Annotated in this window: 97 protein-coding genes (2 of these 97 cut by a window edge); 62 read left to right on the top strand and 35 right to left on the bottom strand. The window is 39.9% G+C overall.

Annotated elements, in window-relative coordinates; all coding sequences use genetic code 11:
- The 3 genes in view from G3567_RS07005 to G3567_RS06995 are tightly spaced (at most 3 nt apart) and all read left to right on the top strand, a layout consistent with a single transcriptional unit that may run on beyond the window.
- Positions 1 to 1,296: the 3' portion of an MATE family efflux transporter gene (locus G3567_RS07005; protein ID WP_164004614.1), read on the top strand. The gene continues 72 nt to the left of window position 1, outside the view; only the last 1,296 of its 1,368 coding nucleotides appear in the window; its start codon lies beyond the left edge, outside the window; it ends in the stop codon at positions 1,294 to 1,296.
- Positions 1,293 to 1,520, top strand: a complete 228-nt coding sequence (locus G3567_RS07000; protein ID WP_164004613.1) for a hypothetical protein — start codon at positions 1,293 to 1,295, stop codon at positions 1,518 to 1,520. Before G3567_RS07005 ends, G3567_RS07000 begins: the two co-directional genes overlap by 4 nt.
- Positions 1,521 to 1,523: 3 nt before the next feature.
- Positions 1,524 to 2,105: a phosphatase PAP2 family protein gene (locus G3567_RS06995; RefSeq protein WP_164004612.1), complete on the top strand. Its 582-nt coding sequence runs from the start codon at positions 1,524 to 1,526 to the stop codon at positions 2,103 to 2,105.
- On the opposite strand, the gene meaB is transcribed toward G3567_RS06995, so the two are convergent.
- Positions 2,102 to 3,184, bottom strand: a complete 1,083-nt coding sequence (meaB, locus tag G3567_RS06990) for a methylmalonyl Co-A mutase-associated GTPase MeaB (protein ID WP_164004611.1) — start codon at positions 3,182 to 3,184, stop codon at positions 2,102 to 2,104. The two genes, G3567_RS06995 and meaB, sit on opposite strands and share 4 nt — an antisense overlap.
- An 88-nt stretch (positions 3,185 to 3,272) precedes the next feature.
- Here meaB and G3567_RS06985 point away from each other — a divergent pair, with 88 nt between their 5' ends.
- The 4 genes from G3567_RS06985 (at position 3,273) to ctlX (ending at position 6,489) form a co-directional block, all read left to right on the top strand.
- Positions 3,273 to 3,701 (top strand): organic hydroperoxide resistance protein, encoded by a 429-nt coding sequence (locus G3567_RS06985; RefSeq protein ID WP_164004610.1) that lies wholly within the window; start codon positions 3,273 to 3,275, stop codon positions 3,699 to 3,701.
- Between the two features lie 79 nt (positions 3,702 to 3,780).
- On the top strand, positions 3,781 to 4,464 hold the full coding sequence (locus G3567_RS06980) for a peptidoglycan DD-metalloendopeptidase family protein (RefSeq protein WP_164004609.1): 684 nt from the start codon (positions 3,781 to 3,783) through the stop codon (positions 4,462 to 4,464).
- Positions 4,465 to 4,519: 55 nt separating this feature from the next.
- Positions 4,520 to 5,431: a dimethylarginine dimethylaminohydrolase family protein gene (locus G3567_RS06975; protein WP_164004608.1), complete on the top strand. Its 912-nt coding sequence runs from the start codon at positions 4,520 to 4,522 to the stop codon at positions 5,429 to 5,431.
- A gap of 122 nt (positions 5,432 to 5,553) precedes the next feature.
- The gene (gene ctlX / locus G3567_RS06970) at positions 5,554 to 6,489 is read left to right on the top strand and encodes a citrulline utilization hydrolase CtlX (protein ID WP_164004607.1); all 936 of its coding nucleotides are present in this window, start codon (positions 5,554 to 5,556) and stop codon (positions 6,487 to 6,489) included.
- Between the two features lie 50 nt (positions 6,490 to 6,539).
- Here the strand turns inward: ctlX and recQ are convergent, their stop codons facing one another.
- Positions 6,540 to 8,723: a DNA helicase RecQ gene (gene recQ / locus G3567_RS06965; protein WP_164004606.1), complete on the bottom strand. Its 2,184-nt coding sequence runs from the start codon at positions 8,721 to 8,723 to the stop codon at positions 6,540 to 6,542.
- Between the two features lie 89 nt (positions 8,724 to 8,812).
- Here recQ and G3567_RS06960 point away from each other — a divergent pair, with 89 nt between their 5' ends.
- From G3567_RS06960 to lptB, 5 genes are read left to right on the top strand one after another with little or no spacing between them, the layout of a single operon-like run.
- Complete coding sequence (locus G3567_RS06960) at positions 8,813 to 9,775, top strand: KpsF/GutQ family sugar-phosphate isomerase (protein WP_164004605.1); 963 nt, start codon at positions 8,813 to 8,815, stop codon at positions 9,773 to 9,775.
- A 1-nt stretch (position 9,776) separates the two neighbouring features.
- Entirely contained in the window at positions 9,777 to 10,619 is an 843-nt protein-coding gene (tatC, locus tag G3567_RS06955; protein WP_164004604.1) for a twin-arginine translocase subunit TatC, read from the top strand.
- Between the two features lie 2 nt (positions 10,620 to 10,621).
- The gene (locus G3567_RS06950; protein ID WP_164004603.1) at positions 10,622 to 10,981 is read left to right on the top strand and encodes a carboxymuconolactone decarboxylase family protein; all 360 of its coding nucleotides are present in this window, start codon (positions 10,622 to 10,624) and stop codon (positions 10,979 to 10,981) included.
- Between the two features lie 15 nt (positions 10,982 to 10,996).
- Positions 10,997 to 11,659, top strand: a complete 663-nt coding sequence (locus G3567_RS06945; protein ID WP_164004602.1) for a hypothetical protein — start codon at positions 10,997 to 10,999, stop codon at positions 11,657 to 11,659.
- A complete protein-coding gene (lptB, locus tag G3567_RS06940; protein ID WP_164004601.1) occupies positions 11,660 to 12,412 on the top strand; it encodes an LPS export ABC transporter ATP-binding protein in 753 nt (250 codons plus the stop codon).
- 3 nt (positions 12,413 to 12,415) lie between these two features.
- Here the strand turns inward: lptB and G3567_RS06935 are convergent, their stop codons facing one another.
- From G3567_RS06935 to tgt, 5 genes are all read right to left on the bottom strand, one after another.
- Positions 12,416 to 13,600 carry an asparagine synthetase B gene (locus G3567_RS06935; protein ID WP_164004731.1) on the bottom strand — a complete coding sequence of 395 codons (1,185 nt, stop codon included), beginning with the start codon at positions 13,598 to 13,600 and terminating at the stop codon, positions 12,416 to 12,418.
- An 81-nt stretch (positions 13,601 to 13,681) separates the two neighbouring features.
- Positions 13,682 to 15,226 (bottom strand): replicative DNA helicase, encoded by a 1,545-nt coding sequence (dnaB, locus tag G3567_RS06930; protein WP_164004600.1) that lies wholly within the window; start codon positions 15,224 to 15,226, stop codon positions 13,682 to 13,684.
- A 165-nt stretch (positions 15,227 to 15,391) separates the two neighbouring features.
- A complete protein-coding gene (locus G3567_RS06925) occupies positions 15,392 to 16,345 on the bottom strand; it encodes an acetyl-CoA carboxylase carboxyltransferase subunit alpha (RefSeq protein ID WP_164004599.1) in 954 nt (317 codons plus the stop codon).
- Between the two features lie 310 nt (positions 16,346 to 16,655).
- On the bottom strand, positions 16,656 to 17,732 hold the full coding sequence (locus G3567_RS06920; RefSeq protein WP_164004598.1) for an LptF/LptG family permease: 1,077 nt from the start codon (positions 17,730 to 17,732) through the stop codon (positions 16,656 to 16,658).
- A 10-nt stretch (positions 17,733 to 17,742) separates the two neighbouring features.
- The gene (gene tgt, locus G3567_RS06915) at positions 17,743 to 18,873 is read right to left on the bottom strand and encodes a tRNA guanosine(34) transglycosylase Tgt (RefSeq protein WP_164004597.1); all 1,131 of its coding nucleotides are present in this window, start codon (positions 18,871 to 18,873) and stop codon (positions 17,743 to 17,745) included.
- A 144-nt stretch (positions 18,874 to 19,017) separates the two neighbouring features.
- Here tgt and G3567_RS06910 point away from each other — a divergent pair, with 144 nt between their 5' ends.
- Positions 19,018 to 19,863 (top strand): transketolase, encoded by an 846-nt coding sequence (locus G3567_RS06910; protein WP_164004596.1) that lies wholly within the window; start codon positions 19,018 to 19,020, stop codon positions 19,861 to 19,863.
- A gap of 140 nt (positions 19,864 to 20,003) precedes the next feature.
- A complete protein-coding gene (locus tag G3567_RS06905; RefSeq protein WP_164004595.1) occupies positions 20,004 to 20,960 on the top strand; it encodes a transketolase family protein in 957 nt (318 codons plus the stop codon).
- A gap of 116 nt (positions 20,961 to 21,076) precedes the next feature.
- On the opposite strand, the gene G3567_RS06900 is transcribed toward G3567_RS06905, so the two are convergent.
- The gene (locus G3567_RS06900) at positions 21,077 to 21,505 is read right to left on the bottom strand and encodes a BLUF domain-containing protein (RefSeq protein ID WP_164004594.1); all 429 of its coding nucleotides are present in this window, start codon (positions 21,503 to 21,505) and stop codon (positions 21,077 to 21,079) included.
- 146 nt (positions 21,506 to 21,651) lie between these two features.
- Between G3567_RS06900 and G3567_RS06895 the strand changes: the two genes are divergently transcribed.
- The 11 genes from G3567_RS06895 (at position 21,652) to G3567_RS06845 (ending at position 31,024) form a co-directional block, all read left to right on the top strand.
- Positions 21,652 to 22,422 (top strand): 3'-5' exonuclease, encoded by a 771-nt coding sequence (locus tag G3567_RS06895; protein WP_164004593.1) that lies wholly within the window; start codon positions 21,652 to 21,654, stop codon positions 22,420 to 22,422.
- 11 nt (positions 22,423 to 22,433) lie between these two features.
- Positions 22,434 to 23,048, top strand: a complete 615-nt coding sequence (locus tag G3567_RS06890) for a fumarylacetoacetate hydrolase family protein (protein ID WP_164004592.1) — start codon at positions 22,434 to 22,436, stop codon at positions 23,046 to 23,048.
- A 3-nt stretch (positions 23,049 to 23,051) separates the two neighbouring features.
- Positions 23,052 to 24,299: a competence/damage-inducible protein A gene (locus G3567_RS06885; RefSeq protein WP_164004591.1), complete on the top strand. Its 1,248-nt coding sequence runs from the start codon at positions 23,052 to 23,054 to the stop codon at positions 24,297 to 24,299.
- An 84-nt stretch (positions 24,300 to 24,383) separates the two neighbouring features.
- Positions 24,384 to 24,623 (top strand): 50S ribosomal protein L28, encoded by a 240-nt coding sequence (rpmB, locus tag G3567_RS06880; RefSeq protein WP_093367471.1) that lies wholly within the window; start codon positions 24,384 to 24,386, stop codon positions 24,621 to 24,623.
- Between the two features lie 22 nt (positions 24,624 to 24,645).
- Complete coding sequence (rpmG, locus tag G3567_RS06875; RefSeq protein WP_164004590.1) at positions 24,646 to 24,828, top strand: 50S ribosomal protein L33; 183 nt, start codon at positions 24,646 to 24,648, stop codon at positions 24,826 to 24,828.
- A gap of 3 nt (positions 24,829 to 24,831) precedes the next feature.
- Positions 24,832 to 24,984 (top strand): DUF4295 domain-containing protein, encoded by a 153-nt coding sequence (locus G3567_RS06870; RefSeq protein ID WP_164004589.1) that lies wholly within the window; start codon positions 24,832 to 24,834, stop codon positions 24,982 to 24,984.
- Between the two features lie 116 nt (positions 24,985 to 25,100).
- Positions 25,101 to 26,060 (top strand): signal recognition particle-docking protein FtsY, encoded by a 960-nt coding sequence (gene ftsY, locus G3567_RS06865; RefSeq protein ID WP_164004588.1) that lies wholly within the window; start codon positions 25,101 to 25,103, stop codon positions 26,058 to 26,060.
- Positions 26,061 to 26,063: 3 nt separating this feature from the next.
- Complete coding sequence (locus G3567_RS06860) at positions 26,064 to 26,366, top strand: hypothetical protein (protein ID WP_164004587.1); 303 nt, start codon at positions 26,064 to 26,066, stop codon at positions 26,364 to 26,366.
- 106 nt (positions 26,367 to 26,472) lie between these two features.
- Positions 26,473 to 27,795 (top strand): 30S ribosomal protein S12 methylthiotransferase RimO, encoded by a 1,323-nt coding sequence (gene rimO, locus G3567_RS06855; RefSeq protein ID WP_164004586.1) that lies wholly within the window; start codon positions 26,473 to 26,475, stop codon positions 27,793 to 27,795.
- 223 nt (positions 27,796 to 28,018) lie between these two features.
- The gene (bshC, locus tag G3567_RS06850; protein ID WP_164004585.1) at positions 28,019 to 29,632 is read left to right on the top strand and encodes a bacillithiol biosynthesis cysteine-adding enzyme BshC; all 1,614 of its coding nucleotides are present in this window, start codon (positions 28,019 to 28,021) and stop codon (positions 29,630 to 29,632) included.
- A 3-nt stretch (positions 29,633 to 29,635) separates the two neighbouring features.
- Entirely contained in the window at positions 29,636 to 31,024 is a 1,389-nt protein-coding gene (locus G3567_RS06845) for a pyridoxal phosphate-dependent decarboxylase family protein (protein WP_164004584.1), read from the top strand.
- A gap of 191 nt (positions 31,025 to 31,215) precedes the next feature.
- Here the strand turns inward: G3567_RS06845 and G3567_RS06840 are convergent, their stop codons facing one another.
- A complete protein-coding gene (locus tag G3567_RS06840; protein ID WP_164004583.1) occupies positions 31,216 to 31,749 on the bottom strand; it encodes a DUF2911 domain-containing protein in 534 nt (177 codons plus the stop codon).
- A gap of 230 nt (positions 31,750 to 31,979) precedes the next feature.
- Here G3567_RS06840 and gyrB point away from each other — a divergent pair, with 230 nt between their 5' ends.
- The 4 genes from gyrB to secDF all read left to right on the top strand — a co-directional run bounded on the left by gyrB (position 31,980) and on the right by secDF (position 39,109).
- Positions 31,980 to 33,920: a DNA topoisomerase (ATP-hydrolyzing) subunit B gene (gene gyrB, locus G3567_RS06835; RefSeq protein ID WP_164004582.1), complete on the top strand. Its 1,941-nt coding sequence runs from the start codon at positions 31,980 to 31,982 to the stop codon at positions 33,918 to 33,920.
- 18 nt (positions 33,921 to 33,938) lie between these two features.
- The gene (locus G3567_RS06830) at positions 33,939 to 34,946 is read left to right on the top strand and encodes a DUF6588 family protein (protein WP_235923510.1); all 1,008 of its coding nucleotides are present in this window, start codon (positions 33,939 to 33,941) and stop codon (positions 34,944 to 34,946) included.
- Between the two features lie 26 nt (positions 34,947 to 34,972).
- The gene (locus tag G3567_RS06825; protein ID WP_164004581.1) at positions 34,973 to 35,893 is read left to right on the top strand and encodes a malate dehydrogenase; all 921 of its coding nucleotides are present in this window, start codon (positions 34,973 to 34,975) and stop codon (positions 35,891 to 35,893) included.
- Between the two features lie 189 nt (positions 35,894 to 36,082).
- Entirely contained in the window at positions 36,083 to 39,109 is a 3,027-nt protein-coding gene (gene secDF, locus G3567_RS06820; protein WP_164004580.1) for a protein translocase subunit SecDF, read from the top strand.
- Between the two features lie 83 nt (positions 39,110 to 39,192).
- Here the strand turns inward: secDF and G3567_RS06815 are convergent, their stop codons facing one another.
- The 3 genes from G3567_RS06815 to G3567_RS06805 form a co-directional block, all read right to left on the bottom strand.
- Positions 39,193 to 40,197 carry a 3-oxoacyl-ACP synthase III family protein gene (locus G3567_RS06815; RefSeq protein ID WP_164004579.1) on the bottom strand — a complete coding sequence of 335 codons (1,005 nt, stop codon included), beginning with the start codon at positions 40,195 to 40,197 and terminating at the stop codon, positions 39,193 to 39,195.
- 130 nt (positions 40,198 to 40,327) lie between these two features.
- Entirely contained in the window at positions 40,328 to 41,635 is a 1,308-nt protein-coding gene (locus G3567_RS06810) for an ABC1 kinase family protein (RefSeq protein ID WP_164004578.1), read from the bottom strand.
- 3 nt (positions 41,636 to 41,638) lie between these two features.
- Positions 41,639 to 42,301 (bottom strand): TetR family transcriptional regulator C-terminal domain-containing protein, encoded by a 663-nt coding sequence (locus G3567_RS06805; protein WP_164004577.1) that lies wholly within the window; start codon positions 42,299 to 42,301, stop codon positions 41,639 to 41,641.
- 157 nt (positions 42,302 to 42,458) lie between these two features.
- On the opposite strand from G3567_RS06805, the gene htpG reads away from it, so the two are divergent.
- The 7 genes from htpG (at position 42,459) to G3567_RS06770 (ending at position 50,168) form a co-directional block, all read left to right on the top strand.
- Positions 42,459 to 44,351 (top strand): molecular chaperone HtpG, encoded by a 1,893-nt coding sequence (htpG, locus tag G3567_RS06800; protein WP_164004576.1) that lies wholly within the window; start codon positions 42,459 to 42,461, stop codon positions 44,349 to 44,351.
- A gap of 517 nt (positions 44,352 to 44,868) precedes the next feature.
- Positions 44,869 to 46,815: a threonine--tRNA ligase gene (gene thrS, locus G3567_RS06795; protein WP_164004575.1), complete on the top strand. Its 1,947-nt coding sequence runs from the start codon at positions 44,869 to 44,871 to the stop codon at positions 46,813 to 46,815.
- Between the two features lie 60 nt (positions 46,816 to 46,875).
- The gene (gene infC, locus G3567_RS06790) at positions 46,876 to 47,391 is read left to right on the top strand and encodes a translation initiation factor IF-3 (protein ID WP_262501428.1); all 516 of its coding nucleotides are present in this window, start codon (positions 46,876 to 46,878) and stop codon (positions 47,389 to 47,391) included.
- A 25-nt stretch (positions 47,392 to 47,416) separates the two neighbouring features.
- Positions 47,417 to 47,614 (top strand): 50S ribosomal protein L35, encoded by a 198-nt coding sequence (gene rpmI, locus G3567_RS06785; protein WP_164004574.1) that lies wholly within the window; start codon positions 47,417 to 47,419, stop codon positions 47,612 to 47,614.
- A gap of 82 nt (positions 47,615 to 47,696) precedes the next feature.
- Entirely contained in the window at positions 47,697 to 48,041 is a 345-nt protein-coding gene (gene rplT, locus G3567_RS06780; protein WP_093367421.1) for a 50S ribosomal protein L20, read from the top strand.
- A 477-nt stretch (positions 48,042 to 48,518) separates the two neighbouring features.
- Positions 48,519 to 49,289, top strand: coding sequence for an ABC transporter substrate-binding protein (locus G3567_RS06775; RefSeq protein ID WP_164004573.1), 771 nt, complete (start codon positions 48,519 to 48,521; stop codon positions 49,287 to 49,289).
- A 69-nt stretch (positions 49,290 to 49,358) separates the two neighbouring features.
- Positions 49,359 to 50,168: an alpha/beta fold hydrolase gene (locus G3567_RS06770; protein WP_164004572.1), complete on the top strand. Its 810-nt coding sequence runs from the start codon at positions 49,359 to 49,361 to the stop codon at positions 50,166 to 50,168.
- Here G3567_RS06770 and G3567_RS06765 read toward each other — a convergent pair.
- On the bottom strand, positions 50,165 to 50,869 hold the full coding sequence (locus G3567_RS06765) for a DUF4197 domain-containing protein (RefSeq protein WP_164004571.1): 705 nt from the start codon (positions 50,867 to 50,869) through the stop codon (positions 50,165 to 50,167). The two genes, G3567_RS06770 and G3567_RS06765, sit on opposite strands and share 4 nt — an antisense overlap.
- Positions 50,870 to 51,016: 147 nt before the next feature.
- On the opposite strand from G3567_RS06765, the gene G3567_RS06760 reads away from it, so the two are divergent.
- Both G3567_RS06760 and G3567_RS06755 read left to right on the top strand, forming a co-directional pair.
- On the top strand, positions 51,017 to 54,451 hold the full coding sequence (locus G3567_RS06760) for a methylmalonyl-CoA mutase family protein (RefSeq protein ID WP_164004570.1): 3,435 nt from the start codon (positions 51,017 to 51,019) through the stop codon (positions 54,449 to 54,451).
- Between the two features lie 265 nt (positions 54,452 to 54,716).
- Entirely contained in the window at positions 54,717 to 55,280 is a 564-nt protein-coding gene (locus tag G3567_RS06755) for a hypothetical protein (RefSeq protein WP_164004569.1), read from the top strand.
- A 278-nt stretch (positions 55,281 to 55,558) separates the two neighbouring features.
- Here G3567_RS06755 and G3567_RS06750 read toward each other — a convergent pair whose 3' ends face one another.
- Positions 55,559 to 58,303: a cation-translocating P-type ATPase gene (locus G3567_RS06750; RefSeq protein ID WP_164004568.1), complete on the bottom strand. Its 2,745-nt coding sequence runs from the start codon at positions 58,301 to 58,303 to the stop codon at positions 55,559 to 55,561.
- Between the two features lie 178 nt (positions 58,304 to 58,481).
- Positions 58,482 to 67,172 (bottom strand): GH36-type glycosyl hydrolase domain-containing protein, encoded by an 8,691-nt coding sequence (locus G3567_RS06745; RefSeq protein ID WP_164004567.1) that lies wholly within the window; start codon positions 67,170 to 67,172, stop codon positions 58,482 to 58,484.
- Positions 67,173 to 67,647: 475 nt separating this feature from the next.
- On the opposite strand from G3567_RS06745, the gene guaB reads away from it, so the two are divergent.
- A complete protein-coding gene (guaB, locus tag G3567_RS06740) occupies positions 67,648 to 69,114 on the top strand; it encodes an IMP dehydrogenase (RefSeq protein WP_164004566.1) in 1,467 nt (488 codons plus the stop codon).
- Between the two features lie 79 nt (positions 69,115 to 69,193).
- Here guaB and G3567_RS06735 read toward each other — a convergent pair whose 3' ends face one another.
- Positions 69,194 to 69,736 carry an OmpH family outer membrane protein gene (locus tag G3567_RS06735; RefSeq protein ID WP_164004565.1) on the bottom strand — a complete coding sequence of 181 codons (543 nt, stop codon included), beginning with the start codon at positions 69,734 to 69,736 and terminating at the stop codon, positions 69,194 to 69,196.
- 52 nt (positions 69,737 to 69,788) lie between these two features.
- Positions 69,789 to 70,241, bottom strand: a complete 453-nt coding sequence (locus G3567_RS06730; protein ID WP_164004564.1) for an SRPBCC family protein — start codon at positions 70,239 to 70,241, stop codon at positions 69,789 to 69,791.
- Between the two features lie 141 nt (positions 70,242 to 70,382).
- Here G3567_RS06730 and G3567_RS06725 point away from each other — a divergent pair, with 141 nt between their 5' ends.
- The 7 genes from G3567_RS06725 (at position 70,383) to G3567_RS06695 (ending at position 79,207) form a co-directional block, all read left to right on the top strand.
- Positions 70,383 to 72,314 carry a peptidylprolyl isomerase gene (locus G3567_RS06725; RefSeq protein ID WP_164004563.1) on the top strand — a complete coding sequence of 644 codons (1,932 nt, stop codon included), beginning with the start codon at positions 70,383 to 70,385 and terminating at the stop codon, positions 72,312 to 72,314.
- The gene (locus tag G3567_RS06720; RefSeq protein WP_164004562.1) at positions 72,304 to 73,167 is read left to right on the top strand and encodes a hypothetical protein; all 864 of its coding nucleotides are present in this window, start codon (positions 72,304 to 72,306) and stop codon (positions 73,165 to 73,167) included. The genes G3567_RS06725 and G3567_RS06720 overlap by 11 nt, the downstream gene beginning before the upstream one ends.
- Positions 73,148 to 74,584: a peptidylprolyl isomerase gene (locus G3567_RS06715; RefSeq protein ID WP_164004561.1), complete on the top strand. Its 1,437-nt coding sequence runs from the start codon at positions 73,148 to 73,150 to the stop codon at positions 74,582 to 74,584. Before G3567_RS06720 ends, G3567_RS06715 begins: the two co-directional genes overlap by 20 nt.
- 1 nt (position 74,585) lies before the next feature.
- The gene (locus G3567_RS06710) at positions 74,586 to 75,539 is read left to right on the top strand and encodes an AAA family ATPase (RefSeq protein ID WP_164004560.1); all 954 of its coding nucleotides are present in this window, start codon (positions 74,586 to 74,588) and stop codon (positions 75,537 to 75,539) included.
- A gap of 229 nt (positions 75,540 to 75,768) precedes the next feature.
- Positions 75,769 to 78,036: an aconitate hydratase gene (locus G3567_RS06705; protein ID WP_164004559.1), complete on the top strand. Its 2,268-nt coding sequence runs from the start codon at positions 75,769 to 75,771 to the stop codon at positions 78,034 to 78,036.
- Positions 78,037 to 78,102: 66 nt separating this feature from the next.
- On the top strand, positions 78,103 to 78,672 hold the full coding sequence (locus G3567_RS06700; RefSeq protein WP_164004558.1) for a TlpA family protein disulfide reductase: 570 nt from the start codon (positions 78,103 to 78,105) through the stop codon (positions 78,670 to 78,672).
- A 46-nt stretch (positions 78,673 to 78,718) separates the two neighbouring features.
- Positions 78,719 to 79,207, top strand: a complete 489-nt coding sequence (locus G3567_RS06695; RefSeq protein ID WP_164004557.1) for a glutathione peroxidase — start codon at positions 78,719 to 78,721, stop codon at positions 79,205 to 79,207.
- 6 nt (positions 79,208 to 79,213) lie between these two features.
- On the opposite strand, the gene G3567_RS06690 is transcribed toward G3567_RS06695, so the two are convergent.
- The 3 genes from G3567_RS06690 to G3567_RS06680 all read right to left on the bottom strand — a co-directional run bounded on the left by G3567_RS06690 (position 79,214) and on the right by G3567_RS06680 (position 81,401).
- A complete protein-coding gene (locus G3567_RS06690) occupies positions 79,214 to 80,386 on the bottom strand; it encodes a BamA/TamA family outer membrane protein (protein ID WP_164004556.1) in 1,173 nt (390 codons plus the stop codon).
- A 120-nt stretch (positions 80,387 to 80,506) separates the two neighbouring features.
- A complete protein-coding gene (locus G3567_RS06685) occupies positions 80,507 to 80,998 on the bottom strand; it encodes a dihydrofolate reductase (RefSeq protein ID WP_164004555.1) in 492 nt (163 codons plus the stop codon).
- Between the two features lie 7 nt (positions 80,999 to 81,005).
- Positions 81,006 to 81,401 (bottom strand): 2TM domain-containing protein, encoded by a 396-nt coding sequence (locus tag G3567_RS06680; RefSeq protein ID WP_164004554.1) that lies wholly within the window; start codon positions 81,399 to 81,401, stop codon positions 81,006 to 81,008.
- Positions 81,402 to 81,451: 50 nt separating this feature from the next.
- On the opposite strand from G3567_RS06680, the gene G3567_RS06675 reads away from it, so the two are divergent.
- On the top strand, positions 81,452 to 82,537 hold the full coding sequence (locus G3567_RS06675; RefSeq protein WP_164004553.1) for an aminotransferase class V-fold PLP-dependent enzyme: 1,086 nt from the start codon (positions 81,452 to 81,454) through the stop codon (positions 82,535 to 82,537).
- Positions 82,538 to 82,542: 5 nt separating this feature from the next.
- Here the strand turns inward: G3567_RS06675 and G3567_RS06670 are convergent, their stop codons facing one another.
- The 5 genes from G3567_RS06670 to G3567_RS06650 all read right to left on the bottom strand — a co-directional run bounded on the left by G3567_RS06670 (position 82,543) and on the right by G3567_RS06650 (position 86,908).
- Positions 82,543 to 82,824, bottom strand: a complete 282-nt coding sequence (locus G3567_RS06670; protein WP_164004552.1) for a DUF427 domain-containing protein — start codon at positions 82,822 to 82,824, stop codon at positions 82,543 to 82,545.
- Between the two features lie 2 nt (positions 82,825 to 82,826).
- Entirely contained in the window at positions 82,827 to 83,795 is a 969-nt protein-coding gene (locus tag G3567_RS06665) for an L-histidine N(alpha)-methyltransferase (RefSeq protein WP_164004551.1), read from the bottom strand.
- Between the two features lie 15 nt (positions 83,796 to 83,810).
- Positions 83,811 to 84,953 (bottom strand): ergothioneine biosynthesis protein EgtB, encoded by a 1,143-nt coding sequence (gene egtB, locus G3567_RS06660; RefSeq protein WP_164004550.1) that lies wholly within the window; start codon positions 84,951 to 84,953, stop codon positions 83,811 to 83,813.
- Positions 84,954 to 85,028: 75 nt separating this feature from the next.
- Positions 85,029 to 85,853 (bottom strand): thymidylate synthase, encoded by an 825-nt coding sequence (locus G3567_RS06655; RefSeq protein WP_164004549.1) that lies wholly within the window; start codon positions 85,851 to 85,853, stop codon positions 85,029 to 85,031.
- A 56-nt stretch (positions 85,854 to 85,909) separates the two neighbouring features.
- A complete protein-coding gene (locus G3567_RS06650) occupies positions 85,910 to 86,908 on the bottom strand; it encodes a GntR family transcriptional regulator (protein ID WP_164004548.1) in 999 nt (332 codons plus the stop codon).
- A 91-nt stretch (positions 86,909 to 86,999) separates the two neighbouring features.
- Here G3567_RS06650 and G3567_RS06645 point away from each other — a divergent pair, with 91 nt between their 5' ends.
- Genes G3567_RS06645 through G3567_RS06620 form a run of 6 tightly spaced genes read left to right on the top strand, consistent with a single transcriptional unit; the run spans position 87,000 to position 95,292 of the window.
- Positions 87,000 to 88,013 (top strand): aldose epimerase family protein, encoded by a 1,014-nt coding sequence (locus G3567_RS06645; RefSeq protein WP_164004547.1) that lies wholly within the window; start codon positions 87,000 to 87,002, stop codon positions 88,011 to 88,013.
- 14 nt (positions 88,014 to 88,027) lie between these two features.
- Positions 88,028 to 89,044 carry a glycoside hydrolase family 53 protein gene (locus tag G3567_RS06640; protein ID WP_164004546.1) on the top strand — a complete coding sequence of 339 codons (1,017 nt, stop codon included), beginning with the start codon at positions 88,028 to 88,030 and terminating at the stop codon, positions 89,042 to 89,044.
- Positions 89,045 to 89,048: 4 nt separating this feature from the next.
- The gene (locus tag G3567_RS06635) at positions 89,049 to 91,388 is read left to right on the top strand and encodes a glycoside hydrolase family 2 TIM barrel-domain containing protein (RefSeq protein WP_164004545.1); all 2,340 of its coding nucleotides are present in this window, start codon (positions 89,049 to 89,051) and stop codon (positions 91,386 to 91,388) included.
- Positions 91,385 to 92,554 (top strand): galactokinase, encoded by a 1,170-nt coding sequence (gene galK, locus G3567_RS06630; protein ID WP_235923506.1) that lies wholly within the window; start codon positions 91,385 to 91,387, stop codon positions 92,552 to 92,554. The genes G3567_RS06635 and galK overlap by 4 nt, the downstream gene beginning before the upstream one ends.
- Positions 92,555 to 92,566: 12 nt before the next feature.
- On the top strand, positions 92,567 to 93,619 hold the full coding sequence (locus G3567_RS06625) for a UDP-glucose--hexose-1-phosphate uridylyltransferase (protein WP_164004544.1): 1,053 nt from the start codon (positions 92,567 to 92,569) through the stop codon (positions 93,617 to 93,619).
- An 11-nt stretch (positions 93,620 to 93,630) separates the two neighbouring features.
- A complete protein-coding gene (locus G3567_RS06620) occupies positions 93,631 to 95,292 on the top strand; it encodes a sodium/sugar symporter (protein WP_164004543.1) in 1,662 nt (553 codons plus the stop codon).
- A gap of 227 nt (positions 95,293 to 95,519) precedes the next feature.
- On the opposite strand, the gene G3567_RS06615 is transcribed toward G3567_RS06620, so the two are convergent.
- The 4 genes from G3567_RS06615 to G3567_RS06600 all read right to left on the bottom strand — a co-directional run bounded on the left by G3567_RS06615 (position 95,520) and on the right by G3567_RS06600 (position 99,655).
- Positions 95,520 to 97,211, bottom strand: a complete 1,692-nt coding sequence (locus tag G3567_RS06615; protein ID WP_164004542.1) for a NupC/NupG family nucleoside CNT transporter — start codon at positions 97,209 to 97,211, stop codon at positions 95,520 to 95,522.
- 3 nt (positions 97,212 to 97,214) lie between these two features.
- The gene (locus tag G3567_RS06610; protein WP_164004541.1) at positions 97,215 to 97,832 is read right to left on the bottom strand and encodes a bifunctional nuclease family protein; all 618 of its coding nucleotides are present in this window, start codon (positions 97,830 to 97,832) and stop codon (positions 97,215 to 97,217) included.
- Between the two features lie 89 nt (positions 97,833 to 97,921).
- Positions 97,922 to 98,890, bottom strand: coding sequence for an electron transfer flavoprotein subunit alpha/FixB family protein (locus G3567_RS06605; RefSeq protein WP_164004540.1), 969 nt, complete (start codon positions 98,888 to 98,890; stop codon positions 97,922 to 97,924).
- Positions 98,891 to 98,908: 18 nt separating this feature from the next.
- Positions 98,909 to 99,655 (bottom strand): electron transfer flavoprotein subunit beta/FixA family protein, encoded by a 747-nt coding sequence (locus G3567_RS06600; RefSeq protein WP_164004539.1) that lies wholly within the window; start codon positions 99,653 to 99,655, stop codon positions 98,909 to 98,911.
- Positions 99,656 to 99,809: 154 nt separating this feature from the next.
- On the opposite strand from G3567_RS06600, the gene G3567_RS06595 reads away from it, so the two are divergent.
- The 3 genes from G3567_RS06595 (at position 99,810) to G3567_RS06585 (ending at position 104,419) form a co-directional block, all read left to right on the top strand.
- Positions 99,810 to 100,787, top strand: a complete 978-nt coding sequence (locus G3567_RS06595) for a pyruvate dehydrogenase complex E1 component subunit beta (RefSeq protein ID WP_164004538.1) — start codon at positions 99,810 to 99,812, stop codon at positions 100,785 to 100,787.
- Between the two features lie 64 nt (positions 100,788 to 100,851).
- A complete protein-coding gene (locus G3567_RS06590) occupies positions 100,852 to 103,344 on the top strand; it encodes a DUF5686 and carboxypeptidase-like regulatory domain-containing protein (RefSeq protein WP_164004537.1) in 2,493 nt (830 codons plus the stop codon).
- Positions 103,345 to 103,420: 76 nt separating this feature from the next.
- Complete coding sequence (locus tag G3567_RS06585) at positions 103,421 to 104,419, top strand: hypothetical protein (protein WP_164004536.1); 999 nt, start codon at positions 103,421 to 103,423, stop codon at positions 104,417 to 104,419.
- Between the two features lie 314 nt (positions 104,420 to 104,733).
- Here G3567_RS06585 and G3567_RS06580 read toward each other — a convergent pair whose 3' ends face one another.
- Together G3567_RS06580 and G3567_RS06575 are read right to left on the bottom strand one after the other, a co-directional pair.
- Complete coding sequence (locus G3567_RS06580) at positions 104,734 to 104,964, bottom strand: hypothetical protein (RefSeq protein WP_164004535.1); 231 nt, start codon at positions 104,962 to 104,964, stop codon at positions 104,734 to 104,736.
- Between the two features lie 11 nt (positions 104,965 to 104,975).
- Positions 104,976 to 106,022, bottom strand: a complete 1,047-nt coding sequence (locus tag G3567_RS06575) for a hypothetical protein (protein WP_164004534.1) — start codon at positions 106,020 to 106,022, stop codon at positions 104,976 to 104,978.
- A gap of 122 nt (positions 106,023 to 106,144) precedes the next feature.
- Between G3567_RS06575 and G3567_RS06570 the strand changes: the two genes are divergently transcribed.
- From G3567_RS06570 to ffh, 6 genes are all read left to right on the top strand, one after another.
- Positions 106,145 to 106,666 (top strand): RNA polymerase sigma factor, encoded by a 522-nt coding sequence (locus tag G3567_RS06570; protein ID WP_164004533.1) that lies wholly within the window; start codon positions 106,145 to 106,147, stop codon positions 106,664 to 106,666.
- Between the two features lie 43 nt (positions 106,667 to 106,709).
- Positions 106,710 to 107,597 (top strand): FecR family protein, encoded by an 888-nt coding sequence (locus G3567_RS06565; protein WP_164004532.1) that lies wholly within the window; start codon positions 106,710 to 106,712, stop codon positions 107,595 to 107,597.
- The gene (locus G3567_RS06560; RefSeq protein WP_164004531.1) at positions 107,584 to 110,112 is read left to right on the top strand and encodes a TonB-dependent receptor plug domain-containing protein; all 2,529 of its coding nucleotides are present in this window, start codon (positions 107,584 to 107,586) and stop codon (positions 110,110 to 110,112) included. Before G3567_RS06565 ends, G3567_RS06560 begins: the two co-directional genes overlap by 14 nt.
- A gap of 156 nt (positions 110,113 to 110,268) precedes the next feature.
- Positions 110,269 to 110,685: a DUF2141 domain-containing protein gene (locus tag G3567_RS06555; protein ID WP_164004530.1), complete on the top strand. Its 417-nt coding sequence runs from the start codon at positions 110,269 to 110,271 to the stop codon at positions 110,683 to 110,685.
- A 136-nt stretch (positions 110,686 to 110,821) separates the two neighbouring features.
- Positions 110,822 to 111,328: an inorganic diphosphatase gene (locus tag G3567_RS06550; protein ID WP_164004529.1), complete on the top strand. Its 507-nt coding sequence runs from the start codon at positions 110,822 to 110,824 to the stop codon at positions 111,326 to 111,328.
- Between the two features lie 118 nt (positions 111,329 to 111,446).
- Positions 111,447 to 112,775 (top strand): signal recognition particle protein, encoded by a 1,329-nt coding sequence (gene ffh, locus G3567_RS06545; RefSeq protein ID WP_164004528.1) that lies wholly within the window; start codon positions 111,447 to 111,449, stop codon positions 112,773 to 112,775.
- 44 nt (positions 112,776 to 112,819) lie between these two features.
- Here the strand turns inward: ffh and G3567_RS06540 are convergent, their stop codons facing one another.
- The 4 genes in view from G3567_RS06540 to G3567_RS06525 are tightly spaced (at most 22 nt apart) and all read right to left on the bottom strand, a layout consistent with a single transcriptional unit that may run on beyond the window.
- Complete coding sequence (locus G3567_RS06540) at positions 112,820 to 113,233, bottom strand: YkvA family protein (protein WP_164004527.1); 414 nt, start codon at positions 113,231 to 113,233, stop codon at positions 112,820 to 112,822.
- Positions 113,196 to 114,263, bottom strand: a complete 1,068-nt coding sequence (locus tag G3567_RS06535) for an AI-2E family transporter (RefSeq protein WP_164004526.1) — start codon at positions 114,261 to 114,263, stop codon at positions 113,196 to 113,198. Before G3567_RS06535 ends, G3567_RS06540 begins: the two co-directional genes overlap by 38 nt.
- Position 114,264: 1 nt before the next feature.
- Positions 114,265 to 114,690, bottom strand: coding sequence for a VOC family protein (locus G3567_RS06530; RefSeq protein WP_164004525.1), 426 nt, complete (start codon positions 114,688 to 114,690; stop codon positions 114,265 to 114,267).
- A gap of 22 nt (positions 114,691 to 114,712) precedes the next feature.
- On the bottom strand, positions 114,713 to 115,343 hold the 3' portion of the coding sequence (locus G3567_RS06525) for a pseudouridine synthase (protein ID WP_164004524.1). The gene runs 71 nt beyond the window's last position; only the last 631 of its 702 coding nucleotides appear in the window; its start codon lies beyond the right edge, outside the window; its stop codon occupies positions 114,713 to 114,715.

Raw genomic sequence — 115,343 nt, 5'->3', positions numbered from 1 at the left:
CTTGGCCATGTACTTGTCGGTTTTGTGGATAATTTAATGATTGGTAAACTTGGAGCAGCGCCCTTGGCAGCCGTCTCTCTCGGAAACACACTTATCTTTTTCGCCCTTTTTTTAGGCATCGGATTTAGCTTTGCGATCACACCTCTTATCGCGGAAGCCGATGGGGAAGGAGATGCAACAAAGGGACGCTGGTATTTTCAGCATGGCTTAGTCATGTGTACGGTCAGTGGTGTCGTTTTATTTCTTTTACTTTTCCTGATCAAGCCTATTCTATACCATCTTGACCAGCCGGCCGATGTGGTCGATTTGGCTTTGCCCTATCTCGATATCGTTGCTTTTTCCCTGATTCCGCTTATGATTTTTCAGGGATTCAAGCAGTTTGCTGATGGATTGTCGCTGACCAAATACGCGATGTACGCCACACTTCTGGCCAATATTGTCAATGTTATTTTCAATTATTTTTTGATCTATGGCGTATGGTTTTTTCCTCGGCTCGAATTGGAAGGTGCTGCCATTGGTACTCTGATTTCCAGAGTTTTTATGCTGGTCATGCTGTATTTGATCCTGAGCAAACGGCCGAAATTAAAGACTTATTTTGTATTGATGAAAAAGTCTCTGGATAAAGCTATTTTCAGAAGGCTCCTGAACCTGGGTTTTCCAACCGCTTTACAGATGCTCTTTGAAGGAGGTATTTTTACAGCGACGGTCCTGCTGGCAGGAACGCTGGGGACCAAAGCTCAGGCTGCCAATCAAATCGCACTCAATCTTGCGTCTATGACCTTTATGATAGCCGTTGGACTTGGGGTAACTGCCACGATACGGGTGTCCAATCAAAAAGGTAAACGCCAGTTCAGAACCTTAAGAGATGTTGCCTTTTCCATTTTTCTGCAGGTGTTCCTGATTGAAGGTATTTTTGCGCTTGGTTTTATTCTTCTGAAAGGATTTTTACCCACCTTATATATAGATGATGGAGAAGTGATTATGCTGGCTTCGCAGTTGTTGGTTATAGCTGCTCTTTTTCAACTGAGCGATGGCCTTCAGGTTGCTATTCTTGGCGCTTTGCGAGGGCTGCAGGATGTAAAGGTTCCAACGGTCATATGTTTTATTGCTTACTGGCTTATCGGTTTCCCGGTCTCTTATTTTACCGGACAAGCCGATGTGCTCGGTAGTGCAGGTATATGGTTAGGACTGCTGTCCGGGCTTACAGCCTCAGCCATTATGTTGTATATCAGATTTAATATGCTCTCCAAAAAACAAATCCTTACTTTTGGAGAAACAAAATTAACACCATCATGAAATTACCGAGATTTATATTGGGGGACAACACAGACTATCCCGAATCCATATTCATAATCCATACTGAATTCCCGAGATTTATCATCGATTTGAAAACCGATGACATCGAGTGGTTTGAGGATTTTGATGTTGAAAATGAAGAAGAAATGATTGAAGAAACCAATAATTTGATCAAAGAAGCTTCAGAATTTTACGATAGAGAAGTCGATCGTTACCAAAAATAACCTATGCTAGAACAACTTCAGAAGTTAGATCGAGAATTATTCCTTTTCCTCAATAATCTTGGAGTTAAAGAATGGGACTGGTTTTGGGTGTTTATAACCGAAAAAGAAGTTTCAATTCCTCTGTATATTGTCTTACTGTTTTTAATCTACAAGAAGATCAAGCTGCGAGGCTTGCTTATTACGGTGGCAGTGGTGGCGCTTATGATTACGTTTACAGATCAGCTGGCCAATTTGTTTAAAGATACCTTCCAAAGGTTAAGGCCCTGCAACGAAGCCTTTATAGACTATGGAAGATTCCTGGCCAAACGCTGTGGCAAGTATGGCTATTTTTCTGGGCATGCCATAAGTTCTTTTGCTGTAGCTACCTTTATCTCTCATATTCTTAAGCCCTATTATAAACATGTATTTTACTGGATGTTTTCCTGGGCCATTCTTATCACGTACAGCCGAATTTACATCGGGGTGCATTATCCCGGAGATATCATTACAGGTGCTGTTTTTGGTATCGTGACCGGATTTTTATTCTATAAGCTACACAACTATTTAACTGTAAAATTCAATAATGAGTTTAAGGTTAACGCTTAAGATTTAGCTTTATCCAGTAAGTATTCAGCGGCTTCAAAGGGACTCATCTCCTGGTTGTGTATTTTTTCCAGAATTTTAGGAAATTCAGTTTTGATGTTTTCATTTTGATAAAAGTCCTTTTTCAAAGAATCTTCAATGCTTTGCGTGAGCCAAAATTTATTTTGGCCTGCTCTTTTTTCTTCAAAAAACCCGTTGGTTTTTGCCGTGGTGAAATAGTCGGAAAGCATATTCCAGATGTTTTCGATGCCTTCGTTATTCAAGGCACTGGCCAGTTTGACTTTAGGTGTCCAGCCATTGGATTTGGAGGGATACATATGTAAGGCCCGGTTGAATTCAACCTTTGCTTTTTTAGCGGCTTTTATGTTATCTCCATCTGCTTTATTGATTACAATGGCATCAGCCATTTCAATAATGCCTCGTTTGATGCCCTGTAATTCATCTCCGGCACCGGCCAGTTTCAATAGTAAAAAGAAATCTGTCATGCTGTGTACGGCGGTTTCACTTTGACCAACCCCTACCGTTTCTATTAAAAGTATATCAAATCCGGCGGCTTCACAGAGCAAAATGCTTTCCCGTGTCTTTCTGGCCACTCCGCCCAGAGATTCCCCCGATGCGGTTGGTCTAATGTAAGCCATGGGGTGCTGAACTAGTTTTTCCATACGGGTTTTATCCCCCAGAATACTTCCCCTAGTCACCGAGCTGGAGGGGTCTACTGCCAGTACAGCTACTTTATGACCTTTGCTAACCAGCAGCAATCCCAGCTGCTCAATAAAGGTGCTTTTGCCCACACCGGGAACACCCGTGATTCCAACTCTGAGTGATTTGTTGGAGTAGGGCAGGCAGGTGGAAATTATAGTCTTAATGTCTTCCGCATGTCGCTTGCTCTGACTTTCTATCAATGTGATTGCCTGGCTTAAGTCGGTTTTATTGCCACTCAGGATGCCCTGAATGAGTTTTTGAATGTCCTTGGATTTCCGTCTCAAGGCTTTTATTTTTTCAGCGGAAGACTGACTCAAATTCAAACCCGGATCACTCTTGGTTTCCTGAAGGGCAGATTTCTTGTTTTTGGACGAAGGCATACATTTACATTTAGTACAAATTTATGAATTCATTCTTTTACAGCGTCCCTGTACTTAGTATATTCGATTGAACTTAAAATAAATACCGATGAAAACACTATATACTGCTAAAGCAACGACTACAGGTGGTCGAAAAGGTCACGTCAAAACAGAAGACGGACCCATTGATATGCCACTAAGCATGCCTAAAGGTCTTGGTGGAGACGGTGGAGACGGCGTAAATCCGGAGCAGCTCTTTGGATCGGCATATTCTGCCTGTTTTGGAGGTGCACTGAATTTAGTGGCCCAGAATCACAAGGTTGACCTTGGAGATTATAGCGTTACAGCGCACATCAGTATCCACAAAGAAGAGGATGGAAATCTTCTGCTTTCAGCGGTGTTAGATTCTTATATGCCAGGCGTAAGTGATATTGAAACCGCTGAAACCCTGGTAAATGAAGCTCATGAAATCTGTCCGTTTTCCAGAGCAACCCGCGATAATATAGACGTCACACTCAATGTGTTGAGAGACGAATAATACATACGCAATTCAAATTATTCAGGAACCCCAATGCAAGTTGGGGTTTTGTTAGTTAAAATCACAAAGCTTTAGGTTTATGCTGAATTTGATACAGGAGCACGTCAGGCCCTCCTTTTTTTCCATACTTGGTCCGGATTATACCGAAGCGGATTATGTTTCCCTAGACCTTTCAGATCGAAAAACGGAAGAACTGCATATCGATTTGTCCACTGAATTTGCTCTGCAGGATTATCTGGCTGAGTATTTAAAATCCAAAGGCGCTAAAGCTGCTTTTGGCGGCTATCTCGAAAAAAGGAGTCTTTACGACAGAAGTTCGTACTTTGGAGAAAGTTCACGCGCACATAAAAGAAATATCCATCTTGGTATGGATGTATGGGTAGGCGCAGGAACTTCCGTTTACAGTCCATTACCTGGAAGAATTCACAGCCAAAAGGATAATCTGAATTTTGGAGATTACGGACCAACGATTATTCTGGAACACGATATAGCCGACCGGAAACTCTATTCTCTATATGGTCATCTTTCCAGAGAGTCGTTAGGCATTCACAAGATTGGAGAGGAGATTTCAACGCAATACCCCATCGGATATTTGGGTACAAATGAAGTCAATGGCAATTATGCTCCTCATTTGCATTTTCAGCTTATTCTGGATATTGGCGATAATGTTGGAGATTATCCCGGTGTTTCCTCCGCAGCGACTTTAGAATTTTACAGAAGCAACTGCCCGGATCCAAACCTTTTGCTACATTTTAAATCTTAAAATTCAACATTAGTTAAAGGTTTTGATTTTGAGTATATTTGCAAAAAAAAAAGACTTGAAACTGCATATTACCAACGAAACTTCTAAGTTGAAATCAGTGATTTTAGGCGTTGCCAATTCCAATGGGCCAGAGCCTAAACTGGAAGATGCTTACGATCCGAAATCCATAAAGCATATCAAAGAAGGAACCTATCCTGAGGAAGCCGATATGATTCAGGAAATGGAGCAGGTTGCTGTTATTTTAAAAAAACATGGGGTCGAGGTCCTGAGGCCCAGAATTATTGAAAATTACAATCAGATCTTCTCCAGGGATATTGGGTTTGTAATAGAAGATAAATTTATACGTGCCAACATCTTACCCGATAGAGAAAAAGAAATCAAGGCTATTGATTTTGTTTTAGAGAGCATCCCAGCAGACCAAAAGATTAAACTCCCTGACAACTGTCATGTTGAAGGTGGGGATGTCATGCCGCATGGCGACTATATTCTGGTTGGAACTTACAGAGGGGAAGATTATGCAGATTATATCACAGCGAGAACCAATAGGCAGGCGGTTGAAGAGCTGCAGCGTTTATTCCCGCATAAAATCGTGAAATCCTTCAACCTCAGAAAATCCAATACAGATCCCAAAGCTAACGCTCTGCATCTGGATTGCTGTTTTCAGCCGGTAGGAGACAAGTACGCCATTATCCATAGAAATGGATTCCTGGAAGAAGAGGAATACAACTGGCTTGTGAATCTTTACGGTCAGGACAATGTCCTGGAAATCGATGCTCAGGAAATGTTCGATATGAATTCTAATATTTTTTCTATTTCTGAAACGGTAGTCATTTCCGACGACTATTTTACACGTCTGAATGCATGGCTGAGGTCCAAGGGAATTCAGGTGGAAACGGTCAATTATCGGGAAATCGCAAAACAGGAAGGTTTATTGAGGTGTTCAACCTTACCTCTAAGAAGAGCATAAATGAAGCCGGCAGGACTGAAAATTCTCCTGACATCTAAGGATAGGTTCGGTTATGAAAACTAACATTTGCCAGGCTGCAGCATTCAGTCAGCTGCGAACATTAAAAAATTAAAACGAAACTCATGAAACAGATTACAGATACTTTGGTGATGATTCGCCCGGTCAACTTCAGAATGAATGAAGAGACGGCTGTGAATAACTATTTCCAAAAAACGACAGAAGACCTTCAGGAAACGGTTAATGCAAAAGCTCAGGCAGAATTTGACGCTTTTGCCGATAAACTCAAAGCAGTAGGGGTTAACCTGATCTTGATAGACGATATTGCGAGCCAGGATACACCAGACTCTATTTTTCCCAACAACTGGGTGTCTTTTCATGAAAACGGCGATGTGGCTTTGTTTCCGATGTATGCCAAAAACAGACGTGTAGAACGCCGCGAAGATATTTTTGAAAAAATTGAAGCAGAAGGGCGATTCATCAGAAATTTTGTGGATTACACTTCAGCAGAATTAGAAAACGTATTCCTGGAAGGAACCGGCAGCCTGATTTTGGATAGACAAAACAGAAAAGCTTACTGCGCCTTATCACCCCGGGCAGATGAAGATTTACTCATAGAGTTTTGCGAGGATTTTGAATATACGCCTGTTATTTTTAATGCTTACCAAAGTCACGAAGGACAGCGCTTACCTATTTATCACACTAATGTCATGATGTGCATCGCAGAAGAATTTGCTGTGATTTGCCTGGACAGCATTGATGATAAGAAGGAGCTTAAACTTGTTGCAGACAGTCTTACGCAGGACGGAAAAGAAATCATAAGCATTTCTGAAGAACAGATGAATAATTTTGCTGGGAACATGCTACAGGTGCAGGGAGAAACAGAGAAGTTCCTGGTAATGAGTAAAGCGGCTCATGAGGCTTTGACCGACAGGCAAATTCAATCCATAGAAAAGCACTGTAAAATATTGAGCAGTGATCTCTCAACCATTGAGACGCATGGCGGAGGCAGTGCCAGGTGTATGCTTGCCGAGGTGTTTCTGCCGAAAGCAACTGAATAAAAATATATAAAAAGAAAAAATCCATCGGCCTCAGACCGATGGATTTTTGCTTAATTCGCTTCTTCGCTGATGAATTTTATACGGTAAAGCCGTAACTCTTCTTCCTCGTAATCTCCATCAAACTCGTCTATGGCCTCGTTTATACTATCGGATTGAGCATCCAGAAAGTAGTCGTGAATTTCTTCCTGCTGCTCTTCATCCAAAATATCATCCAGCCAGTAGTTGATATTCAACTTGGTTCCACTGTAAACAATGGCTTCCATTTCTTTTATAAAATCTGGCATTTCTAGACCTTTGCCCTGGGCAATATCCGGAAGGGGAAGTTTCCTGTCCACATTTTGTATGATGTAAAGCTTGTTGGCACTGTTGGCTCCCGTGCTTTTTACCACCAAATCATCAGGTCTTAAAATGTCATTTTCTTCAACATAATTCTGAATCAGAGACACGAATTCCTTTCCGAACTTTTTGGCTTTTCCTTCACCAACGCCATGAATATTAACAAGCTCTTCAGTGCTTATAGGGTATTTTAAGGCCATGTCTTCCAAAGAAGGATCCTGGAAAACGACAAAAGGCGGCACTTCCTTTCTTTTTGCAATTTTCTTGCGTAAATCCTTCAGCATTTTAAGCAGCTTTTTATCGGTTCCGCCCGTAGGTTGGGAAGAGGTGCTTGAAGTCGACTGGCTAAAATCATTATCTTCTGTCATCATGAACGACTCCGGATTTTTTAGAAATTCTTCGCCTTTAGGAAGAATTTTAACAACCCCGTAGGACTCCAGTTCTTTTTTGAGCATACCTGAAATAATAACCTGTCTCAGTAAAGCTGTCCAGTAACTCGCGGGTTTGTCTTTTCCAATGCCAAAAATATCCAGATTTTCAATCTTATTGGATTTAATAAGGACATTGGTCTTTCCGGTGAGGGTATGAACGATTTCCTTAGACTTGAAAAGCTGCCCGGTCTCTTTTACTGCCCTGAGAATAAGCTGAACGTCTTCTTTGGCTTCTTTTTTGGTTTTGGGATAACGTACATTGTCATCCATATCGCCGCCTTCACCTGTGAGGTTGTCAAATTCTTCTCCAAAATAATGGAGAATATACTTTCGTCTGGAAATAGAACTTTCTGCAAAAGCTACCACATCCTGAAGAAGCGCATGACCAATTTCCTGTTCGGCAATGGGCTTGCCACTCATGAATTTTTCAAGCTTTTCAATGTCTTTATGATTGTAGTAGGCAATACAATGCCCTTCGCCGCCATCCCTGCCTGCTCTTCCAGTCTCCTGGTAATAGCTTTCAATACTTTTGGGAATATCGTTGTGGATGACAAAGCGAACATCGGGTTTATCAATTCCCATCCCGAAGGCAATGGTGGCTACAACCACATCGATATCCTCCATTAGAAACATGTCCTGGTGTTTGCTTCTCGTTTTAGCATCGAGACCGGCATGGTAAGGAACAGCCTTTATGCCATTCACCTGCAGTGTCTGAGAAAGCTGTTCCACACGCTTCCTGCTCAAGCAGTAAATGATACCGCTTTTACCGGAATTCTTCTTGACAAACTTTATGATATCAGAATCTACATCGTCTGTTTTTGGTCTGATCTCGTAATATAAATTAGGCCGGTTAAAAGAAGCCTTGAAGGTATTTGCATTAGGGATTCTCAAATTTTTGAGAATGTCTTCCTGTACTTTTGGCGTAGCGGTGGCGGTGAGTCCAATGATGGGGATATCGTCGCCGATACGCTCGATAATGTTTTTTAGATTTCTGTACTCAGGCCTGAAATCATGTCCCCATTCAGAAATACAATGGGCTTCATCTATGGCTAAAAACGAAATTTTTTCATCCTTTAGAAAGTCGATGTATTCGGTTTTAGTAAGGGATTCTGGTGCGACGTAAAGCAGTTTTGTAATCCCTTTGGAGATGTCTTCTTTGACTTGCCTGACCTGGGTTTTATTCAGGGAGGAGTTCAGAACATGGGCTACACCTTCGTACTCTGAAATATTCCGTATAGCATCCACTTGATTTTTCATCAGCGCAATAAGCGGAGAGACTACGATTGCAGTTCCATCTTTTATCAAAGCCGGAAGTTGATAACACAATGATTTTCCGCCGCCTGTAGGCATAATGACAAAAGTATCTTCGTTCGCTATAATGCTCTTTATAACGCTTTCCTGAAGTCCTTTGAACTCGCTAAAACCAAAGTATTTTTTTAACTGTTGATGTAAATTGATTTGTTCCAATTGAATTATTACTATTTAGTTTTATTTACCTTTGCAAAATTAAATATACGCAATCTTTGAAGGCACACAATACCTAAATAAACTAATTTATGGAAGATGTAGCAATACAGTCTTACGCTAAGGACATTATCCAGTTAGAATCTAAAGCAATAGCAAACCTTGAGTCTTTGATTGATGCGTCTTTTTCTGATGCTGTAAATGTAATATACAAGTCTAAAGGACGGGTTATTATCACAGGGGTAGGAAAGAGTGCCATTATAGCCACCAAGATTGTGGCAACGCTCAACTCTACCGGCACTCCCGCTGTATACATGCACGCTGCAGACGCCATACATGGTGACCTGGGAACCATCCTGAGAGATGACGTGGTGATTTGTATCTCCAAAAGCGGAAATACACCTGAAATTAAAGTCCTGGCACCGCTCATCAAGAATTTTAAAAATACACTGATTGCTATAACAGGGAATAAAGACTCGTTTCTGGGTCAGCAGGCAGATTTTGTTTTGAATTCTTTTGTAGACAAAGAAGCCTGTCCGCATAATCTGGCTCCAACCACGAGCACGACCGCTCAGCTGGTTATCGGGGATGCTCTGGCAGTCTGCTTGCTAAAATTAAGAGGCTTTTCCAGTGATGATTTTGCAAAATTCCACCCTGGAGGAGCGCTTGGAAAAACGCTTTACTTACGGGTGAGCGATATTACCTCTCAGAACCTGAAGCCTCAGGTAACCTTAAGCACCCCATTGAAAGACGTTATCATTGAAATTTCCAAAAATATGCTGGGGGTAACAGCAGTCTTAGACCAGGACCAGGTGGTGGGGATCATTACCGATGGTGACCTGAGAAGGATGCTGAGTTCTACAGAGGATTTTACCGAACTCAAGGCTGAAGACATCATGTCCAGAAACCCGAAGACTATAGCTAACTCTGCCATGGCCATCGATGCCCTGGAGCGTTTAGAACAAAACGATATTACTCAACTCATTGCTTTAGAATCTGGGAAATATGCCGGGGTTGTTCATCTCCATAATCTGGTAAAAGAAGGCATTATATAATATGGCAAACTCTAAGACTAAGAAGAACCCCAACGACATGTCTTTTTTAGACCATCTTGAAGATTTGAGATGGCATTTGCTGCGGGCAACTTTAGCTATCTTAATAGCAGGTGGGATTGCCTTTGCAATGAAATCCTTCATTTTTGATGTGATTATTTTCGGACCCAAACGCGCCGATTTTTATACCTACGACTTGCTTTGCAGAATCTCTGAGTTTTTTAATATGCAGGAGAGTTTTTGTTTTAATGAACTTCCTTTTAGAATTCAAAGTAGAACTATGGCAGGTCAGTTCAGCGCGCACATCTGGACCTCGGTAACTGCTGGATTTATCATTGCATTTCCCTACGTGATCTATCAATTTTGGGCATTCATAGCCCCGGGATTACAAAGAACCGAAAAGAAATCGGCCAGAGGCTTCATCGTTGTGACCTCCTTTTTATTCTTTCTTGGCGTTCTGTTCGGTTATTATGTCATCACGCCCTTGTCGATCAACTTTTTAGGGAGTTACACCGTAAGTGAAGTTGTTTTTAATGACTTCGACCTAAGCAGTTACATAGGCCTGGTCAGGGCTTCGGTTATTGCCAGCGGACTTATATTTGAATTGCCGGTCATCATTTATTTCCTTACGAAAGTAGGCCTGGTCACTCCTGAATTTTTGAGGACAAACAGAAAATATGCGCTGGTTTTTATATTGATAATTTCAGCATTGATCACTCCGCCCGATATTGCCAGCCAGGTCATTGTGGCTATCCCGGTTTTGGTTTTGTATGAAATAAGTATTTTTATTTCCAAATTTGTAGTGAGAAAACAACGTAAAAAAGAAAAACAAAAAACAAATAAGTAATTATGATAGATCTAGTTGATGAATTTGAGGCCTACAGAGCCAAAATGAATGGAAAAATTTTAAACGAAAACAATAAAGTTCTAAAGCGTATATTTAATCTGGACACCAATTCTTTCACGGAAGGTGCCTTGGATGTTAAAACCAAAGAGCTTCTAGGTCTTGTGTCTTCCCTGGTTTTAAGATGTGATGACTGCGTGAAATATCACCTGGAATCCTCTTACAAGGAAGGACTCACCAGGGCTCAGGTTGTTGAAGCTTTGAGTATTGGCACTCTGGTAGGGGGAACCATTGTAATTCCTCATTTGAGAAGGGCTTTTGAATACTGGGAAGCCCTGGAAAACAAGTTTGGCAAAACGGAATAATTTCAAATTATGTATATGAAACCTCTATATCCCTTATTTGTAAGACTTTTGGCCTATGCCGGTCTCATGTTTTTGATGTCGCTAATCATACAGTTTGATTTTGCTGAAGGTGAAGTAAAAGAAGATTCATTAATTGAAATCACACAGGAAGTCATTTTATTGATTGGCTCTTTGCTGTTGATTGGGTTTAGCTCTAAAGCTAAAGACTTTAGAATTTTCAATCTTACATTGGCGGGAATTTTAGGGATTCATTTTGTGAGAGAATTTGATTTCTGGCTTAATACACAGCTTTTTGACAAAGCCTGGCAAGTCCTTGCTCTGATCATCCTGGTTTTTGTAGTGGTTATGGTTATAAGAAACTGGAAAAAACTGGTTTTAGAAACTGCCTCCATTTCAAAAACCTATGGATTTGCTTTTTTCTTTTCAGGATTTATTATCCTGCATGTTTTTTCCAGACTTTACGGTCGTAAAATCATGTGGATAGATTTGCTTAGAGATACCCACACCAAGTATGTGGTTGAGGAGAATGGCGATAAAATTATACCGCTCAGGGATTTTATGAGACCTGTAAAAGACGCCTCCGAAGAAAGCATTGAACTCTTAGCCTATTCCATTATACTCATCGGTGTGGTTGAGATGATTATCTTTGGCGTAAAATCATCAAGAAAAACAAATTAAATGAGCAATCAAGCAACTTTAAGAGCCGATAATCTGGTTAAATCCTATAAAAGCAAGAAAGTTGTTAAAGGAATCAGTGTTGAGGTTACCCAGGGAGAAATCGTTGGTTTACTCGGACCTAATGGTGCTGGGAAAACCACCTCATTTTATATGATTGTGGGCCTGATCAAACCCAATGCGGGGAATATATATTTGGATGACACCAACATCACCAAATATCCCATGTACAAAAGAGCTCAAAATGGCATAGGTTATCTAGCTCAGGAAGCCTCTATTTTTAGGAAGTTAAGCATCGAAGATAACATCATGAGTGTTCTCGAACTTACCGATTTGAATAAAGATGAACGGGAGGAAAAAATGGAAGCCCTGATCAGTGAGTTTGGCTTGAATCACATTCGTACCAACAGGGGGGATTTGCTTTCCGGAGGGGAAAGACGGCGAACAGAAATTGCACGTGCCCTGGCTACAGATCCAAAATTCATTCTGCTGGATGAGCCTTTTGCAGGTGTAGACCCGGTGGCGGTTGAAGACATTCAAAAAATTGTCGCTCAGCTGAAAAATAAAAACATCGGAATTTTGATCACCGATCATAATGTGCAGGAGACTCTAGCCATCACCGACAGAACCTATCTTATGTTTGAAGGAGGAATCCTCAAACACGGTGAACCCGAAGAGCTGGCCAATGATGAAATGGTAAGAAAGGTGTATTTAGGTCAGAATTTTGAGCTTCGAAAGAAAAAAATATTCAAATAGTTCTTAGGTTTTTTGTTTCTTCTTCTCAGCCGCCGGAAATAGAATGTTATTTAAAATCAGTCTGTAGCCAGGAGATTTCGGATGCAGTTCCAGTTCTGTTTTTGGATCCCCTACGCGATGCTGATAATCCTCCGGATCATGTCCGCCGTAAAAGGTGAAAAAGCCTTTTCCTTTGATACCGTGTATATACCTGGCCTCTTCATTTATCTTATTTTTCCCCATTACCAGCACATTAGACTTGATTTGATTTGGATTGAACGCCGTGGTTTGTCCCATAAAGCCTTTGACTACAGCCGTATGATTTTGACATAACATCGTGGGGATAGGATCCCATTTCGCTGAGTAATCCATCAGCGTGAAATAGTCCTTAGATTTTGGAATGTTCCTTCTCTCGGTCATGTCGATGGAAGAATACTCATACACCATAGGATCTCTTTCCAGAATAAAGTCTGTAAACGCCATGGTTTTGGCATAGTCAATTTTATTCTGGTATCCCGCTTCTGCGGCATCGCCATCAAACATAGGTTCACAAATATCCACGCCATCCGCCGATAAAGCAATATCGAAAGAATCGGTGGCGCTGCACATGGCAAACATAAAACCGCCACCAATCACATAGTCTTTTATTTTTTGGGCTACGGCCAGTTTTTCCCTGGACACTTTATCATAACCCAATGCACTGGCCAGTGCTTCAGCTTCCGCTTTCTCCTCGATATACCAGGGTGCAGATCTGTAGGCTCTGTAGAATTTGCCGTATTGGCCCGTAAAATCTTCATGGTGTAAGTGAAGCCAGTCGTATAACAGCAGCTCGTCATTGAGCACTTCCTTGTCGTAAATCGTTTTGTAAGGAATTTCAGCAAACTTCAGAACCATCGTTACCGCGTCATCCCAGGGTGCATTTCCCTGTGGAGAATAGACTGCGATTTTAGGCGCTTTCTCAAGCAATACAGCTTCCATATTTTGAGAAGGGCTGCTGATGGTTCTCAGGAGGTCTTCTGCTTCCATGTCGGATATGACTTCATAAGAAACCCCTCGGATGGTGCATTCGCGCTGCAGTTCTTCGGAGAACGGAGAAAGAAAGGAACCGCCTCTGTAATTGAGCAGCCACTGGACTTTCTGATCTTTTTCCAAAAGCCAGTAAGAAACTCCGTAAGCTTTAAGGTGGTTGTCCTGAGTTTCAAAATCCATAGGAATTAAAATGAATTTGGCCTGAGTATTCCAGCCAGTCAGAATAATTGCTATCAATAGGATGACTCTCATTTAAAATTTTTAAAAGGGGACTTCATCGTCATTTTCACTGCCAAAGTTTTGATTTGGGGGCGTGGAACCAAAAACTTCCTCAGCATTGGGGAAGGATGGGGAATCTGATTTTCCTGAATTCATACTCGAATTGATTTCAAAAGGCGAATCAAAATTATCCAGGTTTTCAAACTTACCAAGCTGGCCGATAAATTTCAAACGAATATTATCCAGACCTCCGTTCCTGTGTTTAGCGATGATGAATTCGGCCTGACCCTGGGTTGGGGTTTGAGCATCGTCATCCCATTCATCGATATCGTAATATTCCGGTCTATAGATAAAAGATACAATATCCGCATCCTGCTCAATAGCTCCGGATTCTCTAAGGTCACTTAGCAAAGGTCTTTTACTGCCTCCTCGCGTTTCAACTGCTCTGGAGAGCTGAGAAAGGGCCAAGACGGGAATGCTCAATTCTTTGGCCAGTGCTTTTAAGTTTCTGGAAATACTTGAAATTTCCTGCTCCCTATTTCCTCCCTTTTGGGAGCCCCCACCGGTCATCAGCTGCAAATAATCAACCACGATAAGTTTGATGCCATGCTGAGACGACAGACGTCGGGCTTTTGCTCTTAAATCGAAAATGGAGAGCGAGGGGGTATCATCGATAAACAAGGGGGCCTGTTCAAGCGATTTTACCTTCACGTTCAACTGCTCCCATTCGTGAGGCTCGAGGTTACCTGTTCTCAGCTTTTCTGAACTCAATCCGGTTTCAGAAGAAATAAGCCGAGTAATCAATTGTACCGAAGACATCTCAAGCGAAAAGAAGGCGACGGGAATGTTTTGGCCTACAGCAATATTTCTTGCCATAGTTAGGGTAAGTGCAGTTTTACCCATACCCGGACGTGCGGCAATAATGACCAAATCACTTGGCTGCCAGCCCGAAGTTAATTTATCCAGTTCTGTAAAACCAGAGGGGATACCACTTAAGCCTTCCTTGTTGGAAATTTCTTCAATTCGTTTTTTGGCCTGCATGACCAAATTTTGAGCGGTTTCTGAAGACCGCTTTATATTACCCTGAGTAACTTCGTATAGTTTGGATTCCGCATGGTCTAATAGATCGAACACGTCGGTGCCTTCATCGTAAGATTCTTCTATAATTTCGCTTGAAATTTTGATCAGACAGCGTTGAATGTATTTCTGAAGAACAATACGTGAATGGTATTCGATATGAGCAGAGGAGGAGACCTTTTGTGTTAACTGAATCAGATAGTACTCACCTCCAGAGGCTTGAAGTTTTTTGGATTTCTTTAATTCTGTGGAAACCGTTAATAAGTCAATGGGATCGCCTTTTTCGAAAAGTAAAATAATGGCTTCATAAATGTTTTTATGCGCCTCTTTGTAGAAGACCTCGGGGTGTAGGATGTCGATAACTTCGTCGACACCTTTTTTGTCAATCATCATCGCTCCTAATATAACCTCTTCAAGATCAATAGCTTGAGGGGGTATTTTTCCTTTTTGAAGGCTGATCACATCGCCTTTAGATGCATTTTTGAATGATGATTGAGTCGCGTTTTCCATATTACGAATGTAAAGAAAAGCTTATGAAATTCGAGAAAAATATTGCAGCTTAACACTGATGGTTTTCCACAAGCCTCTGTGGATAACTTAAAAAAAATGTGGATAACCCAAAAAAACCAGATAAGTCTTATCTGGTTTTCTGAGTTAAATTATAGTTTACGGGACTTAGTCAGAATAAACGCCTATATCTAAATATTTTTGCATTCTTTTTTCGACCAAATCTTCTGGGGATAACTTTTTCAATTCTTCAAATTCAGACAGAATAGACTTCGTAACAATTTCGAAAGCTTTCTCTCGATTGCTATGTGCACCTCCAAGAGGCTCCTTTATAATTTTGTCTATGATTTTCAATTTCTTCATGTCGTTTGCCGTCAGCTTTAAGGCCTCAGCAGCGGTTTTTTTATGCTCCCAGCTTCTCCATAGTATAGAGGAACAGGATTCTGGAGAAATCACAGAATACCAGGTGTTTTCCAGCATCATGACCGTGTCTCCAACAGCTATTCCCAAGGCTCCGCCACTGGCTCCCTCACCGATGATAATCACAATGATTGGGACTTTGAGCTGGCTCATTTCCATGATATTTCTTGCAATGGCTTCACCTTGTCCTCTTTCTTCTGCTTCAAGACCTGGAAAGGCTCCGGGCGTGTCAACCAAAGCAACAATGGGAAGGTTGAACTTCTCTGCTTTTTTCATCAGGCGCAAAGCTTTGCGATAGCCTTCGGGATTGGCCATCCCAAAATTTCTGTACTGTCGCGTTTTGGTGTTGTAGCCCTTCTGCTGGCCTATGAACATAAAGCTTTGTTCGTCTACCTTGCCAAGTCCACCTATCATGGCTTTATCATCACCAAAATTACGATCTCCATGCAGCTCCATAAAGGTGCTGCCGCAAATCGCATTGATATAATCTAAGGTATAGGGTCTATTGGGATGTCGGGACAATTGTACGCGCTGCCAGGCATCCAGGTTGGAGTATATTTCCTTTTTTTTGTTATCCAGCTTCTGTTTGATTTGCTGGCAGGTGTCTGTGACATCCACTTCACTATCCAGGCCTATTTCACAAGCTTTGTTATATTGCTCTTGAAGTTCTTTTATCGGTAATTCAAAATCTAAATATTCCATGAATACAATGTATTTCTTTAAAAATCAGTTAGCAAATATATGAAAGATAAATCTGTTTATTTTGATAATCACATCTGTTTGTCAAAAGTTAAAAATCGAATTAAAATATTAGATGTGAGATATCAGAAGTAAGATATTAAATTTTGGAAGTGCGATGTTAGCAGTTAAAAATCTCTAGTCTTCAAGTCCTGGCTTTTGTTTAAAGGATGACCGAACAAGAAATAAAGAATATCGAATAAAGAATATGATTTTTTTTAATTTCCACTCACCACTCACCACTCACCACTCACCACTCACCACTCACCACTCACTAGCGTTTAGCCTTGATCAGCAAATAAATGGCCAGCAGTCCAAATAAGACATTGGAAAACCACACAGCAATCAGCGGTGAAAAGGTTGATTTTTCTGCCAGGGTTCCAAATACTTTGTCCAAAAACACGTAGCCGAAAGCAATGACAATTCCTATCGCTAAGTTCACGCCCATACCACCACGTCTTTTCATCGCTGAAACCGATACGGCAATAATCGTAAGGATAAAAGCGGAGACCGGAACACTCCAGCGTTTGTAAGCCACAATCTGGTAGCTGCTGATGTTGGAAGAACCTCTTCGTTTTTCGGTAGCAATAAACTCTTTCAACTCCGCATAGTTTAAAGTTTCTGCAATGTATTCAACAGGGGTAAGTTCATCAAATTCAAACGGCAAAAGGGTATCCACAGAATTTTTTCTTATCAGAATGTCTTCCCGGTCCTTGATGATTCGTTTTTCATAATTATTGAGGGTATAGGTCGAATCTTCCGGATTGAACTTCAGCCGGGTTGCAGAAATTTTGAATTTCATATCATTGTCTTCAAAATGTTCCAGGGTAAAATTTCTGGCCGTTCGGGTATCGGGTTGAAAGTTTGTGGCGAAGATGAATTCGTTGTCATTGACCTGTCTGTAGACATTTGTAGTCTCCTGAGCTTGTCTTCCTTTTTTGAAATACTGGTATTTGAACTCATTAAACCCCTGACTTGCGTTAGGGACGAGATACATGGTGAAAATTAAGGCTACACCACACACCAGAGTTGCTCCTAGGATATAAGGCCTTAGAAATCGCCAAAACGAAATCCCTGAACTTAAGATGGCTATAATTTCAGTATTGTTTGCCAGTTTGGAGGTGAACCAGATAATAGACAGGAAAAGGAATATGGGGAAAAGCAAATTGGCAAAATAGATGGTGAAATTTCCATAAAAGACCAAGACTTCCTCCAGGGGAACTTCATTTTCCTTGATATCATCGATCTTTTCTGAAAGATTCACGATAATGCCAATAGGAATAAACATCAGTAAAAGCGCAACAAATGTGGCTAAGTATCGCTTCAGTATGTACCAGTCAATTATTTTCAAAAGCTATTTTTTACAGTCTTACCGATAATTTCTTTACCATCACCTCTTTCCAGGCTCTAAAGGTTCCCGCCTGGATTTGTCGTCTTGCTTCTCTTACCAACCAAAGATAAAACCCTAAGTTATGAATCGTTGCAATTTGTTTTCCTAATAATTCTTTTACTGAGAATAAATGCTTGACATAAGCCTTGGTATATTCCGTATCTACCCAGGTATAAGCCGCCGGATCGAGAGCCGAAAAATCGTCCTCCCATTTTTTATTTTTGATGTTGATCGTTCCTTCCGAAGTAAATAACATGCCGTTTCTGGCGTTTCTGGTGGGCATCACACAATCAAACATGTCTACACCCAAGGCGATATTTTCTAAAAGATTGGAGGGTGTGCCAACTCCCATAAGGTATCTGGGTTTGTCTTCAGGTAAAATGTCAGTCACGACTTCGGTCATGGCATACATTTCATCATCGGGTTCTCCAACCGATAATCCGCCAATGGCATTTCCCTCTGCACCGACACTGGCAATATATTCTGCAGATTGCTTCCTCAAATCTGTATAGGTGCTCCCCTGTACAATGGGAAACAGAGTCTGATCGTGACCATATAACGGAGAGGTTTTTTTCATGTGCGTCATACACCGGTCCAGCCAGCGGTGAGTCATATGCATAGATCGCTTGGCATAATTGTAATCGCAGGGATAAGGGGTGCATTCATCGAAAGCCATGATGATGTCTGCTCCAATTTCTCGCTGCACATCTATGGCGCTTTCCGGAGTGAACAGATGCGTGGAGCCGTCTATATGGGATTTAAATTTGACTCCCTGTTCGTTTATTTTTCTATTAGCCGAGAGGGAATACACCTGATAGCCCCCGCTATCGGTAAGGATGTTTCTATCCCAGTTCATGAATTTATGAAGTCCACCTGCTTTTTTTAAAATACTGGTTCCGGGACGCAAGTATAGGTGATAGGTGTTTCCCAGGATAACATCCGGATTTATTTCTTCCTTCAATTCCCTCTGGTGAACCCCTTTTACAGTAGCAATGGTACCTACAGGCATAAAAATAGGCGTTTCTATAACGCCGTGGTCTGTTGTGATTTTCCCTGCCCGTGCTTTGGAATTCGGGTCTTTGCTCAGTAATTCGAATTTCATATGGATTCTAAATAGCCTGCAAAGATACTCAACTCTATCAAAACAAATTCCTAGACTTAAAGATATTAGGATTGATTCTTCTCCAGCTGAGTATCTTATAATAAATCCTTACTTTTGAGGAATTTTAAATTTTTAATTTATCTCATGTCAACAACACAACATTTGCAAGATTTTGTCACACAAGTAAGAAGAGATATTCTTCGACAGGTGCATCAGGTCAATTCTGGCCATCCTGGAGGGTCTTTGGGCTGTGCTGAATTTTTTACGGTTCTTTATCAGGAGGTTATGGAGTACTCCACAGACTTCGATATGGATGGTAAAAACGAAGATTTATTCTTTCTGTCCAACGGTCATATTTCGCCGGTATTTTACAGCGTTCTAGCCAGATCTGGATTTTTCCCGGTAGTAGAACTCAATACCTTTAGAAAAATCGATTCCAGACTTCAGGGTCATCCCACGACGCATGAAGGACTTCCGGGAATCAGAATAGCTTCGGGTTCTTTGGGGCAGGGAATGTCTGTAGCCATTGGTGCTGCACATACCAAAAAAATGAATAAGGACACTCATCTGGTGTATAGTCTTCACGGCGATGGTGAACTTCAGGAAGGGCAAAACTGGGAGGCCATCCTTTACGCCGGTTCCAAAGGGGTAGATAATATTATAGCGACCATCGATTACAATAAAAAGCAAATTGACGGCGCTACAGACGATGTATTACCGCTTGGTGACTTAAAGAAAAAGTTTGAAGCTTTCGACTGGAAAGTTCTGGAGCTTAAGGAAGGGAACGATGTTGAAGCGATCAAGAAAACCCTGGAAGAGGCAAAAGGACTTACCGGTAATAAACAACCTGTCGTCATCCTGATGGATACTGAAATGGGGAATGGCGTCGATTTTATGATGGGAACTCATGCCTGGCATGGTAAAGCGCCTAATGATGAACAACTGGAAACCGCTTTGGCTCAGAACCCGGAAACTTTAGGTGATTATTAAAGCACCCATCTTCCCGATAGTTATCGGGATCCCCAAGGGGAGGAATTCTAATAGTATGATAAAACGAATTATTAATTAAAAAAATAACCCGAAATCCCCCTCTCCCGATAGCTATCAGGAGAGGGGCGAGGGACAGGCTTATGAAAACATATAAAAATACAGGCAGTAAAGATACGAGATCTGGATTTGGAGCGGGCTTAACCGAGCTTGGGAAAACCAATCCGAATGTAGTTGCACTTTGTGCGGATCTTACCGGATCGCTCAAAATGGACGAATTCAAAACTAATCATCCCGAGCGCTTTTTTCAGATAGGAATTGCAGAAGCCAATATGATTGGAATTGCAGCAGGTATGACCATTGGAGGAAAAATTCCGTTTACGGGAACATTCGCCAATTTTTCTACAGGGAGAGTTTACGATCAGATCAGGCAGTCGGTAGCCTATTCAGGAAAAAATGTCAAAATCTGTGCCTCACACGCTGGTTTGACTTTGGGTGAAGATGGTGCCACACACCAAATTCTGGAAGACATAGGAATGATGAAAATGCTGCCGGGAATGACAGTTATCAATACCTGCGATTACAACCAGACCAAAGCAGCTACACTTGCTGTCGCAGAACATCAAGGTCCTGTCTATTTAAGATTTGGGAGACCTAAAGTGGCTAACTTCACGCCTGAAGATCAGAAATTTGAAATCGGAAAAGCGGTAACGCTTACTGAAGGTAATGATGTCACCATCATCGCCACAGGTCATCTGGTCTGGGAAGCTTTAGAAGCGGCTAAGGAACTGGATGAAAAAGGAATTTCGGCTGAGGTGATCAATATCCACACCATCAAACCTTTGGATGAAACGGCTATTTTAAAGTCCGTGAGAAAAACAAAATGTGTGGTCACCGCCGAAGAGCATAATTTTCTGGGAGGTCTTGGCGAAAGCGTTGCCAGAACTTTGAGCCTGAATCATCCGGCGCCACAGGAATTTGTCGCTACGCAGGATACCTTTGGAGAAAGTGGTGAGCCGCTTATGCTCCTCGATAAATACGGATTGAATGCCAAAGCCATCGCAGAAAAAGCGGAAGCGGTTATTTTAAGAAAGGAGTAATTTTGAATAGAAGTGTCTCGTCGAAAAGCTTGTCCCCGGCACTTTGGGCGGCAGTCGAGACCTAAATTATCCTAAACATAATTCACATAAGCCTTTAGATAATCTCTAAAGGCTTTTTAGCTTGAAAGGGTTTTGACAAAATCATACAGGACGGTGAGGACGGGATGATTTTTAAGGTCTTTTCCTTTAAGAAAGATAGCCTCCAGATCCAGGTTTTCCTTGCCTACAATGGCTTTGATCTGCTTGTTTTCCACCTCTTTATAAGCCATAGACCAGTCTTTAAACTGGCGCTCATCCAGGTCCCCGGAATCCAGTAGGATCATTTCCGTATGGCGTTTGTCCTTGCTTATCGATTCATAAACGTTATCAATTTCAGCGGCCGGTCCTTCTATGTACTGAACAAATTTCCCCTGAATGAGCAGCAGTATGCCGGTAATGGCTAACTGTTTATTCTTTTCCCTTACCTCGAACAAAAAGTCTTCAATGCTCTTTCTGGACATGATGCGAGACTGAGAACTCATGTAGGATACAAATTTTAATGACATTCGTTTTGCAATTGATTTGTTCGAAAATACTATATTTTTTGAAATTCCTTGGTATTCAACTTCAACTGCTTTAGATAATACTTCAAATTTTAGTTAATTGAAGATTTCTTTAGCTTCAAATACTAACTTTGTAAAAAATATCTATCATGGAATTAAAGTTGACGCGTCCCATCTGTTTTTTTGATCTTGAAACGACAGGCACCAATATTTCAAAAGACAGAATTGTTGAGATTTCAATTTTAAAAGTTTTTGAAAACAACAATAAAGAAAGCTATACGTGGAAGGTGAATCCCGGAATTCCGATTCCTAAAGAAACCACCGCTATTCACGGCATCAGCGATGAAGACGTGGCTGATGAGCCGAAGTTTGAAGAGCTCGCGCCCAAGATCAATGCGATGATAAAAGGCTGTGATCTGGCTGGGTATAACAGCAACCGCTTTGATATTCCCCTCCTGGCCGAAGAAATGCTGCGTGTAGGCCTTGATTTTGATCTTAAAAAAGTGAATGCCGTGGATGTGCAGACCATTTTTCATAAAAAGGAAAAAAGAACCCTGGAAGCAGCCTATAAATTCTATTGCGACAAGGACCTGACCGATGCGCACAGTGCAGAAGCTGATACCAATGCCACTTACGAAGTTTTAAAATCCCAACTCGATCGCTATCCCGATCTGGAGAACGACACCAAATGGCTTTCTGCGTATAGCGCACACAAGAAATTTGCAGATCTCGCTGGTTTTATCATTCTGAATAAAAAAGATGAAGAGGTTTTTGGGTTTGGCAAATTCAGAGGTAAAAAAGTAGAGGAGGTACTCGAAAAAGAGCCCGGTTACTTTGGCTGGATTCAAAATTCTGATTTTCCACTGTACACCAAAAAAGTCCTGACAGCGATTAAATTGAGAAAATTAGCAACCAAATAAACTGTCTGACTATGAAATTGATCTGCATCGGAAGAAATTATGCCAAACATATTTCTGAATTGCACAGCGAAAAACCTGAACACCCCGTTGTTTTTATGAAACCGGATTCCTCGGTTTTGTTGAAGAATAACCCCTTTATCCTTCCGTCGTTTTCAGAGGATGTTCATCACGAAGTTGAGATTTTGGTCAAAATAAATAAGGTAGGGAAACATATTCAGCCAAAATTTGCGCATAAATACTATGACGATATTGGTCTAGGAATTGATTTTACAGCCAGAGATGTCCAAAATCAGTTGAAAGACAAAGGTCTGCCCTGGGAAAAAGCAAAGGGTTTTGATGGTTCGGCGGTAATTGGAGACCTTTGGTTTCCAAAAACCAAATTTCAGGAGGTCAATGCCATCGCTTTCCGTCTGGAAAAAAACAAGGCAATCGTTCAGGCAGGGTCTACGTCAGAAATGCTTTGGAAAATTGATGAACTGGTAGCCTATGTTTCCCAGTATTTTACATTAAAGATTGGCGATATTATTTTTACGGGGACACCTTCAGGTGTAGGCCGGGTGAAAGAAGGAGATGTTCTGGAAGGCTTTATAGAAGAGTCTTCGTGTTTTTCAATTCAAGTTAAATAAATTATGCAGGCAGAGATAATCACCATAGGCGATGAAATACTCATCGGGCAAATCATCGATACGAATTCCGCTTTTATTGCCAAGCAGCTGAATAAAATCGGGGTAGAGGTGTATCAGATTTCTTCCATTCAGGATGAAAAATTTCATATCCTCAAGGCTTTAAAAGAGGCTTCCGCCCGATCCAGTATTGTCATCATTACGGGAGGACTTGGCCCGACCAAAGATGACATTACCAAGCATACCTTTTGCGAGTATTTCAATGACGAACTGGTGCTGGATGAACAAGTTCTGGCCCACGTTGAAGATATTTTTGCCAAGTATGTGTCCACGCCTATTCTGGAGACGAACAGGTCTCAGGCCTGGATGCCGTCTCAGGCCATACCCCTGCATAACGAATATGGAACTGCCCCGGGAATGTGGTTTGAACATGATGATGTCGTTTACATTTCTATGCCGGGCGTGCCTTATGAAATGAAGGCTATTTTTACGGAACAGGCGCTGCCCAGACTTCAGGACAGGTTTAGAACGCCATACATTATCCATAAAACGGTGCTGACCTATGGTTTAGGCGAGAGCGCAATTGCAGACCGAATCGAAGACTGGGAAAACCAGTTGCCGGCTTTTATCAAACTTGCTTACCTGCCCAGTTTAGGTAGGGTAAGGCTGAGGTTGAGCGCCAGAGGAGAGGATGAAGCAGAATTGAAATCCGGTCTGGATGAAGCTGTGGAAAGTCTCAACAGGATTATTGGTGACATCATTAAAGGTTATGAAGATGAACAGACGCTTGAGGAGCGCATCGCTGAAGCTTTTACCACGAAAGGCAAAACTCTGGTCACTGCCGAAAGCTGTACAGGAGGAAGGCTGGCAGCTAAGTTTACCGAAATTCCGGGAGCCTCAAATTATTTTACAGGTTCTGTGGTAAGTTATGCCACGTCCGCCAAAAATGACGTTTTGCAAATTTCAGAAGAACTGATTCAAAAGCATTCTGTCGTGAGTTCAGAAATCACACAGGCTATGGCAGAACGCGCCAAGGTGATGTTCAAAGCTGATTTTGCCATTGCCACTACCGGGAATGCCGGTCCAACAAAAGGCGATAGCGACGCCGAAATCGGCACTGTATTTATCGCCGTTGCCACCCCGCAGGAGACACAGGTGCACGAATTTCAGTTTGGCAAGCATAGAGAACGCGTGACTCAAAAGGCAGTTAACAAAGCTTTGGAACTGATTTATGAGGCGATTTTAAAAAATTGAAAATCAGTAAAATTTATTTTTTCTAATTCAGAAAAAAGTCGTTAATTTGCATCCTGTTTTTAATAACACCTAAAAGTATATATAATGTCAAGAGTTTGTGAGCTTACTGGAAAAAGAGCATTGTCTGGAAACAACGTTTCCCACGCATTAAATAGAACTAGACGCAAATTTAGCGTTAACCTGGTTAAGAAGAGATTTTATATCCCTGAAGAAGACAAGTGGATCACCCTTAAGGTATCGACTTCTATCTTAAAAACCATCAATAAAAAAGGAATCCACGCCGTTTTGAAAGAAGCTCGTGCTAAAGGATTCTTGACTAAATAAGAGATTATAAAGATTTAAGATTATGGCAAAGAAAGGCAATAGAGTTCAGGTAATAATGGAGTGTACAGAGCACAAAGATTCTGGACTCCCTGGAACTTCAAGATACATTACAACAAAGAACAAAAGAAATACTCCAGATAGACTTGAGCTTAAGAAGTTCAATCCTATCATGAAGAAAATGACTGTTCACAAAGAAATTAAATAAGTTATGGCAAAGAAATCGGTTGGTACAATACAGACAGGAACAAAAAGACTTACCAAAGCTATTAAAATGGTAAAATCACCAAAATCTGGTGCTTATGTTTTTGAAGAAAAAATCATGACTCCAGAGGAGGTCAATGACTTTTTAAAGAGCAAGTAAATTCAAGACTTTATTTTATATGAAGCCGTCGCTAACCATGCGAGGGCTTTTTTGTTTTTGTCTATCTTTGTTCGTCAGGCAATACGTCCGTTTATAATTTTGATACACACAAAAAGATGAGTTTTTTTAAAAAAATATTTTCCAAAGAGAAAAAAGAAAAATTAGACGAGGGTCTCGAAAAATCGAAAACAGACTTTTTTGGAAAACTGAGCAAAGCAGTTGCTGGAAAATCCAAGGTAGACGAAAGTGTTCTGGATGATCTGGAAGAAATTTTAGTCTCCAGTGATGTGGGTGTGACCACAACCATCAAAATAATCGACAGGATCGAAGCCAGGGTGGCCAGAGACAAGTATCTGGGCACCGATGAACTGAATCTTATCCTGCGTGAAGAAATCGCAGGACTGCTTAGCGAATCCGAAAATGGTGAGCTCCAAAGCCTGGAATTGCCAGAAGGCAAGAAGCCTTATGTCATTATGGTGGTTGGAGTGAATGGTGTTGGAAAGACAACGACCATCGGTAAGCTTGCCAAACAATACAAAGCCAAAGGCAAGACCGTAGTTTTGGGTGCTGGAGACACGTTTAGAGCAGCCGCTGTCGATCAGCTGCAAATCTGGGCAGATCGCGTTGGTGTTTCCATCGTGAAACAAAAAATGGGAAGCGATCCTGCTTCTGTAGCTTTTGATACCGTACAAAGCGCCATCAAGCAGGACGCGGATGTCGTGATACTGGATACAGCAGGTCGACTCCACAACAAAGTAAACCTGATGAATGAACTCTCCAAAATAAAACGTGTCATGCAGAAAGTGACTCCCAATGTACCGGATGAAGTGCTTCTGGTTTTGGACGGGTCTACAGGTCAGAATGCTTTCGAACAGGCCAAGCAGTTCACTGCGGCTACGGAAGTGACAGCGCTGGCCATTACCAAACTCGATGGTACAGCCAAAGGCGGTGTGGTTATAGGCATCAGCGATCAGTTCAAAATTCCTGTAAAATATATCGGCGTAGGTGAAGGCGTCGATGATCTTCAGATTTTCAATAAATATGAATTTGTAGATTCATTTTTTTCAAATAAATAAGCAATGACAGCACAAAAACCCAAGCCGTTTACAGCAGATAAAAACAAACTGATCATTACCAAAATAATCGTGATCTATTCAGCCTTTTTTTTGGTATTGAAAATTTCAGCGATTATTCAGGGAGGCTGGGTGGCGGCTAACCTGCTGGTAGCATTGCCTATTGTGCTTTTAGGTCTCTTAGGCGTTTATTTTTTAAAAACCGATACAACCAACTGGATTTATGCAATTGGAAGCATTGTGCTGGTTTCTGCCATGCGGTATTATGAACAGGACCTGACGCTCTGGATTCATAACTTTGTTTCCTAAATCCAAAAACATCTATTTACAGCGCGTCTTTTAAACAAGCTTTAAGCTAACATTATCCTTAGTCAGTCACAGAGATCGTATCTTTGCCATTCAATTTTTAAAATACATGAGAACCAAATCAATCAAAAAAAATAAAATCAACGTCGTCACTTTAGGCTGCAGTAAGAATATTTACGATTCTGAAGTGTTGATGGGTCAGCTCAAAGCCAGTGGCAAGGATGTTGCCCACGAAACCGAGGGTGATGTGGTCGTGATCAATACCTGCGGTTTTATCGATAATGCCAAGGAAGAGTCTGTCAATACGATTTTAGACTATGTTCAAAAGAAAGAGAATGGTGAGGTAGAAAAAGTATTCGTGACGGGATGTTTGTCTGAACGGTATAAGCCGGATTTGCAAAAAGAAATTCCAAACGTAGATCAATACTTTGGAACCACTGAACTCCCCGCTTTGCTTAAAGCTCTGGGGGCAGACTACAAACACGAACTTATCGGTGAGCGTTTAACCACCACACCCAAAAACTATGCGTTTTTAAAAATAGCGGAAGGCTGCGACAGACCCTGTTCGTTTTGTGCCATCCCTTTAATGCGTGGCGGACATAAATCCACACCTATTGAGGATTTGGTGATCGAAGCCAAAAACCTGGCCAAGCAAGGCGTCAAAGAACTTATTTTGATCGCACAGGATCTGACCTACTACGGTTTGGATCTGTACAAAAAAAGAAATTTAGCAGAATTGCTGAAGGAACTCGTGAAGGTGGAAGGTATTGAATGGATTCGTCTGCATTATGCGTTTCCAACGGGTTTCCCTACCGATGTGCTTGATGTGATAAGGGAAGAACCTAAAGTCTGCAACTACATTGATATTCCGCTTCAGCACATTTCAGACCATTTACTGAAATCCATGCGAAGAGGAACAACGCACAAGAAAACGACCGATTTACTTTATAAATTCAGAAAGGAAGTGCCGAATATGGCCATCAGAACTACCTTGATTGTCGGTTACCCCGGAGAAACTGAAGAAGATTTTCAGGAATTGAAAGACTGGGTAAGTGAAATGCGGTTTGAGAGACTGGGCTGTTTTACTTATTCTCACGAGGAAAATACCCATGCCTACAACCTCGAGGATAACGTTCCTGAAGATGTCAAAATACAGCGTGCCAATGAAATTATGGAGATACAGTCTCAGATTTCCTGGGAGCTGAATCAGCAGAAAATAGGTCAAACCTTCAGATGTGTCATCGACAGAAAAGAAGGTGGCTATTTTGTAGGCAGGACCGAGTTCGATTCTCCGGATGTGGATAATGAAGTGCTGATAGATGCGAAAGCTCACTACCTGAAGACGGGTGAATTTGCAGAGATTAAAATCACCGATGCAGGAGATTTCGATTTGTATGGAACACCGGTTTCCGTAGAAGCTATCCTGAATTAACTTATGGATACTGCGCTCATGTGCCGGTAGTTAATAGAGCATGTCATACTGAGCACAGTCGAGATATTTTATCAAACTTCTGAATGCACTCAGGAAGACAAAATCACAAATCTTTACCTAATTTCACAGTACCGATGTAAAAGTGAGTTTTCATATTAACGTATCTTTTAAAGCTTTTTGGTTAACCTCTTCTATATTTGCGCTTATTCTAAACTTTTCAAACATGGCTGACTGTTTACCTTTTCGATCTACGGGATTCTTTAGCGATCTAATTTCAGACTATATCGAAGAAAAGCAAAACCTAAAGCCATTCTACAATAGATTTCCTTCTGTTGAAAATTTTAAAGGTCAAATTGAAGAAAAGAGCAAATCCTACACTCAGGATCATCGCCAGGCTTTAGTAGACGTGCTGAGGCATCAGTACAAAGACCTGCCAACTTCAGAAGCTACTGAGCAGAATGTGGAAGCCCTTTTGGAACACTCCACGTTTACAGTGACTACCGGTCATCAGCTGAATCTGTTCACAGGGCCCCTCTATTTTTTATATAAAATTGTTTCGACGATCAATCTGGCCAGGCAACTCAAAGAACGGTATCCCGATTCCAGTTTTGTTCCGGTGTATTGGATGGCTTCCGAAGATCACGATTTTGAAGAGATCAATTTTTTCAACTTCAAACACAAAATCTTTCAATGGGAAAAAGAAGCCGAAGGCGCCGTGGGGCATCTTTCGACTTCAGGTCTGGAAGAATTGGCCAAAAGCATTGAAAAGGAATTCGGGAAAAGCGAAAACGCAGAATACCTGAAAGGCCTTTTCAAAGTGGCTTATTTAGAACATGAGACCCTGGCGAGTGCCACCCAGTTTCTGGCCAACGCGCTTTTTGGAGATTACGGATTGGTCATTTTAGATGCCGATGATGCGCGATTAAAATCCAAGTTCTCCAGGCACATCAAAAACGACCTGGTCTACCATACCGCCTTCCGACAGACCGAAAAGCAAGCTAACAAACTAGAAGACTTAGGGTACAGCGTCCAGGTGAATCCTCGGGAAATCAATCTGTTTTATATGCACGAAGGTGTCCGGGAACGCATTGTAAAGCAGGATGAAGATTATTATGTTTTAGAGACAGAACTTCGGTTTTCTGAACAGGAGATCCTGGACCTGGTCGATAAGCACCCTGAGCGTTTTTCACCCAATGTGGTCATGCGCCCCCTGTATCAGGAAGTGATTTTACCCAACCTGGCCTACATCGGTGGAGGAGGAGAACTGGCTTACTGGCTTGAACTAAAGTCTCTTTTTGAAGCCGAACATATAAGCTTCCCGATGCTGATGTTGAGAAATTCTGTGTTGTTGTATTCTGATAAAACCTCCAGAAAGCTTCAAAAATTAGATACGCCGATTCAGGACTTGTTTCTGTCTCCAGAGGCTTTGGAAGCCAGGCAAACCAGGAAAAATTCTTCCATCGAAATTGATTTCGAAAGTCAGAAGCAACACCTGGAAAAACAGTTTGAAGATTTATATGAACTGGCCAAGAAAACCGATCAGTCCTTTCACGGGGCAGTTGCTGCTCAGGAAAAGAAGCAAAAAAACGGACTGGATCACCTGGAAAAACGTTTGCTGAAAGCCCAGAAGCGCAAGCTGAAAGATGAAAATGAACGCGTTTTGGAGCTGCAGCGTCTGCTGTTCCCTAATGGGTCTTTGCAGGAACGAACGCTAAATTTCAGTGAGATTTATGTGGATTACGGCGATCAGCTCATTTCGGAACTCCTGGATCAATTAGATCCTTTCCAGTTTGAATTTCTCTGTTTAGAATTAACTATTTACACTACAAAACCATAAGTTATGAAAAGCATGCACGCTATTGACATGGAGACCGTCGAGATGACCCTCGATATCATGAAATATGCGATCAATAGAATTTCCAATACCTCCCCGGAACTCGGTAAACCCAAGCTGGAGCATGAATTGCTCAAACTCGTTGGCGACACGGTGACCAAAGAGGGTATAGGAGGAGAGAAGGCTTTTCAGTTATTTCGAGATATTTTGGTCAAAGCCTCGGTACCGGTAGATCATCCGCGTCATCTGGCTTTTGTGCCTGCAGCACCGACACGGGCAGCTGTTTTGTTTGATTTGGTGACTTCTGCAGCCAGTATTCACGGGGCTTACTGGATGACAGGCGGCGGCGGTATCTTTTGCGAAAACAGGGCTATGGAATGGCTGGTATCGCTCACGGGTATGCCGGAAGGAACCTTTGGCGTTTTTACCAGCGGGGGTACAGCGGCCAATCTTTCAGCAATTGTAACTGGCCGGGAATACTGGCGATCCCTAAATGAAGACAATAAAAAGCTGAAGGGTCTCATCATCACTTCCAGTGGCGCTCACTCTTCCGTAAAAGCCATGGCGCAGGTCATAGATGCAGACATCATCACCGTAGATAATAATGCAGAACACAAGCTTACCAAAGATTGCCTGGAAAAAGAAATCAGGAATTTATCAGAATTTGACAGGAAGCGCCTGTTTGCGGTGGTAGCCACAGGCGGAACGACCAATGCGGGCATCATCGATGAACTGGAGGGCGTCGCTGAGGTGACCGAACGGGAAAAACTCTGGTTTCATGTCGATGCCGCTTATGGCGGAGCAGCCCTGGCAGCGCCCTCGGTGAGGCATTTGTTCAACGGCATCGAAAAAGCCGATAGCGTGACCATAGATCCTCATAAATGGATGTTTTCTCCTTACGATTGCGGGGCGATTATTTACAAAAACATGGACTTAGCCAAAAAAGCACATTCCCAGAAGGGGGCGTATTTGGATATTTTCAAGGATGAAGGCGCTCAGGGATTCAATCCTTCAGATTATCAAATTCAACTCACCAGAAGATTACGCGGTCTGCCGCTTTGGTATTCTCTGGCGATGCACGGCACAGACCGCTATACCAAAGCCATTGAGCGAGGCCTGGAACTTGCCAACAATGCCGCCAAACAAATAAAACAGCTTCCAAATGTGGAACTCATTCGTGAACCCGGACTTTCCTGTGTCCTGTTTTCAAGAATTGGCTGGACGGCTGAAGATTACAGGGAATGGACATACAAAAATCACGACAGCGGTTTTGCCCTGGTTACCCCAACCAAGTGGAGGTCTGAGGACGGGGAAATCACCTGCGCACGATTCTGTTTTATCAATCCCGATACCACCGAGAAAGATATCAAAGAGATTTTAGAATCAATGGCCTAGTCTGCTAAGGGTTCAGGCTTTTGATTTATTTTGAATTTGTAGGAGCTGACTTAAAGCCCTGCGATACATTTCTTAAAGCCTTAAGTCAGCTTAAATATCCAGTCCGGATCTGGATCATTCTGAAACCTAATTCATAAAACCTGTCGGCAGGTCTCCTGAAGCCAGGTTCAGCAGGAAATCGGCTAAATTTTTTACTCCGCTTTAAGAATAGGAATTTCTACAAAGGTATCGTCCCAGCCCATCAGCAAATCTGAACCGTTTGTAGTGGGTTTGAAGGTGATGGAAAAATCTTCAACCGTAGCCGCCGTCCTTTTGACAGGTACAGAGGTTCTTAAAATATCCAGGTCTTTGTCATAGCCATAGGCTCCCCAGGTATTGATTTTTTTATTGATGATGACATTCCATTGGTCTTCTTCAGGAATGGTATAGAGCGAATAGGTTCCGGCTTTTACTTTGGTGCCGTTAACGAAGACATCCTGGTAAAAAGTAATCTCTGTCGCTTCATTGGCACCTGTTCTCCAGACTTTATTAAACGGAACTAATTTTCCGAAAATCGCACGATCTTTCTTTTTAGGTCTGCTGTAAATAATTCTTGCCAGTGGGGAGTTATCCTGATTTCTGGTGATCACCGCATCCATCGGACTCTTGTCGATATCTGAAAAATCCTGAGCTGAAGTCGAAAAGGCAATCAGGAAAACAATAAGGCAAACATTGAGTAATTTCATAAGTTTTATTTTTAAACAAGTTTAGTTTTAAGTTTTATCTTAATCAGTTTAAATCTTGTTAAATTAAATTTATTCCTTTACAGAAATTGGATTCTAGCGTGAAAATGTAATTTTTAAGCCTAAGTACCGTTTTTAATTTTAACTACATTAAAATGGATTTAAAAGCGTTAAACAATCAAAAAAACACATCAATTCACTATATTTGTTTGTTGTTAAACTAATAATAAATTATGAGCGAAGAAGTCAAAAAACATAATTATTCGGCCGACAGTATTCAGGCTTTAGAAGGGATGGAGCACGTAAGAATGCGCCCATCTATGTATATAGGAGACGTTGGAGAAAGGGGTCTTCATCACTTGGTTTACGAAGTAGTAGACAACTCCATAGATGAAGCTATGGGTGGCTATTGTAACAAAATTGACTTAATTATAAACGAGGACGGATCACTGACGACATCCGATAACGGTCGTGGTATCCCAATCGATATTCATAAAAAAGAAGGGGTCTCTGCTCTCCAGGTGGTCATGACTAAAATTGGAGCAGGAGGAAAGTTCGATAAAGATTCTTATAAAGTGTCTGGTGGTCTTCACGGTGTGGGGGTTTCGGTTGTAAATGCACTTTCTGTGAAGCTTCATGCGCGTGTTTTCAAAGACGGAAGAATCTGGGAGCAGGAGTATGAGCGCGGTAAAGCGATTTACCCGGTAAAATCGACCGGCGATACAGAGCTGAACGGAACTGAAATCACATTTAAACCGGATTTTGAAATCTTTCAGGAATCGGTTGAATTCAAATATGAAACCCTGGCCAAGCGTTTAAGAGAGCTGGCTTTTCTGAACAAGGGCATCAGGATTTCGCTTATCGATAAGCGTCAGGTTGATGAAAAGGGAGAATACAGGCAGGACAAATTTTATTCAGAAGAAGGCTTAAAGGAATTTATACGATTTATAGATGCCAACCGCGATCCTATTATTTCGGAAGTGATTGCCATGGAGGGGGAGAAAAATGACATCCCAGTTGAGGTGGCGATGATCTACAATGATTCCTATGGGGAAAATCTCCATTCGTATGTCAATAATATCAATACCCACGAAGGGGGAACCCACCTTTCAGGGTTTAGAAGAGGACTTACAGCGACTTTGAAAAAGTACGCCGATAATTCCGGACTTCTGGATAAATTGAAATTTGAAATTACAGGAGATGACTTTAGAGAAGGCCTTACGGCAATCGTATCTGTAAAAGTGTCTGAGCCTCAATTTGAAGGTCAGACCAAAACTAAACTGGGAAACCGGGAAGTCACTTCAGCAGTATCGCAGGCCGTTACAGAAATGCTTGATATTTATCTGGAAGAAAATCCTAACGATGCCAAAACCATAGTTCAAAAAGTGATTTTGGCGGCGCAGGCCAGACACGCTGCTAAAAAAGCGCGTGAAATGGTTCAGCGTAAAACCGTGATGAGCGGTGGGGGTTTGCCGGGTAAACTTTCTGATTGCTCAGAGACCGATCCTGCGTCCTGTGAAGTGTTCCTCGTGGAGGGGGATTCGGCTGGTGGTACTGCCAAGCAGGGTAGAGATCGTAATTTTCAGGCTATTTTACCTTTACGAGGTAAGATTTTGAATGTTGAGAAAGCTATGCAGCACCGCGTCTTCGAAAACGAAGAGATTAAAAACATATACACGGCTCTGGGTGTTACCATCGGAACTGAAGAAGACACCAAGGCCTTAAACCTTTCAAAATTAAGATACCATAAAGTTATCATCATGTGTGATGCCGATGTGGATGGTAGTCATATTGCGACATTAATTCTGACCTTCTTTTTCAGATATATGAAAGAGCTTATTGAAGCCAGTCACATTTACATCGCAACGCCTCCGTTATACCTTATCAAAAAAGGAAGTAAAAAACGCTATGCCTGGAATGAGAAAGAGAGAAATGAAATTGCAGACGAATATAAAGGTGGAGTGAGCGTTCAGCGTTACAAAGGTCTTGGTGAAATGAATGCGGAGCAGCTTTGGGACACGACCATGAACCCGGAGAACAGGATTTTGAGACGTGTTACTATCGATGATATGGCAGAAGCAGATCGAATTTTCTCTATGCTGATGGGAGACGAAGTTCCACCTCGAAGAGAATTTATTGAGCAGAATGCAGTCTATGCAAATATTGACGCTTAAACCTTTAAATACATTATAATGAAACTCCTTTTTTCAATTTTTATGTTGATGATGTTTGTGACATCGTATGCCCAAAGCGGAATTGAAAACTTACTCAGGTCTGGCATAGATGATGCGAATAAATTTGCAAATGCATATATCAACCCGGGTTCTGAAGCGGTCATTTACAGCCTTGCTAACGGCTGGTATAATACCGCAAAAGTAAAAAGCCTGGGTGGTTTCGAAATCTCTGTCATTGGAGGGATTTCAGAAATAGGTGACGATAAGACTTCGTTTGCTTTAAATGAAAATGACTACAGTTCTTTACGCTTTGAGTCTGGTCCCGGTATTCAGCAAGTGGGGACTGTTTTAGGACAAAATTCGCCGGATATCTCAATGATCATTACAGAGAACGATCAAAACCTGGGCTCTATTACCCTGCCTCAGGGTTTGGCTTCAGAGAATGTTGAGTATCTTCCTAACCTGATATTACAGGGGAGTGTCGGATTGCTCTTCAGTACGGAATTGAAACTGAGATTCCTGCCGGAAGTCGAAACCCAGGATGTGACCGCTCAATTTTACGGCGTGGGCTTACAGCATGAATTTACAGACTGGATACCGGGCTTAAAAGTTTTGCCAATAGCTATTTCTGGTTTTGTAGGCTATAACAGTTTTGAAAGTGAATATAGATTTTCAAGTCAGTCTACCTTTATCTCCGGGTCCAATCAGTCTATTGTTTCAGACATTGAATCTTGGCACTATGCTTTAGTGGCTTCCACAAAGCTCCCGATCATTAATTTTTACGGGAGTATAGGCGCTGTTTCAGGTTCTGCAGATTCAGCATTAAAAGGCGAATACACCATAAGCTCAGGCGTTTCTCAAATCGAGGGAGCGACGATTGTTGACCCTTTAAGTACAAGTTCTTCTGTGAGTGGTTTTAGAGCCACAGTGGGGACCAAGCTAACCTTGGCTTTTTTCAGACTCAATGTAGATTACAGTTTCCAGGAATTCAACAGTTTGAATGTTGGAATCAATTTTGGAATTTAATTATTAATTATAAAAATAAATTTAAGATGAAAATTACAGTAGTAGGTGCTGGTGCAGTAGGTGCCAGTTGTGCAGAGTATATCGCAATCAAGGATTTTGCTTCCGAAGTTGTCCTTTTGGATATCAAAGAAGGTGTTGCTGAAGGTAAAGCTATGGATTTAATGCAAACCGCAACGCTTAACGGATTTGATACCAGAATTTCAGGAACTACTGGAGATTATTCCCAGACCAAAGATTCTGAAATAGCGGTGATTACTTCGGGTATCCCAAGAAAACCAGGGATGACAAGAGAAGAATTGATTGGTATAAACGCTGGAATCGTTAAAGACGTCGCTACACAATTGGTGAAGCATTCTCCCAATGTGACCCTTATTGTAGTGAGTAACCCGATGGACACGATGACTTATCTTGCGCATAAAGAACTGAATCTGCCTAAAAACAGAATCATCGGCATGGGAGGAGCTTTGGATAGCGCCAGATTTAAATATAGACTGAGTGAAGCCTTGAACTGTCCAGCTTCTGATGTTGATGGTATGGTTATCGGTGGACATAGTGATACCGGGATGCTGCCTTTAACGCGTTTAGCGACCAGAAACAGTGTTCGTGTCACCGAGTTTCTTTCGGAAGAGCGATTAGCTCAGGTCAGTGAGGATACCAAAGTTGGAGGCGCTACGCTAACCAAATTATTAGGAACAAGTGCATGGTATGCTCCGGGTGCTGCAGTGTCCTCTCTTGTCCAGTCTATCGCTTGTGACCAGAAAAAAATGTTCCCGTGTTCTACCTTGCTGGAAGGTGAATATGGTCTTAAGGATTTATGTATTGGTGTACCCGTCATCATAGGTAAAAATGGTATTGAAGACATTGTTGAGCTAGACCTTAACGATGATGAAAAAACAAAATTAAAAGAAAGTGCAGAAGCAGTGAAAAAAACGAATGCGCTTTTATAGTGCCTCTATTTTTTTCAAAATGTATAAACCCGATTCAGTTCGGGTTTATTTTTTAATAAAAGAAACACTCATTTTACTGGGCTAAGTAAGGTTTTAAAAGTTAAAATTATCTTTATAAAAAAAATTGTCATTTCTATATCGAAAACCTATATTTGCCTGATTTTATAACATCCACTAATAATTTAAAGAATGCAGAATAAAGGACTCATTAAGCTATTTGCCATTTTGTTTGGTTTGGTTAGTATTTACCAACTTTCATTTACATTTATAGCTAATAATGTTGAACAAAAAGCAGAAGCTTTCGCAGAAAGACAAGTTCCTCAAAGTGTAGAAGACTTCCCGGAAAAACGAGCCATTGTTGCAGAGCAATATCTGGACTCTATCGGAAATGAGCCTATTTTTGCAGGTATAACGTATGATACGGCAAAAGATAAAGAGCTTAATAAAGGACTTGATTTAAAAGGGGGGATAAACGTTATTCTTCAAATTTCAGTTAAGGATCTTTTAAAAGATCTAGCTAATAACTCCAAAGATCCAGCCTTTAACGCGGCTCTGGCTGAAGCTCAGGAAGCACGAAAAAACAGTCAGGATAGCTATTTAGAACTCTTTTTTGAGGCTTTCGACAATAAGGAAGGCGCAAAATTAGCCTCTCCGGATATTTTTGGAACCAAAGCTCTTGCCGATGAGATCAGCTTTGATATGACCAACAGCCAGGTGAGACCTATCATCGATAGAAAAATCGATGAAAGTATCACTTCAGCTTTTGAAGTCTTAAGAGAGCGTATCGACAAATTTGGTGTGACACAGCCGAACATTCAGCGTTTAGGAAATTCAGGAAGAATTCTTATAGAATTACCTGGAGCCAAGGATATAAGCCGAATTCAGAACTTACTTCAAAGCACAGCTCAACTTGAATTTTGGGATGTGTACAGAGCTAATGATTTCTCTGATTTCTTGGTAAGCGCCGATGCTATTATCGCTGATAATATCAAAGGAGAAACTGAAGAAGTTAAGGGTGAAACCACTGAAGCATCGGAGCAGGAGGAAGAAGTGACCGACGAAGACGATTTAGAAGACTTGTTATCTACCGAGGAAGATACAGAAAGCGATTTTACTAAAACGAATCCTTTATTAAGCCTTATACAGTCCGGAGGTCAGCCTCAGGGTCCTGTCATCGCTTATTTTGCTATAAAAGATACCGCTAAAGTCAATACTTACCTGTCTATGCCACAGGTAAGGTCACAATTGCCTTCTGATAAGAAGTATGCTGAATTTGTATGGGGTAAACCACAAAAGGATTCAGAGGTTATTGAACTTTATGCCCTTAAAGGGAACAGAAGCGACGAACCACAATTGAGTGGTGCCGTAATTACAGATGCACAACAAACTTACGATCAGGTCGGCAGAGTTGCTGTAAGCATGCAAATGGATGGCCGCGGAGCGAAAATCTGGGAAGATATGACCGGAAGAGCCTCTTCACAGGGGTCTCAAATCGCTATTGTTTTAGATGATTTGGTCTATTCAGCACCTGGAGTTTCAAGTGGAGCCATTACAGGTGGGAGAAGTGAAATAACTGGAGACTTTACGATTGAGGAAGCTCAGGATTTAGCCAATGTTTTAAGAGCCGGTAAGTTACCTGCTTCTGCAGATATTGTTCAGAGTGAAATCGTAGGACCGTCCCTAGGACAGGAAGCTATCGATTCTGGTATTTTATCCTTTGTGATCGCCCTGATTTTTGTATTGGCTTATATGGTGTTTTACTATGGAAAAGCTGGTCTATATGCCGATATTGCCTTAGTAGTCAATATACTGTTCATTTTCGGGGTATTATCAGGACTTGGTGCGGTACTGACACTGCCTGGTATTGCGGGTATTGTACTTACCATAGGTATGTCTGTAGATGCGAATGTTCTTATTTTTGAAAGGATACGAGAAGAAATCGCCAAAGGAAAAACCCAGGCGGAAGCGATCAGTGACGGTTTTAAAAATGCATTATCTTCTATTTTAGATGCCAATATCACTACAGGTCTTACAGGTCTTATCTTGTTTACCTTTGGTACAGGACCGATTAAAGGTTTTGCAACTACCTTATTGATTGGTATTGTAACTTCTTTGTTCTGTGCTATATTCTTAACGCGTTTGTTTATCGCCGGTGGAGGAAAGAAAGGAAAATCACTTCCTTTCTCAACAGTACTGACGAAAAAATGGTTCCTGGATATAGATATTAACTTCCTAAAGAAACGAAAAATAGCCTACATCATCTCTGCTGTGGCTATCCTCATCAGTATTGGTTCTTTAGCCACTAAAGGTTTGAATCAGGGGGTTGATTTCGTAGGGGGTAGAAGCTTTGTCGTCAGATTTGAACAGGCTGTCAATCCTACAGAGATTGAATCTATTTTGGTAGACGATCTTCAAAGTGTGGAAGCCAAAACTTATGGAACTTCCAATCAGCTTAAAATCACAACCAACTATAAAATTGAGGAAGAAGGCACCATCATCGATGATGAAATCCAATTGATTTTATTCAATGCTTTACAGGCTTACCTTCCGAATGGAATTACTTTAGAAGAATTTAAAGTAGGCGACAGTAGTTTGGAAAAGGAATACGGAATCATGTCTTCTATGAAAGTGAATCCTACCATCGCCGATGATATCAAAACCGCTTCCTTTTACGCTGTTATCGGTTCTCTTATCGCTGTGTTCTTATACATCCTTATGAGATTTAGAAGGTGGCAGTTCTCCCTTGGAGCTATTGTGGCCGTTATTCATGATGTGATTATAGTATTGGGAATATTCTCCTTATTATACAATGTCCTGCCATTTAGTTTAGAGATTGACCAGGCCTTTATTGCCGCAATTCTTACGGTGATTGGTTACTCCTTAAATGATACGGTGGTTGTATTTGACAGAATTCGTGAATTCTTCAATGATCATCCTACCTGGAAAATGAACAAACTGATAAACGTAGCGGTGAGCTCAACCATCAGTAGGACCATCAATACCTCTTTAACCACGCTTGTCGTTTTGATCGCGATATTCATTTTTGGCGGAGACAGCATCAGAGGATTTATGTTCGCCCTTATCATCGGTGTGATCGTAGGTACCTACTCCTCTGTCTTTATCGCTACGCCAGTGATGTTCGATTCGGTTAAGAAAAAAGGCATTGATCTTTCTGACAAAAAAATACAAGACCCTGAAGGTGAAGTAAGTCTTTAAGGACTTCTGACCTCAAACAAAAAAATCCTGTGAATTCGATTCACAGGATTTTTTTTGCTTTAATGTTTAGGGGATAAGAGGAATTACCAGCGCAGAATCACACTGCCCCAGGTGAATCCGCTTCCAAAAGCGGCAAGTACGACCAGGTCACCCTTTTTGATTTTACCTTCTTCCCAGGCTTCCGTAAGCGCTATAGGAATAGAGGCCGCGGTGGTATTACCATATTTCTGAATATTATTGTGGACCTGACTGTCCTCCAGCCTTAATTTCTTTTGGATAAACTGGGATATCCTCAAATTGGCCTGGTGTGGAATTAGCATGTCAATATCCTCTTTTTTAAGATTATTGAATTCAAGTCCTTCCTGAATGACTTCGGAAAACCTGACGACTGCATTTTTAAAGACCAGCTGTCCGTTCATTTTTGGAAAGTAAGGAATATCTTCCTGTGGGTTTTTAGCAATGATTTCCGGTACCCACATTTCAGTGGACGGACCTCTTAGAGACAATTCATCGATATACTCGCCCTGAGCATGTAAATGCGTTGACAAGATTCCTGAGTCGTCATCACTTCTGGACAATAGGGCAGCGCCGGCACCATCCCCGAATATCACAGAAACATGTCTGCTTCGCGTTGTCATATCGAGTCCTCCACTGTGATTTTCACTCCCGATAACAAGTACGTTTTTATACATGCCCGTCTTGATGTACTGGTCTGCTACGGATATTCCATAGACGAAACCGCTGCACTGATTTCTGACATCCAAGGCCGGACAGGTTTTGATCCCGAGCATTTCCTGTATTTGAACTCCACATCCAGGGAAATAATAATCCGGACTCAGTGTTGCAAAGACAATCAATTCTATATCATCTTTATCAATATCAGCTCTTTCAATAGCCTGTTTTGCAGCTTTCAGTCCCATGATGGCAGTTGAGTTGCCATCTCCTTTTTTGATATGCCTGCGTTCTTCTATTCCTGTTCTCTCCTGGATCCATTCGTCTGAAGTCTCCATAAGTTTACTCAGGTCGTGGTTGGTAACCACCTGTTCGGGAACATACTTTCCTAATCCTAGTATCTTTGATTGAAACATTATTTATTGATTTAGCAATGCAATATAAATATAATTGCTCATCTCGTAATCTTTATAACAAAAGAAAACGCTCTTTTACTTTATTTCAAAGAGCGTTTTCCAACCAACCTAACCAATCATCTTAAATGCCTTACATATATTTTTTATAGTCGTTGATGTTTACCTTGGCTTTCAAATCATGTAGCAGATTATAAAGCCCGAAAAATGTTCTGTTGATGTAAAGGAAATGTTTGCTTCCCCGGTTTCCATTCATTTTTCTCAGTTCCTTATCACCGCTGTATTTTTCACTCAATCCGGAGACTTTGCTCCAGAACTCTTCACCACCAAAGTCGAAGGTTTCATTGTGGAAAGGACTGGTGAATAAACTCAGCATCTCGTGAAATAAAGCTGAGAAATACTGAATTTCCTTTTCAGAATCGTCCGGCCTGATGATTTCCAACTCTTTCAGTTTCTGGAGGAAAAACTCAGGGTCATTGATGTTTTTAGGTTCAGCCAGTTCAAAATAAGGAGTATAGAATTTGTTTGGAATGTTTTTGATACACCCAAAATCAATAGCGATCAGGTTGTTATCCTGGTCGATTAAAAAGTTGCCCGGATGGGGATCTGCATGCACTTCCTTCAGTTTATGAAACTGAAACATATAAAAATTCCAGAGCGTTTGACCAATTTCATTTCCAGTCTGCTGAGAAAAGTCCTGTTTTACAAACTCGCTGAGATGTTTTCCTTCCATCCAGTCCATAGTAATGATTCGCTCACTGGACAGGTTTTCATAGTATTTCGGAAATTTCAAACCCGGAATAAGGGCGCAGGCTTCAGAAATGCGTTTGCTCTGCTCAACTTCCAAAATATAATCGGTTTCCTCAATGAGTTTATCTTCTATTTCTTTAAAGTATTTTTCGGAGTCTTTGCCTTTCAGGTTGAACATTCTTGTTGCCACAGGCTTTACCATGGCCAGGTCAGAACTTATGCTGTCGGCAACCCCCGGGTACTGAATTTTGATAGCATATTTATTGCCGTCTTTTTCCGCCCGGTGAACCTGACCTATACTAGCGGCATTGACAGATTCTGAAGTGAATTTATCAAATATGTCTTCCGGATATTTACCGTTGTATTTTTTGAAGGTCTTTCTTACCAAAGGTGCTGAAAGCGGAGGAACGCTGAACTGTGCCAGGCTGAACTTTTCAACATAGGCACTCGGGAGTAAACTTTTCTCCATGGAAAGCATCTGCGCTACCTTTAAGGCACTTCCCTTCAGGTTTTTTAAACCGTCATAAATATCAGAAGCGTTTTCTTCATCTAAACTATCTCTGGTTAAATCCGGATTGAAGGCCTTTTTGGAATAGTATTTTAAATAATTCGCACCGACTTTCGTCCCCGTGCCAATAAGTTTTGAAGTTCTGCTAAATTTTCCCGTTGGGATTTTATCTATCGTTTTCATGTACTACTTCATTGATTCTTTGTAGAGAAATTTTCCAAAATCGAAAACTTTCTCAAGAGGTGTATTATCGAAGACATCAAAAATTGTATTAACTGATTTTTCTATCGCTACATCAGTCTTCTCGAAATCGGCTGATTTATCGTCTTTCCAAAATCTGAGTAAAAACAAAAATTGAATCCAGGCACCTTCTGAATAAATCCTTTCGTTTCGCTTTAAGAAACTGTAATTTTTTTCATCGTTGTCATCTTCAATTAAATCTTTGGCAAAGGATTTAATATGTCGTCTTAGACCTTTAAGTTGTTTAAGATTCTTTAGCTGACCTTCATTTTCTTCAATTACATAAAGAACATAACTTCTGTTTGCCGTTAGAATTTCAAAGAAGGTGTAGAAAAACGTCAGCATTTTTTCTCTGCTACTATAATTTTCCACTTCTTCGTTCTGCGTCATTAAGGTATGCGCATTGTCGAAAAAAGTTTCCCAAATCTCTTCTCGTAAGGCTTCAAAATTTCCAAAATAGGCGTAGAAGTCTTTCTCTTCAAAATTATGATCCTTGGCAAATTTGTAAACAGATTTCGGACTGTGCTCATGTTCCAGAACATGATCCATATAATAGGTAATGATATCGATCTTCGATAACTTTTTTTTGGTTTTGGTCTTGGCTGCCATAAATGTAAATTTATATACAAATATAATTATTGTTTAATCTTTAAAACTTAACTTTAAACGAAATCTTTTGTTAAATGTACAGATCTCTGTCAGTTTGTCATAAACTGATGTGCGGTATTCGGTTTGTTATTGATGTTTAAAATTAAATACAATTCATATGGCTACAGGTAATATTAATGTTTCGGTAGAAAATATTTTTCCACTGATCAAAAAGTTTCTTTACAGCGACCACGAGATATTTTTAAGAGAACTCATATCCAACGCAACCGATGCGACTCTTAAAATGAACCACCTGGTGAGAATAGGTGAGGCTAAAATTGATGTTGGTCAACCTAAAATTGAAGTCAAAATTGATAAAGACAACCAAACCCTTCACATCATTGATGAAGGAGTGGGGATGACCAAAGAAGAAGTAGAAAAATACATCAACGAAGTTGCTTTTTCCGGAGCTGAAGAGTTTTTGGAAAAATACAAGGATTCCGATGCTAAGGACACAGGTATTATTGGTCACTTCGGACTTGGTTTTTATTCAGCTTTTATGGTAGCAAATAAAGTTGAAATCAAGACTAAATCCTGGAAAGATCAACCTGCTGCGCACTGGACCTGCGAAGGAACGACTCAGTTTACTTTAGAGGAAGGTGATAAAACGGAAAGAGGTACCGAGATTATTCTTCACATCAATGATGATGAAAAGGAGTTTTTGGAAGAATACAGAATCAACGAACTTCTGGTTAAGTATAACAAGTTTATGCCGGTTCCTATCAAATTCGGAACTAAAGAAAAAGAGCTTCCAAAAGCGGAGGATGCCAAGGAAGACGAGGAACCAAAAAAGGTAACAGTAGATAACATTATCAATAATCCGGATCCGGCCTGGACCAAGCAGCCGACTGAACTCGAGGAGAAAGATTACAATTCCTTTTACAGAGAATTGTATCCAACTCAGTTTGAAGAGCCGTTGTTTCACATTCATTTGAATGTGGATTATCCGTTTAATCTGACGGGTATTTTATATTTTCCGAAACTGACCAACGACCTATCGATTCAGAAAGACAAAATTCAGTTGTATCAGAATCAGGTATTTGTAACCGATAATGTTGAAGGTATTGTGCCGGAATTCTTAACTATGCTCAAAGGGGTTATCGATTCACCGGATATTCCGCTAAACGTTTCCAGATCTTATTTACAGGCGGATTCTGCTGTGAAAAAGATTTCAAGTTATATCACCAGAAAGGTAGCAGACAAGTTGAAATCGCTTTTCAATGATAATAGAGAAGATTTCGAAAAGAAATGGAATGATATCAAAGTGGTGATTGAATACGGTATGTTGTCTGAGGACAAATTTTTTGAAAAAGCTCAAAAATTCGCCTTGTATCCAACCACAAACAATACCTATCACACGTTTGAGGAACTTAAAAATGAAATCACGGAACTACAGACCGATAAAGACGGGAAGTTGGTGGTTTTATATGCTTCCAATAAAGATCAGCAACACAGTTATATCAAAAGAGCGGAGGCAAAAGGTTACAAAGTACTGCTTTTAGATTCTCCGATTGTTTCTCACTTGATTCAAAAACTGGAGCAGGAGAACGAACAGAAAGTATCTTTTGTGAGAGTAGACAGTGATCATGTTGAAAACCTGATCAAAAAGGAATCGGAGCAGGTTTCTAAACTTAGCGATGAAGAAAAAGAAACGGTCAAGACAAGTTTTGAAACTGTTGTGCCTAAAGAAAAGTATACTGTACAACTCGAAGCTTTAGATTCTGACACCGCCCCCGTCATGATTACTCAGCCGGAATTTATGCGTCGAATGAAAGAGATGCAGCAAACCGGTGGCGGAGGTATGTTTGGCATGGGGAATATGCCGGAGATGTACAATCTGGTGGTCAATACCAATAATCCTTTGATTTCAAAAATTTTAAAAGCAAAAGAGGATGCCAAGAGAGAAACACTGATTAAACAGTCTTTGGACCTGGCTTTGCTTTCTCAAAACCTTTTAAAGGGAGAAGAGCTCACCAATTTTGTGGAAAGAAGTTTTAAATTGATCAAATAAAAGCACCAACGTTTTTAACTGCAAAACCACTTCATCGAAGTGGTTTTGTGTTTTTATGACATTAAGAAATGTCACCTTGCTCTTCTAGTTTTTTTTAGAAATTTAATACGGTTAAACTTCTTATAAAAATAAAACTAACAATGAAGTCGAGATGTGGATGGTTCTCTACTTCGTCTGCCTGCGTTTCGCTTAGGAAGTCAGGCTCGAACTTGAAACAAGTAATTGATAACCTATAAGTTATGCGTAAACATCATTGGTAGTATCGCGACGCCAGGGCATTGTGTTGAAAACTGGACTCATCTATCTCACTTCAAATTGCTCTCGATACAAATCAACCTGGTTTTTTAGTTCAAAACCAAATCGATTCACTCGAGCTGACAAATCCCAACATTTTAAAAGGCTTATTCATGAATTAAAAATATCAAACAGTTCAGACAACAAACCCCAAACAAACGAGATTTCATGTTGCAAAGAAATATTAAGCTAGTATCTTTGCTCAAAATCAATATCAATATCAATGATCAATATTACCTTACCAGATGGAAGTGTAAAGCAATATGAGAAGGGTACAACACCGCTTCAGGTTGCTTTAAGTATAAGTTCAGGCTTAGCCAGGAATGTGATTTCAGCAAAATTCAATGACTCTATTGTTGAAACCACGACCCTGCTTCAGGAGGATGGTAAGTTGGTCCTGTTAACTTTCAATGATGATGAGGGGAAGCAAGCCTTCTGGCATTCCACTTCGCATGTGATGGCACAGGCTCTGTTGAAATTATACCCGAAGGTTCACCTTACCATCGGACCCTCTATTGAGAACGGGTTTTATTACGATGTGGAGCTAAACGGTGAGGTGATTTCTGAAAATGATTTTCCAAAAATTGAAGCCAAGATGCTGGAGCTCGCCAGAGGAAAACATGATTTTGAGATGCGTGAAGTGAGCAAATCTGAAGCTTTAGACTATTATAAATCTAAAAACAATCCCTTCAAAGTCGAACTGATTGAAAATCTTGAAGACGGTACGATTACATTTTGTGATCATGACGATTTTACCGATTTGTGCAGGGGCGGACATATTCCGAACACGGGATTCATCAAGGCTGTAAAGCTGATGAACATCGCCGGAGCCTATTGGAGAGGAGATGAAACCAATCCTCAGTTGACCAGAATTTACGGGATTTCATTTCCAAAGCAAAAAGAATTAAAAGAATATCTCGCACTGCTTGAAGAAGCCAAAAAACGCGATCATAGAAAACTGGGGAAAGAATTGAAATTATTTACCTTTTCTAAAAAAGTTGGCCAAGGTCTGCCACTTTGGTTGCCGAAAGGAGCGGCGCTTAGAGACCGGCTCGAGAAATTCATGAAAGATGCTCAGGAAGCAGCAGGTTATCAGCCTGTGGTTTCTCCGCATATCGGCCAGAAAGAATTATACATGACCTCAGGTCATTTTCAGAAATACGGAGAGGATAGTTTTCAGTCCATCAAAACCCCTCAGGATGGGGAAGAGTACCTTTTAAAACCGATGAACTGCCCGCATCACTGTGAGATTTTCAATTCACAGGCCTGGAGTTACCGGGATTTACCACAGCGTTATGCTGAATTTGGTACGGTCTACCGTTATGAGCAAAGTGGGGAGCTTCACGGACTGACAAGAGTGAGAGGGTTTACCCAGGATGATGCGCATATTTTCTGTATGCCTGAACAGCTGGATGAAGAATTCAAAAAGGTAATCGATTTGGTTCTGTATGTGTTTGGGGCCTTAGGCTTCGAAAACTTTACCGCTCAGGTTTCTTTAAGAGATCCCGAGAATCCGTCCAAGTACATCGGTTCTGATGAAAACTGGACAAAAGCAGAAGCTGCGATTTTAAATGCCGCAGAAGAAAAAGGACTTAATTACAAAGTAGAAACCGGTGAAGCCGCGTTTTACGGGCCTAAGCTCGATTTCATGGTGAAAGATGCTTTAGGGAGACAGTGGCAGCTGGGGACGATTCAAGTGGATTACAATCTTCCGGAGCGATTCGAACTGGAATACAAGGGAAGTGACAATGAGATGCACAGGCCTGTGATGATTCACAGAGCACCGTTTGGGAGTTTAGAACGCTTTATAGCTATCCTGCTGGAACACACAGGAGGAAATTTCCCCTTATGGTTAATGCCCGAGCAGGCTATTATCCTATCAATCAGTGAGAAATATGAAAATTATTCTAAAAAAGTTTTAAGTTTACTGAAAAAACACGAAATTCGCGCCACATTCGACAATCGAGGTGAAACCATGGGTAAGAAAATTCGTGAAGCCGAGATGAATAAAATTCCTTACATGCTGATTATAGGGGAAGCGGAAGTTGAAAATGAAACCGTTTCAGTAAGAAAGCATGGTGGAGATGATCTAGGGGAAATGCCCATTGAAAGCTTTGCCAAGATCTTACAAGTCGAGACCGATAAAGAAATACATACATTTGAAGTTTAATTAAAAAAATAGATAGCCATAGCAATACGTAGAAAAAAATCAAGACAGGCCCCGAGGCAGATTAAAGAAAACCCTCACAAAATCAACGAGAAGATAAGAGCTCCAAAGGTTCGTGTCGTTGGTGAGAATGTTAAAGTAGATATTTATTCTCTCAAAGAAGCTTTGGCCATGGCCGAAGAGCAAGAGCTGGACTTAGTTGAAATATCTCCTAAGGCAGATCCTCCTGTTTGTAAAGTTATGGATTACAAGAAATTCTTGTACGAACAGAAAAAGAGAGAAAAACAGCTCAAACAAAAAACGACTCAGGTTGTGGTTAAAGAAATTCGTTTTGGTCCCAATACAGATGATCATGATTACGAATTCAAAAAGAAAAATGCAGAGAAGTTTCTTAAAGATGGTGCCAAGCTGAAAGCTTTTGTCTTCTTTAAAGGACGTTCTATAGTCTTTAAAGACAAAGGGCAGATCTTGCTTTTAAGATTGGCTCAAGATCTGGAAGACATAGCTAAAGTAGAGCAGATGCCAAAATTGGAGGGTAAAAGAATGATTATGATTCTTGCTCCGGTTTCAAAAAAATAATTGCGATAATCCTAAATACATTCAGATGCCTAAAATGAAAACCAAGTCGAGTGCTAAAAAGCGTTTCAAAATTACCGGAACAGGTAAAATAAAACGTAAACATGCATTCAAAAGTCACATTTTGACCAAAAAGTCAAAAAAGAGAAAATTGAAGTTAACTCATAGCGGTCTAGTAGACAAAGCCGATGAGCACAGCATCAAAACTCAATTACGCTTAAAATAAGCAAACAAGGTTAATTATTAATCCATGGAGTTAGGCTCATAAAATGTTACTCGTAACTGCCTACTACAAAAAACTTTAAAATATGCCAAGATCAACAAATTCTGTCGCTTCCAGAGCCAGACGTAAAAAAATAATGAAGCAAGCTAAAGGTTACTTTGGACGTCGTAAAAACGTTTGGACAGTAGCCAAAAATGCAGTCGAAAAAGCAATGTTATACGCTTACAGAGACCGCAAGACCAAGAAAAGAAATTTCAGGTCACTTTGGATCATAAGAATTAATGCAGCTGCGAGATTACATGGTTTATCCTATTCTCAGTTTATGGGAAAAGTAAAAGCTCACAACATTGAGTTGAATAGAAAAGTCCTTGCGGATTTAGCTATGAACAATCCAGAAGCTTTTAAAGCCGTAGTCGACAAAGTCAAATAAATTCTAACTTATTATCGCAATTGAAAAGCACTTGTTTTTAGAAACAGGTGCTTTTTTATTTTTAATCAGTCTAATAATGTATTATAGCGATTTACTCCTTTTTTAACAGAATTAATTTTGCTTCTCTTTATATTGGTTCAAAAATTGGAATAATCTTTAAAACGTAACCATATGCCTATTAGATTCGCAAATAATTGCAGCAATTGTAAAAATTTAATCGAAAAAACATTTTGTAGTAAACACGAGGTGTTGGTGTCTCAAAAATACACCTGCGATTTATTTGATATGAAAGCAGAGCTTAAGAATGAAAGAAGTTGTTCGAATTGTAAGAAACATGAAACTTCAAATTGTGCACATCCTGCCAAAGCGGCTCCCGGAATGTTATGTTCTTCCTGGGCACCTACGGCATAATTCATTAAAAAGCATTAAACCTATACCAGCAGATTACTTTCTGCTGGTATTTTTTTTAGTTTATTTATGAAAGACCAATTACACAGAGCCCTTCATGTTGACACTGTGCCAAAACGCATTGTATGCCTGGTGCCGAGTCTTACCGAAATGCTGGTTGACTTAGGACTGAAGCACAAACTGCTGGGAGTCACAAAATTTTGTGTGCATCCACAGGATATACGAACCCATGCGGAGGTCATTGGAGGTACTAAAAACATCAAACACGATCAGATACGGGAGCTAAATCCTGATTTTATTTTAGCCAATAAGGAAGAAAACGAATTGGAGGATATAGAACGCCTATCCGAATCCTATTCCGTGTATGTCAGTGATATTAATTCTATTGAAGATTTACTGCAGTTGATTCGGGACCTGGGTGAACTCTTTTCTATACCGAAAAGGTCCAGTCAGCTTGCGGATGACATCCAAACCAGCTTTATCAAATTCAGCAGAGAAACCCAGCATGAGCCAACCTTGAAAGTGGCCTATTTCATTTGGCGAGATCCCTGGATGGTTGCCGGTTCGTCTACCTTCATCGATTATATGCTGAAACTGAACAATTTTGATAATGTGTATAAAGACTTGCCTCGCTACCCAGAAGTGGATATCGATAAACTAAAGCCCGTAGATTATATATTCCTGTCCTCGGAGCCCTTTCCCTTTAAAGACCAGCATAAAAAGGAGTTTGAAATGAATCCTGATCAAATCCAAATTGTAGATGGAGAATATTTCAGCTGGTACGGGTCGAGGCTGCTTAAAGCTTTGGATTACTTCGGTCAGCTTAGGGACAAATTATAAAGTTTTGCTAGGATTCGAGGACTTTATTTCAATAATCAGATATCTGTGTATATTTGCGAAAATTAAAACTTGATACACCATTCCACTTATATTCATAAATCATCTCAGGACTGGGTGACTTTTGTGCATGGTGCTGGTGGAAGTTCTTCGATATGGTTTAAGCAGCTGAGAGCCTTTAAATCTCAATTTAATGTTCTGCTTCTCGACCTCAGAGGCCATGGGAATTCCAATCCTAAGCTTCAGGATTCTCTGGATGAAAATTACACGTTTGACGCGATCACCAACGATATCATTGAAGTTTTGGATGTCAATAACATTCAAAAGTCCCATTTTGTGGGGATTTCTCTGGGTACAATCCTGATCAGAAATTTAGCTGAGAATTATCCGGAACGGGTTTCCAGCATGATTATGGGAGGTGCGATTATGAAAATGAACGTCAGGTCTCGATTTCTGATGAATGTAGGTGTTATATTCAAGTCGGTTGTTCCTTATATGATTTTGTATAAGCTGTTTGCGTTTATCATCATGCCCAGGAAAAACCATAAGAAATCCAGGAACCTCTTTGTGAATGAAGCTAAGAAACTGTATCAGAAAGAATTCATTCGCTGGTTTAAGCTCACTTCTGAAATTAATCCCTTACTAAAGTTCTTCAGACAAAAAGCCATTGATATTCCTTCTTTATATGTGATGGGTGAGCAGGATTATTTGTTTTTACCAGCGGTAAGAAAAATTTCAGAAACGCATAAAGAAGCCAAATTATTTATTTTGCAAAATTGTGGACACGTGGTTAATGTTGAGCAACCCAAGGTGTTTAATACGCAAGTCATAACTTTCATTAAAAGCTTGAGTCAGCAGCCTTACGCACTCAGTACGTCCTAATCCTGAAGGGCAAATACGCGTCTCAACAGTTCTGTAGATCGTTCATTTAAGTCATTCCTGATCTGTATCTCTTCCAGTTCTATCATCTTGTAAACCCCTCTTAAAGCCTCACTGGTCACATAATCGGTCAGATCTGGATTCACCTTATCTGTAAAGGGTACCTGGTTGTACTGCGTTATGAGATTATCCCAAATTTGATCGGCGCCCACTTTTTGAAAGTTTTCCTGGACAACAGGCTTAAATTTTTGATATAACTCCGTTTGTGTCTTCTCTCTTAAATAAGCGGTGGCCGCTGTTTTTTCTCCCAGGAGTATTGTTCTTGCCTCCTGAAAACTCATGTCCCGAATCGCATTCAAAAAAATGGGTGTGGCTTCTTTTACCGCTTCCTGAGCAGTTTCATTAAGGGCCTTAATGCCCTGATCTGCCAGATTGCCGAGACCAAAGCTTCGCAGGGTACTTTCTATCTTGGACAATTCTTCCGGGAGTTCAATCCTGACCAGAGCATTGTCATAAAAACCATCCTCTTCCGTCAATTTTGAAACCTGTTCTGTTACACCTTTTGATAAAGCCTGCTGTAAACCATTTGCAATCTGTTGTTCGCTCAGCATCCCGGACTTTGCAATTTCCCTTGAAATTTGTCCGAGTTCTGCACAGGAAGACATAAAAAAAGCAAATATGACGAGTAAAATTGAAGGTTTCATGCTGTTGAATTTGTGTGAATTCTCAATATACGATGTTTAAAGCCCTTATCCTTACAACTTTTCGTTATTCTAAGCTTAAATCTTCAGCTTTAAATTGAATATTTCGTAATTTCACGCCTCAAAAATTATATATAATTTAATATCATAATGGAGCAACAAAAACCATATACCCCACAACACCAGATACGAATTGTCACTGCCGCCTCTTTATTTGACGGCCATGATGCTGCCATCAATGTGATGCGTCGAATCATTCAGTCCACCGGTGTGGAGGTGATTCATCTTGGTCACGACAGAAGTGTTGAAGAAGTTGTCAATACCGCTATACAGGAAGATGTGAATGCTATTGCTATGACCTCTTACCAGGGAGGGCATAACGAATACTTCAAATACATGTACGATTTACTTCAGGAGAAAGACGCCGGACATATCAAAATCTTCGGTGGCGGGGGAGGCGTTATCCTTACTGAAGAAATCGAGGAGTTGATGGACTATGGCATTACCCGGATTTATTCTCCGGATGACGGTCGTGAAATGGGACTCCAGGGGATGATCAATGACTTGGTTAAGCAAGCTGATTTTCCAACGCCGGAACTTAAAGCTCCAAAGAAGACCAAAGAGAATCTTGACAACAAAGATGTTAACACGATTGCCAGATTGATTTCTTTAGCTGAAAACAGGCATGATGAATTCAAACAGGTTTTTGAACCCATTCAAAAGAAGAATACAAATAAAGTTCCTGTTTTGGGAATTACGGGAACCGGGGGCTCTGGAAAATCCTCTTTAGTCGATGAACTGGTTCGACGTTTTCTCGTTGATTTTGAAGACAAACAAATCGGGATCATCTCAGTAGATCCCTCCAAAAGAAGAACGGGCGGAGCCCTGCTTGGGGACAGAATTCGCATGAACGCCATCAACTCTCCCAGAGTGTATATGCGTTCGCTAGCAACAAGACAATCCAACCTGGCATTGTCTAAATATGTTCAGGAAGCTGTGGAAGTCATGAAGGGGGCCAACTACGATCTTATCATTTTAGAAACCTCGGGTATAGGACAAAGCGACACAGAAATCCTGGACCATTCCGATATTTCACTGTATGTCATGACCCCTGAATTTGGGGCGGCGACACAGCTTGAAAAAATCGATATGCTGGATTTCGCTGATTTGGTAGCAATCAACAAATTTGATAAACGCGGCGCGAAAGATGCCCTGCGGGATGTGAAAAAGCAATACCAGCGCAATCACAATCTTTGGGATGCGAAGCCGGAAACGCTTCCGGTATATGGTACCATTGCTTCTCAATTCAACGATCCAGGCATGAATATTCTTTATAAAAGAATCATGGACCAGTTGTCTGAAAAAACATCGACAAGCCTAAAGAGTGATTACCAGATTACCGATGAAATGTCGGAGAAAATCTTTGTGATTCCACCGGCAAGAACTCGTTACCTTTCAGAAATTTCTGAAAACAACCGGTCTTACGACGAGAAAGCGAACGCACAGGTTGAAGTCGCTCAAAGACTTTACGGAATTTTCAAAACCCTGGAAAGTGCCACCAGTTCTAAGCTGCAGTTAGATAAAAACGGCATCGAAGAAAGTCATCTGGAAGAGGTGACTACGTCAGACAATGAGACTTTGGTGGATCTGCTTAAAAAAGAATTTGACCGGGTTAAGATGGATTTGGATCCTTACAACTGGGAGAAGATTTTAGGCTGGGAAAATGTCGTTCAAAAATATACCGACGATGTTTACACCTTTAAAGTAAGAGACAAAGAAATCAAAATTGACACCTATACGGAGTCGCTTTCCCATCTAAAAATCCCAAAGGTAGCCTTGCCGAAATACAAGGCCTGGGGAGATCTGCTCAAGTGGTTGCTGCAGGAAAACGTGCCTGGCGAGTTTCCTTACACCGCCGGACTTTATCCTTTCAAAAGGACAGGTGAAGATCCTACGCGTATGTTTGCCGGTGAAGGTGGTCCTGAACGAACGAATCGCAGGTTTCACTATGTGAGTGCCGGTCTGCCTGCCAAGCGTTTGTCAACAGCATTTGATTCTGTGACCCTGTATGGAAACGATCCGGATCACCGACCAGATATCTATGGTAAAATCGGGAACGCGGGTGTTTCTATTTGCTGTCTGGACGATGCTAAAAAACTCTACTCCGGATTTGACCTGGCTGATGCCATGACCTCTGTGAGTATGACTATAAACGGACCAGCGCCTATGCTGCTCGGTTTTTTCATGAATGCAGCCATCGATCAGCAGTGTGAGAAATACATCAAGGAAAACGGTCTTGAAAAAGAAGTTGAAGCCAAGATCAAAAAGATATACAAAGCAAACGGCAGCGAGCGTCCAGCCTACCAGGGCAAGCTTCCTGAGGGCAATAACGGATTGGGTTTGATGCTGCTTGGCGTGACCGGCGATATGGTTTTACCAGCAGATGTTTACCAGGAGATCAAGATGGAAACCATCGCTGTGGTTCGCGGAACGGTTCAGGCCGATATCCTTAAAGAAGATCAGGCTCAGAACACTTGTATTTTCTCTACCGAATTTGCCATCCGTCTGATGGGCGATGTTCAGGAGTATTTTATCGAGAATAAAGTGAGGAATTTTTACTCGGTTTCTATTTCCGGGTATCACATTGCTGAAGCCGGCGCCAACCCAATCACGCAACTGGCTTTGACTCTGTCTAACGGATTTACCTACGTCGAATACTACTTAAGCCGGGGTATGGATATCAATAAATTTGGGCCTAACCTGAGTTTCTTTTTCTCCAATGGCATCGATCCGGAATATGCCGTGATTGGCCGGGTAGCCAGACGTATCTGGTCCAAAGCCATGCGCGATAAATACGGTGCGAATTCGAGAGCACAGATGTTGAAATATCACATTCAGACCTCCGGAAGATCGCTTCATGCCCAGGAAATCGACTTTAACGACATCCGCACCACATTACAGGCGCTGTATGCGATTTACGATAACTGTAATTCCCTGCACACCAATGCTTACGACGAAGCCATTACCACGCCAACCGAAGAATCGGTGCGACGTGCTATGGCGATTCAGTTGATTATCAATAAAGAACTGGGTCTTGCCAAAAATGAAAATCCAATTCAAGGTTCTTTTATCATAGAAGAATTGACAGACCTTGTCGAGGAAGCCGTATTGCTCGAGTTTGACCGACTTACAGAGCGTGGAGGCGTGCTTGGTGCCATGGAAACCATGTACCAGCGCAGCAAGATACAGGAGGAGAGCCTGCATTACGAAACCCTTAAACACACTGGAGAATTCCCAATTATCGGGGTGAATACGTTTTTGAGTTCCAAAGGATCGCCCACGGTGAAACCAAGAGAAGTCATTCGTGCGACTGAAGAGGAAAAAGAATACCAGATCAATACGCTCACTAAGCTGCACCACGTGTATAAAGACAGAGCACAGGATCAGCTGAAGCGTATCCAGGAAGCGGCTATCAAAAATGAGAATATGTTCGAAGAATTGATGGAAGCCACCAAATACTGTTCTTTGGGACAAATCACCGAAGCCTTGTTTGAGGTTGGTGGTCAGTACCGTCGAAATATGTAAGCAGAGAGCCACCTTACATTGCCCAAAGCTTTGGCATGGGAAGGCGTGCGAATCGCTTATACCGATAAACAAAGTGATTTCGATATTTTATAAAAAAGCCTGCCCCTGACAGATATCTGTCAGGGGCAGGCTTTTTTATGGTTAAGCACTGCAACCACCTCACACAGAGTTTTTCAATAGATTAAAAATAAAGCAGATTTTATTGTTTTCACTGTTTGGGTTTAGGTTAAAAATCATAATTTCAATAACCTGATAAGTATTGTATATGCAATACCTTAAATGTGCAGCTTTTTTTAAACCAAATACAATCTTTGTAAGTTTGGATTCTTCCGATTATGTGCCAAAAAATATAAATAAGTTGTATCAGGATACGCGCAAGAATGACTACGGTATGCTTTTGTGTATTCCCTATTCTACGGTTAGCCTGACTATAGAGAAAAGTATTCACCTTCGGTTAAAAAATATTCCCTCAGACTGGAAAGAATCTTTTGACATTGGACATAATAATTTGTCGATTTTGACATCAATTCTCATGTCTCAAAACTGGAAAGGAACGCTCAATGTTCATGTCGTTTGTGAAGAGGAGAATTGTTTTACTTCAGATGATATAAAGAGATTAAATTATATGGTAAGATTTCCAAAAAACACAAATATGGACGTGAGGCAAGGGGGGTTGAAAGAGCATGTTGCCAGAGGACGGAGCGCAGATATTAATATTTTTACCACATTTGAGGATATGAAAATTGAAGATAGGTATGAGCTCGTGAATTCATCCAGAATCTCAGGCCATTTTTGTTTGGACTCTTCGCAAATCAATGCATTGGTTTAGAGAAAAACTATTCAGATAAGAATACAGGATAAAGATTTTGCTGAATAGTTAGAGTATTTAGAAACGAGTGAATACTTCACAGAGTTTATAAACGGACTTATATTAATTGAAAAAAAAGGATTACAGGGGCTGGAGGGAAACCACGGTCTTAATCAATAAAAAAGACCCAGTAAAATGATCGCTGAATAATAAGACACATGTTATATTTTTCAGATAGTCCACTACTATAAACTGCAAATAAGACTGACGGCTAAATTTTGTATTATAACTGCTAAACTTTAAAATTTCTTCCAAATAGCTTTGATGCTCTGTATAATCACAGAAGGAATAATACTTGCAATTGCAATAAGTATCCAGGTTTTCAACTCGAGCTGCTGAAAGGAAAAAATCTTAGCCAAAGCAGGAATAAAATAAGAGATTATGACAACCGCAAAACACAAGGTAACAGACATCCAAACCCATTTATTACGTGTTACCTGATTATTAAAGAAATTCTCATTGGCTTCCCGCATATTGAAGGCATGAATAAACTGACAAAAGGCAAGGCTGAAAAAGACAATATTATTATTGACAGCTTCAGATTTTTCCCAGACATAATGAGAATAAAGATAAGCACTACTTATCGACATGGCAATGATGAATCCATAAATAGTAATCTGCATCCAATTGGTTTTAGACAGAATAGGCTCTTCAGGATCTTTTGGGGGCAACTTCATTACTTGGGGTGTTCCTCCGCCAATTCCAAGTGCAAGTGCAGGGAACACATCCGAAAGCAAATTCAAAAAAAGCAGCTGTAATGGTAAGATAGGGAGCACAAAAAGTGTAAAACTCAAAAGGGCGATAATGAAAATCTCGCCAAGGTGATAGGACAACTGGTAAACCACAAACTTACGAATGTTTCCAAAGATAATTCGTCCTTCTCTGATGGCTTCCACAATAGACCCAAAGGCATCGTCCTTCAGCACCACATCCGAAACTTCCTGAGCTACCTGTGTTCCTCTTTTTCCCATGGCAATGCCAATATCAGCTTTTTTCAAGGCCGGGGCATCATTTACGCCATCTCCGGTCATTCCTACAATTTCTCCTTGATTCTGATAGTGCGTTATCAAACTGAGCTTCTGTTCCGGATCTACCCTTGAGAATACCCGCGTATCTATAAGTTTTTGATTGTCTTTCTTATCCAGTTCTTTCTTCAGATGCTTTCCGTGGATAACTTCTTTATTTTTACAGGCATTTTCTGCAGAGAGATGTATCTGTTTGGCCACATTGAATGCCGTACCAGGATGATCGCCGGTAACCATAGCTACCTTTATTCCCGCATTTTTAGCTATTTCTATGGAATCTGCTACTTCCTTTCTTGGTGGGTCTAAAAAGCCGATGAGTCCAACGTATATTAGGTCTTCCAGAAAGTCATCATCTTGGGGAAGCGCATCGGTTTGCCTGAAGGCAAATGCAAGAACACGCAAGCCATCTTCTGCAAGAGTATTATTTTTTTCTTCCCAATTCTTTCTATCCTCATCGGTGATGTCCTTTACTTCCCCGTTTGTCAGAATGCTTTTGGATCGTTTAAGAATAGCTTCTGTTGAACCCTTCCCAGAAATGTAAAAACCTTCCTTAGTTTTATGAACGGCTCCCATCATCATCGATTCTGAATCGAATGGATCATGAAGCTCTCGGCCAAGTTTTTTGTTTTTCTGATAAAAATCTGAATCAAACGCCTCCACAAACTCTAATAAAGCAATTTCCAAAGGATCTCCGCTAGCCTTAGAGTTTTCAATTTTTCCTTTTGAATTGCCTTTCTCTTTTTTAGAGGAATCATCTTCATCATCACCTAAAGAGGCATCATTAGCTAATACAGAAATTTTAAGGATCTGTCTCAAGTTTTTATTCTTAGCTATGTCTTTGGACCCTTTAAGTTTAGGTGGACTCCCTTTTTCCCATTCCACTTCAGTAATATCTTGCTCGGGGAATTGAAAGGTATTAACCGTAAGTTTGTTTTCGGTTAGGGTTCCTGTTTTATCGGTAAGAATAACGGTGGTTTCTCCCAGAGTTTCTACAGCTCCAAGTTGCTTTATGAGCACGTTTTTTTTGGATAATCGGAACATACCCCTTGCTAGAGCAATACTAGCCACAATAGGTAAGCCTTCCGGAATTGCTGCAATAGACCAAGCGATAGCAGTTTGGACGAGCTGGTAGATCTCTTTTCCTGCAATCCAACCCAACACAAAAAAAGCAGCGGCCATACCTAAAATAACCCAGATGAGGCTACGGGTTAGTTTGTTGAGTTTTTGATTAAGCGGAGTTTCTTCTTCTTTCTGATCGTGAACCATAGCAGAGATATTGCCTACTTCTGTATCCATTCCAGTTTTAAAGACAATGGCCTTGGATCGACCGCCAGTTACGGCTGTCCCTTTATGAAGGATGTTTTTGCGATCTGCTACCTGAAGTTCTTCTTCTAGAATCTCTGCATTTTTATTCACCGGTACAGATTCTCCTGTCAACGGGGATTCATCTACCTGTAACTCTGTGGCTTCAATAATACGTGCATCTGCCGGAATTAGGTCCCCAGATTCTACGATGAGTAAATCACCAGGAACTAATTCTTCTGCATCTATTCTTTTTTCTTTGCCATCTCTAAGTACTGTCGCCTTAATTTTATCCATCTCTCTAATGGCTTCCATCGACTTTTGAGCCTGAAACTCCATCCAAAATCCAATAATTGTATTTAATAACAGAACTACGAGTATGGCTATTGCTTCTGGAGTATCTCCAAAAATAAATGCAACCACTGAAGCAACCGTGAGCAGATAAATAACCGGATTGTTGATTTGTGAAAGTATAATCTCCCAAATGGAACGCTGCTCCTGTTCTTCCAGTTCATTGCGCCCGTGTTCCTTAAGTTTTTTTCTTGCATCTCCGCTAGAAAGACCCTGGTCTGGACTGGTGGAGAAATGTTTTGTTATGTCTTTCCAATCTTTGCGATATGCATCTTCAATAGGACTTCCGTTGTTATTTTCTGCCATCTGATTAGGAGTTAGTTGAGTTTCATGAATTAGACCCTAAGAGATATGAAAATTGTAATTTATCTTTGTTATTATTACTCTTATTGGTTCTGGGATCTAGTTTTGAATACAACTTGTTTTATAAAAAATAATCAATCGATTATGTGTAAATTAATTAAAAAGGTTCAATTATTTTAAATTATACCTTTTTAATTGTTAACATAATTTGATGCCTTTGCTTGTCTTTTTTTATTGGGATAATTGCAGGTAAACTTTTGAAAGTTACATTTTCTCCGTCAATGCTTCCTTCAAGCATACCCGACTCATGTCCTTCTGGATTTTCTATAGTAATAGTATAAGTGGTTTTGTTGTTATCTAAAACCATATCTATACTATACTCTTTCCAACTTTTAGAAATGGAAGGTTTCAACAAAATGGAGTCGCCATTGAATTGCAAGCCTAAGACAGATTCTAGTGCAACTCTGTACATCCATCCAGCAGAACCAGTATACCAAGTCCAGCCACCTTTTCCTGTAAGTGGGGCTTCACCGTAAACATCTGCTGCTACAACAAAAGGTTCTACCTTATACTTATCTGCTGATTCCTGGTTTAGCGCATGATTTATGGGATTTATCATATTCAAATAATGAACAGCCTTTTCTCCATACCCCATTTCTGCAAATGCTTTGACTGTCCATAAGGCAGCATGTGTATATTGTCCGCCATTTTCCCTAACTCCAGGAATATAGCCTTTAATGTAACCTGGATCTTTATCAGTTTTATTAAAGGGAGGTGTGAGTAAACGAATTAACTTGTCACCTTCAGAAACTAGATTTTTTTCTACAGCCCTTAATGCTTGTTTGCTTCGTTCTTCAGAAGCAACTTCTGAAAAAATTGACCAAGCTTGAGAGATAGCGTCTATTCTGCATTCATTATTTTCTGAAGAACCAAGTGGTGTCCCATCGTCATAAAATGCCCTTAGATACCATTCTCCGTCCCAGCCTTCTGTGTTGAGCTTTTCTTTAAGATTTTCTGCTATAGTTTTGTATTCATTCGCCTTAGAAATATCATTCATTATCAGACAAACTTTTTCAAACCGTATTAATATGTAATAGATAAAAAATCCAAGCCATACACTTTCTCCTTTTCCTTCCTCACCCACTCGGTTCATACCGTCGTTCCAATCTCCTCCACCTATCAGCGGTAGATCATGAATACCAAATTGAAGTGAAATATCAATAGCTTTACAGCAGTGTTCATAAAGTGTGCCTTTATTTTGAAGCGTGTTTGGATGCAGGTAGGCTTCATGTTCAGAAGGCTTAAGTTCTCGTGCAAAAATATAGGATAATTCCTCTTTCAGGATAGATTCATCATTTGTGGATTGTAAATAAAACTCTACCGTATAAGGCAGCCAGAGACGGTCGTCTGTAATTTTGGAACGAATACCCCTCCCTGTTGGAGGATGCCACCAATGCAGCACATCACCTTCTTTAAATTGATGCCTGGCATGCAGTAAAATTTGTTTACGGCATAATTTGGGGTCTACATACATTGCTGCAGCGGCATCCTGCAATTGATCTCTAAAGCCAAATGCTCCTCCAGCCTGATAAAAACCGGTACGTGCCCAAATACGGCTGGATATGGTTTGATACATCAACCAACCATTCATCATCACATCTAAGGATTTATCAGGAGTTTTGACTTGAATTTTTGAAAGCAATGTTCTCCAAAAGCTTTTGATATTTTGAAGCTCCGTGTCTGCCTGTGTAATGTCCGAATAATACTGAATGATCGAATCTGCTTCATTTCTGGTTCGGGTTTCTCCTTCCAGAAAGATGAGAGTAACTTCTTCACCAGATGCTAACTCAAAATTAGTTTGAATTGCGGCACAAGAATCGCCTCCTGTCTGAATTTTGTTTTCAAGAAATTCTTTTGAAGTGATCGCAACTGGTTTGTCCAAAGAGCGATTTCTCCCGATAAATTGCTGACGGTCTGTGGTGAAACAAAAACTAGAATCTTGTAAAGAATTAATAACCGAAGTAAATACGGTTCTCCCTGCAAATTCATTATTGTAATTGTTTCTTGCAAATATAGTCTTTCCATCATCAGAAGCTTCCTGAATAACAAATCGAGAAGCGCTTGTTCTTTCAATACCTAAAACCCTCTCTAAATACCTGAATACAGAAAGTTTCTGTATTTCACTCCCGGTGTTTTTCAAAATGAGTTTAGAAATTTTTACGGATTTATTTTCGGGAACGAATTGTATGAGTTTATGATCTAGATTATTAGAGGTAAGATGAAAGCTTGTGTAACCAAATCCGTGTATAACATGATAAAATCCTGAACCAAAAACAGGACCAGGTGTGGGAGACCAGTATTCCTTTGTTTTTTCATCCCTGATGTAAAACGCTTCAGAGTGCAAATCTGTAATCGGATCATTAGACCATGATGTAAGTTTATTTTCCCGGCTGTTTTCACTCCAGGTATAACCAGCGCCACGTTCAGAAACTGTAAAACCAAACTGGTGGTTTGCAATTACGTTGATCCATGGTACGGTAGGGAAAATATGAAGGCCAGTATCTGGATCTTTTATAATCAGGATATGATATTCTTTTCCATCTTCAGAGAACCCACCATATCCATTAAAGAATTGCAGTTTACGTTGTTTTTCCTTAAATAAATCATCTGTCATAACCTCTGATTCTTTTAGGGGAGAATACACTGTTTTTTCGCCTTCGATATACCATGAATTGGTTTCTGCAGATTCTTTTGTTTTTGAAAAATTAGGTAATTTTTTGTCAAAAATAGCGTGAGCTACACTGAATAAGAGTGAGAAATCTTCCTCCTTGATTTTATCAGCCCTACAGGTAAACACACCTCCTCTTTTATTGAAAACATCCCGCTCAAGTGAAGACTCAATAGCTAACTGAATTGCATCTTGTACTTCATCTATATATCCAGGGGCATGTTCATTTATAATAAGTAGTTCAGATTCAATACCTCGCATTCGCCAGAAAGCATGTGCCTTGAATAAAGATTTCACATGTTTAAGTTGTTTGGAATCATTGATACGGAATATAACCAATGGAAAATCTCCAGATATTCCATATGGCCAAAGATCATGTTGTTTTTTCTGATTGAGCTGAAGCAGATATTTATTTGTCCTGTACAAGGGGTCTGCATAGTAAATATAAGACGATAGTTTGTGGAAGTAATGGGCCTGTCTGCTATTTATTGCAATATGATTTAACAGCACCGGACCATGCACTGTAGCGAGATCAAAAGCCCTGTTGACAGCTTGCTGACTGTCATAAATATCAGCCATTTGTATAGCCTCACCCCTTGATCTAGCAAAGCCAAGACCGAATGAAATTTTGATTTTTTGCCCGGCATTAAGCTTAATTTTTTTTCGAAAGCTAACAATCGGATCTGATACATTTCCTTGGGAACCTTTAAAACGGTTTCGGTCATCCATTGCCTTTGGATTGCTTAAAGTTCTGCCTTTACCGATAAAATTTGATCTTTCTGTCTCAAATTCCAGCGAATTAGGTTTGTCATGGTCATTGCAAGCAATAGTATGAACGAGCCAAATAGGTTTTTCTTCCTTACTTCGTGGCCTTCTTTTAGCTAAAATAGTATGGTGCATCGGTAAATATTCCGTTTCTACAAATAGTTTAGAGAATGTGGGATGCGCATTATGATCAACCATCCTATTTAACACAACTTCAGCATAACTAGATATCTCAAGAATACGTTCGCGATCAGAATAGTTGGTTAGAGTTAGTCTTCTGAGTTCGATTTGGTGATCTACAGAAACACAAATTTCAGAGGTTGTTTCAATCCAATCGTCAACCCGGGAGCATTCCATTTTACCGTTGTGAAACCAGGTATCATATCTGTCTGGTTTTCGTTTAACTGGTTGATGCATTGCAGACCAAAATTTGCCATTTTCTGTATCCTTGATGTAAAAGAAAAATCCAAGAGGATCTTCAGTGGGGTCAGGTTTCCAAGAATTTGTCATGATGCCGTTTGAAACTGAATAACCAGTGCCTGCATGAGTTATCATTGCAGAGAAATTGCCATCTGAGAGAGTGTGTAATCTTGGGGGACTCGTGTCGAGCTCATTTATTCCAGAGTGTTCTGCTGTACTGCTTGCAGACGATTTTATTTTGGGTTCAAGTTCAGCATCAATAGGGTGGGGTTCTTTGATAGGTACTCCTCTAGGTATTCTTTCCTGTAAAATAAGTTCTAAACTTTTTACTGATGAGTCAGCATGGAAATTGTTATTAATAGTCCAGCCATTGAGAAAATTATCAAGCGCTATCAGGCTCATGCCGTGATGATGAACCATAAATATTTTTACTATTTTAAAGGGTTCGTCAGCCAACATGTGTGAGGGGGTGTAATCAATGGCATCGTAGAACCCCAAGAGTCCTAAACCGCCTGATTTTTCAATTCTTTTTAAGTTTTGAATTGAAATTTCAGAATCCTCCATAAGGGCAAGTAATGAAGCATAAGGTGACACAACATACTCATCCGCCAAGCCACGTTTTAATCCAAGCCCGGGTACTCCAAATGAGCGATATTGGTATTGCATATCGATATTGAGAAAATAATAAGCACTTTCAGAAAAACCCCAAGGAAGATTCCGTTTGTTGCCATATATTTTTTGCCAATTAACTACATTTTTATAAGTATGACTTAATATAGTATCTTGAAACGAACGCATAAAAAGTAATGGCATTAAGTATTCAAACATGCTCCCACCCCAGGAAAGCAAAATTTCTTCACGATTAATTTTAGTTAATCTTCTGCTTAATCGAAACCAGTGTTCAACTGGAACATCTCCTTTTGAAATAGCAATATAAGAGGCAATTCGTGCCTCACTTGCCAAGAGGTCATAGGTGCCTTTATCCAGTTGAGCTGTATCTAGGTTATAACCAATACTGAACAAGCCTCTTTTTTTAAGATATAGAAAAGAAAAATCCATATTCTCAATCATTTTTTCTGAAAGTGATATAATATCATTAGCAAGATTTTGCCATTTTTCCAGTATCTGATAACAATCTTGATGAGTGTCATCATTCTTTAGTAAAATGCTTAATTCATGAGGAGAATAAGCATGCACATTAATCTCTTCTGGAACGAGCAGGAATTTGTGTTCAGCAATTGCTTTTTCAATTAGCTTTAATGGGCTTTCAATCCAAAACAGCATGTTCCCGATTCTTCTCTCATCCATCAAGTCGTCGGCAGAAAGAAGGTTTACAGCACTTAAGCTTACGGCGTCTTGTTTCAAAGCTCTAAGCAGGTCAAGGTTTATGTGATGATTTAATTCTGTTTCAGAGCTTAGTTTTTTAAGCATTACATTTGTAAAATGAGAAACCTGATTAAAGGAATTTTCAGGAAGTAGATTCTTATTATTGTACTCATCAAAAATTTCTCTTATCGTAAGGAGGGAATCCTGCAAACCGGCTACGATATTTTTGTTGATACCTCTTGTGTTCATTACCTCTTCAATTGCTTCTTTGACAACAATTAAACTCGCAGCCAAGTTTCCTGAATCTACGGTGGAAATATATCTGGGATTCAAAACATTTCCAAGCCGTGTCTCATACCAGTTAAAAAAGTGACCATTATGTTTATCGAGTAAATTTATAGCATGTAATGATTTTTGCTGTCTTTCTAATAATTCACCCATTGTTATATAGCCCATATTATATGCTACCTGATTGGATACCAGTCCCAACCCCATATTAGTAGGAGAGGTTTTTTCAACAACTGGTAGCGGTGGATCTTCCTGATAATTATCTGGAGGGAGCCAATTATGTTCTTCATTGACAAAACGTTCAAAATAAAACCAAGTTCGACGGGCATACATACGAAGTCTTTGCCGGTCTTTTTCATTTACTGTCCTAAATCGTTTTTTTATAGGTTGGCTGATATACCAAACATAAAATGGCGATCCCACCCAAAACAGAGAAAATGGAGTGACAAACCATAGATAAGATGGCGCAATAACCAAAGCAGTTATAAATATGGCAACCCCCAATACTATGGGAATTACCATTAAACGAAGATAGGAAATTAGCGAATTTGGACTTTCATTTTCAGAATGAGAAGCCGTTTCCCATTCAAGCAAGCCTTTTTTTGATATAACCAGTCGATACAAGGACTTCAAAACGGCATCCAATTGATTGAATGCTTGATGAGGAAAAATTATAACCGTGGATATAGCCTGGGCTGTGTTTATTTTCAGATTGTCGGAAACTTTCTCCATATAAAGTTGCCATCCTACCCTAGCAGGACGGTTTAACAGATCGCTCGATAAGTTAACATATATTTGAAACGCCAAGATTCCAAAAGTTGCTCCTATCCAAACCCACCATGAACCCGGCAACAGGAATAATCCGGCTACAAAGAAAATGGTTAAGAATAAAAAATTCAGTGATCTCCGAAGATTGTCAAATATTTTCCATTTTGACAGAAGGTTTAATGGATTTCGATTTTCCCCGTTTTGTCTAGGAACTTTAGAAAAGAGCCATGCAGCAATTTGCCAATCTCCTCTAGCCCATCTATGAGCCCTTCTGGTATAACTATTATAAGTGCTAGGATAATCGTCAAACAATTCAATATCGGTAGCAAGTCCTACCCTTAAGTAGCCACTCTCAAGAAGGTCATGAGAAAGTATTCTGTTTTCCGGAAACTTTTTACGTAAAATTTGATTAAAAACCCTGACATCATAAATGCCTTTGCCGGTAAAAATTGCTTCTCCTGATAAATCCTGATAAATGTCTGATACAGCTGCAGAATAGGGATCTATCCCTACATTTCCTGAAAATATTTTTGAAAACCATGTATATCTAGCTGATTCTGGTGAAAAAGAAATACGCGGTTGTATGATTGAATAGCCTCTGGTAATTCTATTTTTTTTATGATCATACCATGCCCTGTTAAGTGGGTGAGCAATTGTACTTATCAGTTTTTTTGCAGAATCAGGCGGTAATTTTGTATCAGCATCAAGAGTGATTACGAATTGTACTGGATTTGAACATAATGAATTTAAAAAATCACCTGTAATTAACGTAAAAGATGTTTTTGAAGTTGGATTACAAATCAATGAATTTAATTCTTCCAGTTTTCCTCGTTTTCTTTCCCATCCCATCCAGATATTTTCCACGTTATTCCATAAGCGTTCCCGATGGAGTATAAAAAACCGATTTCCATACTCTGATGAATACCTGTTATTTAAATGATTAATTGCATTTTCGGCTGTTTCCAAGATTTCATTTTCGCCTTCCAAACTTTTCTCACTTGCATCTCTAAAATCTGAAAGCAAAGCGAATTGAAGGGTGTAATCAGGATTTGCTAAAGAATGGATTTCTAAATTTTCAATTTGACGCAAAACATCATCCCTGGAGGTTATCATAGTTGGGATAACCACAAGTGTCCTTGATGTAGCGGGTATTTTCTTCCTATAATTCATTTTCGGAAGTATTCTGGGTGTTAACAAAATGGTGAAAATCCTGTTTATAAGCGTTAATGAAAAATCAAGAGCTGGGAAAAAAGCCACAAGAATCACAATTGCTATAACTGATATTGAAGAGTTAACTGCACCAGTCATCTTTAATAAAACCCACACAAAAAGAATTGTAAAACAGAAAAGTGTTATAAGGTATAAGTGGAAATGTTTTTCAAAGAGTCTGAAAAATCTTTCCTTTATAGGAAATGAATATCCAACTTTTTTTGTGATTTCATCATATCCATCCCCGATTAGAAAATAGCCTATATGTTGCATAACATGACTATTATCGGTTAAGGATCCATCATCAGCTTTAGGATTTTTCTCTGCCTGTTCTTTTGCTAATTGCAAAGCACAGTTTGACACCTCGGTTTCTGAAAGATTTGAGCCTCTACTCAATTTTTCAATGGTTTGTCGATACCTGTCTCTTGTTTGGAAGTCCATTGCTGAATATTGCTCAGCAGGGTCCATCATAAGAATGCGGTCTATTACAGAACAATCCTCCACAAAATCTGACCAATCAGTTTCAGTTATTTCTCGCAGGGAGACGACTGCATTTTGAATATTTAACTGAAGCCTTGACTGTTTTTTTGCTTCTAAAGTAATTGCATCTTCCAGTACTACATTATATTTGCTTATCTGGTAATCGAACCAACGTTTTTCCTCTTCTTCAAGCAGGTCTTTAGAAAATAGATGATTATATAACTCTATAAGGTATAACAACCCCAATTTTCCTGATCGGGCTCTTATCCAATTTGATATTGCATGAGAAAATACACCAGGCTCCTGCAGATTTTTATTATCAATCTCTTTTATGAATTCGTCTACTTCATTTGAGATTTTTTTTTGATCTAAAATATGTGAGGCTTTTTCTGCCAACATTTGTATGAGGAATAAGCGAATCATAATGGGAATGGCCCAAAGCTCACCCAACTTGAGCGTCTCTTCTTCCTGATATGACCGTATATATTCCAACAAGACTTCATTATCTAAAACATTATCAGTATGGATAAGTATGTTGCGTATTACTTCATAAATCCTGGGATAACCTTTATACTCACCTTCCAATAATACGGGAATAGATTTTTGATATGCTCTTGGAAAATCAACAGAAATTTCAACAATCTGTTCTTGAATAATATAAAAATTATCCAGTAGCCATTTTGATGCTGATGAAATTTCTTTTTCAGATTTCAATCTTTTAGAAAGTGTTCGATAAGTTTCGTTAAGAATTTGTTTTGCATCTTGAAGAATGGGCTTAATAGGTTTCGGATTACTGTAAGTAGATGAAACCTTATGAATTTTGGCCAAATTGATGGCACTCCTTTCCAGAAACCTAATGTTGAACGAGACTGTCTGTTTATCTTTCATATACATATATAATTGAAAGCTAGTATACCCCGCGTTTTCTGTCAATGAATTATTCAACTAACCGAATTCTGATCACTATTTACATCAAAACTCAATTACAGGCTTCTAGCTTTATTCTTCAACAAAACGATAAGTCTTGTTAAAAATAATAAAACTTAATTGAATAAGTACTAGTATATTATGATAATCTACTGATTTGTAGGTGTTAATGATTGCGGGAATTTTTAAAATCAGAATTTTCTTTTAACTGTAAGTTTTTATTGCTGGGGAAGCATGACAATTCTTAACTCAAACTTATTTTAATTTTTTCTGTTTTTTTTGAAAACAAAATTTAGATCTGAAAAAAACCATTCTAAAATATTTGAAAAGCCTATCGGTTTTCAATTCTAAATTCCCACCTTCTAAACTAAACCTTAAAGTTTCAGTTGCTTAGCTACAAATCATGTATATTTGTACGCAATTAAATCTAATTGCAATGACAAATTCAAAAGTAAAAGGACTAGGCCTTACCTACGACGATGTTCTTTTAGTACCTGCTTATTCAGACGTTCTCCCGAGAACCGTTAGTATTGAAAGCAAATTCACCAAAAATATTACGCTTAATGTCCCAATAGTTTCTGCCGCCATGGATACGGTGACAGAATCCAGAATGGCCATTGCAATTGCTCAGGAAGGTGGAATTGGTGTGCTTCATAAGAACATGACGATCGAGGAACAGGCGCTCAAGGTAAGACGGGTGAAGCGTGCCGAGAGCGGCATGATCATCGATCCTGTCACTCTGCCTATTACCGCTACGGTAAAAGACGCCAACGACAGCATGAGGGAACACAGCATTGGCGGTATTCCTATTGTGGATGACGCCTACAGACTGATTGGGATTGTAACCAACCGCGATCTGCGTTTCGAGCAAAAGAACGACAGGGCTATTAAAGAAGTCATGACCTCCGAAAACCTGGTCACCGTAAGTGAAGGCACCTCACTCAAAGAAGCTGAGGTTATTTTACAAAAACATAAAATAGAAAAATTACCAGTGGTCGATAAAGACAACAAACTCGTTGGCTTAATCACCTTTAGAGATATCACCAAACTCACTCAAAAGCCTTTTGCCAACAAAGACAGCTTCGGGAGATTACGCGTAGCAGCAGCTTTGGGAGTTACCAGCGATATAGTAGAAAGAGCTTCTGCTTTGGTCAATGCAGGCGTGGACGCCGTAGTTATCGATACAGCTCACGGACATACCAAAGGCGTAGTAGATGCTTTAAAACGTATCAAAAAAGAATTTCCAAAACTCGATGTCGTGGTTGGAAATATCGCTACTGCAGAAGCGGCCAAGTATCTGGTGGATGCTGGTGCAGATGCCGTAAAAGTAGGTATTGGCCCGGGTTCTATCTGTACGACACGAATTGTGGCAGGAGTTGGATTCCCTCAGCTTTCTGCAGTGATGGAAGTTTCTGAAGCCTTAAAAGGCACGGGAGTTCCTGTTATCGCCGATGGGGGTATTCGCTATACGGGTGACATTCCAAAAGCTATTGCCGGAGGAGCAGACTGCGTCATGCTGGGTTCACTCCTGGCAGGAACCAAGGAATCTCCGGGAGAAACCATTATTTACGAAGGCAGAAAATTCAAATCCTACCGGGGGATGGGCTCTATAGAAGCCATGGATAAAGGCTCTAAAGACCGCTATTTCCAGGATGTGGAAGCCGATATTAAGAAACTGGTGCCAGAAGGTATTGTGGGGCGTGTTCCTTACAAAGGCGAGCTGGTAGAGAGTATGGTGCAGTTTATCGGTGGTTTAAGAGCGGGTATGGGCTATTGCGGAGCAAAAGATATCCAAACCCTTAAGGAAACTGGTGGGTTTGTTCAAATTACAGCTTCAGGAGTTATGGAAAGCCATCCGCACAGTGTTTCCATTACGAAAGAAGCACCGAACTACAGTCGATAAGCAGTGATTATATAAGCTATATAAACCAAAAAGCTCGAAATGAAAATTTCGAGCTTTTTGGTTTATAATGTTTTGCTGCTTAGTTTCCCGGATCTTCTTCCGGAAGGACATCAGCATTTTGTTTCACTTCGATACCTAGTCTGTCCAGAACTTTCAGGGTAAGATCGAATCTGGGATCGATGTAAATGATACTGTTGTTTTCGTCAAAAATTTGAGTAAAGCCTTCTTCCTTAACAATAGCTTCCAGAGCCGTGCCTATTTTAGTGTAAAGCGGTCTCAGGTATTCCTCCTGCTGAATTTGAAGCATTTTGGAAGAATTTTGTTGGAGTTTTTTAAGGTCCTCTTCAAGATCGATGATTTCTTTTTGTTTGATCTTCTTCATCACTTCGTTCATGCCTTCCTCTTCTTTTTGGTTGTATTCCTCTACAAGAACCTGATAGGCCTGATATTTCACCTGAATGGTACTGTCAAGCTGAGCGCTGTAAACCTTAAGTTTTTCCTCAACTTCCACAATCTCCGGCATCTGGGAAAGAATGTATTCATTATTGACGGTTCCAACTTTTGTCTGTGCAAAAGAGGTTAGGCTCATTGTGAGCAAAGCAATCCAAATAATATGTTTCATTTTGTATTTTTTTTACAAATAAAGTCAATATTAATTATAAATCAAACCTTACTTAATTTGTTTTCACAGGCTTACCCTCTTCGATAAACGTTTTAAAGTCCTGTTGAACCATTACTGAGCGCTTTTTAAACATATCCGGCAGCAGTTTGCTTATCAGCTTCATGAACCCGGAAAATTCGAATTCGCTCTGGGAAGTCCATTTGGTTTTGTGGTCATCAAGAGCCTCAAAATAATTTTTTTGTATGCTTTTCATCCCTTTAGAAGTATATTGTCCATGCCATTCTTCGGGGAGGTTTTTTTTGATGATGGTTTCTGTCATTTTGATGGACTGGCCTTCAATGTTGATGTAGAGTCGGCGTTTACTGCCTTCTTCTCCTGCTTTGCCACTGATGACTCGACTTCGTTTTAAACCGCGTTGCCAGTGAGGAAACAGACTGCTGTCTTCAAAGGTTTTGATGATTTCTTTTCTGGGTTTGTTTATGATGATTTCAGTCGTATAGGTCATGTGTTTATTTTAATGATGCCGGTTGCGGAGTACAAGTTTAGTCTTAATCCGATTAGCCTGTAAAAAGAAGGCGATTTTTTAAAAAAACTTAAACATTGTGTGCAGTAGCATTTTTCTTATTTTTGCTTTCAAAATAAATAAATGAAGTCTCCTTTTAGTTTTTGCATAAGCCTATTATGCTTTGTGTTTTCAGCAAATGCTCAAATTGAAGAGGAAACGCTTTTCAAGATTAATGAGCAGGAATATAAGGTAGGAGAATTCATACAATCCTATCAGAAAAACTCGGATATCGGTTCTGTTGCTTCGGAATCTGTCGAAGAGCATCTGGAGCGGTTTATCAATTTTCATTTAAAGCTAAGCTCAGCTTACGCCATTCAACTCGATACCTTATCATCTTTCAAAAAGGAGTTTGGAAGGTATTATAAACAAATCGCAGACAGTTATATTTCCAATGGAGAGGTGACTGAAGCCATGGTTAAAGAAACCTACGACCGAACCAAAACCGAAGTCAGAGCGAGTCATATTTTACTGAATTTACCAGAGCATGCGGAAGATACGACTGAAGTCTATCAACAGGCCCTGATGCTTAAGAGACGGATTGAAAATGGAGAGCCTTTTGAGCCTCTGGCAAAACAGTATTCCGATGATCCTTCAGTGCAGGCTAATGCGGGGGATATGAATTGGTTCAATGCGTTTAAGATGGTTTATGAATTTGAGGATGCTGCTTATCATCTTGAAGTTGGAGAGGTTTCAAATCCTGTAAGGTCAGAATTTGGTTATCATATTATTAAAAAAACAGGGGAGAGACCTTCCAAAGGGAAACTGGAAACGGCTCATATTATGTTATATCCCAGGGATTCGCTACAGGATCCGGAGATGAGAATTCAAAAGATTTACAAGCGCCTGCAGAGCGGGGAAGATTTTCATGAACTCGCTAAACAGTATAGTCAGGATGACAATACAGCAAGTAAAGGAGGCTATGTCACTGTGTTTAGTCTTGGCGGATTAAATTCAAAAACCTTTGAAAATAAGGCTTACGAACTGGAGAACGAGGGGGATTACAGCGAGCCTTTTAGAACACGGTTTGGCTGGCATATTGTCAAATTGATCAAAACGATTCCTTTGCAGTCGTATGAAGAGGTAAAGGAGGACTTCAAGAAAAAACTCAAGAGTTCTTCACGGTCTAAACTTTTGGTGACTAAGATCAGGGAAGATCTGGAGAATTTGTATGCTGTAGACATAAAAGAAGAGGCTAAAGATCACTTCCTGAGCTTACTAGACTCCAGTTTTACTCAGGGAAAATGGAGGTATGAACCCAAAGGGGATGCAGCTTCCCAATATATTATTCGGGTTGAAGACCAAAGTATAGATTACAAAACCTTCGGAGAGTATCTGGAAAGACAGCAGTATGGTTTTTCAGACTTGCCCGCTCCCAAAGTAATTATTCAAAAAGCTATTGACGATTTGGTGTACAGCGAACTTCTAACTTATCATAAAACAAAATTACCTGAAATTGACAAAGCCTTTGCTGAACGCATAAAAGAATACAAAAATGGCATTTTGATTTTTGATTATATGCAGAAAAAAATCTGGGAGCCAATTGTTGATGACACGATTTTGCAAAAGGCCTATTATGCCTCGCATATAAAAGAGTTCATAACCCCTAAACTGGTCAAAGGTCAGCTCTATACGTCCAAAAACAGGAAAGCTTTAGAATCTTTAGCGTCTGAATTGGAGAATAGGAGCAAAGACGATACCTTAGCCATCGAGCTGGCGGAAAACATTATTATGGAACAGGTGAACCTGGAGAAATCTTCTCCTAAACTTCCTGCAAATTTTAAGTTTAAAGCAGGTTTGAGTAAAATTCATAAACATTCGGATCAGTTTTTGATAATGGATGTAGATGCTGTTGAAGAACCTAGAATTCAAAACTTCGATGAAGTAAGCGGTAAAATCATACGTAGGTTGCAGGAAGAGAAAGAAGAAAAAGTAATTTCAGAATTAAGAGAAAATTACCATGTGGTGGTTAATGCTGAGGTGTTTAAAAAACTAAAAAATAAACTTGAGAACTAAATATTTAATACTTGCGGTGGTATGTCTTATAGCGGCATCCTGTTCTTATTTCAAAAAAGAGAGGAACACTGCTTATGTAGCCAGGGTGAATGATCATTATTTGACTTTTGAAGAACTGGAGGCTCATATTTCAAATAATATTTCCCCGGAAGACAGCAGTATGGCGGCCAAAAGTTATATCCAAAACTGGGCGACAGATAAGCTCTTACTCGACAGAGCCAAACTGAATTTACCCGAAGAGCGCCAGCGGGATTTTAGGGAGCTGTCTCAAAAGTATGAAGAGCAATTGTTTAAAAAAGCCTACAAAGATGCACTAATCGAAAGAGAATTGTCTGATAAAATAGATTCTGCAAGCGTTTTGAACTATTATGAAAATAACTCTGTAAATTTTAAATTGAATGAAGACTTAGTGCAGTTGCGTTATTTGCATTTAGATAAAAAAATGAAGTCTATAAAGGACATAAAACGCCAATTCTTACGTTTTAATTCTGAAGATATGCTATCATTGCAGGAGAAATCTTTGGAGTTCAAATCCTTATCCTTAAACGATTCTGTTTGGGTTCGTGTTTCAGATGTGGTAAAGGAATTCAAAGAGAACAAAAATATAGAATTAAATAAGCCCGAGCTTTTGAAGGCAAAACACTTTCTGGAGATAGAAAGTGAAAACGAAAATGATATTTTTTTTATTTATATAAATTCAGTATTGAATCGTAACGAAAAAGCACCCTTAAGCTATGTGAGGCCAACGATAGAGCAAATATTGCTCAACAGAAGAAAAATAAATATATCTAAGAATATTGAAAAAGAGATCACTAAAGATGCTACAAAAAATAATGAATTTGAAGTCTATTAAACAACTGATTTTATTGGGAGTCTTACTTGTAAGTTTTGCAACAACGGCCCAAGTTACCGTTGATGAAAAGGATAACCTGTTAAACGACTCTGATTTTAGTAAAGAGGTTTTAGAAGCGACTAAAGTCACAAAAGATGGTCGGGTGAAAATCGACGGAGTGGCTGCGGTGGTAGGAGATTACCTGGTTTTAGAAAGCGATATTTCCAAGGCTTACCTGGATATGAAAAATCAGCAAATCGGAGAAATTACCTACTGTGATGTTGCAGAAACGATTATGGAAAATAAGTTATTTGCCCATCATGCCAAGCTGGACAGTTTGCCATTTAATCCTGAACGAGTTTCAAGTTTTACAGAACAGCAAATCAGTCAGTTTGTAAGTCAGGTGGGAAGTATGGACAAGCTGCTTGGCTTTTACAAAATCGATACGGAAGATGAGCTCAGGGCTCAGCTTAACGAAATCAATACACAGCGTATGCTCGCCGAAGAAATGCAGGGCGCTATTGTAGATGAGGTTGAAATTACTCCAGAAGAAACACGGGCCTTTTTTGAAGCCATTCCAGAAGATGAGATTCCTTTGATCAATGACGAAGTGGAGTTAGCTCAGATTATAGTCAGACCAAAAGTAGGAGAAAAGGAAAGACAAGCGGTTATTGATAAACTGAATTCATTTAGAGATGATGTCCTGGCTGGCGGAAGTTTTGCAACCAAGGCCGTACTGTATTCTGAAGATAGAGGGTCCAGGAGTTCCGGAGGTAAGATTACTCTCACTAGAAACGATCCTTATGTCAAGGAATTTAAAGATGCAGCCTTTAGCTTAAGAGAAGGTGAGATCAGTAAGCCTTTTGAAACAGAATTTGGGTGGCATATTCTTACGGTAGATAAGATTAGAGGTCAGCAGGTGGATGTAAGACATATATTGCTTTACCCGGAGATCAGTTCAGAAGCTGTTGAAAAAGCCAAAACGGAAATTGATAAGGTTCGGGAGATGATTGTGAACGGGGAGGTGAGTTTTAAAGATGCGGCTAGAGAAGTATCCGACGAAAAGGAAACCAGAGAAAGCGGAGGTCAGCTTATCAATTCTGCTACCGGCGACAGGCGATTTGAACTGACTAAAGTAGATCCAACGATTTACGGTCAGGTTGTAGATTTGAAGGAAAATGAAGTTTCTCCAGTCATCAAAGACACAGAGCCTAGAACTGCAAAAGTCTTTTTTAAGGTGATTACTGTTACGAAGAAGATACCAGAGCATATAGCTGAATTTAGTGAAGACTACACGCGTATTCGTGAGCTGGCTCTGCAACAAAAGAAGTTGAAAAAAATAAATACCTGGAAAGCTGAAAAAGCTGAAGAAACTTATATCAAGGTAAACGGAGACTACAAGGCTTGCGAATTTGCAAAGGCCTGGATAAAACAATGATATGTCGGATGTAGCTGATTTAGATAAATTTGTAGAGAAATACAAAGCCTTAAAATCTGAAATTGCTAAAGTTATAGTAGGTCAGGAAAAGGTTGTGGACACCTTGTTATTATCAATATTTTCCGGGGGACACTCTCTGTTAGTCGGTGTTCCCGGTCTTGCCAAAACCCTGTTGGTCAATACCATTTCCCAGGCCTTAGGCTTAGAATTTAAAAGAGTTCAGTTTACCCCCGACCTCATGCCCAGTGATATTATCGGCTCTGAAATTCTGGACGAAAACCGATCTTTCAAATTTTTGAGAGGTCCTATATTTACCAACATTTTACTGGCTGACGAAATCAACAGGACTCCACCCAAAACCCAGGCAGCGCTTCTGGAAGCCATGCAGGAAAAAGCAGTGACGGTTGGCGGTAAGCATTATCTGCTTTCTCATCCGTATTTTGTTCTGGCTACACAAAATCCGATAGAGCAGGAGGGAACCTACCCTCTGCCTGAAGCTCAGCTGGATAGATTCATGTTTGAAGTCAACTTAACTTATCCCAGTTTCCAGGAAGAAGTAGATGTAGTAAAGGCTACCACTCAAAACCGGGAAGTGAACATTACCGCTCTGTTTACGGCCTCTGAAATCATTCAGATACAAAAGCTGATCAGGAAAATGCCAATTGCAGACAACGTCATTGAATATGCAGTGGAACTGGTTGGAAAATCTAGGCCCAATTCAGAACGGAGCTCCGAATACATCAACACCTATGTTGACTGGGGTGCGGGACCCAGGGCTTCTCAAAATCTTGTTCTTGCTGCCAAAACCCACGCGGCTTCCAAAGGAAAATACTCTCCGGATATTGAAGATATTCAGGCGGTTGCCCTTGCCGTTTTAAGACACCGGGTAGTAAGAAATTACAAAGCCGAGGCGGAGAATGTTTCCATAGAAGACATCATTGGTCAGCTGCTCTAAAAGTTATTGATATTGAGTCTAAATTATAGATTCAGCACTTCAAAATTCTCTTGTTCGCCGTTTAAATTTATTAATTTATCAATTTAGTTTTAAAAAAAATATAAATATGATAATTATGTTTATTTTAAGGGACAGTAATATAAAAAATTGTTAGAATTTTCGCTTTAAACTTACACATTTTCTAAATTCAAGCAAAAACCTTATTTTTGCACTCTAAAATATATAAACTATGGCTTTTGATATCGATATGATAAAGGAAGTGTATAGCCAGATGTCTGAACGCGTTGATAAAGCCCGTGAAGCTGTTGGCAAGCCACTTACACTTTCAGAAAAAATTCTTTATTCTCATTTATGGGAAAACAAACCAAATCAAAAATTTACCAGGGGTAAAGATTACGTTGATTTTGCTCCAGACCGTATAGCTTGCCAGGATGCCACCGCACAGATGGCTTTGCTGCAATTTATGCAGGCGGGTAAAGAAAATGTGGCTGTTCCTACAACGGTACACTGTGATCACCTGATTCAGGCCAAACAGGGAGCGGTTAAAGATTTGAAGAGAGCTAATGAAACGAGTAACGAGGTTTTTGACTTTTTAGAGTCTGTTTCTAGCAAATATGGTATCGGATTTTGGAAGCCGGGCGCTGGAATTATTCACCAGGTGGTTTTAGAGAACTATGCCTTTCCCGGAGGAATGATGATCGGTACCGATTCTCACACCGTGAATGCCGGTGGATTAGGAATGCTGGCGATAGGTGTTGGTGGAGCAGATGCAGTGGATGTGATGGCAGGAATGCCCTGGGAGCTTAAGTTTCCAAAACTGATTGGCGTGAAGTTAACAGGAGCTCCACAAGGCTGGACTGCTGCTAAAGATGTCATCTTGAAAGTTGCTGAAATTCTCACGGTTAAAGGTGGTACAGGATGTATTGTGGAATATTTTGGCGAAGGCGCTAAAAACCTATCCTGTACAGGGAAAGGTACCATATGTAATATGGGAGCAGAAATTGGAGCGACTACTTCTACCTTTGGCTATGATGATTCTATGGAGCGTTTCTTAAGAGCGACCGATAGAAATGAAATTGCAGATGAGGCTAACAAGATAAGAGAGCACCTGACCGGTGACCAGGAAGTATATGAGAATCCTGAAGCTTATTTCGATCAGGTGATTGAAATCGATTTAAGTACACTCAGACCGCATTTAAACGGACCTTTTACACCAGATTTGGCTACGCCAGTTGGAGAATTGGGAGAAAAAGCCAGAAAAAATGACTGGCCGATTAAAGTAGACTGGGGACTCATTGGTTCCTGTACCAATTCCTCTTACGAGGATTTAACCAGAGCGGCGTCTATTGCACAGCAAGCCGTTGATAAAAAATTAATTCCCAAGTCTGATTTTGGTATCAATCCGGGTTCTGAACAGATTAGATTTACTGCAGAACGCGATGGCCTTCTTAAAGTTTTTGAAGACTTAGGGGCCACCATATTCACCAATGCCTGTGGACCTTGTATTGGACAATGGGATAGAAGCGACAGAAAAGGCGATGAGAAAAATACTATCGTTCACTCTTTCAACAGAAACTTTTCCAAACGTGCCGATGGAAATCCAAACACTCACGCTTTCGTTGGTTCTCCAGAGATGGTTGCCGCTATTGCGATTGCAGGTCGACTGGATTTTGATCCTATGAATGATACGCTGATTAACGAAGATGGAGAAGAAGTGAAACTAGACGCTCCACAAGGTATTGAGTTACCAGAACTTGGTTTTGATGTGGAAGATAATGGTTATTTAGCTCCTAAAGCTGATGGAAGCTCTATTAACATAAAAGTCAACCCTGATTCAAATAGAATTCAACTTTTGGATCCTTTTGATCCTTGGGATGGAGACAACCTGATGGGTGCGAAGCTTTTGATTAAAGCTCATGGAAAATGTACAACAGACCATATTTCTATGGCGGGACCCTGGTTAAAATACAGAGGTCATTTGGATAATATTTCAGACAACTGTTTGATTGGAGCTGTGAATGCCTTCAATATGAAAACTAACTTTGTAAAAAGTCAGTTGGATGGGAAGTATGATGCCGTGCCTAAAACTCAACGTGCTTACAAGGCTGAAGGTATTCCTACAGTGGTTGTTGGTGATCATAACTACGGCGAAGGCTCTTCTAGAGAGCATGCGGCCATGGAGCCAAGACATCTTGGAGTACGAGTGGTTTTAGTAAAATCTTTTGCGAGAATTCACGAAACCAACTTGAAAAAACAAGGTATGTTAGGAATCACTTTTGATAAGGAAAGCGATTACGATTTGATTCAAGAAGATGATACTTTCAACTTTGTAGATCTTAAGGATTTTGCAGAAGGAAAACAATTGACGATCGAACTTGTTCATGCTGACGGATCTAAAGATACCATCAAAGCGAATCACACATACAATGCTACTCAGATTGGCTGGTTCAGAGAAGGATCTGCCTTAAATATGATCAAAAAGCAAAACAAGGCTTGATACCTGGTTTTCACTATATTTATTAGGGTCATCTGTTTAAGATGACCCTTTTTATTTATTCCACCTATGCAGGAGAAGAAAAAGAATTTTTTACAAAAACACTGGAGCAATATCCTGTTTGGGATACTGATTGTATTGATCATCATACCTCAGACGCGTCAGCCTATACAGGTGTTTCTCAATCGAATAATCGCTTTTAGTCCCACCGAAATCGATGAATCGGATCGTGAAACCCTAAAAGATTATGACTGGTACATCAAAAATGAAGAGCTCAACACTGTAAATTTTGTAAAATCCAAGGGAAAGCCAGTTTTGGTCAATTACTGGGCAACCTGGTGCGCACCCTGTATTGCAGAAATGCCGGATCTTCAAAAACTCTACACAGATTATAAAGAAAAGGTCGATTTTTACTTTATCACTTCAGAAGCACCTGAAGTCGTCACCTCTTTTCTTGAACAGGAAAATTTAAACCTACCGGTATACTACTTCCTGTCGAGTCCACCGGATGTGCTGCAAAGTTCGAGTTTGCCAACCACTTTCCTAATGGATGCTGAAGGTGAAATCCTCATAAAAAAAACAGGTGCTGCCAACTGGTACAGCAAAACAGTTCGAGCTACAATTGATAAATTAAAGTAAAGGCTTAACAGAGATAGCCAGATTATTTTACATTTGAATAAAAAACATGAATAACAGCATACACCAGTTTCTCGCTTCAGACATAAAAGGAGAAACCCTGGATTTCTCAACTTTAAAAGGAAATAAAGTTATGATTGTTAATACGGCCTCTAAATGTGGTCTTACCCCACAATATGAGGATTTGCAAAAGCTGTACGATACGTATCAGGATAACAACTTTAAGATCATCGGTTTTCCTAGCAATGACTTTATGGCCCAGGAGCCAGGGAGCAATGCAGAAATTTCAAAATTTTGTGTAGATAATTACGGGGTTTCTTTTCAAATGATGGGTAAAATCAAAGTTAAAGGTGAAGACAAGCACGATGTTTATCAGTTTCTGACCGATAAATCCTGGAATCAAAAAATGGACAGCCAGGTCGAGTGGAACTTCCAAAAATATCTGCTTAATGAAAGCGGTGAGTTGGAAAAAGTAATTTCACCTCAAACTTCGCCTCTGGATCAGGAAATCATAGACTGGATAGAGGGCAAAGACTAAAGGTTTTTAGAAAGCCTCACCAACACCAATATAAAACCCGTTTTCATCGGGTGTAATCGCGTAATCCACTCTTAAGTAGACATCTTTCTGCTGGAAGAGTAAAAACCTGGCTCCAACCCCGGCAGACCATTTGATGTCCTTGACCTGGAGTTCATCCCATTCTGAAAACACATCTCCGGCTCCTGCAAAAACAGTCGCTCCTAAGCGGTTGGAAAAACTGAGGTCCAGAGGCAGGAATCGATATTCTACCTGGGCAGCAATTTGATTTTCATCGCGAAATCTTCCTCGAAAATACCCACGCATCATATATTGTCCCCCCATTTGCGAAAGCTGATTGAAGGGAACCTGTCCTCCAAAATTGAATTCCCCAAAAAGCTGCATGGCTAGGACATTTCTTTTGTTCACCGATTTAAAAAATCGGGTATCCGAAATAATGCTGTTGTATTCTACTTCGCTTTCCCAAAACGTATTGTAATTTAAATAAGCAACTTCACTAAAGAAGGCATTCCTTTCATTCAGGACATTTCTTCTTTCATCATAAACAAGCCCGGCACCTAGTCCGAAATTTGTTGTTCCTTCCGCACCGAAAGGAAGCGAGAAATCGACAGTTTGACTGTTGTCGTCCGGGTCTTCAAACTTGACATTGCGAAGGCTTACAAAATCTGTTTCCAAACCAATATAGAAATCTTTGGAGAGTCTTCTTAACACCCGTTCTCTTATTTTTATTTGCATGGCGTCTACCAGCGCAATATTATCTTCGGGTACATCGTTCCCAATCCCGTAATATTTTATAGGAAACTTTTCAAAATTAAGATCCCCTAAAAAAAACCACTTATCCTTATGTGAATATATGGCATGATCAGCACGTAATCCGAACTGAGATTTTAAGGTGAAGAAACCGTAGGCATTGATTTCACTTAAGCGATTACTTGTATCTTCTTTGGCATAGTACACATAGAGTGAAGTCACTCCAAATTCTACACCGGTTTCTGGTCTGTAACCAACCACTGGATATAAGAAAAATTGAGATTTTTCTTTTGAAATGGTATCGTTTATTATTCTATTGACATAGTCTTTTAGAAATTGAAACGTAGCCTTGTCAGTCTTTTCATCCTGAGCAATTGCATTTGTATGGAAGGTGAAAGCTATGAATAAGAGAATTGCGTAAGTTTTTTTCATAAGTTAAAAATATTCGTCAAAACTAATTTTTTAATGTTTTAAGACGAAACTTATAAGAATTCTTAACAGGTTTAAGCGGTGTTTTAATATTTAATTTTGAATAGTCGAGATAAGCCGGGCTTAATTAGTGGATTTTACATAGGTTAAATACGTAAAATCATGCTTATGACGCTCGTCTTTTTCATGGTATTCAGATTGGATGAGTTTCCATTTGGATTCATCAATTTCAGGGAAGTACGCATCAGCGTCAAAGGTGTCATGAACGCGGGTGAGTTCTATTTTATCCGCATAAGGCATAGCCTGTTTATAAATTTCACCACCACCTATGATAAATACATCATCCTGATCGTAGCTAACTTTCAAAGCGTCTTCAAGGCTATGTACAATGATGACCCCTTCTTTCTCATACTCTCTTTGGCGAGTAATAACGATGTGTTTTCTGTTGGGTAATAATTTTGGAAAGGACTCAAAGGTTCTTCGACCCATGATGATATGATGATGCGATGTAATAGCCTTAAAGCGCTTAAAGTCATCAGGAAGATGCCATACCAGTTCGTTGTCTTTACCTAAGGCATTATTTTCTGCTGCTGCAGCAACCATAGTTATTTTCATAGGTTCTTTATTCTGGTCTCTTGTTGGTTTCTTCTTGATCTATAGGATGTTTTTTATCTACCTTTTTTTGAAGTTTACTTACTTTTTCAAGCTGCTTTTCCACGAGTCTGTTCATTTGCTTTTCTTCCCACGCCTTACCCATCAGTTTGTTGACCATAAATACGTTAATCGCATGGATGATAAGGAAAAATAACCAGATGAGGATGGCCGTTACGAACCAATCCATTCCGAGTGGTTTGAACTCTGCCTTGTAACCTATAATTACATTTAAAACGATGAAAATAACACCACCGGCGATAAAAATTACCACGTGGGTCATCAGATTTTTCTTTTGCTTGACACGCTGATGCGCATTTTCATAAAGTTCTTTAATCTCCGGGCCAATCGTTTTTTTCGAATCCATTTTAAAGTATATTAGAAGTTCAAATTTACTAATACTTTACTTACTTACCCATGACAAGCTTAAAAAAAGAATTCCCTATCCTTTCGTCTTTTACCTATCTCAACACTCCATTTACAGGTGTCCTGTGTTCCAGTGTTCAGTCCAAAATACATAAGCTGGAAGAAGATTACAGGCTGAGAGGAAGTCTTTTCAGTGATGCGTATGAGGACTCCATTGTCGAGGATACCAAGCTCCTTATTGCTGAAATTTATAATGCAGAGTTTGACTGTATCGGGCTTTTGAACAATTTTTCATCGGGAATAAATCTTATTTTAAATGACCTCCCAGACCAGTCCAAGGTGGTTCTACTGGCTCAGGATTACCCCTCGGTCAATCTGCCGGTGAAATCCAGGAATTTTGAGGTTTTTGAAGTGGACATCAATCTTAAGCTTTATGAAAACCTAAAGCAAACCTTTACAGAAGTTAAGCCTGATTTCTTCATATTCAGTATGACACAATATATAAGTGGCTTGCAACTCGATTTAAAGGCTTTAGAAAAATTAAAGGATGAATTTCCAGGCATTAGTTTTATTGCCGATGCGACCCAGTACTGTGGAAGTGAGGCTTTTGATTTTAGCAATTCTCCGTTTGATGTTTTTGGAACCAGTGGTTATAAATGGTTAAACGCCGGACTTGGCAATGCTTTTTTCTTATTGAAACCTGGTTTTTTGGAAAAGCATAGGTTTAGAAGCCTAGGCAGTAATTCACTAACTTCAAAGCCAGACGGCAAACCCAGAGCAGTGGGTTTTCTCGAATCCGGTCATTTCGATGTGATTGCTGTGGCCAGACTGCAATTTGCCTTAGAATTTCATTATAAAACACTAGGGATAGATTTTATAGAATCGAGAATCAAATCGCTTTCTAAACTTGCAAAATCAGAATTTTTTAAGCGAAATCTACTAGACACCGAAGTGATTGATAAACAGGCTCATCAAAATATATTCAGCCTAAAGGGAGAAGAAAGCGATATAGATAAACTGAAACAAAAAGGAATTCTATCCGCTTTCAGGGGCGGAAGAATCCGGGTTGGTTTTCAATATTTCAATACAGAGAAAGACCTGGAGAGTTTACTAAATGCTTTGGAAGAACTCCAGTGATCTGATTACTCCTTAACCTGGACACCTTTCCAAAAAGCAACGTAATTTTCAATCTTCTCTGCTGCAGGTTTTGGGTCCGGATAATACCAGGCTGCGTTTTCATTTTTCTTAGCCTCTACCAAAATTGTATAATATGATGCTTCTCCTTTCCATGGACAGTGGGTGTGATAATCTGATTCTTCAAAATAAGAGGTGTTGATGCTTTGAGGCGGAAAGTAATGATTTCCTTCAATCAAGATGGTATCCTCGCTTTCTGCTATGATTTCTTCATTCCAAATCGCTTTCATACTTATATTTTTTTAAAGGTGTAATTTTTGTAAAACCCATTTTCGCTCTCAAAAATTCTGTCAATGTTCAGACTGGCTTTAGATGCCAGCCATTCTACCGTATCATCATCATATTTTTGAGAGATTTCCGTATGTATCGTTTCCCAGGCCTTAAAATGGACCTCAAGGTTTAGATTAGCGATTCTCACGTTCTGATCTGTTTTACTTACCAGGAAACTCTTGGCTGTTCCGGTTTCAGGATCGTAGGTTTCCCAGTGAAAGAAAGCTTCAAGGTCGAAATTAGCATCTAATTCACGGTTGATTCTCACCAGCAAATTTTTATTAAAAGCTTCGGTGATGCCTTTGGAGTCATTGTAGGCATCCAGAATAATTTGTGGATGCTTTTTCTGGTCAAACCCCATAAAAAGTAAATCTTCGGAAGACATGTTTTTCTGAATCTTTTTCAGGAAATCAATGGCATCACTATGCATTAGGTTTCCAATGTTTGAGCCTAAGACCAAAATGACTTTTTGTCTCTTATTGTAACTGGATAACTGATTCAAGACGTCAAAATAGCTTCCCTGTAAGAGTTCAAAATTCACTTTTGGCAGTTCATCTTCTAAGGCAGCTCCAAGTTCATCCAGTACATTCTGACTTATATCTACGGGCAGGTAAGTGAAGTTTGCGTCAATTTCAGATAAATGGCTTAAAAGTAACTTTGTTTTTTTTCCATCCCCTGCACCCAGTTCTATGAGGTCGAAGCCACTTTGTAAATTAAATTTTTCAGCAATTAAATCAGACTGATTTTTTAGAATATTGTATTCGCAGGCAGTCAAATAGTATTCTGGCATAGCCATGATGTCCTGAAATAATCTGTCTCCATTTTGATCATAAATAAATTTGGAGGACAGATGCTTAGGGTAATCATTAAGTCCTGAGATGACATCTTTTTCAAATTCTGTAAGGGTGGTTGGTTTTCTTATAGATTCCATGTAGTTTTTGTCGAATTATTTAGCTAGTCTTACACCGCTTTGCTGCCATCTCATATCGGGATGGAAAAAATTTCTATAGGTTTTTCTGGTGTGGTTTTTTGAAGTGAATGCGGAGCCTCCCCGGAGTACTTTTTGGTTTACCATAAACTTACCATTATACTCTCCGAGAGCACCAGGTGCTTTTTTATAGTTGGGATACGGGAGGTAGGCGCTTTCAGTCCATTCCCAGCGTCTTCCCCAGGAAAACAGATCCTGAGCAACTTCCCACTCAAATTCTGTTGGAAGTCTGCAGCCTTTCCACTGGGCAAAAGCAGCAGCTTCAAAGTAGGAGACATGACTCAGGCTGTCCTTAAGATCAAGCGGGTTTAGACCATTTAATTTGAATTCCTTCCAGGTGTCTTCGTTTTTTCGCCAATAGAGCGGATGTTCTATGTTTTCAGACTGAATCCAGTCCCAGGCCTCCGCATGCCAAAGCAAGGGGTCTTTATAACCCCCGTCTTCCATGAATTGCAGGAATTCACCGTTGTTTACCAGGCGATTACTTATTTCAAAATCCTGTAAAAATACCTGATGTGCCTGTGTCTCATTATCGTAGCAAAATCCGTCTCCCTGATGGCCGATTTTGTAAAGTCCCTCCTGTATGCTCAGCCAGTTTTGTGTCGCATCCTCAGAGGACTTTTCGTCAAAATTGCTAACATAAGTAGGATACAGAGGATGATGACCAAAACAATACTTGATATCCATCAAAAGCAGTTCTTGATGTTGTTTTTCATGATGAATACCAATTTCGACCAGGTTCAAAATTTCTTTTTTATCGGAAGAGGTGAGGAGCTCCTTCAAAGCTTGGGTAACATAGGTTCTGTAGTTGAAAACCTCATCTACTGTGGGTCTGGATAAGTTTCCCCGATGAGCTCTGGATACGCGCTCTCCTTTGGCTTCATAGTAACTGTTGAAGAAGTAAGGAAAATCTTCGTTGTAAAGCTGATAATCAGTTTTGAATTGAGTTAAGATAAATACCTCAAAAAACCAGGTGGTATGCGCCAAATGCCATTTTGTAGGCGATACAAATTCAACAGGCTGAATAACAAAGTCTTCGGTTTGCAAAGGCTTGCAGAGTTGTTCCGAATAGGCCCTTGTTTCAATAAATTCCTGAATCATAAGAGTAGGTTATTTTTTGAATTTACTAAAAAAGTCTGTAGTTGGTCAGGTTCAAACGGAACAATTAACCAAACTTTAAATAGCGACTTTGCCTTTGATGTGCGGGTGAGGGTCGTAATTTTCCAGTGTAAAGTCTTCAAATTTAAAATCGAAAATTGACTTTACCTCGGGATTTAACTTCATGGTTGGTAAGGCTCTGGGCGTTCTGGAAAGCTGAAGTTCAACCTGTTCAAAGTGGTTGTTATAAATATGAGCATCACCAAAGCTGTGTATGAAATCGCCTAATCCCAAATCACAAACCTGAGCTACCATCATGGTAAACAAGGCATAAGAAGCGATATTGAAAGGAACACCCAAAAACACGTCGGCGCTTCTTTGGTATAACTGACAGGATAATTTCCCTTCTGCTACGTAAAATTGAAAAAAGGCATGACAGGGAGGAAGCGCTGCTTTTCCATTGGCTACATTGGTTTCAAAGGACTTAGACGTATCCGGCATCACGCTTGGATTCCAGGCGGAAACCATCATTCTGCGGCTATTGGGATTGGTCTTTAAGGTGTGAATCAACTCCTGGATTTGGTCGATGTCTTCGGAGTTCCAGTTTCTCCACTGGTGACCGTACACCGGGCCCAAATTCCCATTTTCATCAGCCCACTCATTCCAGATTTTCACGCCGTTGTCCTGCAGATAAGCAATATTGGTTTCACCTCTCAAAAACCACAGAAGTTCATAAATGATCGATTTCAGATGGATTTTCTTGGTCGTCACCAAAGGAAAGCCTTCGCTCAGGTCAAATCTCATTTGGTAACCAAACACACTTTTAGTTCCAGTACCTGTTCGGTCTCCTTTTTGGACTCCGTTTTTAAGAATATGAGAAATTAGATCGTGATACTGTTTCATAACATTGAGTTTGAGTGGTTAAAAATAGAAATTTTATCGCTTAGAGTTTTTAGTTTTTAAAGAGAATTTCTCAAAATTAATTCACATTCATTTTCTACCTGTGCTTTGGAATCCGTGAGGAGCATTTGAGCCAGAATAGTTCCCATGGCCGTAAAATCTGTTGAAATGGTGGTTATTCCGTTCTCAACAATTTTTTTTAAAGCCGTGTCATTGTAGGAAATAACACCAAAATCTTTACCGATGCTTAAGCTTTGCCGTTTGGATTGTTCTATAATGCTGACCAAGTGTCTGTCGTTTGGGACCAGATAAACCGTATGCTGCGTAATTTCCTCTTCCAAAAAATCAGTTTGGATGGAATATGGAAACCTATAGGTTTCTGCAAACTGCTTGAAACCCAAAATCATTCCCTCAGGTTCCTTAGCTCCAGGGAATATCAGTTTTAAATGCTTGTAGCGCCTCAATTTATCCAAGCCTTTGACCAGTGCCTGAAACATATCTTTGGAAAAATTTTGAAATATACCGGGGTATGCTGCCAGCGAAGCGTGGGTTTGGTCCAAAATATAAACATCCTCAGGGGGCAGACTGGAAATATCAATCCTGGCATCCTTGAATTTTGTAGGCATGATGATGTATTTTGAATAATTTCCCTTGCTATCGTTTACCAGTTTTTTAAACATTTTTCTGTTGAAATGGTGAAAGTAAATATCGACTTCGGCTTTATCTCCCAGCTCCTTCAGCAGTGCAGTATACAAGTCTTCCTTGAAGCTGTTGAGTTCATCAAACAACAGAAAAAAACGCTTTTCAAAATTCACTTCACTGCTTTTTATATAATAACCCTTACCCAGAATGGAATACACAATTCCTCTCTTTTTCAATTCATTATAAGCAATCAGCACAGTATCTCTGGACACATTCAGTTCCATACAAACCTTATTCAGCGAAGGGAGTCTGTCTCCTTTGCTTAATTTATGTTCTGAAATCGCATCTTCTACACAGCCTACGATATAACTGTATTTAGGGGCGTTTTTAATGGGGGTTTTAAAAATTGAAGGCATGAGCTGAAAATTAAACTGGTTGGAATCCTTACTCAAACTGGTAGGTACTGGTAAGAATTATTCAAATATAATTTTAATTTTTGCTAAAACGATGTCAATAGAAACTAAACCTAAAATATCATCTCTCAGAACCTATGTTCTCACTTCCAAAACCGGGATGCAGCTGGAGGTTCTCAATCTGGGGGCTACCATCACGGCTTTGAAAATCCCACTCCGCAATCATCAATCGGTTGATGTGGTTCTTGGGTTCGATTCCCCTTCAGACTACATCAATTCTTTTGAATATGGGCAAGCTCCTTATTTTGGTGCCGTAGTTGGTCGTTTTGCCGGCAGAATCAGAAATGCCCAATTTCAGCTGAATGACAGGACTGTTCAACTCGAAAAGAATTTAGGGGATCATCACATTCATGGAGGAAAACAAGGCTTTAGTAAACATATATGGAAAGTATGTTCTCAAACAGAGGGAGATGAACCTTCCATAACCTTCACGTTGACGAGTCCTCATTTAGATGAAAACTATCCCGGAGAACTCAAAGTTGAAGTCAGATATACCCTGACCTTAGCCAACGAGCTGGATGTCTATTACAAGGCAATTTCAAATGCAGATACGCTGGTGAATCTAACTCAACATTCTTACTTCAATCTTGACGGGTATCAGGGGGATGTCACCGATCAGCAATTGAAGATTAAGGCTAACAAAATTTTAGAAACGGATGAGGCGAATGTGCCTTCGGGTCAACTGAATTCACTTGAAGATCATCCCTATGATTTCTCAGAATTCAAACCGGTTCCTGGTCAGATTGACGATGCTTTTGTGCTGGATTTCGAAAACGATTTAGCGGCAGAACTCAGGAGTAAAAAAAACAAGTTACACATGAAAGTTTACACCAATCAGCCTTGTATGCAAGTCTATGTAGGAGGACAAGTGGATTCCAAACTGACACCAAAAGGCCAAACAGGTTATCATAAAACCAGTGGAATTTGTTTTGAAACCCAGGCTTTTCCCGATGCTCCCAACCATGAGGGTTTTCCATCTGCCCTTTTGAAAAAAGAGGAGGTTTACCGGCAACATACCAAATTTCAATTTATCAACCTGAACACTTAAGCTTAACATTGATTATGATCAAATATTTTCAACTTCTCATTATTACTCTGCTGTTTTTTTCCTGTGCAGATAAAACTGTTACTCCTGAATTTGCTAAAGGGGCCGATGTAAGCTGGCTGCCACAAATGGAAGCTACGGGTTATGAATTTAAAGACGAAGAGGGCCATAAGGCAGATGTACTTCAGCTTTTAAAAGATCGTGGAATGAATTCGGTAAGATTACGTGTGTTTGTAAATCCGTCCAGCGATCCAAGAAGTGGGCACTGCAGCAAAGAAGAAACCGTAGACATGGCTGTAAGAGCACAAGAGATGGGCATGGATGTAATGATCAATTTTCATTACAGCGATTCCTGGGCAGATCCGGGTAAACAAAATAAACCTCAAGCCTGGGAAGACCTAAGCTTTAAGAAGCTAAAAGAAAAAGTTTATGAACATACCTACCAGGTAGTTTCCGCAGTAAAAGCAGCAGGGGTGACTCCGAAGTGGGTGCAGGTTGGGAATGAAATTCCCGGCGGAATGCTGTGGCCGGAAGGAAGTACAGAGCATTGGGATCAATTGGGCCAGCTTTTAAACGCAGGTTATGACGCCACCAAAGCAGTGGATGAGCGTATCCAGGTCATCGTTCATGTGGATGAAGGGGATAATAACGAGAAATTTGTCGACTTTTATGATAATGCCACGGAGCAGGGTGTGAAGTACGATATCATCGGTTTATCCTACTATCCGTACTGGGTGGAAAAGGATTATACAGAAACCATAGACGATCTTGTCTTCAACCTAAACGATATGGTAAAAAGGTATGACAAAGACGTCATGATCGTGGAAGTAGGCGGACTTTACGATCAAGTTGAGAACACCAGAAATTTGCTTGAAGCTACCCTAAAAGCCGTAAAAGCGGTGCCTGATAATCGCGGTTTGGGAGTCATGTACTGGGAGCCTCAGGGCGAAAAGTCATGGAGTGGATATAGCCTTAGCGCATGGCAGGAAGATGGAACACCCTCACCAGCTTTAGATGCTTTTAAAAAAAATTAAATCCATGTATAAAGTATTGATTTTTGTTTTAGGCTTGCTTGTTTTGAATTCCTGTAAAAACAGGACAGAAGGTTTTCAAAGAACGGAATCCAGTTTCAATTCAGATTGGGCCTTTACTAAAGATTCCACTTCGCTGAAGTGGGAGACTGTTCAGATTCCTCACACGCCAGAAATTGAACCTCTTGTGGTTAATGACCAGTGGCAGGGGGATGCATGGTATAAGAAGACCTTTGAAAGACATCCGGAATCCAAGAAAAGCTTCCTTGAATTTGAAGGCGTCATGCACGAAGCCTGGGTATGGGTAAACGGGCACTTACTGAAGCATCACCAGGGAGGATACCTGCCGTTTACTGTAGATATGACCGATGTTTTGAAAATTCAAAACACCCTGATTGTAAAAGTGAATAATGAAAATAACCCGCACATTCCCCCGGGAAAGCCTTTAGAGCAACTGGACTTTAATTACTACGGAGGGATTTACAGGAATGTGAATTTAGTGGAAACCCATTCCGTTTATATCACAGACCCTGTTGCTGCGAATCAGGTCAATAGCGGTGGTGTTTTAGTTCATTTCGATTCAGTTTCAAAGGAAAAAGCCATGGGCTTGGTAAAAGTCCATTTCAGAAATGAATCTTCTGAAGATAAAAAGATCTCCGCAAAAATTGTGTTTAAATCTCCTTCAGGAAGAACAATCTCCAAAACTACAGAATCTGCAGAAGTGACTTCAAGTACGGATCGGGTTCTTACAACCCAAATCGACATTGAGAATCCGGAACTATGGGGTATTCATTCTCCTAAGTTGTACCAGGTTAACGTGAATCTGATGGAAGGTGAAACCATCTTAGACACCAAAGAACTGACCACAGGAATAAGAGCGATTGAACTCAACGCAAATGGATTTTTCCTGAACGGTGAAAATGTATTCATCCAGGGCACCAATCGTCATCAGGAATACCCTTACGTGGGTTATGCGATTTCCGATGAGGCCAATTACAGAGATGCTGTAAAAATAAAAAATGCAGGCTTTGATTTTGTAAGGCTATCGCATTATCCCCAAACTGAAGCCTTTCTGGATGCCTGTGATGAGCTGGGGCTTTTGGTGATGAACTGTATTTCAGGATGGCAGTTTTTTGGGGGAGAAGAATTCCAGGAAAACGCATATCAGGAAATTAAAGATTTTGCGAGAAGAGATCGTCATCATCCCAGCATTGTGTTTTGGGAAAACTCTCTGAATGAAAGTCCGATGACAGAAGAGTTTATGATGAAAGCCAATGCGCTTCTGAAAGCCGAGCTGCCCTATGAAGACACTTATTCGGCAGGATGGATAGACCATCCAAGCTATGATCTTTATATCCCTGCCAGGCAGCATGCTAAAGCACCAACCTACTGGACCGACTACGAGAAGAACGCGAGAAAGATTTTCATTGCAGAATACGGCGACTGGGAGTATTATGCTCAAAATGCAGGCTTTAACCAAACAGCTTTTGAAAACCTTTCAGAAGACGAACGAACCAGCAGGCAAGGTCGTGGTGATGGAGAACGGCGATTATTACAGCAAGCCTTCAATTTTCAGGAAGCTTTTAATTCCAACCTGAAAGGTGAGCATACCATAGGACATGCCAACTGGCTGATGTTTGATTATAACAGAGGTTATGCCGATAATATTGAACATTCAGGTATCCGGGATATTTTTAGAATTCCAAAATTTGCCTATTACTTTTACAAAAGTCAGCGGTCTCCGGCGATAACCTATGAAGCTCCCCTGGAAGCCGGACCAGTGGTTTATATAGCTAATTACTGGACGCCAACGTCCCCTCAGGCTGTGCGTGTTTTTAGCAACACCGATGAGGTCGCTTTGTACCTGAACGAAAAATTGATTGCTAGGCAGACCCCTACACGAAACGCGTTTTCCAGTGCACTGCCACATCCTCCTTTCGAATTCAAATTATCTGAATTTAAAGCTGGAACCCTTAAGGCTGTTGGTTATATCGATGGGGAAGAAGTAGCCATACATGAAGTCAAAACACCTTCTGAAGCCCAACAGATCAGATTAAAAGTGGATACTTCTGGTATTGGGTTAAGCCAAAAACAGGACGATATAGTCTTTTTACATGCTGAAATTACGGATGCTGAAGGTACTTTGGTTCCCGGATTCGAAGGGGAAATAAAGTTTAGCATAGAAAGTGAATCGGCAGAGCTGATTGGTCAAAATCCGATAAAGGCGGAAGCTGGAATTGCCAGTATTTTGTTGAAAACCAAAACCGGTTCAGATGTTATTATGGTGGTAGCTAAAGCGGAAGGTTTAGAATCTGAGCCCTTGATTTTAAGAAAAAAACAAAAATGATGAAAGAGGAATTACTACAAAAGACCACCACTCATTTTGAGGTCAGATTTAATGCACCGCCACAAGCTATTTTCTTATCTCCGGGGCGCATCAATATCATTGGTGAACATGTAGATTATAACGATGGTTTTGTGCTTCCGGCGGCTATAGACAAATACATTTGTTTCGCCATTACTTCCTTGGAGACGGATGAATGTGTACTGGTGGCTGAGGATTTGGACGAGGAATACAGTTTTAGTTTGACTGATGAGCTCATACCAGTGAAGCCTATGTGGGCCAATTTTATTCTTGGGGGCTTACATCAGCTTAAGCAAAAAGGACTTAAACTGAAAGGCTTTCAGTTGGTTTTCAGCAGTACAATTCCAATTGGTGCCGGTTTATCTTCTTCTGCAGCTTTAGAATGCGGGCTTATTTATGCTATGAATAATTTATTCTCCTTAGAGCTGTCCAAGCAGACTATTGCTTTAATGGGACAGCAAACCTCGCATAGCTTTGTAGGTGTAAAATGTGGTATCATGGATCAGTTTGCCTGTGTTTTCGGTAAAAAAGACAGTGCTCTTAAACTGGATTGTACAAGTCTGGATTATAGCTATTTCGATGCAGATTTGGGTTCTTATTCCTTGTTATTGCTGGATAGCCATGTGAAACACGAACATCTAACATCCGGTTATAATGTGAGGCGCGAAGAGGTGGAAACGGGATTGAATATCATCAAAGTCCAGTACCCGGAGGTGAGTAGTTTTAGATCGTGTACCTTATCCCAGGTTAATTCCCTTCGGAAAGAACTGGGTGAAAATTTATTTAAGCGCTGCAGTTTTGTGGTTAAAGAAATTCAGAGAGTAAATGAAGCCGCCTATTCAATTCAGAATAAGGACTATAAAACACTCGGTAAATTGATGCTGGAAACGCATGACGGATTGTCAAGAGATTATGAGGTCAGCTGTGAAGAACTGGATTTTCTGGTCAACAAAGCCTCTGCGGTTCCAGGTGTACTTGGGGCAAGGATGATGGGAGGCGGATTTGGGGGATGTTCTATCAATTTAGTACGTAAGAAATCCATAGATCCGCTTATCGAAAACTTATCTGCCGCCTATTTCGAAAAATTCAAAATTGACTTAAGCGCCTATCAAATTCAGATAAGTGACGGGATTCATCAGGTTAAATAAAAAACAGATTTTATGCAAAAATTTAATTCCAACCAACATCCTCATAGACGCTATAATCCTTTACTTGATGAATGGATTTTGGTTTCACCACAACGGACAAAGCGGCCCTGGCAGGGTCAGGAAGAAGAGCAGAATAAGGGACAACGTCCCGAATACGATGAAACCTGTTATTTGTGTCCAGGAAACACACGTTCCAGCGGAAGCAAAAATCCTGTTTATGAAGGCTGTTATGTCTTTGAAAATGATTTTCCGTCCCTGATCAAGGATGAACTGGTGGTAGATGACAAACTGACTTCTGATTTATTTCAATCTAAGCCGGAACGGGGAATCAATAAAGTGGTTTGTTTTTCGCCTAAGCACAACCTGACGATTCCGGAAATGGAACTCGAAGACATTGAAGCCATAGTCAGGACCTGGAAAGCGGAATATATCGAACTTGGAAGTCATGATTTTATAAAATACGTTCAGATTTTTGAAAATAAAGGCGCTGTGATGGGGTGTAGTAATCCTCATCCGCATGGTCAAATCTGGTCACAGTCTTCTATTCCGTCCAAAGTAAAAAAGACACAGGAAAATCTTGAAGACTACCATAAAAAAACCGGCAGGAGTCTTCTTAAGGTGTATCTCGAAGAGGAGCTGCTGCATGGAGAACGCATTGTAGCTGAGAATGAACACTTCGCCGTATTAGTACCGTTTTGGGCCACCTGGCCTTATGAAACACTGATTATCAGCAAACGGCATTTTGGAAGCCTTAGTTCCATGAAACCTGAAGAAGAAAAAGCCTTTGCTGAGGTGTTAAAAGCAATCACTGTGAAATACGATAATTTGTTCAATATATCCTTCCCTTACTCTTCCGGAATCCACCAGGCCCCAACCGACGGAATGGATCATCCGGAATGGCATTTTCACATGCATTTTTATCCGCCATTACTGAGGAGTGCGACTGTCAAGAAATTCATGGTTGGCTACGAAATGCTAGGAGAGGCTCAGCGCGATATCTCTGCAGAACAGGCCGCGAAAATTTTAAGAGAACTGCCAGCTGTACATTATAAATCTTCCAACTAATCCCATACCCTATGAATACTGGATTTGAAACCTTAGACTATGTCATCTTTATAGCGTATGCTATTCTCATTTTATTTATCGGACTCTGGATGTCCAGGGATAAAAAAGGGCATCAAAAAAACGCTCAGGATTATTTTTTAGCAAGTAAATCTCTCCCCTGGTGGGCCATTGGTACCTCCCTTATTGCCGCAAACATTTCGGCTGAACAGTTTATAGGCATGTCCGGGTCCGGCTTTGCCGTTGGTCTGGCTATTTCTTCCTATGAGTGGATGGCCGCCATCACTTTGCTTATTGTTGGTAAATACTTCTTACCCATATTTATTGAAAAAGGAATCTATACCATACCAGGATTTGTTGAAAAACGCTTTTCTACCAATCTGAAAACGATACTCGCAGTCTTCTGGATTGGACTTTATATTTTCGTGAATATCACGTCGGTTCTCTATCTGGGCGCCTTAGCGATGAATACGGTTATGGGTGTGGATATGACCTGGGCTATCGTTGGCCTTGCCATGTTTGCAGCTGCCTATTCTATTTATGGAGGACTTTCTTCCATTGCCTGGACAGATTCCATACAGGTGGTCTTTCTTATTATCGGCGGACTTGCTACAACCTACCTGGCTCTGGATACCGTGTCGGGTGGGAGCGGTATGTGGGATGGGCTTGGTGTGATTTACGATAAGGCGCCTCAAAAATTTGATATGATACTGGAGGAAAGCAACCCTGAGTACGTCAATCTACCTGGTATTGGGGTTTTGATAGGGGGTTTATGGGTGGCAAATCTTTATTACTGGGGGTTCAATCAGTATATCATCCAAAGGGCACTGGCTGCGAAAAATCTAAGAGAGGCACAGAAGGGAATCGTGCTCGCGGCCTTCCTTAAATTACTGCTGCCTTTTATCATTGTCATCCCCGGGATTGCAGCCTATGTGATTGTTAATGATCCCGAGATTCTAGCCCGACTTGGAGCAGATGGAATTATCAATATTCCGAGTTTAGAAGAAGCGGATAAATCCTATCCATGGCTTATTCAGTTTCTGCCATCCGGGCTGAAGGGGCTTGCATTTGTGGCCTTATCGGCAGCCATCGTTTCCTCCCTGGCGTCTATGTTGAATTCTACGTCTACCATATTCACCATGGATATTTATAAACAATACATCAACAAAAACCCCAGCGATAGGAAGACTGTGAACGTAGGTAGAATCACGTCCTTTGTGGCTCTGGGTATAGGGGTGCTCGTTGCCCCTGCACTGGGTAGTTTAAATCAGATTTTTCAATACATTCAGGAGTATACAGGCCTGGTAAGTCCCGGGATTTTAGCCGTTTTCTTACTGGGGTTATTTTGGAAAAAAGCCACCAATAAAGCGGCAATCTGGGGAGCGATCATATCCATTCCGGTGGCCATGTTTTTTAAAATCGGGTCGACAGGATGGGTTGCGAATACATTTTTGGAAGCTTATTTTCCCGTACAGCCTTTTCTTAACCAGATGGGGTACACAACCTTAGTCACCATGCTGGTTATTATGCTCATCAGTTGGATGCAGAATAAAGGTGAGGACGATGAAAAAGGAATTGAATTGAAAAAAGACACCTTTAAAACAGGCCCAATCTTTAATATCAGCACATTTGCGGTAATGATTATTTTGGCAGTGCTGTATTCGGTTTTTTATTGAGAAACCAATCCTCTGCTCATCAAAAAAATTCCCGATATTTTACGTTGGGAATTTTCTGTTTTTGACATGGAAAACTAGTAGATATGAGTTAGACTTCCCGGTTGGTGGAGTGAACTACTTAATTGGATACCAGCTAAAAACGCCTTTAGAAAATAAGGAGATGCTTATTAAGCTGAACTGTTCTGGTGTGTATTGAGTTTTGCCAATTTTCCTTTCAGAAACGTGTATTAGCCTATGATCATTCCGGCAATGGTGGCAGACATGAGCGAAGCTAGTGTTCCACCAATCAAAGCCCGGATCCCGAATTCGGAAAGCGTTTTACGCTGTCCCGGAGCTAAAGAACCTATACCTCCAATTTGTATTCCTATAGAGGCAAAGTTTGCAAATCCACATAGCATATACGTGGCCATGATGACAGATTTTTCAAAATTTAAACTCATGACATTGGCTGTGTTTTTAAGTTCAGCAAGTTGGATATAGCCTACAAATTCGCTGGCCACAAGCTTGATACCGAGCAGTTGTCCCATCAGCATCACATCCTCTTTGGCAACACCAATCAGCCACATCAGCGGAGCGAAAATAATGCCTAACACAGATTCCAGAGAAAATTTAGGGTAGGGTGTATATTCTGCAACAATCGCATTGAGGTTGGTTAATTCACCAATTTTTTCGAACCCATAATTGATAAAAGCGATTAAAGCGACAAAAACCAAAAGCATAGCTGCTACGTTGGCCGCAAGCCTAAGGCCTTCAGTTGTTCCATTGGCAATCGCATCGAGAATATTGGAGCCTATTTTTTCTGAAGACACTTCCACACTTGTATTGACGTCAGCCTGTTGAGGGTATAAAATTTTTGAAATAACGATAGCGCCGGGAGCGGCCATAACGGAGGCCGCCAATAAATGTTTTGCAAAAGCTAAACGCATAACGGGATCGTCTCCTCCAAGAAATCCAATGTAGGCCGCCAGAACGCCGCCTGCTACAGTGGCCATGCCGCCAATCATGACCAGAAGTATTTCTGAACGCGTCATGCGTTCCAAATAAGCTTTAATCATTAAGGGGGCTTCGGTTTGGCCCAGAAAAATATTACCGGCAACACTTAGGCTTTCCGCTCCGGATATCCCCAGCAGTTTGGTAAGTATCCAGGCCAGGGCTTTCACTATTTTCTGAATTATTCCTAGGTAAAATAGTATTGAGGTTAGTGCTGAAAAGAAAATGATTGTCGGTAGAATCTGAAACAAAAAGATATATCCGTAGGTACTGGTATCCATCAAATCGCCAAGAAGAAACTTACTCCCGGCAGCTGTAAAATCTAAGATTTTCACAAAAATATTTCCAACAAATTCAAAGGTTGATTGAATGAATGGGATTTTTAAGACACCAATAGCTAATATGAGCTGGGCAAGTAAGCCAATACCCACCGTTTTCCAGTTGATTGCTTTCTTGTTTTTACTTAAAAGATAGGCGATAAGCAGAAGGCTCAACATGCCAAGAACACCTCTCCATAAACTATTGAAACTGAATTCCCCATTGGGAGCGATGACTTTCGCTACCTTCTCCTCCTGAAGCATAGGAGTTGAGAATGTTTTTTTCAGCTGAAGCTGAAATGTATCAGAAGTGAGACTAATCAAAGAGTCGGCTTTAGATTGAATCCCGAATTTAATATCATCAACAGAGGAAAGGGCGGGGCTCAAGATTATAGAATCCTGTCTGGTTTCAAAACGACCTGTATAAACTAAATCCTTTTGTTCATGAACAATGCTGAACAACGAATCTTTGAAAGTGATGCTTTGCTGATTTTCAAAATAAAACGTAGAATCTTGATCTTCCTGGAGTTCAATTTTCCAAGTACCTTGAAAAGATTGAGCAAAAAGCAGGCTGGGGAGACACATTAAAAGTGCCCAGGTAAAGTTTTTCATTCGTTAGCTTCGTTTAGAAATTTCATCACGAATTTTTGCTGCTCTTTCGTAGTCTTCATCATTCACAGCTTTTTCTAAAAGTTCGTTGAGTTTTTTGGTGGTCATCTGGCTAAATTCACTTTTAAAAGAGGATTTTTTCTCCTGCTGCTCAACGTCACCAGTATGTTGAATATGATCTGAACTATAAATATCTGTATCCTGATTTTTATCGCTGAGAAATATTCCTGCTTTATCCAGTATGTTTTTATAGGTGTAAATAGGAGCATCAAATCGCAATGCAAGCGCAATGGCATCACTTGTTCTGGCATCTATAGTTTCTTCAACACCATCTCTCTCACAAATTAAACTCGAGTAAAAAATACCGTCTACAAGTTTATGTATAATCACTTGCTTGACAAGAATTTGAAACCGGTCTGCAAAGGTTTTGAATAAGTCGTGGGTTAGGGGACGTGGAGGCTTTATTTCTTTTTCCAGGGCAATAGCGATAGATTGCGCCTCAAATGCACCAATGACGATAGGCAGTTGCCTATTGCTGTCCATGTCACTTAAAAGCAAAGCATAAGCTCCGTTTTGAGTTTGACTATAAGAAATTCCTTTTATGCTAAGTCTAGCTAAGCTCATACTACATTGTGTTGAATAAAAAAGCGGTCTAATTTATAAGGGCTGCTTAAAAATTAGACCGCCCTTTAAAGGGGTACAATTTATAAAAATTATGAGTTATTCGCCTTAAATTCCTTGAGTTTTTCGATCAATTGTGGAACAACTTCAAAAGCGTCACCAACTATTCCATAATCAGCTGCCTTGAAAAAAGGGGCTTCCGGATCTGAATTGATTACTACTTTATTTTTGGATGCGCTAATACCTGCAAGATGTTGTATCGCTCCGGAAATTCCTATAGCGATGTACAGGTTCGTAGCAACTGGTTTCCCTGTTTGCCCTACGTGTTCACTGTGAGGTCTCCATCCCATATCACTTACGGGCTTGGAACAGGCTGTCGCGGCATTAAGCACGTCAGCAAGTTCTTCAATCATCCCCCAGTTTTCAGGACCTTTCATACCACGTCCTGCGGAAACAACAACTTCTGCATCTGCGATGCTGACTTTGTCTTTATTCTTGTCGACAGATTGCACATCGATGCCGAAATTATCCTCAGATAAGTCTGGTGAAAAGTCTTCTTCAGTAATGGATACCTCGTTTTCTTTAAGTCCGAAGGCATTGCTGGATAAACCTAAGACCTTGACCTCGGTAGAAATGGAAGTCATATTGAAGGCTTTGTTGGTAAAAGCGGTACGTTCTACCACGAAGCCCTGGTCCAGTACTGGTAAGGTAACCACATTGGAAGCATAACCAGCCTCTAGATTTACAGCCAGTAATGGCGCTAAATATTTCGCATTAGCACTTTGACTCACCACGACTACCTTGGCGTCTTCTTTTTTGGAAGCCTGGGTAATAACCTCAGCATACGCATCGGCATTAAATTTTGAGAGTTTATCGTTAGAGACTTTCAAAACTTTTTCAACGCCATAGGTTTTAAGTTCATCAACGTTTTCCGCATTAATCGTTACCGCTGTTACGCTGGTGTTCATTAAGTCTGCAATTCCTTTGGCAAAAGAAGCAACTTCAAAAGCTGCTTTTTTAAGCTTGCCATTTTCTGATTCTGTATATACTAAAATTGACATTTTATTAGTTTTTAAAAGTTATATAGCTTTTGCTTCGTTGTGAAGTAAGTCGATTAATTTATCCAGATTATCCGGATCGATTAGGGTAACTTCCCCTTTAGGTTCTGGCTTTGTGAAGTGTTTAGACTCAGTTAAAGCATCTGCAGAAACCGGTTCAATGACATTCAAAGGCTTTTTCCTGGCCATCATGATTCCTCTCATGTTAGGAATTTTAAGATCGCTCTCTTCTACAAGCCCTTTTTGTCCTCCAATCACCAGTGGCAAAGAAGATTTTAGGGTTTCCTTACCACCATCAATCTCTCTTACAGCAGTGGCCGTGTCACCTTCAACCTCAAGACTTACACAGGTGTTTATAAAGTTAGCGCCTATTAATTTGGCTAGCATTCCCGGAACCATCCCGCCGTTGTAGTCGATAGATTCTCTTCCTGCAATGATTAAATCATATTCTCCATCTTTAGCGACCTTCGCGAGTTCCTTTGCTACCTGAAAACCATCTAAAGGTTCGGTATCCACTCTGTAAGCGGTGTCTGCACCAATAGCCAAGGATTTCCTTATCGTAGGTTCTGTATCTTTACCGCCCACGGTTACCACATCTACGGTAGCGCCTTGTTTTTCTTTAAACCACATCGCTCGTGTTAACCCAAATTCGTCGTTTGGATTAATGACATACTGGACTCCACTGGTGTCGAATTTTGTGTCATTTTCAACAAAATTGATTTTGGAAGTCGTATCAGGAACATGGCTAATACATACTAATATTTTCATGATTTTGGTTTTTTTCTTGAATATGACAAATATAGTAGTTTTGACTCAAAAATACTATGCATGCATAATAAAATTTTTATAAGATTCTTATGGGATATAGAATTTTGAATTGCTATTTTTGTCTTTCTTTTTTAATAAAAGCAAATATAAATAAATGAGGACAATTCAATTTAGAGAAGCTATTGTAGAAGCAATGAGTGAAGAGATGCGTGCTGATGAATCTATCTACCTGATGGGTGAAGAAGTGGCAGAGTATAATGGCGCTTATAAAGCATCCAAAGGTATGCTGGACGAATTTGGAGAAAAGAGAGTCATTGATACTCCCATTTCAGAACTGGGTTTTTCTGGAATTGGTATTGGTTCTGCGATGAACGGTAACCGTCCTATTATTGAATTCATGACCTTCAACTTCTCATTGGTTGGTATAGATCAAATCATCAACAATGCCGCGAAAATGAGACAAATGTCTGGCGGACAATTCAATATTCCTATTGTGTTTAGAGGTCCTACCGGATCTGCCGGTCAGCTGGGGGCTACGCATTCGCAGGCTTTTGAAAACTGGTTTGCAAATACTCCAGGTCTGAAAGTGGTGATCCCTTCCAATCCTTATGATGCCAAAGGACTTTTGAAATCTTCCATCAGAGATAACGATCCTGTTATCTTTATGGAAAGCGAGCAAATGTATGGTGATAAGGGTGAAGTTCCCGAAGAAGAATACACGATTCCTCTAGGGAAAGCCGACATTAAAAGAGAGGGCACAGATGTCACTGTAGTTTCTTTTGGAAAGATTATAAAAGAAGCTTACAAAGCAGCAGAGGAACTTGAAAAAGAGGATATCTCCTGTGAGATTATAGATTTAAGAACTGTAAGGCCTTTGGATTACGAGGCTATCTTGAAATCTGTAAAGAAAACCAATAGACTTGTGATTCTTGAAGAAGCCTGGCCCTTTGGAAATGTAGCGACTGAAATCACCTATAAAGTTCAAAATGAAGCCTTCGATTACCTGGATGCTCCCATTATAAAACTTAATACAGCAGATACTCCTGCACCTTATTCCCCAGGTCTTTTAAAAGAGTGGTTACCTAATAGTGATGATGTTATAAAAGCCGTTAAAAAAGTTTTATATATTTAACATAAATCAAATTATAAATTAAGCTTCATTTGTATAACATTACATCTGAAGCTTTTTTTGATCAATGAAACACATATTTACCCTTGTAGTACTATTCCTCTCTTTTGTTTCTTTTGGTCAGACTAAAGTAAGTGGCTATGTAAAAGACACTTACGGAAATCCGATCCCGTATGTAAACGTCTATTTTTCAAATTCCTCTGAAGGAACCATTTCTGACGAAAACGGGAAATTTTACCTTCAATCCGAAAACGACTATTCCGTTCTGGAGTTTTCCTTTATGGGCTTCGAAACTTTAACATATCCTCTGGAAAAAAGCTCTACCTATTCTATTGAAGTCGAGCTTGCCGAAAATTCATCAGAATTAAGTGAGGTCATGATCTATTCAGGAAAAACCTCCAAAAAGAACAACCCAGCCCTTGAGATTCTGAGAAAAATCTGGAAAAATAAGCCTGATAACGGGCTTAAGAAATTCGATCAATACCAATACGATAAATATGAAAAACTTGAATTTGATCTGAATACTATAGACAGTTCGCTTATAAATTCAAAGGTTTTCAATGGTATGGAATTCATTTTTGATGACCTGGATACCAATACGGTTACCGGGAAAACCTACCTGCCTATATATCTAAATGAGGCCACCTACCAGGTGTATGGCAGCAATGTTTTAGACCTTGAAAAAGAAATACTTACAGGCAATAAAAATGCGGGCTTCAGCAACAATCAAAGCCTTATTGCTTTTATCAAAGACCTTTATGCTGAATACAACATCTATGACAACTACTTGAAATTCTTTGATAAGAGTTTCGTGAGTCCTTTATCCACCACAGGCATAGATAATTATAATTACATATTGACGGACAGTACGTTTATTGACGACAAGTGGTCTTACAATATTGTTTTTTATCCCAGGCGTAAAGGAGAATTGAATTTTAAAGGTGATTTCTGGGTCAATGATACAACCTGGGCCATCAAGAAAATCAATCTTTCGATGGCCAAAGGGGCCAACATCAACTGGGTGAAAGATGTCTATATAGAACAGGAATTTGATGTTCTAAACGATTCGGTTTTCCTCATCACCAAGGATTTGTTTATGACAGATTTTTCCTTTAATAAGAAAGAAGATTCGCGAGGTGTTTATGGCAAACGCACGACGCTTTATGATAATTACGAGTTCGATCAGCCTAAAGCAAAATCGTTTTATAACTATGAGCCCGAAGTTTTTAATGAACAAGTTTATAACAGAGATGAGGACTTCTGGGCTCAAAACAGGCAGGAAGACCTCAATAATGACGAGCGGCAGGTTTATAAAATGCTGGATACCCTAAAGACGGTTGATGCTTTTAAACGCATCTACAGTATAGGAACTGTTTTGGCTACAGGCTATCTGGAAAGAGAAGGCTGGGATTTTGGGCCGGTTTTTTCTACTTTTGGTTATAACGAGGTTGAGGGGATTCGCTTAAGAGTAGGGGGAAGAACCTATTTTTCACCAAACGACATGTGGCGGTTACAAGGCTTTTTGGCTTATGGATTTGGTGATGATAAATTCAAATATGGTTTATCGGGGAAATGGATGATAGATCCAAAAACCAGGCTTATTCTGGGAGCGGGAAACCGAAGAGATGTTGAACAGCTGGGAGCAAGTCTTACCAATACCACAGATGTGCTTGGAAGAAACTTAGCCTCCTCTTCGGTACTCACAGTGGGTTCTAATACCAATCTAACCAGTATAAACTTAACAAGTCTTTCGCTGAGTTTCGAGGCTTTTCGGAATTTTATAGTTAGGGCTGAAGGTAATTTTAAAAGCCTGGAATCAGCTTCAGATCAGTTTAGTCTGGCCTATTACACCAGTCCAGAGCGCACCGAAACCAAGGCGGTTACTGAACAGGTTGAAATTTCTTCTATTATTCAATTTTCTCCTGGACGTGAAACAACAGGTTACGGGGTAGAACGGCTCACCATTAACGATTCTGACTATCCGGAGTTCTTTCTCAATTATACCAAAGGCTTAGGCTTTATAACCACTTCTGATTTTGATTATGAAAAAATTCAATTTTACTACAGACAGCCAATACAGATTGGAGGTTTTGGTGAATTTGTGTCCAATGTAGAACTTGGAAAAACCTTTGGAGCGGTACCCTTAAGCCTGCTGGATATCGTTCCGGGAAATCAAACCCTTTTCACCATCCAGGGTACATTCCCGCTTTTGGATTTTTATGATTTTGTGACAGATACCTACTTAAGCGTCAATTTTGAACATAATTTCAACGGAAGATTTTTTTCCAGGATCCCTCTGTTAAGAGATCTGGATTTGAGGGAGATAATTTCAGTAAGAGCCGTTTCCGGAAGTATTTCAGAAGAAAACCAGCTTCTAAATGCATCGTCCACCATCCCTGTTTTACGAGCCCCGGATAAAGAGCCTTACTGGTCTTATAGTTTAGGCGTGGATAATATTTTTAGAATACTGAGGATAGATTTTCACTTCAGAGGAAATTACAAAGATCTACCAGATGCCAGAAATTTTGGGGTGACCGGAGGTTTTGGATTTAGTTTTTAGATTTATTCAAAAAAAATAAATTTAGCTTAGGGTAGATGCGTTGAATGTTGTTTTACTAGTGAACAACATTTACACTATGAAAATTTTAAAACCACTAGCAGGCTTATTCGTACTCGTGTTTCTTATCTCCTGCTCATCAGAAGATTCAAACACAGACCAGCAAATGCTGCCCAAGTCAAATTTGGAAATTAAGGCAACTACGGCTTCAAGTACTGCGAATAAGACTACAAGTTTTGCTAAAACAGCAGTTGATGTCCAGGTTGCAGAATTCCTGATCAATATCAAAAACATCGAATTAGAATTTGCCGAGGGATTTGGCGTGAGCGATGATTCTGATGGCAGCTCAAGTGAAAATGATGATGAAAAACTCAATTTTGATGAATTGCCGGCTGAAATTTTGGCTTATCTTGAAGAAAACCATCCTGCCGACGCTTTTTGTCAAGGAGAATTAGAAGAGGAGACCGATGACGATGATCCTTATACATATGAAATTGAATTGCAAAGTGGTACTGAAATTTACTTCAGAGCAGATTTTAGCGTATATGCCACCGAAACCGACGATGAAGGCTGTGAAATCGATGATGATGAGAATACGAATGATGATCGATACGATTCTGAAGACGAGTTTGAGTTAGAAGGCCCATTCGAACTCAACTTGAACTCAGAGGTCACAACTGTCGTTGAAGTAGAAATTCCAGTAGGAGAATATGATGAACTAGAGTTTGAAATGGATAGAAGTGAAAATCCGATGAGCGATCTTTATCAAAAGTCTATCCTGATAAGGGGAACCATTTCGGGAACAGCATTCGAATTTTTCCATACTTTCAGTGAAGAATTTGAAGTGGATTATGAAGATGCAGGTCAAAACCTAGTCATTACAGAAGAAAACAACAACACCGTGATTTTCGAATTTGATTTAGTGTCTGCCTTAAATTCAGTAGATCTCTCAGTAGCGACTGATGCTAACGGAAATGGTACAATCGAAATAAGTCCGGAGGACAATGACGGTAACAACGAACTAGCTAATAGAATAAAAGAGGCAATCAAGGATTATACAGATCTTTTGGATGACTAATAAAAAATTGAGTCTCAATTTCAATGCCCCGGCACATTTTTGTGTCGGGTTTTTTTGTCTTAAAATTTCCTTTTTAAACTGCCTTGCAAGGAACCTCAGGCAGATTGAGTCCCATTCAACTGGACTTTCCGATTAGTTGCTGTAGGTAATCCATTCAATTTGAAAAGCAGGCTTTAAAGTGCAGAATGAAGCCTGAATTGCTTTTGAAATCTTAAAGCCAGGTATGAAGTATTCCTTAATTGAATCAATTTTAAGGCATGAAAAAAGCCTCTCAATGGTGAGAAGCTTTTTAAGGTAAAGTTGTTGTATTTATATTAATCGATTTCTTTTTTGATTTTGGATTTGATTCGACTTAAAACAATAAGTATGGCTACGATAGGGATGGTAGCTATAAATAAACTTGTGGTTTCTTCTCCGCCACTTATCAGCTCAGATATAATAAAGCCAATAAAAGCAAGCCAAATAAATAAGACGACATAAAAAACGGCATTTAAGGTTTTTAGCTTGGATTTCAAATCGTCCTGCGATGGTTTTTCATAAGGCATAAAGCTGATTTTTAGATTTTTTCAAAAATTAATATGGTATTTTCTCCGGCATTATCAGAATCTCTCAGTATAATTCGAGTAGGATTAGCGAAGCCTTCAACTTTCCAGTCTTCGTCCAGTTCATCTAAAACCTCATTGTCTTCAAAATCCAAATCGAAAACAAGCTGGTTATTATCGTCATCAATTTCTAAAGCCCAGTCACCAGTGAAGACTTCACTTGTAGATACATTTTCTATTGAAATGCTATTATTCGGATTAAATTGATATCTAAAATCTTTAAAAATAGCAGTTTCATTTTCACCGCGTTCATCGGTATACTGAGTAATTTTAAATTCTCCTGAAGTGACAAAAGCGACAAACTGGTCTATCCTTGAAGATTTATTGGTTAGGAGTGAGGGATTAAAGCAGTCCTCGTCCAGGTTCTGAATGGCGGTATTGAGGTCTGTGTTTGAAGTCAGCACTTGTGAATCTCCTTCGATGCTAACCGAAACGGGATATACAATTTCATAAAAACCATTGTTTTGTTTCAGACCTTTAATCAAATTATAAAATTGAGCTTCATTTTGTATCCTACGACGTGTGGACACAGCGTTTTCTGTCTCAAAAATATTGATTTCGATTGGGAAATTATAGGCCAGACACTTGATTTCAGTACTGCCTTCCACACTTGCCTTTACAGCATCCAGTTCAGCTTTATTTTGTAAGATGACAGATTCATAATTAGGGAGAGAAACCTCCACAGGAAAGCTTATGCTCAGGTCGTAATCTCCAGGTAAACCAGATAGTTGATTGATAAGAAGTTGATAATCGGTAAATTGAGTTATATTAAGCGTAATCGCAGAATTGATAGTCACCTCAAAAGGCAATTCAAGACTCAAACTGTTGGAATTGTCAATAAAATCATCAAACGCTGTAGGATTTTGATTAAGCCTGGAAACAAGATTGCTCAGCTCACCCTGACTAGATAAACTTGTGTTGTCGTCAATCTGCTCAAAAAACTCTTCGTTCTGACAACTGACAAAAAGCGCACATAGTATAAAAAGGTAAAAACATTTCATGGTTTGTAAATTTATTAAAAAACCTTCTTATTATATAACAAACAAATTTAATTTTACCCTAAGTCAAAGATAGGGTAAGTTTGGCTTTAAGTGTTTTGAAATCAAAAAGACTCATGTAGTTTATGGAAAAAGAGCTTATCGATAATGTTTGCGAAGAAAAAATTTATGAACGCATTTATGACAACCATTCTGAAGCCATAAATAATTATTTCTACTACAAATTTGGAGACCGTGAAATGGCAGAAGAGTCGGTGCAGGAAGCCTTTATTAAACTTTGGGAAAACTGCAAAAAAGTTCCTTTTGGTAAAGCAAAATCCTTTTTGTATACCGTTGCCAATAACTTGTCTTTAAACAGGTATAAGCACAAAAAGGTCGTGCTCAAGTATGCCAACAGTGTTCCTCAGCAAACCCAGGACAATCAAAGTCCCGATTATAAAATGGAAGAGCAGGAATTTAAACTTAAGCTCGAGAAAGCGATACAAAATCTGTCTGAAAAACAAAGGGTAGCCTTCTTGCTCCACCGCATAGATGGAAAATCTTATAAAGAAATTGCAGAAATTTTAAACATTAGCGTAAAAGCCGTTGAAAAGCGAATGCAAAAAGCTCTGGAAAGTTTAAGAGAAGAAATCGACGCCTTTAAGTAGGGTAATATAAGATTGAAGTGTTACAATTATAGAATCTACACCGATGAATAAAAATTACCATTTAGCCGACTGGCTTGATAATAAAAAAAGTGACGACACTTTAAGTGGCATTCAGGGAATGGACACGTTAAAGAAGATCAAGCAGTATTCCGCTCAATTCGAAAAACCGAAATTCAGCAAAGACGAGGTTTTTAGACAGATTAAGAATAAGCAGAACGCCAAAAAATCAAAAGCGATAAACTGGTCTGTTGCGGCTTCTGTTTTAGTCATTCTCGGAGTGACTTCACTTGCCTTTTTGTTCTCGGTAAAAGATGTGACTTCTCAAATCGATTCTCAGCAACATGTTGTATTGCCGGATAATTCCAAAGTGATTCTGGCTGAGGACAGCAAATTCAAATTCAACAATTGGTTCTGGAATTTCGACAGAACTGCAAAACTCTCAGGTTTAGCTTATTTTGAAGTAGAAAAAGGCAAAACCTTTACGGTCAAAACAGATTTTGGAACAGTACAGGTTTTAGGGACTCGCTTTCAAGTTTTGTCCAGGGATTCCATTTTCAAAGTGGTTTGTTACGAAGGTTCGGTGCAGGTCAAGTTTGAAGGTGAAGAAAATGTACTCAAGAAAGGTCAGTTTATAACCTATCATAATCGACTTATATTTGAACAAAGCAATGTTTATGGTGAAAAGCCGTCATGGGTTTCAAAAACACATCATTTTGAAAACGTCAGTCTTTCTGAAGTGATGCAGGAGCTGGAAAAAGAATATAGCATAGAGGTTGATATTCTGAAGGTTACAGAAAATAAGCGCTTTACAGGTACTCTGCCATCAGATGATCTATCTCTGGCTTTAGAGATTTTGAACAAAACTTATCAAATGAATTACACAATTATCAATGAAAATAAATTTATTTTTGTTGATAATGTTCAACCTTAACGCATGTGCTAACTGTCTTTTTGTAACCCTTCTGATTTTATTCGGTTACAGTCTGCAGGCTCAATCTCAAAAAAAGATTGAGCTTGAGGTCGTATTGAGCAGTTTAGAGCGTAAGTACGACGTCAGTTTCAATTACTTAAGTGAAGATTTAGATGAGCTCAAGGTTATGTTACCTGAGGAAAATTCTTCACTCGATGCAGCTCTGACTTCTATAAAAAAGCAACTTCCACTAAAATTTACATTCGTATCTCAGCAAAGTATTGCGGTACATCGGATTCGCCGTGTTAGGTGTTTGAGTTTTTACAGCGCTACTTCAGATGAGCCAGTTTCAGATGTTGAAGTCAAATATCAAAATCAGAGTTTAGGGAACACCAACGCTTTTGGTAAAATCTTTATTGAGAAGACCATAGACCTCAGTAAGCTCCGTTTTTCACATCCGAATTATTTTTCCAGGGAGGGAAACTCAGCAGTTTCGGATTCAGAATTCTGTCATAAATTTTATGTGTACCCCCAGATTGAGCTGGATGAAGTGATCATAAAGCAGTACTTAGCCAAGGGTATTTATTTAAATTCAGATTATAGTTTGAAAATTATCCCTCAGGAATTTGGAGTGCTTCCAGGCCTGATAAATCCAGATGTTTTACATAGTCTTCAGTATGTGCCTGGTTTTGTAAATACCAATGAGACCATTGCTCAAATCAATGTAAGGGGAGGAACCCATGATCAAAACCTGGTCCTCTGGAATGGATCACGAATGTATCAGACCGGTCACTTTTTTGGGATGATTTCAGCCATCAATCCACTTATGAATCACGACATTAAAGTTGTAAAAAACGGAGGATCCGCTTTTTACAATGAAGGGGTTTCCTCCGTGATAGATATTTCTTCCAGGGACCATGCCCAGGACTTTAAAAGAACCCTTCAGTTTGATTTTTTGAGTGCAAACGGATCGGCTTTCTTAGAATTGAATGAAAACTCCAATTTACAAATTGCCGCGAGAAAGTCATTGACCGATGTTTATGAATCTCCAACCTACGAGGGGTATACAGATAAAGTATTTCAAAATACAGAAATTCAAGATTTGCTTCAGGGGGATGACAATAGGATCACAACCCAGCAGGATTTGAAATTTTACGATGTTTCGCTACAGTACGATTATGCATTCAATTCGGATCACAGCTTGAATTTTGATGTGTTAGCCATTCAAAATGAACTTAAGTTTGATGAAGTTTTAGAAACAACTTCAGCCCGAAAACGCAATGATTTTGAACAGGGAAACTTTCTCACTCATCTTAATTATAAAGCGAACTGGAGTGAAAAGCATCAGACTTCGCTTTCTTTCAATGCGTCCTTCTACAAGCTGGAAGCCTTCAATCAATCGGTTCTGACCGATCAAACAGTGCTGCAAAACAATGAGGTGCTGGATCTCAAATTCGGCCTTAAAGACTCCTATCAACTTTCGGAATCTTTTCAGTTGAATACAGGCTATCAATTTAATGAGGTGGGGGTGAGAAACGATAATGAAGTGAGTTCTCCTGAGTTGATTTTAATAGAGAAACGCGTGCTTACCACGCATTCTGGAATTGCAGAAGTGGAGTACACCTCCAAAACCCAAAAGCTCAGGGCGCGTTTCGGGCTTCGGGGGAATTACTATGCAGGCTTTGGGGAATTCAGATTAGAACCCAGGTTCAATTTAAGTTACCAGGCCAGTCGGTATTGGAGATGGAATGTGCTGGCTGAAGTTAAAAATCAAACCCTCACACAGGTCATAGACCGGCAGCGAGATTTTTTAGGTGTAGAAAAACGACGGTGGATTCTTGCGGATGAAGAAGATTACCCAATCATAAATAGCCGACAAATTGAAGCAGGGGTCAGCTTTACCAAAAAGGGATGGTTGGTGCAAGGCAGTCTGTATCATAAAATCATAGAAGGAATTTCAGCAGGAAGTCAAGGATTTCAAAATCAACTGGAATTTCTTCAGCTCAATGGAAATTATGAAGTGGTAGGGGCTGAGGTTTTAGTTCAAAAACAAATTGACGATTTCAACCTCTGGTTCAATTTCTCGATAATGAATAATACCTATGATTTCAACACTTTCACGCCTCAGCAATTCGCCAATAATTTTGAAATCACACAAAGTTCTGCTTTTGGGGCTAATTATACTCCCGGGAGCTTGGAATTATCGCTTGGAGGGCGCTATTTTGCCGGAAGACCCACTACAGGCATCGACAATGAAAACCCTATTCTTACACCGGAGACCAACCCCAGGGTTAATTTTTTAAGTCCAAATGAACAAAATCTTGAGGATTACCTACAGATTAATTTTACGGCCAGTTATCAATTTCAACTGGACAACTCTTCCATTAAGGCGGGGTTTAGTATTTTGAATCTGTTCAATACCGATAATTTGACGCAGCAGTTTTTCAGACTGGATGACACCAATGCCGACTTGGAAAACGTGAGGATAAGAAGTCTGGAATTAACGCCCAATGCGTTTATTTCATTACACTTTTAGTATTTAACTGTATTTTCAATTTTTTATGAACCTAGCTTCTAGGGAACTCAGGGAGGTTTATTACCGTTCATCTTGAACATTCTACGGTTTATCAATAACTTCAGAATAAACCTGAAGTCCTAGCTTACTTTTGAAATGAACTTAAAACCAAAAGTCATGAAAAATTTAGTAAGATTAGCTTTAATGCTTGTAATGTCGAGTTACCAAAGCCTAGTAGCTCAAGAGTCGACATCACTTATCGTAGAATTTGAAAGTATCGAAAACGTCTCTGGTACACTACATGTTGGAATTTTTGAAAAAGAAAATTTCCTCAAAAAACCCATTCTGGGAAAAAGTATTGAAGTAAAAGACTCAACTCATACTGTGGAGTTTGAGAATCTCGATTTCGGAGTTTATGCAGTTTCAGTATTTCAAGATTTGAATGGAAACAAAACACTGGACAGAGAAGGTAACGGAATCCCAACAGAACCTTGGGCTATGTCTGGCACTCCCAATCCTTACGCTGCTCCCTATTGGGAAGATGTAAAATTCACTTTTGAAGAAAATAAGAAAATTATTAAGCTTAAAATTTGAGCTATCATTTGCTTTAGAAGTTTTCACCCTGATTTAGGAGCGAATCCTTAATCAGGTTATTATTTAGTTTTTGTAGATAAAGAAGTCAAAGTTTTTATTATTTTTGCCGTCCTTGAAATTTATATAAAAAGCAATTATGATATTCGACGTATTGATAGAGATTCCTAGAGGAAGCAGAAATAAATATGAGTACGATTTTGATTTAAAGCAAATACGCTTTGATAGAATGTTACATACGTCTATGATGTATCCAGCAGACTATGGATTTGTACCAGAAACTTTGGCACTAGATAATGACCCTATAGACGTACTTGTATTGTTTACCAACCCTGTGGTTCCTGGCTGCATAGCCAAAGTAAGAGCTGTAGGTGTCCTTAACATGTCAGACGAAAAAGGACCTGATGAAAAAATTATTTGTGTTCCTATAGCAGATCCTATGGGAAATGAGGTGAACAAATTTTCTGATCTTAACCCGCATACGATCAAAGAAATAGAACATTTCTTTAGAACTTATAAAGACTTAGAAGACAAGCAAGTGACAATAGGGAACTGGGGAGATGAGAAAGAAGCTGAAGAGCTAGTGAATAAAGCTATTGTTCGCTACAAAGAAAGCGATACGGTTGCTCATAATTTCAGTATTTAAAATCATATATCATTTTAAATAAGTACAAACCACTTCTTATGAGGTGGTTTTTTTAGTATATAAAATCTTCATTAATAGATTTCAAATTCTTATTTTTGCTAAAATTCAATTAGAACATATGTTTGATAGTTTAAGTGATAAGTTAGATAAGGCCTTTCATGTATTAAAAGGTCATGGTCAGATAACAGAGGTAAATGTAGCAGAGACACTTAAAGAGGTGAGAAGAGCATTGGTAGACGCCGATGTCAACTTCAAGATTGCCAAAGAATTTACAAATACGGTAAAGGAGAAAGCCTTAGGTCAAAACGTGCTCAAAAGTTTAAAGCCTAATCAGTTGATGGTTAAAATCGTGAAAGACGAATTAACCGAGATGATGGGTGGAGATGCAGAAGGTATAGATTTATCTGGAAACCCAAGTGTGATCTTGATGTCTGGTCTTCAGGGATCTGGTAAAACCACTTTTTCTGGTAAATTGGCCAACTTCCTTAAAACAAAGAAATCTAAAAATCCTTTACTAGTTGCTTGTGATGTTTATAGACCAGCGGCTATCGATCAACTGCATGTGGTAGGAGAGCAAATAGGGGTGGAAGTCTTTTCTAATAAAGAAGAAAAAAATCCTGTCACTATTGCTGAAGCTGCCATTGCTCATGCAAAGCAAAACGGACATAATGTAGTCATTTTGGATACTGCTGGTCGTCTAGCTGTTGATGAGGTGATGATGAATGAAATTTCTGACATCAAGAAAGCAGTTGAGCCACAAGAGACTTTATTTGTGGTCGATGCTATGACAGGTCAGGATGCTGTAAATACGGCTAAAACCTTTAACGATGTTCTGAATTTTGATGGTGTTATTCTTACCAAACTTGATGGTGATACTCGTGGTGGTGCAGCTATTTCCATTAAATCTGTAGTCAATAAGCCTATTAAATTTATCGGTACTGGAGAGAAAATGGATGCTATCGATGTGTTTTATCCGTCGAGGATGGCAGACCGTATCCTGGGTATGGGTGATGTGGTCTCTCTTGTTGAACGAGCACAGGAGCAGTATGATGAAGAGGAGGCCAGAAAAATCCAAAAGAAAATTGCTAAAGATAAATTCGGTTTTGACGATTTCTTAAAGCAAATTCAGCAAGTCAAGAAAATGGGTAGCATGAAGGACTTGATGGGAATGATTCCTGGCGCCGGTAAAATGATGAAAAACATGGATATAGATGATGATGCCTTTAAGCATATTGAAGCCATGATTCATTCGATGACTCCTCACGAAAGAGAAAATCCAACAAGCATTAATGCCAGTCGTAAGAAACGAATAAGCAAGGGTTCGGGCACTTCGGTTCAGGAGGTCAACCAGTTGCTAAAACAGTTTTCTCAAATGAGCAAGATGATGAAAATGATGCAAGGCGGCGGCGGAAAGAAAATGATGGAGATGATGAAAAATATTCAGTAAGGAGAGTGTGCACAGAACATATAGAGCAGGTCTCCTAACAGGAATTAGTCCTCAATAGGTTCCCGTTCTAATCTCCATTCTTCGTAAGACTCTAAATCCTTGTTGATCAATTTCAAAACAAATCCAAATACGGTCAAATCGTCCAAATAACCTACAAAGGGAATAAAATCCGGTACCAGGTCTAAGGGGTTGATGATGTAAAGCACCGTAAAAATCATCGCGGCCAGCGTTCTCCAGGGCGTATCTTTATATTTTTTTCGTTTTACATCTTTTAGAAACTGAAACATCAAAATGATTTTATCCTTGTATTTTTTCCAGTCGGGATGATTGATTTTTGCAAAGAGCTGATCTTTTTTATCAAACACAGTTTCAAAATCTGTATTTGAAACCGTTTCGATGCCCGCCTTTACAAAATTATCGTCAACTTTCTTTTTCGTCTTCTTTCCTGAGATTTTCATTTAATTTTTTTTCAGCATTAGATTCAAATTCTCCGTATTCTTTTTTGTAAATCATAACGACAAGTAAAAATAAGGATAATAACAGGGGTCCAAAAATCAAGCCAATAAAGCCAAACAGAGGAACTCCTATAATCACACCTATCAAAGTGATTAACGGGTGCTCATTGGCCATCTTCTTCAGCACCAAAAGCCTGACAATATTGTCAGATGAGCCAACCACAATGAGGCCATAGGCTAAAACCCCAAAAGCCCCGAAGGTATCTCCCTGGTAGTACATCAATAAAGTGACAGGGATAAACCCAATGGCGGTGCCTATAAAAGGAATCATGGAACCAATTGTCGTAATGACAAACCAAAACAAGGGTTCAGGTACTCCAAATATCCAGTAGCCAATCAGAGAAATGATTCCTTGAAAAAGCGCTACCAAAGGAATGCCTATCGCATTGGCTTTTACTTTTTCGGCAGATTCTGATCCTATGAGCTTTAGGTTCTCGACATCTATAGGGATATAGGTTTCCATAGAGATGTTGAGCTTTTTCTCATTTAACAGCATGTAATACAATAAGAAGTACATGAGACTTATCGCGATGAAAATTTCGAAAGTGCCACCGGCCAAACCCTGGAGGTTGCTGGACAACCAGTCGGTAACCGCAGAACTGTCTATTTTTTCGCTGATTTTAAAACCGGTCAGTTCTTCCAGTTGGACCAGCTGTGCTTTTGTAGCTTCTACAACTTTTTCTGAATTTTTAATCGCCTTGCTTACTTTGGAAGATAGCATCAGTATAATACCCAGTACAGGGACCAAAATCAATATAAAGGATCCCAGCATTAAGATACTGACACTTAACGTTGCATTCAGGCCTTTGGAACGCATTTTTTGCATGAGTCCTTTCAGCAGGACATAAAAGGTAATAGCTCCTAAAATTCCTGAAATATAGGGCAGGATTTCAGCTACAATCAATCCGCCTAAAGACAATATAATCAATAAGATGAAAAGTTGTCTGACAAGTCTGGGTGAGAGCTTTTCCATTTTATTTCGCAAAGATTTGTTTCATGTCCTTGAAACTCTTAAACTCGAGTGCATTTCCGCTGGGGTCTTTGAAAAACATGGTCGCCTGTTCACCGGGTTTCCCCTCGAACCTAATGTAGGGCTGAATGACAAACTCAATGTTTTTTTCTTGAAGCTGTTTCGCGAATTCATGAAAGGTTTCCCATTCCAGAACTACTCCAAAATGAGGAACAGGGACTTCATGCCCGTCCACCATACTGAACGCATCTGGATTTGGCTGATGGCTTTTGTCCTCGTGTATAACAAATTGATGGCCAAAGAAATCATAATCTACCCAGTGCGTATCATTTCTGCCTTCCTTAAAGCCTAAGGTTTGGGTATAAAATGTTCTGGCTTTTGAAAGGTTATTCACAGGCACTGCCAAGTGAAAGGGGTTAAGTGATGCCATAAGTTATAGGTGTTTAAAGGTTTTAATTTTTATATAAGTCCTTTACTTCTTCAGAAGTTAGATGCCTGTATTGTCCTTTTTCTACATCCAAAGTAATATTTTTTATTCTTGTGCGCTTCAAGGTTCTTACTCTGTAATCCAGGGCTTCACACATTCTTCGGATTTGACGATTCAATCCCTGGGTTAAGACAATTTTGAAGCTCCTGTCCCCAAGCTTCTCGACTTCACATTTACGAGAAATGGTGTCAAGAATAGGGACGCCATTTCTCATCTTATGAATAAATTCGTCCGTGATCGTTTTATCTACGGTTACCAAATATTCTTTATCATGATAATTTCTGGCTCTAAGAATGTGATTTACAATTTCTCCGTCATTGGTCATTAAAATTAGGCCTTCACTCATCTTATCCAGTCTGCCAATAGGGAAAACACGCGTAGGATAGTCGACAAAATCGACAATATTGTTCTTTTCAACTTTGGAGTTGGTGGTACACACCACGCCTTTAGGCTTGTTCACCGCCAGGTAAACTTTTTCCTCGGTTTCCTTCTCTACCAGCTTACCGTCTACAGAAACCTGATCTCCTGGATTTACTTTGGTTCCCATTTCAATAAACTCTCCATTTATGGTCACTCGCCCCTGTTCCAGTAATTTA

It is taken from the genome of Psychroflexus aurantiacus, from assembly GCF_010820555.1.
In the GTDB taxonomy this organism is placed as follows: Bacteria; Bacteroidota; Bacteroidia; order Flavobacteriales; family Flavobacteriaceae; genus Psychroflexus; species Psychroflexus aurantiacus.
The sequence above is the reverse complement of the archived record's forward strand: the minus strand, read 5'-3'. Positions and strand labels throughout refer to the sequence as shown.

Bases quoted from the DNA above. Each gene is read 5' to 3' on its own strand.
- G3567_RS06860 (WP_164004587.1), top strand. From the start codon at position 26,064: ATGACAGCACAAAAACCCAAGCCGTTTACAGCAGATAAAAACAAACTG.
- G3567_RS06595 (WP_164004538.1), top strand. From the start codon at position 99,810: ATGAGGACAATTCAATTTAGAGAAGCTATTGTAGAAGCAATGAGTGAA.
- G3567_RS06735 (WP_164004565.1), bottom strand. From the start codon at position 69,736: ATGAAACATATTATTTGGATTGCTTTGCTCACAATGAGCCTAACCTCT.
- G3567_RS06950 (WP_164004603.1), top strand. From the start codon at position 10,622: ATGATAGATCTAGTTGATGAATTTGAGGCCTACAGAGCCAAAATGAAT.
- htpG (WP_164004576.1), top strand. From the start codon at position 42,459: ATGGCTACAGGTAATATTAATGTTTCGGTAGAAAATATTTTTCCACTG.
- G3567_RS06745 (WP_164004567.1), bottom strand. From the start codon at position 67,172: ATGAAAGATAAACAGACAGTCTCGTTCAACATTAGGTTTCTGGAAAGG.
- ctlX (WP_164004607.1), top strand. From the start codon at position 5,554: ATGAAACAGATTACAGATACTTTGGTGATGATTCGCCCGGTCAACTTC.
- G3567_RS07000 (WP_164004613.1), top strand. From the start codon at position 1,293: ATGAAATTACCGAGATTTATATTGGGGGACAACACAGACTATCCCGAA.
- G3567_RS06715 (WP_164004561.1), top strand. From the start codon at position 73,148: ATGAATTTGAAGTCTATTAAACAACTGATTTTATTGGGAGTCTTACTT.
- G3567_RS06985 (WP_164004610.1), top strand. From the start codon at position 3,273: ATGAAAACACTATATACTGCTAAAGCAACGACTACAGGTGGTCGAAAA.
- G3567_RS06540 (WP_164004527.1), bottom strand. From the start codon at position 113,233: ATGAAAATCTCAGGAAAGAAGACGAAAAAGAAAGTTGACGATAATTTT.
- G3567_RS06615 (WP_164004542.1), bottom strand. From the start codon at position 97,211: ATGAAAAACTTTACCTGGGCACTTTTAATGTGTCTCCCCAGCCTGCTT.
- G3567_RS06980 (WP_164004609.1), top strand. From the start codon at position 3,781: ATGCTGAATTTGATACAGGAGCACGTCAGGCCCTCCTTTTTTTCCATA.
- rpmB (WP_093367471.1), top strand. From the start codon at position 24,384: ATGTCAAGAGTTTGTGAGCTTACTGGAAAAAGAGCATTGTCTGGAAAC.
- G3567_RS06565 (WP_164004532.1), top strand. From the start codon at position 106,710: ATGAATAAAAATTACCATTTAGCCGACTGGCTTGATAATAAAAAAAGT.
- G3567_RS06960 (WP_164004605.1), top strand. From the start codon at position 8,813: ATGGAAGATGTAGCAATACAGTCTTACGCTAAGGACATTATCCAGTTA.
- G3567_RS06585 (WP_164004536.1), top strand. From the start codon at position 103,421: ATGAAAATTTTAAAACCACTAGCAGGCTTATTCGTACTCGTGTTTCTT.
- egtB (WP_164004550.1), bottom strand. From the start codon at position 84,953: ATGATTCAGGAATTTATTGAAACAAGGGCCTATTCGGAACAACTCTGC.
- G3567_RS06535 (WP_164004526.1), bottom strand. From the start codon at position 114,263: ATGGAAAAGCTCTCACCCAGACTTGTCAGACAACTTTTCATCTTATTG.
- G3567_RS06910 (WP_164004596.1), top strand. From the start codon at position 19,018: ATGTCAACAACACAACATTTGCAAGATTTTGTCACACAAGTAAGAAGA.
- G3567_RS06825 (WP_164004581.1), top strand. From the start codon at position 34,973: ATGAAAATTACAGTAGTAGGTGCTGGTGCAGTAGGTGCCAGTTGTGCA.
- G3567_RS06580 (WP_164004535.1), bottom strand. From the start codon at position 104,964: ATGCCTTATGAAAAACCATCGCAGGACGATTTGAAATCCAAGCTAAAA.
- G3567_RS06815 (WP_164004579.1), bottom strand. From the start codon at position 40,197: ATGTTTCAATCAAAGATACTAGGATTAGGAAAGTATGTTCCCGAACAG.
- G3567_RS06655 (WP_164004549.1), bottom strand. From the start codon at position 85,853: ATGAAACAGTATCACGATCTAATTTCTCATATTCTTAAAAACGGAGTC.
- G3567_RS06895 (WP_164004593.1), top strand. From the start codon at position 21,652: ATGGAATTAAAGTTGACGCGTCCCATCTGTTTTTTTGATCTTGAAACG.
- G3567_RS06675 (WP_164004553.1), top strand. From the start codon at position 81,452: ATGACAAGCTTAAAAAAAGAATTCCCTATCCTTTCGTCTTTTACCTAT.
- G3567_RS06840 (WP_164004583.1), bottom strand. From the start codon at position 31,749: ATGAAATTACTCAATGTTTGCCTTATTGTTTTCCTGATTGCCTTTTCG.
- G3567_RS06600 (WP_164004539.1), bottom strand. From the start codon at position 99,655: ATGAAAATATTAGTATGTATTAGCCATGTTCCTGATACGACTTCCAAA.
- G3567_RS06635 (WP_164004545.1), top strand. From the start codon at position 89,049: ATGTATAAAGTATTGATTTTTGTTTTAGGCTTGCTTGTTTTGAATTCC.
- G3567_RS06830 (WP_235923510.1), top strand. From the start codon at position 33,939: ATGAAACTCCTTTTTTCAATTTTTATGTTGATGATGTTTGTGACATCG.
- tatC (WP_164004604.1), top strand. From the start codon at position 9,777: ATGGCAAACTCTAAGACTAAGAAGAACCCCAACGACATGTCTTTTTTA.
- G3567_RS06710 (WP_164004560.1), top strand. From the start codon at position 74,586: ATGTCGGATGTAGCTGATTTAGATAAATTTGTAGAGAAATACAAAGCC.
- rplT (WP_093367421.1), top strand. From the start codon at position 47,697: ATGCCAAGATCAACAAATTCTGTCGCTTCCAGAGCCAGACGTAAAAAA.
- galK (WP_235923506.1), top strand. From the start codon at position 91,385: ATGATGAAAGAGGAATTACTACAAAAGACCACCACTCATTTTGAGGTC.
- guaB (WP_164004566.1), top strand. From the start codon at position 67,648: ATGACAAATTCAAAAGTAAAAGGACTAGGCCTTACCTACGACGATGTT.
- G3567_RS06905 (WP_164004595.1), top strand. From the start codon at position 20,004: ATGAAAACATATAAAAATACAGGCAGTAAAGATACGAGATCTGGATTT.
- thrS (WP_164004575.1), top strand. From the start codon at position 44,869: ATGATCAATATTACCTTACCAGATGGAAGTGTAAAGCAATATGAGAAG.
- G3567_RS06885 (WP_164004591.1), top strand. From the start codon at position 23,052: ATGCAGGCAGAGATAATCACCATAGGCGATGAAATACTCATCGGGCAA.
- tgt (WP_164004597.1), bottom strand. From the start codon at position 18,873: ATGAAATTCGAATTACTGAGCAAAGACCCGAATTCCAAAGCACGGGCA.
- lptB (WP_164004601.1), top strand. From the start codon at position 11,660: ATGAGCAATCAAGCAACTTTAAGAGCCGATAATCTGGTTAAATCCTAT.
- G3567_RS06590 (WP_164004537.1), top strand. From the start codon at position 100,852: ATGAAACACATATTTACCCTTGTAGTACTATTCCTCTCTTTTGTTTCT.
- meaB (WP_164004611.1), bottom strand. From the start codon at position 3,184: ATGCCTTCGTCCAAAAACAAGAAATCTGCCCTTCAGGAAACCAAGAGT.
- G3567_RS06730 (WP_164004564.1), bottom strand. From the start codon at position 70,241: ATGACCTATACGACTGAAATCATCATAAACAAACCCAGAAAAGAAATC.
- G3567_RS06605 (WP_164004540.1), bottom strand. From the start codon at position 98,890: ATGTCAATTTTAGTATATACAGAATCAGAAAATGGCAAGCTTAAAAAA.
- G3567_RS06640 (WP_164004546.1), top strand. From the start codon at position 88,028: ATGATCAAATATTTTCAACTTCTCATTATTACTCTGCTGTTTTTTTCC.
- G3567_RS06870 (WP_164004589.1), top strand. From the start codon at position 24,832: ATGGCAAAGAAATCGGTTGGTACAATACAGACAGGAACAAAAAGACTT.
- G3567_RS06705 (WP_164004559.1), top strand. From the start codon at position 75,769: ATGGCTTTTGATATCGATATGATAAAGGAAGTGTATAGCCAGATGTCT.
- G3567_RS06725 (WP_164004563.1), top strand. From the start codon at position 70,383: ATGAAGTCTCCTTTTAGTTTTTGCATAAGCCTATTATGCTTTGTGTTT.
- G3567_RS06925 (WP_164004599.1), bottom strand. From the start codon at position 16,345: ATGGAATATTTAGATTTTGAATTACCGATAAAAGAACTTCAAGAGCAA.
- G3567_RS06700 (WP_164004558.1), top strand. From the start codon at position 78,103: ATGCAGGAGAAGAAAAAGAATTTTTTACAAAAACACTGGAGCAATATC.
- G3567_RS06765 (WP_164004571.1), bottom strand. From the start codon at position 50,869: ATGAAACCTTCAATTTTACTCGTCATATTTGCTTTTTTTATGTCTTCC.
- G3567_RS06760 (WP_164004570.1), top strand. From the start codon at position 51,017: ATGGAGCAACAAAAACCATATACCCCACAACACCAGATACGAATTGTC.
- G3567_RS06550 (WP_164004529.1), top strand. From the start codon at position 110,822: ATGATATTCGACGTATTGATAGAGATTCCTAGAGGAAGCAGAAATAAA.
- G3567_RS06645 (WP_164004547.1), top strand. From the start codon at position 87,000: ATGTCAATAGAAACTAAACCTAAAATATCATCTCTCAGAACCTATGTT.
- ftsY (WP_164004588.1), top strand. From the start codon at position 25,101: ATGAGTTTTTTTAAAAAAATATTTTCCAAAGAGAAAAAAGAAAAATTA.
- G3567_RS06890 (WP_164004592.1), top strand. From the start codon at position 22,434: ATGAAATTGATCTGCATCGGAAGAAATTATGCCAAACATATTTCTGAA.
- rpmI (WP_164004574.1), top strand. From the start codon at position 47,417: ATGCCTAAAATGAAAACCAAGTCGAGTGCTAAAAAGCGTTTCAAAATT.
- G3567_RS06530 (WP_164004525.1), bottom strand. From the start codon at position 114,690: ATGGCATCACTTAACCCCTTTCACTTGGCAGTGCCTGTGAATAACCTT.
- G3567_RS06560 (WP_164004531.1), top strand. From the start codon at position 107,584: ATGTTCAACCTTAACGCATGTGCTAACTGTCTTTTTGTAACCCTTCTG.
- gyrB (WP_164004582.1), top strand. From the start codon at position 31,980: ATGAGCGAAGAAGTCAAAAAACATAATTATTCGGCCGACAGTATTCAG.
- G3567_RS06755 (WP_164004569.1), top strand. From the start codon at position 54,717: ATGCAATACCTTAAATGTGCAGCTTTTTTTAAACCAAATACAATCTTT.
- G3567_RS06690 (WP_164004556.1), bottom strand. From the start codon at position 80,386: ATGAAAAAAACTTACGCAATTCTCTTATTCATAGCTTTCACCTTCCAT.
- G3567_RS06610 (WP_164004541.1), bottom strand. From the start codon at position 97,832: ATGAGCTTAGCTAGACTTAGCATAAAAGGAATTTCTTATAGTCAAACT.
- G3567_RS06555 (WP_164004530.1), top strand. From the start codon at position 110,269: ATGAAAAATTTAGTAAGATTAGCTTTAATGCTTGTAATGTCGAGTTAC.
- G3567_RS06650 (WP_164004548.1), bottom strand. From the start codon at position 86,908: ATGCCTTCAATTTTTAAAACCCCCATTAAAAACGCCCCTAAATACAGT.
- rimO (WP_164004586.1), top strand. From the start codon at position 26,473: ATGAGAACCAAATCAATCAAAAAAAATAAAATCAACGTCGTCACTTTA.
- G3567_RS06935 (WP_164004731.1), bottom strand. From the start codon at position 13,600: ATGGATTTTGAAACTCAGGACAACCACCTTAAAGCTTACGGAGTTTCT.
- G3567_RS06695 (WP_164004557.1), top strand. From the start codon at position 78,719: ATGAATAACAGCATACACCAGTTTCTCGCTTCAGACATAAAAGGAGAA.
- rpmG (WP_164004590.1), top strand. From the start codon at position 24,646: ATGGCAAAGAAAGGCAATAGAGTTCAGGTAATAATGGAGTGTACAGAG.
- dnaB (WP_164004600.1), bottom strand. From the start codon at position 15,226: ATGGAAAACGCGACTCAATCATCATTCAAAAATGCATCTAAAGGCGAT.
- G3567_RS06900 (WP_164004594.1), bottom strand. From the start codon at position 21,505: ATGTCATTAAAATTTGTATCCTACATGAGTTCTCAGTCTCGCATCATG.
- bshC (WP_164004585.1), top strand. From the start codon at position 28,019: ATGGCTGACTGTTTACCTTTTCGATCTACGGGATTCTTTAGCGATCTA.
- G3567_RS06775 (WP_164004573.1), top strand. From the start codon at position 48,519: ATGAAAGACCAATTACACAGAGCCCTTCATGTTGACACTGTGCCAAAA.
- secDF (WP_164004580.1), top strand. From the start codon at position 36,083: ATGCAGAATAAAGGACTCATTAAGCTATTTGCCATTTTGTTTGGTTTG.
- G3567_RS06680 (WP_164004554.1), bottom strand. From the start codon at position 81,401: ATGGATTCGAAAAAAACGATTGGCCCGGAGATTAAAGAACTTTATGAA.
- G3567_RS06805 (WP_164004577.1), bottom strand. From the start codon at position 42,301: ATGGCAGCCAAGACCAAAACCAAAAAAAAGTTATCGAAGATCGATATC.
- G3567_RS06945 (WP_164004602.1), top strand. From the start codon at position 10,997: ATGAAACCTCTATATCCCTTATTTGTAAGACTTTTGGCCTATGCCGGT.
- G3567_RS06575 (WP_164004534.1), bottom strand. From the start codon at position 106,022: ATGAAATGTTTTTACCTTTTTATACTATGTGCGCTTTTTGTCAGTTGT.
- G3567_RS06750 (WP_164004568.1), bottom strand. From the start codon at position 58,303: ATGGCAGAAAATAACAACGGAAGTCCTATTGAAGATGCATATCGCAAA.
- G3567_RS06670 (WP_164004552.1), bottom strand. From the start codon at position 82,824: ATGAAAGCGATTTGGAATGAAGAAATCATAGCAGAAAGCGAGGATACC.
- G3567_RS06570 (WP_164004533.1), top strand. From the start codon at position 106,145: ATGGAAAAAGAGCTTATCGATAATGTTTGCGAAGAAAAAATTTATGAA.
- ffh (WP_164004528.1), top strand. From the start codon at position 111,447: ATGTTTGATAGTTTAAGTGATAAGTTAGATAAGGCCTTTCATGTATTA.
- G3567_RS06995 (WP_164004612.1), top strand. From the start codon at position 1,524: ATGCTAGAACAACTTCAGAAGTTAGATCGAGAATTATTCCTTTTCCTC.
- G3567_RS06665 (WP_164004551.1), bottom strand. From the start codon at position 83,795: ATGGAATCTATAAGAAAACCAACCACCCTTACAGAATTTGAAAAAGAT.
- G3567_RS06625 (WP_164004544.1), top strand. From the start codon at position 92,567: ATGCAAAAATTTAATTCCAACCAACATCCTCATAGACGCTATAATCCT.
- G3567_RS06810 (WP_164004578.1), bottom strand. From the start codon at position 41,635: ATGAAAACGATAGATAAAATCCCAACGGGAAAATTTAGCAGAACTTCA.
- G3567_RS06685 (WP_164004555.1), bottom strand. From the start codon at position 80,998: ATGAAAATAACTATGGTTGCTGCAGCAGCAGAAAATAATGCCTTAGGT.
- G3567_RS06620 (WP_164004543.1), top strand. From the start codon at position 93,631: ATGAATACTGGATTTGAAACCTTAGACTATGTCATCTTTATAGCGTAT.
- G3567_RS06845 (WP_164004584.1), top strand. From the start codon at position 29,636: ATGAAAAGCATGCACGCTATTGACATGGAGACCGTCGAGATGACCCTC.